Origin of the sequence: Enterococcus sp. DIV0546 (genome assembly GCF_051712785.1) — a bacterium.
Taxonomy (GTDB): domain Bacteria; phylum Bacillota; class Bacilli; order Lactobacillales; family Enterococcaceae; genus Enterococcus; species Enterococcus faecalis.
The window spans coordinates 508,358-623,700 of record NZ_JBIOPO010000001.1 but is presented as its reverse complement, the minus strand read 5'-3'; the positions used below and the strand labels follow the sequence as shown (position 1 = coordinate 623,700).

The window sequence follows — 115,343 nt, the reverse complement described above, 5'->3', positions numbered from 1 at the left end:
CCCTAATTTTACTTCCGCTTCATTTTTTTGCTGTAAACTATTTTGAAGCTCATTCTTTAACTCCTCCATGCGTTGTTGCACAATCACTTCTTGTTGGGCAGCCTCTTGTAAGGTTTGTTTTTCGGCTTCTACTTTTTGTAATTGTACAGTTAGTTTTTCAATTTGTTCCTGCAATGCTTGTTGAGTCGTTGTGCTTTCTTCTAATTCTGTCGTTAACGTTTCTACTTGCTTTTCCATTCCTGTAATATCCCCTTTTTTCTCCAACTTTCCTTTTTCTTCTGCTAACTGGTTGTGTAATGTCTGGATATGTTGTTGCTGTTCAGCCGATTCTTTTTCTAATTCTGCCACTTGCTGCGTTAATTCACTTTCTAAACGTTCCATTTGATTATGTACAGTGGTTAATTGTTTTTCTGCATTTTGCAGATTTGTTTGAAGAGTGGTAGCCTCTGTCGTGGTTTCACTGTTTGTTTCCAGTTGCTCTTCCAATTCAAAAATTTCATGTTCTTTTTGATTTAGTGTTTCAAGTAATGCCTGATTTTTTTCTTCTAATGCTTGTTTTTCCGTTTCTTGTTGGTTCTTTAATTGCTCATTTTCTTCTTGAAGTTTTTTAAAGGCTGTTTCTTTTTTCTGATAGTAGGCGAGCCTTTCTCTTAAGGTCGCCATTTCTTTTTCCTGTTGTTCTGGTTTGATTCCGCTAATTATTTTTTCTGGTTCGAATCCTGGCTGAAAAAAGACTTCTTTTTCAAGCGTATCATCCGAAATATCTTTAATTTTTTTGATTAAACGTCTTTTTGTCATTTATATGTCCTTTCTCTCGTCCTTTTAACTAATCACGACAGGCTCCAAATTTGTTTCAAGCGTCTCACGAGCATACGTATCAATGGATTTGACAAGGGTTTGCTCTTGATCTCGATAAGTAAAATTAAAATCAATCATGGTAATTTCTTTAACTGAATTCAACGCTGCAATAAGTGCTACAATATTGTCTTGGCCTGTTTGAAATTCATGGTAACTTAAGCCAACTGAAAAAACAGACAGTGTCAAGGTTTGTGTTTTTTCACTTCTAATCATTGTGATACTCGTCTCTCCGAGGTAAGGACGCCATTCACGCGCTAATTGTAATTCATAATTAGTCAAGACAGCGGCCGATTCTGCCGAAACAGCTTGCTTCCAGGGAAACTGATTTAAGGCTGTTTTTTTAATCGCTTGTTTTTTTATTTTGTCACCTTGAGTAGCTTGGCCTTGTGCCAAACGCTCGATCCGTTGTTCCATGCGGATATTTCGTTGATTTAATTGATAATATGTATAAACAATTCCTAACAATAATACGCTAAGTAGACAAACACTAAACAATAAATAAATCATTAAACGACTATTTTTCTGATACTTATAGAAATTTATTTTCCTCTTTAATGTCCGGTCCTCTGAATCCAGTTTTTCGACAAGTAATCGCAAATACAATTGATAGCTTACAAATAAAAATAAGCAACTACTCATTAAAAGTACAACAATCATCATACAAATATAATCTCCTTTATGTCATCGCTCGACAATCAAAACTTGTAAAATCACCTGTTACGCTCTTTAAAAACTCTATATAGTATTGATTGTAACATTCCGTTTGAGCCTTGCCAACAACTTTATTTAAAATACAATGATAAAATTTCATATTTTATATTTATATTTTAATTTTTAAAATATAAAACAAAAAAAGAGAGAGGCCACTTGGCCATCTCTCTCGCTTTTACTCAAACTATGTTTAGCGAACCGAACTAGATCAGTCGCTTTTAAAAAAATCCAATTCGTCTTTGTTGATTTCATAGTAGCTATCGTTCTTTATGTAGCTGAATTTGCTTTTGCTGGGGCTGAATCGCTACTAAGTCCAACACTGATGCCTAAGGCACGATCAACTTCTTCCATAATATCAAGTCTCAAATGACAAACTTTTTCTTTCAAGCGACCCTTATCGATTGTTCGAATCTGCTCTAAAAGAATCACTGAATCTTTTTCAATGCCTGTTTCATCAGAATTAATCCCGATATGTGTTGGCAATTTTGGCTTTGCCATTTTGGCTGTAATCGCCGCAACGATAATCGTTGGGCTAAAATGATTACCTAAGTTATTTTGGACAACAAGGACAGGTCTGACGCCACCTTGTTCCGAGCCCACTACTGGGGAAAGGTCTGCAAAATAAATATCTCCGCGTTTGACCATAGTGGAACCTCCTATCTAGTTATATTCTCTGGGGATTCTTTGTGAGAAAGTACATGCAACTTCATAATGAATGGTTTCTAATTTTTCGGCTACCATTTGTAACGTATTTTCTTCATTGCCATCTTTTCCAACTAATGTAACGACTGAGCCGACAGGAACTTCTTCCGCTAAACGAATCATACATTGATCCATACACACTCGTCCGACGATTTCGCAACGCTTGCCATTCACGAGCACTGTAAATCCTTGGAGATGACGCAACCAGCCATCTGCATAGCCGATTGGCACTGTCCCAATCCATTCTTCAGATTCAGTTACGTAGGTTTCGCCATAGCCAATTCCTTCGCCAGCCGCTAAGCGTTTTACATGGATGAGTTCACTGGTCAACCGTAAGGCCGGCTTTAACGCATAGCTTGGGGCCAGCTTATTACCTGAAGGGTTCAATCCATACATGGCTACCCCATAGCGAATCATGTTTCCTGGCACATCAGGATGCCATAACGCTGTCGCACTATTGCTAACATGGACATACCGAGGTAACTCTTCTAAAACTGCTAGAACAGCCTTAAAACGCCCTGCTTGTTTTTCAAAATAGCTTGTATCGATTTCATCAGCTGTCGAAAAATGAGTAAAAATCCCTTCCCATAAAAATTCTTTGTGGGATTGAACAAACCGCACTGCTTGCTTAGTCTCTTCCGGGGTTAAAAAGCCAATCCGTCCCATGCCAGTATCGACTTTTAAGTGAACACGTAATGGCGTGTTACTCTCAGGCGTTAGTTGTTGAAGAGCAGCTTCTAACCATTCTTGTGTAGCTACCGTTACAGACAAATCATATTGAATCAATAAAGGCACATAAGCTAAGTCTACCACACTCAAAATTAAAACGGGGTCCTGAACACCTGCTTCTCTCAATTCAATTGCTTCATCCAATAAGGCGACACAAAAACCTGTCGCGCCACCTTTTTTCGCCGCTTTGGCGGATTCTACGGCGCCATGCCCATAGCCGTTCGCTTTTACAACCGCAAATAAAGCGGTTCCTTCTGGCAAACGTTGACATTCCTTTTGGACATTTTCAGTAATTGCTTGCGTATCGATATGTAACCGTGTAGGACGATGCCATCCAACGACCATTGTACATCCTTCTTTCTTCGTTGCTTCTATTATTCGCTTTCTAAAACAATTTGTGCAATCGCCATAGTATCTGTGTGCGTAATCGAGACAAACACTTTACCATTATGGGGCGAGTTTGCTACGTATGGTGCACCTGTTTTTTCAGTCAGCACCTCAATATCTTGTAAACCAACTTTACCAATCCCTGTGCCCCATGCTTTAGAGAACGCTTCTTTACAAGCAAAACGACCAGCTAAAAATTCTATTTGACGTTTTGTAGATAACTTTTCAAAAAGGGTCAATTCGTTAGGTGTTAAAACCCGTTGAATAAATGATCCTTGTTTTTCAACAATCGGTTTTATCCGACTTAATTCTACTGCGTCAATACCAATTCCCTTTATCATTTTCCGCCTTACTTCCTATTTAATATAGTTACTCCGAATTACCTTTCATTTTAACAAAATTTCAAAATTTTTCCACTGATTCGCTAAAAAAATAAAGAATGTTTTACAAGATCCTCACACAAATTGAAGTACCATACGTTTTCTTCCTATTTACATTTTTATAAAATTTTTCTGAATTTTTATAAAAGTAAGAAAACAACTAAGAAGTATCGGAAAAAAAGCAGGAAACTAAGTGGATGTTCTGATATTTTATAGAAAATTTTGGCTACTTATGGGAGAATAAAAAGAAAAAGGAGAAAAACGTATGACTTTAACTTCTCGGCAAAAAAAGTTACTTCGTTGCGCCCTGTTTATTTTTACTTTGTTGCTCTACATATTTCCAATCTTCTTTAAAAATCCCAGCCTATTTTTTCTCTTGCAACTGGTTTGGATCGTAACCATTCATTTGCTACAACAAAAAATGAAACTCTTCAATCTAACTTCCCCGTTGAAAACTTGGATAATTTTGGCGTTTTTCTTTTTTTATATCATTTTGATGCCTTTTTTACTTTTTTTGAGTTTTTCTATTTAACGATTATCTACCAAAAAAGAGCGAGTGTTCCGTTCATAGACGGAACACTCGCTCTTTTGATTATTTGGCGTTTTCGCGAATGACGAAACCACGTTTTTTATCGTTATGACGTTTACCGCCACGTTGATCTTTATTTTTGCGGTCGCTATTTTTGTAATTACGGTCGCCATCTTTATGGTTTTTGTTGCCACGATAGCTGCCACCTTTACCATTGCCACCACGGTTGCGATTACGGTTGTTCCCACCGCCACCACCACGGCCATTTTTGTTAAAGCCTTTTTTATTTGAAGGCAATGGTCGTTCTGGGGTAATTTTTACAGGAACCGCATCTGCTGGATCTTTCGCTACTGTTTTTAATAATAACGCAGCTAAGTCTGTCGCTGAATATTTTTCTAATAACGCTTCAGCAGATTCTAGATATTTGTCTAAACCATTTTCTTCTAGATCACTTTCGATGGTTTCAACAGCTGCACTTAATTGTCCTTTAAATGCTTCCTTTTCGGTTGGTGGACGTAATGGTGTCATCCGTTTTTTCGTTAGGTTTTCGATGACATGTAAGTAACCCATTTCGTTAGGTGTTACAAACGTCACAGACATACCGCCTTTACCAGCACGACCTGTCCGACCAATACGGTGAACATAACTTTCTGGATCTTGTGGAATATCGTAGTTATAGACATGGGTGACACCTGAAATATCTAACCCACGTGCTGCTACATCTGTTGCCACTAAGATATCTAAGTTACCATTTTTGAATGAACGTAAAACGCTCATCCGTTTTTGTTGTGATAGGTCGCCATGGATGCCTTCTGCTTTGTAACCACGCGCTTCTAACCCGCGGGCAAGTTCATCAACACGGCGTTTTGTCCGACCAAAGACAATGGTCAATTCTGGGGTTTGCACGTCTAGTAAACGTGTCATAATGTCAAATTTTTCAAAGTCTTTTGAACGTACATAATATTGATCAATTAAATCAGCCGTCATTTCTTTGGCTTTAATCTTCACATGTTCTGGTTGTTTCATGAATTTCACGCCAATATTCTTGATTGCTGGCGGCATAGTTGCTGAAAATAGAAGTGTTTGACGTTGTTCTGGCACTTGTGAGATGATTTTTTCAATGTCTTCCAAGAAGCCCATGTTTAACATTTCATCTGCTTCGTCTAAAACTAATGTTTCAACAGTTTCTAATTTCAAGGTACGACGATTAATATGGTCTAGTAAACGTCCTGGTGTACCTACAACGATATGTGGACGATCTTTTAGTCCACGGATTTGGCGACCGATATCAGCCCCACCGTAAACGGCTTGGACGCGAATCTTTTTATCGCGGCCTAAACGGAATAACTCTTCTTGTGTTTGGATAGCCAACTCACGGGTTGGTGCAATGACTAATCCTTGAATAACGCGGTTGTCTGCGTCAATTTTGTTAAGCATTGGTAAGCCAAAAGCAGCGGTTTTCCCTGTTCCTGTTTGTGCTTGTCCGATTACGTCTTTTCCTGCTAACGCTAACGGAATTGTTTCTGATTGAATAGGGGTTGCTTCCTCGAAGCCTGCGCGTTCTACCGCTGATAATAATTCTGGCGCTAAACCAAGTTCTTTAAATTTCAAATGATATCCTCCTAGATTTTGTTTCGGAAAGAACGATTTCTTCCTAGTTTCAGGTGTCTTCACTTTCAGTTGTTAAAAAGAAATCCATTATAGTGTGCCAACTATTTCTTCTTTCCTGATTTCACCGAAAAATTCACCTTATGGCATTAGAAAAGCCAAACGTGGTCGTTCAGCTTCACATTTATTATTAAACATAGAAATAGATCTATTTTATTTACTACGATTCAATTTTTCTCGTCATCTTCCGGCAATAGGTCATTCTATCATAGAATCCTATTTTCAGCAAGTTTTATGAAACTTATTTACTTTTCCAAAAGTGCATCGATGACTTCACGAAGTCCCATCCCGTTACTTCCCTTTAAAACCACCATGTCTTCTGGCTGTAAGACTTTTTTGACAGCTTCAATCAACTCATTTTTTTCTTCTTTTTTAAAAGAATGAATGTTAGCTGGTGCATAGGTTTCTTGCAATTTATCAGCTAAATAAGCCATTTCAGAACCATATAAAAAGACTTCTTCAATCGCATCTGGGGCTAAATGCTGCGCCATTGCTTGATGCATGGCAGCAGAATCAGGACCTAATTCTAGCATGTCTCCTAAAACAGCAATTCGTTTTCCTACTTTGGACATTTTGCTAAAACTGTCCAGAACAAGACCCATAGCTGTCGGATTGGCATTGTACACATCACTTAAAATTTCGGCACCATTCGCTGCTTTCAACCATTCTGTCCGATTCTTTGTTAGCTCCGCTGTTGCCAACCCTTTTTGAATCTCACTATCCGTTAATTGGAAATACCGACCAATCCCGATTGCGATTAATGCATTGGTGACATTATAGGTTCCTGGCACTGGAATCGTAAACGTCATTTGTGTATCACTGATTTTGAATGAGGTTTGCTCTTTGGCTTCATTTGTGACGATTCCTTGAAGTTGACTTTCCTGGCTAAAACCAAAAGTAATCACTTGTTGCGTAACTTTTTCCACCAATGGTTCTAGCAAAGGTTCATCGCTTGGCACAAATAAACTACCGTCATTGGCTAAACCATCTACGATTTCCATTTTTGCTTGTGCAATGCCTGCTCGTGAGCCTAAATTTTCCACATGGGCTTCGCCAATCATTGTGATGGCGGCAACTTCTGGCTGAGCCAGATTGGAAAGGAAAGAAATTTCCTGAGCATGGTCCATGCCCATTTCTAAAATCAGTTTTTCTGTTTCATCAGGCATGTGTAAAATAGTATAGGGTAAGCCAATTTGATTATTGTAATTGCCTTGCGTTTTGTAAGTCACAAACTTTTCAGATAACACAGCAGCAATTAAATCTTTAGTGGTGGTTTTTCCATTACTGCCAGTCACAGCGATGACATTCGGTTGCATTTTATTTAAATAATAGGTAGCTAATTTTTGCATAGCAACCAGTGGATCAGTAACATGCAAAACAGGCAATTGTTGCGGTGCATCGACTAAATCCTGTCCCCAAAAAGCGGCCTGACAGCCATTAGCCATGGCACTCTCAATAAAACGATGACCATCATTTTCACCTTGTAAAGGAACAAAAAGGTTCCCTTTCACAATTTTACGACTATCAAATTCAATGCCTGTTAAAGGAAAATCAGGCCATTGTTGCCAATCATTACTGGCTTCAACCGCTTGCGCTACTTCCCAGAAGGTTAATTTCATTATGTTTTGCTCCTCTGACACAGGGACTGGGACATGCCAAAGTCTTGTCATGTCCCAGTCTTGTGTGATTTTTTCTTCTTAGTTATTATAAAATTCTTGGCGTTGTTTAAAACGATTCAAAGCTAACTGAATCAGTTCCTCAATTAAATCACTGTATTTCAAGCCCATATTTTCCCATAGTAAAGGATACATACTAAAGTCAGTAAAACCAGGCATGGTGTTCAATTCATTAAGGAATAATTCGTTTTTGCTTGTTAAGAAGAAATCACAGCGACTTAAGCCACTTCCATCTAACATAATATACGCTTTTTTAGCGTATTCTTGCGCTTGATGAGCTACTTCTTCTGGAACATGCGCTGGGATTTGCATTTCAATCGTGTTATTGATGTATTTTGCATCATAATCATAGAAAGCGACATCTTTCACCACTTCACCAGGTAAAGTCGTACGGACATCTTCATTTCCTAAAATGGCTACTTCAATTTCACGTGCTTCAATCCCTTGTTCAACAATTGCTCGAGCATCATAACGGAAAGCTTCTTCCAATGCTTCTTGCAATTCTTCACGATTTTCCGCTTTGCTAATTCCGACACTAGAACCCATATTGGCAGGTTTAACAAAGACCGGATAGATTAAAGAACCTTCACATTTTTCAAAGACTTCTTTTGGATTTCCTTTCCAGTCACTTCTTAAAACTGGCACGAATGGTACTTGTGGAATGCCAACAGTTTGTAAAAGATATTTCGTCATGATTTTGTCCATTGCGTTAGCACTAGCTAAGACACCTGCGCCCACATAAGGCATATTAATGGTTTCCATGAATCCTTGAATTGTTCCATCTTCACCATTTGGTCCATGTAAAACAGGGAAAACAATCGCTTCTTCTTCATAAATTTCCGAAGGACTGATTCGTTTTCCTGAAAATTCGCCTGTTTCTTCAGGTGTTTGTGCCCAAGTTAAATGTAAAACTTCTTTATTTTGTGGTCGTTCAGATAAGAGAGGGCCTTTTACCCATTGACCGTCTTTACTAATAAAGACTAACTGTACTTGATAATATTTATAATAGATTGCATTTAAAACGGAATATGCAGACAAAACAGACACATCGTGCTCTTCACTTCTGCCGCCATACAACAAAATAATCTTCAAATGCTTGTCCTCCTAGTTTCTTTCCTGTCTTTTAGAAAAAATTATTTTTCAAATTATCCTTACTTATTTTAGCATAAAACCCAGTTTCATAATAGAAGCAAATTTAGTGAAGGAAAAATTCTTTGCTTGCCTTTTCCTTACTAAAGACTCCGTTCCACCAGCTCAATAAGGGCTTGTTTAAACGTTGTTCTATCTTTGTCTGTAAAAGGTTTAGGTCCTTTCGTTCGGCCACCTTTTCGCCGAATTTGGCCACTAAAATAGCGTTGTTCTAACAAGCCATCAATATTTTCTTTCGTATATTGATAACCCAGTTGATGTAAAACCGACACTCCCTTTGGCAAAACCAAAGAAGCTAAGCCATAATCTTGTGTAATTAAAAAATCCCCTTTTTTTATTAACTGCACAATTTTAAAATCAGCAGCATCCGCTCCTTTATCAACATACACAAAAGAGACATTTTCTGGATAATCTTTTAAGGAATAATGATCTACACTAGTAACAATCACCACATCCAAAGCTTTCTCTACAGCGACTTCAATAACCGTCTCTTTCACAGGTGAACCATCGCCATCGACAAAAATTTTCATTCATTTCCCTCGCTTCTTCCTTGCTCTAACCATTTGGGATGACGTTGAAAGTAGTGTTGTAATTCGTCAAAAACGACTTCTTTAACCACTTCATATAACTCTGTATTTCTTAAAATGGTTTTCGTTGCATCAGTGTAGCGGGGCTTTGGTATCGTAATGGCTAAAACAAAATCAAATTCTGCTAAAAAACTATCTGCTGTCACAGATAATGAATAATGTTGCTCCTCTAAAAATTGATTGAAGGCGGCCACTACGCCATCAAGAAAGCCCTCATAGTGGGTTCCACCAAGACTGGGATAATGCCCATTAACAAATGTTTTTTGCACTTGCGGCGCATGATTTTTACTCAAAATAAATTGAACAAGGGCCAATTCTGTTTGCTTGGCTTGAATAATCGGTGCGGCTTTTCTAGTTAATGGGTTATCTTTTTCAAATAAATAATTACTTAAACCTTTAGGGTAATAACAAAGATTTTTTTGTTCCTCTTCTTGTGTTAAGAGAATCTTTAAGCCTGGATTCAACATGGCAATCTGTTGACATTGTTGTAAAACACGCATATAAGAAAGTGATTCTGTACCAAAAATTTGCGTATCTGGCCAAAACAAGACTTCAATTCGTTCCTGGGTTTCTTCAATAGGTAATAATAATCGTTTTTTCAATTGCCCTTGATGGTAAATAAAAATAGTCCGCTGTTTTTCTTGATCGATACTGATTCCTACTTGTTTTGAGAAGGCTTGTAAAACAGATAAATACAGAAAAGGTGGTTCTAAATCGACTTGCTTTTGTTCAAAAACAAGCGGTCGTGTGGAAGATACCTGAAAAGAGATTTGTTGACGTGATAACTGTATAGCAATTTTCCCTTGATTCTTTTCAATGAAAAACTCTAATAAACCGTTAATTGTCTGAACAAGTAAATTCTCTAAGCCGACTAAGCCAGTCGTTCCTATGAACGCTTCTGGTCGTTTTTGAATCCGTTCAATAAATTCATCATTTTCTAAAACTGTTAAAAGATGTGCAACACTCATCCTGCTGCCTCCTTTGCAATCTGTTTCTTTTAATTATAATGAAAAAAAGACCAGAAGAAAAGCCACACACGACTTTTCTTCTGGTTTTCTTCTTTAACGAATTAAATCAAGATTCGGATGCTCAAGAACGTGATTCACTTGTTTGACCGTTGTCAAAGGAATATCTCCTTGAATCGTATGTGCAAGGACCCCATTGACTGTGGCAAAGGTAACTGCCTTTTCTAACGACCAATTTTGGCTATAGCCATATAAAATCCCCGCCGCATAAGCATCACCAGCACCAATTCGATCAAGATTAAGAAGCGGTCTTTTTTCACTCGGTTGGTACTCATTTTGGGTATATAAATACCCACTTAAGTAGTTTTTATTTTGGGAATGACTTCTCGTTGTCCCAGCAAACCATTCCAAATTGTATTGAGACATGAAACGCTGAATCAGTTCAGTTTCTTGTGCCTCACCTTCTAAATCTTCTCGCGGAATGAAACCTAATAGCTCGACCAAATCACGTCGACTGCCAAAAACAATATCACAATAAGGTAAAATGCGTTCGTACTGTTGACGCATAAAGAGTGCGCTATTTGCTGTATTCAAACTAGGTCGATAATTAAAGTCAAAACAAACTTTCTTTTGACAGGCATGCGCCTTTTGAGCAAGTATCAAAGCAGCATCACGAGTTTTTTCAGTTAAACTTAACGAAATACCACAAATATGCACCATATCTACTTCCGCTAAAAAGGCCTCAAAATCGTAGTCCTTCGCCTCGCTGCTGCCAAAAGCACTCTGATGGCGATTTTGATAAGTTACTTGTGTGGGTCGGATTCCATAACCCATTTCTGCAAAAAAACTACCAATATGATCGCCCTTTTCTCCTACCCATTGATCTGAAATTCCTAACTTCCTTAGCGCTGCTTTGCCAGCTTCACCAAGACGATTGGCAGGTAATTTCGTAATCAATGCTGTTTCTAGTTGAAAATGAGCCAAATTTGCTAAGAGATTTACGCCAGTCCCTACAAAGTTCATTCTTAACTGCTCTGTTTGTTCTAACATTAGATACTCTGGCGGAGTGAAACGAAGCATGACTTCACCAAACGCAGCAATTTTCATCTTTGCCACCTACTTATTCAATGTGTTTTTCATCATGGTTAGTAACGTTTTCACGTCTTCTGTTCTAGTGTCCCCTGTTTCTTGATCGATAATTGAGCTGTAGACATGAGGAATGATTTTTTTAACGCCGGCATCCACCGCAATTTGAACAATTTCTTCAAAGTTTTCTAAATCAATGCCCCCTGTTGGTTCTAAATAAAAGTCATACTTGGCACAAGCTGTTGCTACTGCTTGGTATTCTTCTTTGTGAGCCAAGCCTTTCATCGGGAAATATTTAATGGAACTGCCCCCCATGTCTTTCAACAATTTGATGGCGGTTTCGATAGGCACTTCCGCCGCTGGCGCACCAGAGCTTAACGGACCTGTCGCAATGTTAACATAGCCAACTTTGCCTGTGGGTGAAACCAAGCCATTAATCACTGTTTCGTCTTGACGAAGTAAGGCCCGCGAAGCGCCGACACCTGTGAAGACTTGGTTCACGTGTTGCGGTTGTAGAACTTCTGATAAGCGAGCCACCATTTGACTTTGATTAGGATCGCCAGCTCCTAAGCCGACAGATAAAGCGTTGTTGGTTGCTGCTTGGTATTTTTTCATGTCGTCAATGGCTGCTTCATCGGTTTCATAGTTTTTTGAAAGGACGCCTAACACAACATGTCCTTCTGCTGCTTCATAACAGGCTTGGGCATTTTCTACTGAATTGGCTAAGACGTTTAAACAAATGCGTTCTTCTAAATAATTAGGTTTTAATGACATGGCTTATTTCTCCTTTGTGTCCATAATTTCTTGTAATCGTTGCACGATTTTGTTCATTTCTTCTTGATTGACAGAACGAATGTCAAATTCAATGATGCCATTGTTGGCTTGATATTCTCGCGTATAAATGGCTGGACTTTCTGCTTTTAACGCTTGGATGACTTCCTTGGCGGTTTTTCTGCCGTCCACTTTGACACTGGCGCGATAAATGTCTCGTCCAGCGCCGTCTTGGACGATTTTAGCGGTTAAATCTGACAAGTTGTTAATAGCTTCAACAAACGGTTTTAAGCGCTCTTGCATCGAAGCCCCTGATTCACTGCCATGTGCCAAGTATTCTTCCACTGCTTGCGTAAAGCCCAAGATATTGTCTTTGCCAATTTTCATTGCTCGACCAATGCCTTTACCTTGTAGGCGCACCCAGTCAATGTATTCTTTTTTCCCGACCACTAAACCGGCACTTGGCCCTTCGATGGCTTTGGCGCCGCTGTAAATCACCAAATCAGCGCCTGCTTCAGTGTATTTGAAAAGATCTTCTTCTGCTGCCGCGTCAACAATCAGCGGCACCTTGTGGCGTTGCGCCACTTTGGCCGCTTCGGCCACCGTCAGCATACTTTTTTGCACAGTATGGTGGCTTTTGATGTATAGAATGGCCGCTGTTTTTTCAGAAATCATCATTTCCACGTGTTCTGGACTGCACATGTTGGCGTAGCCAGCTTCCACCACTTGGCCGCCGCCTTGCGCTACCATAACTTCTACAGGCGTGCCATAGTCCACGTTGTGCCCTTTAGGTAAAACAATCTCTCGCTGTTCGATTTTTTCTGTATAGGGATGATACGCGTGGTACAAGCTGCCTTTTCCAATCAAGGCAGCCACCGATTGGGCAATCCCCGCCGAAGCCGAGGAAACGATTTGGGCATCTTCTACCTTCAACAAGTCGGCTAAAAAGGCCCCTGTTTGCACACTAAGTTCACTCATTTCAAAGAAATGTTCGCCGCCGAATCGTTGAGCTGCTAGGACTGCCTCCGAAACTTTGGAGACACCTAGAATGGTCATTTTGCCAGAAGCATTAATGACTTCTTTTAAGTGGAATTTTTCGTAACTAATTGTCATAGATTTGTCCTCCAATAATTGTTTTGATTGGGCGAATTTGCTCTTTGGCTACTCGTGTCAATCCATTAGAATCAGTCAATGTTTTTTCTTCTGCTTGAATCGTGAAAATCGTTAAATCAGCATCTTTACCTATTTCCAACGTGCCTTTTTGAGCTAAATGGAAATTCTCAGCAGGAGCCTTGGTTACCTTTTCAATAATTTCTGGCCAATCATAGCCGACCACACGGAGTTTTTCCATCGTTGTGGCTAAATCATAAACAGGACCATTTTCTCGGTTACGGATGTAGATATCTGTGCTAATTGATGCAGCTTTCATTCCCTCGCGCAACGCTGTTTCAGCTACGTGAAAATTGAAACTATCCGTACCATGCCCGATATCAAATACGACCCCTTTGTTGTACGCTTGCCAAGCGAAGTCTTTTATTTTATCCGTTGCTTGGTCTAAGATACCATTTTCTTTCCCATTAAAACAATGGGTTAGGACATCCCCTTTTTCCATCAAGGCTAAAATTTCATCTAAATGAGGCGGTGCTGATCCAATGTGAACCATTAAGGGAATTTCTTGGTTCTCTTGCTGAATCTGTTTGGCCAATTCTAAAGGCGTAATGCCGTTATCGCCAATAACGGTCCTACTCATACGGGCTTTAATCCCTACAACAAAATCTGGTAATTCTTGAATCGCTTTTTTGACTAAACTCGCTTGTACTTTACTTAAATCTGCGAGTTCGTCCTGAGCAACGATGCCCCATTTAGAAATATTGACTAATCCAAAAACATTTGTTTTTGCTTGTTGCGCTAAGTCATAAAATTCATGAATGTTTTCAGCACCTGTTGTCCCAGCATCAATCACTGTCGTAACACCCTTTTTGACCCCAATTTCATCTGGATAATCATAATAAAGAGCCATTTTTTCAAAACAATGAACGTGATCATCTATCCAGCCTGCGGATACATAAGTACCTGGTTCTAAGTGGATAGTTTCTTTTGCAGAACCTGAAATAGTTGCTGCAACAGCAGCTATTTTTTCCTCTTTAATTGCAATTTCAACAGGCATACCATCTACTGTCTGTCCATTTTTTATAAGTAAATCGTAGTCCATATTCTTCCCTACTTTTCTATAAATCTAAATTTTGTCCAAGGCTTAATGAATTCTAATAATACAAGTTCTTCTTCTATAATACGCCCTACTCGGTTTTTGCGTGAGTCTTGATGTGGTTCTAAAACGACTTGTAATTCATTTTTGTATTTTCCAAATGCATCATTTCCCACAACAACATCTCCAGGTTGTAGCATTGCTTGATTATCATGTGGGGGATTAGCTTCATTTTTATATTTTTTACGCACTTCTGTGGAACGAATCATCTGCTGAGTGATATCTCCACGGCGAAAATGTTGATTTTTTGTTACGATTTCTTTTTCAATTTCAGAAGTCGCTTCTTCAAAAACAATGGTCAATTCTGTTTGATAACGATTCAACTGACCCAATGCTTCTAATTCTTCGTTGGAAGCATAAGCATTTCCAATAACAACATCATCAATTAAATTTGTTGCAAATAAATGTTTAGCTTGAACAGTGACTGGCAACTGTCTATGCATTTCTAAAGTAGGTAGCCCATCATTCACATCCCAAGGACCAATTTCACCTACTTGTGATGAAATAAAAGCAGCTGTCCGAATACCTTCCTTTTTAAAACGGATGCTACATTTTTCAAAGAAATCATACGGCAATGCAGTTCCCGCTTGTGGATAAAAGTTATGACAACCATATAAGAAAGGTCGATTCGCTTCATACGTCAAAATGTTATCAAGATAAGCGACATCATTACTCATATTCAACTCAATAGCCACGCCGAATGGATTAAACGTCAACATGGCTTCTTTATTTCCATCAAACCCTGTATCCAACCGAATCCCATCAGCTCCTAATTCGCTGAAAAAAGTCAAATCATCATATGAAATTTCCAATTCATCAAAGATACTTGGAACGACATCTAAAATTGTTTCAAATCCTAAATTTTTCGCATAACTAATTAATTCTTTAAATTTTTTCTGAACCGCTTCTTTGCCATCGGTCACTTCTAACATACTCATAAAAATTCGAGTAAACCCACATTCGCTGGCTTTTTTTAAATACGCTTTATCTTGATTGATATCACTATGATCTGGATAAACTGATACACCTAATGCTCTTTTCATCTTCGTTCTCACACTCCGCTATTTTCAAATTTATTTCGAAATTTCCAAGCAATCACCGAGCTACACAGGATTGTTGTAGAGCCAACGAGCAATACTGGTTGATTTAGAAATCCGCCAATTATCATGGAAAGAGTAATACAAACTGCCGTAAAAACCAACGTCTTTACCAAACCAAATTGATAAACAACAGTAGGCAACTGCCCTTTTTCTATAATAATTTGACTAACGATAAAAAAGAAAATGAACCAAATAATCATCTTATACGCTCCTGACTTTCTTCTCTGACTTAGAAGGGGCAGGATATTCATATCAGAACACCCGCCCTAACATTTTTTAATTTTTTGCTGCTTGTTCAGCTGCTAATTCTTCTGCTTCTTTATCCAATTGTTGTTTTTCATAAACTTTGAAAAATGGATAGTAGATAGCCATTGTAATTAAGAAGTTAACAATCACTAATACTGCGGCCGAGAAACTCCAATTGGTACTCATCCAAGCAGCAATTGGTGCTGGAATTGCAAACGCTAAACGTGCAGCCATCATCGGAATTATATTAGCGACTGTTAAGAAATAAGATAACGTTGTGGTAATTAACGGTGCCACGATAAACGGAATACCTAAAATAGGATTCATTACGATCGGCGTTCCGAAAATAACTGGTTCATTAATATTAAACAAGCCTGGTAAGAACGATAAACGGCCAAGACTTTTCAGATACGTTGATTTAGAAAACATCATTAAAACAACTAAAGAAAGCGTAGTTCCAGCGCCACCAATCCAGATAAACCATTGTAAAAACTGTTCTGTAAAAATATTAGGTAACTGATGAACGTTTGCGCCATTGGTAAAAGCTTCAAGGTTTTCTGCAATCGACATATCCCAGAAAGGACGAATAACTGGGCCCATAATCGCTGGACCATGAATCCCTAAAACCCAGAAGAAACAGATTAAGAAGACTGTTAGTAAGCCGCCAAATAAACTGTTACCAGCAAGGATACCTTTAAGTGGCATTAATAACGTACTCAAGAAACCATTCAAATCAAAACCAATTACGTGGCGAATAACCCAGAATAATAAAAGAATAACTGCTCCTGGAATTAACGCAATAAATGAATTTGACACTTCAGGCGGTACGCCATCTGGCATCTTAATCATAATATCTTTTTCAATAAAGAAGCGATAAATTTCAACAGATAACAGCGCTGTTACAATCGCACCAAATAAAGAAGCTGAACCTAAATTTGCTAAATTAATATAGCGCCCTGCTGTAATGACGTTGTCAACATCTTCAAAGACACGTGTTGGTGGTGCAGCTGTTACTAAAAAGGCCATTAATGCTAAAATTCCGCACGTCAAAGAGTCAAGCTTATAACTTTTGGCCAATGATGAAGCAATCCCAAATGTTGCATAAAGTGCAAGTAACCCCATCGTATAGCGGGAAGGAATATCTAAAATTGCTTGATAAGGTTCAATCAATTTTGTGTATGCCTCAATTGGAATATTTTGAAAAATTGTAAAGAATGAGCCCACAATTGTTAAAGGCATCGTTGCAATTAATCCTTTTCTAATCGCTGTCATATGGCGTTGCGAACCAAATTTATTCGCAATCGGCATTAACTTAACTTCCATCCACTGTACAAAACCATTCATTTGTTAATTCCTCCGTTCAACTAATAAAAATAATAATTATTTCGCATTTATAATAACATAGTAACATTATAATGTAAACGCTTATTCTTATTCATGACAGAGAAAGTGCAAAACAAAAGGCTTTTTCTGATTATAAAGAAACCGGGAATATTGCACCAAAAATCATTGCGCCTAAAATTGCGCCCCCAGCGATTGGTTTTTTCCAAATGTAAAAACCTAAAGCGCCTAATGTGGCACCAATCCCAATAGGAATCGAAGCACCCGCCGCACTCAAAATAATTAACGGGCCTAAGAAACGTCCTGAGGCATTACCAGCCCCCATCATCACATCCGCACCAAAAGTGGAATTTCCTTGATTGATAGTAAATTTCCGAATCAACACAATTACGCCACCAACTGCTAACCCTAGTAGCGCACCTGTTAAAAGTGCTAAGCCAAAGTTTTCTACAGGTGCTTTAATACCCATGCTGAGGAAAATTGCAGGTACGCCAATCCCGATCCCCGTTAAAATTGAGCCACCTAAATCTAAAATCCCGACTAAAGAACCTTCTAAAATTCGTGCAAACAGGAAACTTGCACCAAATGCTGCGGCAGCGCCATAAGAACCACCATCTAAACCAGCTTTTAGCATCGCAACAATTGAAACTTCATTAAAGGCGCCCACACCATAAACTACATACATATGTGTTCCTGCAAAAATTGCCGCTGACATAATCCCGACTAAAATGGGAAAGCCCCAATCAGCATACCAAAAACTTTTGCCTTTTAAACCTTCTTGAATTTCTTGTTCTTGTTGTGCCCATTCATTTTTTTCTTGCTGTTCCATCTATGAGACCTCCTTTTTTCTATTTAACGGTGAAGACATTGTGTAAATTATTTAACCATTGAGGAATAGACAAGCGGAAACTTTCGATCATTTCTAAGTCGAACCCTCGGAAGAAGCCACTTAAAATAAATAATAAGATAATGGCACCAAGCATGCCGCGTGTCATTCGGGTCCACCCTAAATCATCGACACCTTTACCGATTAAGATCCCTAATACAACTCCTGGGACAGCATTACCCATGACTAATTGAGATAATCCGCCAAATAACGTTCCCCAGAAACCCGTCCGTTTTCCTGCATCTAAAGCCGCTAGCCAGAATAAAACGGGCATCACAGTATTGATTAAAATCGTTGCTGCAGGTACCAACACCGCAACTGCTGTTACTTGTAGCGATTCTGGAATTGCTGCAGCTGTACTATTTAAGAAAGCCACAGTCGCCATTCCTACAAAGGCCCCGACAATCCCCATTTTTTTGGGATTATGCATCGTTTTAGTGACATCTTTATCCTTTACCAATAAAATTGCTGCAGCCCAGTTAGGCACAATCCGGTGGGTCACATCTTGTGTAAAGGCCCCTGCTCCCACGGCCGAAGCCCAAGCATTAAAGAAAAAACCTAAACCAAAAGAAAAGTGTGATGCTGGATCTCCTTGTGCCGCGTTCATTTCTCCTAATGTTCTAAATGCCCCTAACCCTTGCGTTTGTGGTGCATGAAACATCCGAGCAGCGCCTGCGCCAGCTGCAAAACCTAGTAAACCACCAATAAGCAATGACTTCAGCAAAATGATTACAAATTCCATTCCTTCTTCCTCCCTTTATACGCCTCTTTTTGAAAGAAACGGAACTACTACTGCGTTCGGTTCTTTAATTGTTTCCGTTAAAAAATCAACTTCTTCGACTGCAATGGCTTGGATTTCCACTTCTACAGCTAGTTCGACATGATAAATCACTCTCTTTCTAGGAAAGAAGAAGAACAGAAATTTTTCTGTATAAACTTGTTCTTTTGCCTGACGAATAGTTACTTCTTTCGGTTCAATCCGGATGAGGACCTCTGTTGTTTCTTTTAATACTTTTTTTGAAACATCATTCAATGCACTTGCAAAAGCTTCATTCTTCTTATTACCTTTTCCAGAAACAATCACGGTTTGTGTTGACCGTTTTGTGGCATCCATAATTACCGCTCCTTTCTAAGTTACTACTTTCTATGCTCCGTGTTTCTTAATAAATGCTTCAGTTACTCGTTTACCAAGTTCTTCCTGATCCATAAAACCAAATCCAAGAACAGTTTTCCCATCGTTAATTGCTGTTACCCCTTCTTCGATTGATCGCATGCCATGTCTTTCGGGATACCCGTATTTAGTAGCAGCCGTTAACGCTCCTGCACCACCACTTCCACAGAAAGAAATGCCTAAATCAGCCTTTTCTTGTTGCATCACATCTCCTAAACGCATATCAGCGCCCATTCCTGGAACAACAACCGCGCGACCACCGGCTTGCTCCACTCCTTTTGCAACATTTTGTCCTTTTCCTAAACGATCTGCGATAACTACTGTAATCATAACTTTTCCTCCTATTAATTGTTTTGTTTAGCAACTTCAAAATGAACAGCTAAAACATACCATTCATCTTCTGATAACTGACCAATTGCTTCTGTTGTTTCTTCTGCAATTTTCAACGTTTCTGGTGTTAGTTCCGTAAATAACGTCCGATCAACACCAGCTAATGTCGTTCCTTCTCTTGAACGATTCAGCATCTCATTGAGATGGTTAATCAAAATCGTCCACTGTAATTCCGTTGGTTCAATTTGTGCTTCTGCTAATCGCGCACTGGTTTGTTTGATAATCGATTGTAGCTTTTCTGGTTCAGCACTTTGTCGAATGATCTCCTGTGCTTCCATTGCTAGTTCCATCCTCTTCCTCCTTTGGTTGTTCTAAATAATTAAGTAATGCTGAAATTTCAGCATGATTGACAGGTAACTCATTTTTAGCAAATAAACATTCAATTTGCCGAATTTCTTCTTGCCGTTCATGAGATACTTCTCTATTACAAGGAATCTCTTCGTATTGTTTATTAAACGTAATCCGATGTGTCATTAATAAAACGTGCAGTAAAAAGGCTTCTTGATATTCGCTCAGTAACTTTGTTTGAAACATTCGTTTTAACTCTTCATAAATAATATACGCTTTTACTAACAAATCTTGGCTTTGTATCCGTTCATTTTTTTCAATTACATCAGATTTCGTGGAGCGAGCGGTACCCTTCCCTTGACGTTTCCCTAATAAAATTTTATCGACCTCTTCCCGAATTAAACTTAAGTCTGTGTCCGTCAACAATGGACTAACTTTAATAAATGGGTATGTCATTTCTTCAATTGGGAAAATACTCAATACCAAATCGGGCTTTTCTGCTTGAATCACTTCAGTTGCATTTAAAACAGAAGCAAATCCTGCGAGTTCAACGTTTGGTACTTCCTCTAAAATTTTTTGTTCAATTAAACTGGTCACACCTAAGCCCGTCGAGCAAACATACACAATCCTAACAACTTTAGCTTCCTGCTGTTGTCGTTCCTGAGCTGCCAAAAAATGCAACGCAATATATGCGCAGAAAGAATCGTTGACTAACAAAACAGAACGTTGAATTAATTGTTTACAGGCACTTTGAATAGCTAAAAATAACGCTGGGTGTTTTCCTTTGATTTCTTCAGAAAACGGATTGTATTCATTAATAAATAAATGTTTTTTTGTAAAACGTAAGGACAGGTGTGCAAACAAGTTCGTAAATAATTGGCGATCATTTACAAAAGGATAATTCAGCTCTTTTGAAACGCTTTCAATCACTTGCTTTGTTAATTGAACCATATCTTGCCGTTGATGGGTTCCGAATAAATCACTATAAATATAAAAATATTCATCCGCTAATAAAGGCAAGTCATACCGTTCAAACACCTCTTGTAAAAGTAAAAGTGGTACTTCGTTCCGTTGTTCAAAGCGTGTTTTTTGCGATAACACTCGGTAAGTCCCAATTGTATGTGCCATCTGCATACGTGCTGCGGCAATTGCCACTCTCAACGTAATAGATAATATTTCGGCATAATCAAATTGATTTTGATCGAGTGGATTAATTAAATTTCGCATTTTTTTCAATGCACTACGATAACAACCTTGAAACAATGTCCCTGACCCAAATTTAATTTTAGGGATCTTTTCAGCCCCTTTTGTCTTTGTCACATAGTTCATAATTTGGTAAATATCGTATTCTGTAAGTTCTTTTTGAGTGATAAATTCCATCAGTAATCGTACATTGCTTTCTTCACCACTAATTGTAAACCCTTGCCGTGCTTGGCGAATTAAGGTTAAATCATATGCTTGCAGCAACCGTTCGACCTGTTCCAAATCACTGACAATTGTGTTTCGACTCACTAATAATTCATCTGCTAGCTGCTGTGCCGTTAAGTAACCTTTGACTGACAATAGCTGAAAAATCAATACATTGACTCGTCTTTTTTGATCAGGATAGGTTTCAAATCGATCGACATCGATAATTTCATTTTTTAACAGTAAGCGTTTAGAGTCAGGTAAATCTAGCCAGATTCCCTTATTTCGTTTTGAATAAAGTGTCTCATCGTGCTGTTCAAACCAAGCACGAATATCTTCTAAATCATACTTAATTGTTCGAACGCTGACAGTAAAGCTCTCAGCTAATTCTTGCGTGGTAATACTCCCTTCCAAATCCAAAAGCATCAATAAAATATTTATCGCTCTTTTGGACAACAACACGGTCATGCCTTGTCACCTCTTTTCTTTTCCCTTTACACTTAAAACTATAGCGTTATTTTATCTGTTCCACAACACAAAAAAGTTGCACTTATAAAAGTGCAACACTTCTCTTTTCATACAAAAAAATCCCTTAACAGTTACTACTGTTAAGGGATACCACACTATTTATTTGCATAAATAGACAGAAACCTTCTCCACAAAAGTATTCTGTCCGACACGTTACAAATCCGGTAACTGATAGCCGTACTATCGGGTGTCGTTGTGTTTGACAATCACTAGCCGTCAAAACGGAATAGCCGAAGCTATCTGATTGAGTCAACTCGTCGCATAAAACACACTTTAACACAGAATAGTTTGGATAGCAAGTGATGGTAATTATTCGTTATCGAACCATTCTTGATAAAAACCTTCAACAATTTTAACGGTTGCTATCGTTAATTCCTTCGTCATTACGGGGCTAGTTAACTTTTTGTCTTGTAAACATTGATTCACATGATTGATTTCATACGTAAATTCACTAGTGAATTGTTCAGACCATTTGACAGTGTTGCCTTGAGCATCTGTATAATAAGCACAATCTGTTTTCCAGAAATTAGGAATAACGATTTGCCCTTTTGTCCCACAGATGGTCATTTCACTAGGTATCTTTAAACCAACATTAATAAAAATATTGCCCAGCGTCCCTTCAGCAAATTTCAAAGCTAAATTACATTGACTATCCGTCGCTCCTTGCTGATACGTTGCGGTTCCCGTAACTTCTTGAATCTCTTTCCCTAATACGTATTGTAAGTATTGTAATGGATAACTTCCTGAGCCATGAAGCGCTCCACCACCCGCTTCTCTCGAGTAAAACCAGGGAATATGATCCACATTGGGATAGGCAGTAACTGACTGAACCCATAAAATCTCTCCCAATCTTCCTTCTTGAATCGTCGCCTTTACTTTTTGGGTAATTGGTAAAAAGACAGACTTCTGAGCTTCCATTAGAAAAACCCCTTGCTCCTGTGCGATTGCGAAGAGTTCTTCTGCTTCAGCAGTATTTAATGTAAATGGTTTTTCCAGTAGGACGGGTTTTCCTTGTGATAACGCAAGCTTAGCTGCTGAGTAATGTCCTTGATTGTAGGTGGGAATATAAATAATATCAATTGTTTCATCCTTACATAACTCTTCATAACTGCCATAAGCCACCGGAATCGCTAATTCTTTAGCCATTTTTTGAGCATTCTCTAAACGCCTTGATGCAATCCCGCGCACTTCAGCTTGCGCGCTTTCTCGAAGCCCTGATACAAATCTTGGGACAATTTGGGCAGTACTCATAATTCCATAACGAATTTTATCCATGTGATCGCCTCCTCTTTCACTATACGAGAAAAACGAATATTTGGAAACCATTTCAACAAAAAAAGAAACCGTTTCCCCAAAACGATTTCTTTATATGTAAATTAACGGATACCAACGCTAACTTTTAAAGCTTGATTGACCTGTTCCATCTCTTCACGAGAAAGTTGACAAACCTTGTGTAGCATTCGTTCTTTATCCAATGTTCGAATTTGTTCTAACAAAATAAGTGATGGCGTCCTGCACTCGTTATGGGGAATTTCGATGAGGACTTGCGTTGGTTGCAGCCGCTTGCTTACGTTACGGGTAATCGGTGCAACAATCAACGTTGGACTAAATAAGTTACCTTTGTTATTTTGAATAATCAGGACAGGTCGAATCCCACCTTGTTCAGAACCAACAACTGGTGAGAGATTCGCATAAAAAACCTCACCTCTTTTTATCATTCAGATTCCCTTCCCTCCTTTTCCTTTAAAAAATTATAGCATATTGTTTCTTGCAATATTTTCAACTTTTTAGCTATCCCTTAAAATATTTGATAAAACCACCCTTTAAAAGTCAAAAAAAGCTTAAACAGTCGACTCTGATATAGAGACGGCTATTTAAGCTGACTATTACATTTTTGTTAAAATACTATCCACTTTTGTATTAATTAAATCAATAGCAACGTGGTTTTCGCCACCTTCTGGCACAATGATATCTGCATAACGTTTCGTAGGTTCAATAAATTGGTGATACATGGGCTTGACGACTGTCAAATATTGTTCAATCACAGAATCCAAAGTACGGCCACGCTCTTCCATATCACGCTTGATTCGACGAATAATACGGATGTCATCATCTGTATCCACATACACTTTAATATCCATTAAATCCCTTAAGCGGCGATCTTCTAAAATTAAAATCCCTTCAAGGATAATTACTTCTTTCGGTTCTTGGATCACCGTTTCTGTACTTCTTGTATGCGCAACGTAGTCATAAACTGGCTTTTCAATGGCTTGATAATTTAACAGTTGTTCAACATGTTGAATCAATAAATCTGTATCAAACGCAAAAGGATGATCATAATTGGTATTTAAACGTTCTTCAAAACTCAAATGGCTCTGATCTTTATAATAAGAATCCTGTTCTAACATCATAATTGAATGATCGGGAAAATTATTAAAAATCGCACGGCTAACACTGGTTTTTCCGCTTCCTGATCCGCCAGTAACACCAATGATAATTGGCTGACTATCTTTCATGTATAAACCTCTTTCTTTTCAAAAACTTCATTGTCTTTTACTATTATAATGAAAACTCTGAAGAATGCCAGACCTTTTCCAAGACTTTTCATGTGATTTTTATCTTCTTATGAAAAATCTGCCCACACTTCTTTCAATTACAGTATACTTATCAATAAAAGGAGAATCCTACCTATGATTAAAAAAGTCAAAAAAGAAGCACTTACAACGGCGCATTACGCTCTTCTTTATGAGGCAGATCCCTCAAAAAAAATGGTGGCAGATTACATTACCCGCGGCATTTGCTTTGTCTATCAGGCTGAAGAACTTCAAGGAATTTTAGTCCTGTTGCCGACTCACCCACGGACATTGGAAATCGTAAACATCGCTGTCTCAGAAGAAAGCCGAGGGCGGGGCATCGGACAAGAGTTATTACATTTTGCCATTGATTTTGCCAAAAAAGAAAAGTATGATTACTTGGAGATTGGGACTGGGAGCACAGGCTTTCAACAGCTATATCTCTACCAAAAAGTCGGTTTTCGAATGACACATATTGAACCAGATTTTTTTATCCATCATTATGATGAGCCCATGATGGAAAACGGCTTGCCTTTAAAAGATATGGTTCGCTTACGGTTACATTTAAGTTAAAAAAACAACATTTCCTGTACAGGAAATGTTGTTTTTTAATGCCCAAGAATTGGTAACAACTCATCTAGCTGTTGAATCGTATAATTGGGTTGAATGGTTGGTGTTGCTGGAGCGGAGGTCGGATTGAGCCAAACAGTTTGAATTTTCGCTTGTTGGCCTCCTTGAATATCTGAATACAAAGAATCGCCAATAATCATTGTTTTTTCTCGACTAAAATTAGGGATCCGTTCAAAAACAAAATCAAAATACTCTTTCATCGGTTTTTGATAACCCACTTCTTCTGAAACAAAAATATCTTTAAAATAAGGCATTAATTTCGAATCTTCCAATCGACGATACTGTGTTTTTGCCACTCCGTTTGTCACAATATATAAATCATAATGGGGTGCTAATTTTTCCAAAATACGTTGACTATTGCCAAGCAAGTCATGTCCTTGGCTTAAATATTCTCGGTAGTTTTCTCCCATTTTAACGCTATCAACTTCTCGATTAAACGCGTCAAACAATAAACCAAACCGTGTATCAAGGAGAACATCTTTTGTTATTTTCCCTTCTTCAAATGAACGCCATAATCCTTGATTAATTCGGTGGTATGTTGACTCGACTTCAGATGTAAATGGTACATTTTCTTCTTCAAACAAGGCATGAAGCGCCTTCTTTTCAGCCAATTTAAAATCTAACAATGTATCATCAACATCAAAAAGCAATGTTTTCATTTCCGTTCCTCTTCTCTTTTCAAATTACTCGGTAACGCTTTGCTTGTTTGTTGTTTTTCAATAAAAAAATAAGGCAATAGCAATTGTAACTCTTCTCTTGTTAATGAACGATAAGCACCTAAAGGTAATTGCGGATCTAGCCGCAACGGCCCCATAGTTTGGCGTTTTAAAGCAGTCACTTTTTTCCCCACAGATAAAAACATTTTTTTCACTTGGTGAAATTTTCCTTCTTGAATAGTCAGGAAAACATGACTCTCCGTTTCAGTTGCTGCAAGAACAGTTATTTTTGCTGGCTTACATTGAATACCCCCTTGCAAAACAATTCCATCTTTAAATTTAGCACAATCTTCTGCAGAGACCAAACCATTGACTTTCACTTCATAACATTTCGCTACTTCTTTATTTGGCCGAATTAATTGATACCCTAATTGTCCATTATCTGTTAATAGAAGTAACCCTTCCGTATCGCCATCGAGTCTGCCCACTGGATAAAGACCAGGGCGTCTGTCTTGTGGTGCAATCAAATCAATGACTGTTTTTTTAGATGCATCTGAGACAGCACTAACCACACCTTTTGGCTTATTCAACATGTAGTACACATGTGTCTTATGCGAAATTAATTGTCCTTTTACTTTAATCATTTGTAATTGCGCATCGACATTTTGGCTTTCATTTAATGTCACGATGCCATCCACAGTGACCTGCTTGCCTTTGATTAATCGTTTCACCGTTTTGCGTGATCCAAACTGAAGTTCTTCTAGTAATTTATCTAATCGCATTGTTCCGCTCCATTCTGGTATTAGTATAGTGGAATCCGTTAAAGATGAAAAGTAGAAAAAGGTAATTCCTTGACGTATAAAAATATAAGTGTTACGGTTAATATGTAAAGTAAATAAAGGTTTCTCAAAAACAGCGTAATGACCTGGGAGAGAACAACGATAACAATGAACCATTCCCATGAGTGTTGCCTGGCAATATTTGTGGGGATTTTTTGATTATTGTTAGCATTTTTCTAGACAAGAACAACTGAAAAAAGAGTTTCTTTTTTCCATTATGTTTTGTTTCTGAGTTTAACCAAATCACTCATTATTTCAAGGAGGAATTAGGTTATGTCAGTACAATTAGAAGTTAAAGAAAGAGCTATCCGTCCACGTTCACTAAGAAATCAGCTACGTCACGAAGGGAAAGTACCTGCCATTGTTTACGGTTACCAAATTGAAAGTACACCAATCTATTTTGAAGAAAAAGACTTATCAAAAATTTTACGCGAACATGGTGCTAACACCGTTATTAAAATGACAGTTGATGGGAAAAACATCAACACATTAATGTCAAAAGCACAATTAGATACCTTTACTGGTCAAATGCTTCATGTTGAATTCTTATCTGTAAATATGAAAGAAACAACAGAAGTCGAAGCAGAAGTTCAATTAATTGGTGAATCTGCAGGTGTGAAAGCTGGGGGTACCTTAGCTCAAAACTTGTACACTGTTTTAGTGGCAGCCACACCAGATAAATTGCCAGAATCAATTGAAGTAGATATTACAAACTTAGAAATTGGTGATGCTCTTACAATCGCTGATTTACCTGAACACAAAGACTATGAAATTTTAACTGATCCAGAAGAACAACTAGTTGCTATTGTTGAAGCACAAACTGCTCCTGAAGAAGAAGAAGGAACAGCTGCTGAAACGACTGAACCAGAATTAGCCGAATAAAGAGTACACTTTTGTTCAGCTGATTCTCTTAAGTTTTAGAAATGGGACGTACGTTGAAACAACGTACGTCCCATTTTCTTTTTACTGCATGTCTTGATTTCTTCACATAAATGATGACACCTGCAAAGCTAGGAAGCTACAGAGGAATATTAAATTTTTGCTAATCTACGCAATATTTTCAAACGAAACAATTTCTTTTTTTTAAATTTGCAGTATACTAAAAGTAAGTAAACAAAAAGGAGGTCATCCATATGTTTGAACGTTTTGATAGTGACCGTAGCCGCTATGCTTCATTAGGTGTTGTTTCCAGCTTACCTAGTGGCTTAATTGATAGTATTTGGTTGATTATTGACTTAAATCTAAAAGGGGTTATCCCTTTAAACGACTTACTTCACTTTGATTTGTTGAACAATAATGGCAAAGTGACTGTCCATTTTTCTCAGGAAAATAGTTCAGTAGAAATGGCAATCGACTTACCATTTAGTTATTCTACGGCATATCCGTCGCGAATTTTTGCTTTTGATGATGGCCATCGTGAAACGATTTTATTACCTGCAGAAATGTTAGAATCTTAAATAATTTCAACAAAGTAGCCTCAAATTCCGATTAAACTGGAATTTGAGGCTACTTTAATTTCTTTTAGTTATTCTACAATAATTTGTTTACTACTTCCTGCGGCATTTTCAAAATTAATAGTAAAGGTTTCTGTTGCATCATCATAAGTGATTCCGTCACTTTGACTAATTACTGTGCTGTAATCTTTTGGTATTTTTAAAGTCAGTGTCTTAGTTGTTTGTGTGGGATCAGAGAAAGTATACGTTTTTCGGTGTTGTTGTGTCTTTCTCATTAAAGAAATAGCTTTATTTGAGGTAATCCCTGCTATTGTACCGCCAGTTTCTGACCAAATGTTAACCCCAAGATAGCCTTCTTCTTCTTGCTTAACTGCTTGAATTTCTTCTGTATTTGAGAGAACTTCTACTGTTTTTTTGGCAGCATATGTTTTTAAATCAGTTTCATCGATTCCTGGTAAAACTACATAAGCATAATGCTCGTTCGTTGGGTGTTGACCATGTTGAATCGTAAATGTTCGATAATCACCTACATATTCTTTATCACTTGGAAATGCTTCATTAATTGCTTTATAGGTTCCTTTTCTAGTTTCACTTTTAACATTTACCGTTGTTTCTTCTGGAAAATAATAACCCATATTAGCATTGGAATGATCCGACTTTAGTAATAACCATTGTTTTTTACTCGTTTCATTTTTCTCATGAATCTCCCCAATATTTGATAGCACTTGATACTGATAGGCATCATTTAACAAACGATTATCAACAACTGTCTCAATCGAAGCTTCTGTATCCCCTTTAATTCCTGCGCCTAATGCGATAATTTGCCCATTTAATACAAACCAAGATTTTTTAGCTTGTAGGTTCATAGGTAAAAGTTTCCCATTATTTTTGGTCCCGTCTTTATTAAGAGCCATCCCAACTACTGCCTGATTGTCTGACGTTACTCCACCAACCCATTGCTCTTTCGATGTGATTGTTGTAAATGCTGAAACTTCATCTGCCAAAGAAATGGTATCTACCGTTGTTCCTGGTAGTCGATAGGGATCTACAGTTGGCCAATAGCTGGAATTAAATTGAACCTCGTCATCATTATATACGTACATCATTCCGTCACCAGTGTGCCAGCCACGTTTATTTTCTTTATTCCCTGCTTCAAAAGATGCAGTGCGCTTTGAATACAAGCCTAGCCCAAACATATAACTAGGTGTTCGTTGGACAAATCGATCCATCGAAGCATAAAGTTTCGTGCCTGTAAAAGGAAGTTGCCCTCCCGTAATTTCTGGATTAGTTAAAAGTTGCATAGTCATCTGTAAATCATTAAAATCACGAGCATTTGTCAAATAATAATCTGGGTTCTCCTTCATCCAATATTTAACGGCTTCTTGAAATTTCTTTTGATAATTATTAGGAGCAAATTTAGCCACAATTAATAAATTATACATGGTAGTTGAGCCATAGCCTGTTTTTCCAACTGCTGGGGCTCTTGAGATGGAACGGCCATTCACAGTTGGTAGCATTTCTCCTTTATAAATCAAAGGAAGAAAGGCCCGATCAACATTTTCAACAAATTCTGTCACAAGAGTTGCATCCATTTGAAAAGATGAATCTGCTGTAATGGCCAAAATTTGTCCAACCCCTTTCACCAAAACATTTCCATACGAACCTGTATAAGGAATGTTATTGTGCTGGATAAAAGAACCATCTTGGTAAAAACCATCACCTTTTGTGACTAATTTAAATACATCGACGATACTACTGGATGCTTGGTTAATTTTCCCGCTATCCTTTTGTAAAATTCCTAACCCCAAAACAGTTAAAGCTAAGTCCGTTCGGTTCGCTCCTGATGTCACAAAATTTGGGATAAAAGCTAAATCCACAAACGTTCCTTGTGGTTTTGTATACAACTGTTTAAATGGATCTGGGACATAACTGCTCAGCGCATTTGTATAGATTTGTTGCTTTTCCGGAGAAACTTTATCCTCTAAAATCATTAGAATATTAAGAAACTTCTGTGGCACACCAATTTGCCAGTCCCACCAATTTCCATGGTACTTTTTCCCATCATATCCTTTTTGCGTTACCATAAAATCTAAGCCATCAATAATGGTTGCTGCCAATTTGTCATCTTGGTAAAGCGTACTCCCCTTCGTTCCATAGGCTAACGCTAATTTTTGCAATTTGGTAAATTGAGTCGTTAAATCAGCAGATGGCGTATTGCCAGGCTCTAGTGGCCATAAATAGCTGCGGTTCGGCTCTTTATTTATCGTTTGATCGAGTTCTGTTGCTTCATTGGAGATTTTTTGGACGTAGTCTACAAGCGCTTGGTTAGTTGAATCATATTCTTTGGAAACAAGCTGATTTCGCCATTTTTCTTTTAATCCTCGGTATTCTGCAGATGAATCGATAACAGGAATGCTACCAACGGAGCCACTTTTCATAGAAATGATATTCAGCTTTGATAGATTACCAAATAGTCTAATTCCTACAGCGCCCGTCCAGTCATCATTAATGGACGTACCATCAGGATAATGAACCTCTTCATTTTCATAAAATAATTGATCATTCAGGAATGTCTGAATTTTTTTTCCGTCATAGCGAACCAGCAGTTTATATTGTTGGCCACTTAGTAATGTTGGTCCCGGAATATTAGTTAGCCATTTACCGCCTGGTTGTCCTAATTGCCAGCGACCGTCACGATTATAAGCAAAAGATTGCCATTGACTCGTCTTTTGTTTATCTCCGCGAAAAACCAATCCAAAGTTACTTTGTCCTTCATATAAAAAGGTTAGTTCAAGATCTCCTGAAGATTGTTCGCGTGCATCAAGATTGATAGAGACAGATTCGAGGTTTGTCCCTTGCTTCGTGTTTGCGATCCATAAACCAGCAGAATCATTCTTTTTTTCTGCTGTTCCCACCAAATCTTGCCAATGCCCAACTTGATTGGGGAAATCTGAAATGTAAGAGGGTTGCTCAATCGTTTGGCTCGCTTCGTTTTCTTCTGCAAAAGTAAGGGTGGTTCCCATAAATCCACTCGTCAAAGCAGTAAACAGTCCGACCAGCATTACCCATATTTTCCTGTTTTTCATTCTTTCTCCTCCTAAAAAATTATCGTAAAACGCTTACATCCGAATTAGAGAAAAAGAGTGAAGAAAAATACTTTCTACACTCTCCGACTCTCTGAAAATCACTTAATATACTTTTTACGCCAAAATACCAAAGGCACTCAAAACAATCGATAAAATTAAAATAATCCAAATCACTCGTGTGGAATTTAATTTCTTTTGACCTAACATCCAATAAGTTAAAAGAACAAGTAAGATTGGAACTAAGGAAGGTAAAATTGCATCTAACGTATCTTGAATAACTAATTCGACCCCGTTCTTTTTATAAACAAAAGGAACTGTCGCCTTGATAACTGAAGGAATTAAGGCACCAATCACAGTCACACCAAGAACAGTTGCTGCATTCGTAAAGGCAGATAACTTGTCTTTTAAGGTCGTCACTAGTTTGACCCCTTGCTTATAACCAAGTGGTAAGAGCGCGGCCCGACCAAACAATAGTGCAATATTTGCAATAATCCAAATAACACAGCCAACCACCGAACCATTTTGAGCCAGTGTCCCTGCAACAGAGCCGAAAATCGTCCCCCAAATAACGTGGAATAAAGAGTCTCCAACGCCTGCCAAAGAACCCATCAGAGCTGTTTTTAGCGCAATAATTGTTTCTTTCGCTTTATAGCCATCTTGCTCTTCAATCGCAACATCAATCCCCATAATTAAATTCCCAAAAATAGCATTGGTGTTAAAAAATTGATTGTGTGTGCGCATCATATCTTGAAATTGTGCTTCATCATGACCATAGAATTTTTTTAAAACAGGTAAGATGCCGTATAAATATCCTGAACTCATCATACGTTCATAGTTCCAGTTTAATTGGCTTCCTAAAATATAACGCCAGCTAATTGCATTTAATTCTTTTTTTGTCAGTTTATGCTTACTCATCGCCGTCATATCCTCCTTCAAAATCACCATTTCCTGTTGTTGCTTGTGTCGTGCTTTTTGCCCCATCACGTTTAAATACAAGCATCGCTGCTACCATCCCAACTATCGAAACACCTAACATTGGAACTTTTAAATAAGCCGCTAAGAAAAAGCCTAATAGTAAATAGGGGATATATTGCTTCGTTGGCAAGTAACGTAATAAAATCCCTACACCGACAACAGGTAATACTCCTCCAGCTGTTTTTAAGCCCGTCATTAGCCATTCTGGCATGTTATCGGTAATCGTTGTTACTACAGCATCCCCCGCTAATAACATTAATAAAATCGGAATGGCACGAGACAGTCCCCATAGAACAGAACCAGATAAAACTAAGCGTGGAATCCGTTTTACTTGCATCTTATCAATCGCTTTATCGACACTATGAAGTAAAAAGACATTACAAAAACGGGCCACTACATCTAGTTGCAACATCAACAGAGAAACAGGAACAGCTAAGCCAATACCATACTCCGCTCCTTTTCCAGAGATTACAGCGAAAGCGGTTCCTAAAACAGCCCCTGTGAAATAATCAGGTACCGATGCTCCACCAAAAGCAGCAATTCCTAAACGCATTAATTGAAGAGTGCCGCCAACCATTAAACCAGTTTTTAAATCTCCCATAATCATTCCAGAAATCATTCCAGCAATAGCTGGTTGCGTCAACGTATTTGAAATAAGTGAGTCATTAATAGCAATAAACGCATAAATAGTAATTAAAATAATTTGATACGCTGCTAAATGCATTGAAATTTCCTCCTAAATTTAAAAATATTCTTTCTTAGTCTGACAGTTTTAGCCGCGTAATTTTTTCATAAAATCAACGACTGGATCGTTTGGAACTAATTGGGCTGTCACAGTGACGCCTTTTGAAGCAATTGTTTCAAAAATTTGTTCTTCTTCTGGTAAAACTTGAATACTTTTTGTTACTTCGCGTGCTCCTTCTTTGTAACTCATATTCCCAACATTTACAGTTTTGATAGGCCCTTGCGCTTCGATAAAGCGGAGCACATCTTTCGGATTTTTAAATAATAAAAATAAACGCTGTTTACCATATTTTCCTGATTGAATATTTTTAGCGGCAGCCTCTACTCCAAGAACAGATAAACGCATCGAAGAAGGCGCTGCCATTCTCAAAGATGATTTTTGTAAAGGATCTGTAGCCGCCTCATCATTGGCTACAATTATTCGCTGTGTACTAAGACTTGTCGACCAAATTCCCGCTACTTGTCCATGAATTAACCGTTCATCAATCCGTGTGTTTACAATATTTTCTTTTCCAACATATTGACTATAGTTACTTAACTCTTTTTCTTTACTGGCTTCTGAAATCTCTTGTTCTGCTTGATTCATTCCAGCCTTTACATCAACAATATTTTCTTGTGCTAAACAAACTAATTCTTTAATCGAAGCCTGTTGATTAACCACTGCTTCAATCACAACAGAGAGTGTCATCCCTGCAATAATTTCCACTCCGTCAACGTTCAAATAATTCTTAGTTGCCACGTTACATGGCGTTCCTCCTAGTAAATCAGCAATAATCAGTGTCGTACCGTTAAGGGCTTTCATTTTTTCATTTAGCTCTTTCTCAAATTGAAGATTGTCGCTATCTGGTCGTAATGAGACTGTATGCACGTGTTCTTGCCGACCAACGATCATTTCTAAGCTAACTTTGACGCCTTCAGCCATGCTACCATGACTAATTAGTACAATGTTTTCCACGAGTTTCCCTCCCTAGATGTAGGTGACCCTACTTAACATGTTATGTTCTCTACGAACTTACTATAACACATACTAAGTTATCCGTAAACCTAATATCTTAATATATTGAATTTATTTTTTTGAATTCTTTAAATAAAAATTGTCTTTCCTCTTTTTCAAAGTGTTTGCTAAAGGCTAGTTAACATGTTATGCTTAATTCATTCGATTACTAGAATGGAGGCAATCGCATGTTACCTAAATATGAACAAATTAAACAAGACCTTTTACGTGAAATAAAAAATCATACCTTTATTCCTGGTGATAAATTTTATTCTGAAGCCGATATTAAACGAAAATATGCTGTTAGTTCTATCACAGCTGTCAAAGCACTGAATGAGCTAACCAGTGCAGGTTACTTGTATCGTATCCAAGGAAAAGGGACCTTTGTTTCGAAATCAAAAGTTTCTCAAAATGTAAAATTTTCTGATATCGAGTTGCATTCTTTAGACTCTGAAAAAGTTAAAGTCCTTTCAATTGAAGAAGAAAATCAAGCCGAAATTTTAAAGGAATTAGGCTTACCAGCTAACGCTTCTTATTATAGAATCAAGCGTGTACGCTATTCTGAAGATACACCCTTTCTCGTACATATCACACATCTTCCCAAAAAGCTTGTTAAAGAGCCGCTCTCAAAGGACCTCACAGCTTATGCAAGTGTGTATGAACGAGTCCGTAAAGATTTTTCAGTAGACCTCTTCTCGTTAGCTTCTGTAGAAACAAATGAAATTGTCTTTCCCGAAGATGCTGAGTTATTGAACTTACTTCAATTAAGTTTTCGTGAACCCGCTGTTAAACAAGTTAAACATTCCTATCTCGCAGATGGTAGTGTTGCTGAATATATTATTAGTTATAAACATTGGAAATATTTCAAAACCAAAATAGAAGTAGAAGCCGAATAAATTTCAGCTTCTACTTCTATTTTTTTAGTCTATGATTACTTGATTCGTAAATTTCAAGTAATCAATGTCAATTCCCTCTGTTTCAAAAATTACTACTTCATTTTGTCCTTGCTGTAAAAATTCTTTGGGACAATACAGCGAATGAATGGGTCCTATTTCCCAATAACGACCTAGATGATGACCATTGACCACAACGAATCCTTTGCCGTAGCCTCGACAGTCAATATACGTGTCTGCTAGCTGTTCTAATTCAAATGTTACTTGATAAAATGAAGGCTGCAATGGATTTTTTCCAGCTGTGTAATCAATCTTGGCTAATTGCTCTTGTGAAAAAGTTAAGGGATAGTGTTGATAGCCTTGGTGAAAATGAATGTCTTGCATCACTCCACCTCGAATTCCTTTACTTTGTGTCGGATTATTTAATTTAAAGCCATAATTAACGCGACCTAAATTTTCCACTAAGATATCTAACGCAAGTGTGTCTTTTTCAGTTTGCCCTGAAATCAGTAGCTCTTCTCCCACTGTCTCTTGATATTGGGTAGCAGCTAAATCTCCATCTACATAAATGTGTAAACGATCACTGGCCTCAACCACTTTTAGTTTATTTTCATGATGATAATTTTTTAAATCAAACGAATAAAGCAAGTAGCCATAGCCTGAGCCAGCTTCTTCCATACTTAATGGATACGCGGTGGTCTTCGGTGTCATCATTTGATCTTTTACTGCGAATAAGGATACGCTAGCAGTTACTGGAAAGCTTCCAAAATTTCCCAGTTTTTTCGTGCGTGGTTGTGCTTGCCAAACTTCTGGACATACTTCTTTAATTGCTTTTTGAACGGCATAATATTTTTCTGTTGGTTCTCCTGCTTCTGTTAATAAAGCATCATAATCATAGCTAGTGACTTGAGGTAAATCTTTTGCACCTCGCGCCGAACACCCGTTATAAAAGCCGAAATTTGTTCCTCCATGAAACATATAGAGATTTAAAGAACCCACTGCCAGCATATCTTTTACTTCTTTCGCCAAGTCGGTACCTTCTCGCTGAATCACTGGTTCACCCCAACGATTGAACCACCCATCCCAGTATTCCATGCACATCAATGGCCATTTTTTACCATGACGAGTCATAAATTTTCTCAAAACGGCAGCATTTTCTTTCGAATGACTACCAAAATTTCCTGTCACAAAAACATCCTCTTCAATTAACGTCCCCGCATCCAAAACCTCTTCCCAAGCGCCATCAGATGTAAAAAGAGGAACCTCAATCCCCAGTTCTTCCATTATCTGCTTGGTTTGTCGCAAGTACGCTTTCTCCATGCCATAGGACCCATATTCATTTTCAACCTGCATCATGATCACTGGTCCACCTTGTGTTATCTGCAGCGGTGCTAGTTTAGGCAATAATACTTGAAAATAGTTACGAACTTTAGTCATAAAAATAGGATCTGTCGAACGTAATCGCACACCTTTTTCTTTCAAAAGCCATGCTGGTAAGCCACCAAACTCCCATTCTGCACAAATATAAGCCGAAGGACGCAGAATAACTAGTAAATTCAGTTTTTCTGCCAAGCGGACAAATGCTTCAATGTTTTTCATTCCTTCAAAATCGTATACGCCTTCTTCTGGTTCATGAATATTCCAAGGAATGTAGGTTTCTACTGTATTAGCTCCTAAAGCTTTCAGATTATAGAGGCTATCTTCCCATTGGCTAGGTGTCATTCGAAAGTAATGAATCGCCCCGCTAATAATTTTTATTGGTTGTCCATTTAATAAAAAGTCTTCTTTAATCTCAAACGTTTGCATCATTTTTCCCCTTTACCAGTATCTTTGCCATGATGGTTTTGCTAAACGCATTAAGGCTTCCATGTAAAAATAATCGCCCCATAAATTGGGTTCATCAATCCCTTTTCCTTCTGCATGTGCGTAAACACCATGGAGTAGCAGTCCTTCATTTTCGGAATCATTTTGCGTACGATAATATTCTCCTAATTGATAAATCATTCCTTTGGCAAGCTCTTTCGCTTGAGGAAAAGCCTGTAGTTTGTCTGCTTCCAATAAACCACATGCCGCAATTGCCAGTGCCGAGCTATCTTTGTCAGATGGCATTTGGTCATTAAAATCAAAATCCCAATAGGGAATTAAATCTGCTGACAAATGAGCTAGAAAAACCTCCACTATTTGTGGATAAATTTCTGGAAATGGTTGGGAATGGAGAAATGTTTCGTTTAGGGGAATCCCTAAAATTGCCCAACTTTGGCCTCGTGCCCAAATGGAAGTATCACTATGTCCTTGATGCGTAGCTCCATGTTTTGGTTTGCCTGTTTCTGGATCAAAATAATAGGTATGATAAGTTGTCGCATCGTATTTAATCACCGTTTTCATTAACGTATGATAGTGACGTGAGGCAATTTCCTCATAAATCCTATTTCCAGATAATTTAGTTGCTTCAAATAAAAGCGGTAAATTCATTAATGAGTCGATAATTAATCGATATTCTTTGGGATCACCATAATGGCCCCACGCTTGAATGAAGGAGCCATTTTCTTGGAATCGTGCTGACAATACTTCAGCGGCAGCTAGCACTTCTTGTTTACAGCGCTCATCACCGGTAATTTTATACCCAGCACCCGCCGATAGACTATATAAAAAACCAATGTCATGGTGGTCCAAAACAAAATGCTCCTCTAATCGTTGTTGAAAGCTGTCAATATTTTCCATTGCCAGTAAACGAAATTTTTCTTGGTGAGACCACTCATATGCCAGCCAAAGCATGCCTGTCCAAAAGCCATTGGTCCAATCATCGTTAGCTTTGAGACGATATCGACCATTCGTAGCACAAGCTGAAGGAAACTGTGTTCCGAAACGCTGCATATTTTTAGCAATTTTTGAAACGCATTCATTTAATTGCGTTTGAATCCATTCATCTGTGACATTTTCTCCTAGAGAGATCAGTCTTTGTTTATTTTCTTGACTACACATCTCCAACACTCCTTAACTTGTTAACATATTAACTTATTGTATTATAACGTAAAAGAAAATAAAAAGCGACCTTTCTTGATTATTTCTCTTAAAAACAAGAGCGTGGGACAAAAATCACTTTGGATTTTTGCTCCACGCTCAAAAACTGATAAACGGCGGGAACAGAACCAACTCCTTCGGAAATAAGCCGAAATTCTCCAAAAATCAAAGATCAATTTTCGGAAATTTCTTCTTATTTCTCGAAGCTAAACGGTTCTGTCCCGACCTCTTGTTATTTATTCCGACCGAATACTTCAATTTGGGTCAACGCTGGAAATGGAGAAGAGTCCAGCGCTTTTCGTAAGCATTTTAATGTCAAAGTTTGTGTTGTTTTCATTGGGAACTTTATTTCTTGAAAACAGGCGGTATTCGTTGTGGCAACTACTCGTTCCTCTCCATCTGAAAAAGCTAAAGTGACTTCCTCCCAATAGCTATCATGTGGGTAATCCGCCCGAAATAGCAAGCGGATCCAGTCCGTTTCTACAGGCCTGCCAAAGTCAATCGTTAACTGTGCCTCCTTTTGTTGGTTAATTCCCCAAGAAGCAAATGGATACGAGCCATGAGAAAGGTTACCAAACTTAGAATCAATAGCATTTTTCGCAAAGAAAACAGCATCGTCTCTCGTTTCAACGTTTGCATATGCATGGGGATAGGCTCCTGAATATTCTTTTTGGTCATGTGTATTCATAGAAAGATTTTGATAATTGTCTTTTTCAAACGTGTGCGCTTGTCGAACCATTATTTGGTGCCTTGCTGAATGAAAGGCCGTATCAACAAAAGCTTTTCGAGCAGATTCTTCTAATGGAATTTGATATTCCCAAACTTTTTCTTTCAGATAAATCAATGAAGGAGCCAAAGTTTCATCTAATTGAACCATCAAATAAGGGGTAGCCCCTGTATAAGTCACTACAATTTTATCGCCAACTTGATAAAGGTACTGTTTAATTGCTAGTACCGCTAACGTGTCTCCCTCCGCCATGAATGGCGCTTCTGGCTTCTCGTGATCGATTCGGCCAGTAATAATCTGATTGTCTTTATTTTTCAATTCGATTTTTATCATTTTTTATTCCTCCCTTGTCACACCGCCTACCAAACAAATCAGGCGATGCGTTCCTATTGGTAGCTCTTTTTGTAAATAAGGTAAACTTGTTCTTGGGAAAAACAACGATGTATTGGGTTCAGGTTGAAGAATACCTGCGTGGTCATATCCTTCAATTGTAACTATTTGCGAACACAATTCTCCTGAATCGACTCTAGCCCACTCTTTACCAAGTTCTTTTTCTGAAAATTTTCCAAGTAACGGTAGACTGAATCCTCCTTCGCGCACTTTTAATGGAACCGATGTCACTATTTCATGTACTCTAACATGCCATTCTCCAAAAGGATAAATGGTTGTTTCAATTTCTACTTCTTGAAAAGGTAGCCATTTATAATAAACTTGCTCCTCTGTTAAATAAAAATCATGAACTTTCCCTTTAACACGAAAATATTCACCATCACGAGAAACAGCCAATACGTTATCAAAAGCCCCCTCCTCATAACGCGCACCAGCTTTGGGAACGCTAAAACCAAAGCGGCTAGAATAGACAAATTTACTATATTTAGCCGCAGCATGCGCTTGATTTTCAAGCCATAGTCCTGCAGGATAGCCGAGGACATGCGTTTTCATTTTAGGATGGATTAATAACATGTTTCCCTTTTCTATCAAACGCTTTTCTTCTCGTTTTATCGCCAGCGGTTCAGCACGCCAAAACGGATGGTCTTGATCCACAGCGAGCAACAAAAATGTTTTAAAGGCCCAATACGGAGAGCCTGGTGCGTTATAACCTTCTGCCATTACTAAATTTTCGTAATGATAGCCAATGGACAACCGACCATCATAAGTGAAAATAGTCTGTTGCATCCAACAGTGTAAATGTTTTGCTAACAGCGTTTTTATTTGTCCCAAAGGTAACGCCTCTACTTCTGCAAATATCAAAGCTGCGAAAAATGCTCCTTGAGCAAACCGATACGTTTGACTACGTCCGTAAGGTAACGCTTCGCCCTCCTCATCAAAATAGTACAGATAGTCCTGCGCGAACATAACGGCTCGTTCTGTAAAACGTTTCGCACGAATAGGATCTCTTTCTCGCATAAATTTGACATAAATCAAACTATAATAATGAAAAGCAAACGAAATATAATAATCTCTTTGCGTAGTTTTACCATCCATATACCAACCATCACCTAAATACATGCGTTCAATCAACGCCAATTCTTCCTCTAGTTCCGCTTGGTTAATCACTTGTCCACATCCCTCGAGTGCTAAACGAATGAGCACTTTGAAAAACGTCCAATTATTTTTAGGAATTTTACAACCAAGTGCCTTATTTAACCAAACCATGATATTTTCTTGCTGTTTCTCAGAAAAACAGGACCAAAAATATGTCTTATGAAGCAATAAAGTTAAAGATAATGCTGCTGCTTCCACAATATATTGATCATAATCAACAATATCGCCCCAATAGTCTTGGGATGACGGATCAGTTCCTGCGATTAATTTTTCCACATAAGCATCTCTTAAAACATCATCTTTACAAGTAACCCAATACGGTCCAATTCCCCATAATGGTCGAATGAGCGCTTCCATTTCAGCATGTTGCTGATCATAGACAGCACCACTGGACCCAAAATTTACGCCAGGTTTTTCTGATGTTAAAATAGCCGTTTTTAAAGGTGTCATGATTGTTTCAAAAGCTTCCAAATATGCTTCTCTGGTCAAAAAAAGATTACTTTTTAACGATTCCATGCTTTTCGCCCCCATTAGTTTAATTCAAAGAATAACAAGGGCACTTATTTTTTTCAACTATCGTTTAATGAATAAAACGGCGTATTATGAGAGCAGAATTTCAACTTCCCCAAACTTAACATATTAATTTTTTCTTTATTTTTGTTGAGCCTTGAGCTATTCACTTTATCCAACAAAACTTCCTTTATCAAAAATGAATAATAAATGAAAAATAAGCAGTCTAACGCAGGAAATTCTCATAATAAATATTTTTAAAAAAAAGAGTCTATGACAAAAATCCAAAGAGATTTTTGTCATAGACTTAAAATATGAGAGAAAAGACATCAAAAGTAATGGTCTGATTAACCTTCACAAGTTTTATGATGCTTTTCAAGATATCATTTTGATACAATTTTACGCCTTGCGGTTTACAATAAAAGAGTAAATTGCGATACAGATAATCGCTCCTAGCAACGCTGAGATAATTGGAAACCCGCCGATGACTGGTCCTAAAGAAGGCAACAAGAGTGATGCTACCCAACTTCCTAAAAAGCCCACGATAATATTTCCAATAATGCCACCTGGCACGTCTTTTCCTAAAATTGCGCCAGCAATTGCGCCAATAATTCCTCCGACAATTAATGCCCATAGAAAGCTAAACATTTGAAAAACCTACCTTTCATAGTTGATTTTTTTAGTTAATTTTCCTTCTTTAAGGATAAAACAGAAAGCAGACTTTTTCAAAAGATAGGACTTTTCAGAAGTCAATTTATTCTTCTACATAAGCTAAACGATAGGATACTGTGCGACCAAAAGAAAATACTTGCAAACCTTGTAAGCGATCTGATTTCAAGTAACCAATGGCTCCTTGGAATAGTGGTAAAACACCGGCATCTTTTTCAATTAATGTTTTTTCTAAACTTAGTAATTCATTCCAGCGTTTTTCAGGTTCATTGGCGTAATCTTTTCTAACTTTTTGGAGACCCGCATCATACGCTGAATCGTTATAACCAGAAGTATTTAAGCCACTTTTTGAGTCATAAAATTCTAAAAAGTTAATGGGATCAGCATAATCAGGTGTCCATGTTCCAAAGGCTAAATCGTAATTACCTGCTGTTTGTAAATCCAAACGATTTTGCAAAGGCAATGATTTTAATTTGATTGTTAAACCTGGTAAATTTTGTTGCAATTGCCCTTGAACAAATTCAATGGTTTTCTTGGCAATCGCTGAGTCCGCTGAGATTAGTTCCAATTCAATTTTATCTTTGCCCAATTCTTCTTTCGCTTTGGTCCAGTTAGCTTGGGCTTCTTTAATATTATATGGCAATAAATCACCATTTTCTTTGCGGAAATCTTCACCTGTATCTGGATTTTTTGCAAAATTAGCTGGTACAAAACCATTTAAAGCTGTCGAGCCATCTCCTAAAATTTCTTTTGCAAAAGTTTCTTTGTCAATCGCTTGTAAAAAAGCTTTTCGAACATGTTCGTTGCCAGTAATTTCACGGCGATGATTGGGACTTAAATAACCTACCATGGCTTTAGGTACAAAATGTGCTTGTTTTGACTCTTTATACTGAAGTGCATAAGTATCTGCTAAAACAGTGTAATCTAAGTCGCCATTATCAAAAAGATTGGCTCCTGTGCCAATTTCTTTCACTACTTGAACATCAATTTCATTCAATTTTACGTGTTCTTTATCCCAATAATGATTATTCTTCTTCAATTTCCAAGTTTCGGAATTGCCATCCCAACCTGAAATTACAAACGGCCCATTGCCAACAAAATTATCTGCAGAAGTCCCATAGGCAGTACCTTTTTCTTTGGCAAAGGCTTCATTTTTAGGCATAAAAGGTGTTCCAACTAAGACTTGGGCTAAATAAGGAATTGGATTTTCCAATGTTAGTTCTAGTGTCTGGTCATCGATTGCTTTGACACCAAATTCTTCCATCGTGGCTTGTCCTTCCCGCACCGCACGCCCATTTTTAAAAATATCCATTTGATTACTGCTACTTGAACCATACGCTGGATCGACCACGTTTCTAAACGCAACTACAAAATCCCCTGCTTTAACTGGATCCCCGTTTGTCCATTTTGCTTCTCGTAACTTGAATGTATAGACTAACCCGTCTTCACTAACTTGTGGCTCTGCTTTCGCCATAGCTAGCTCAGGATCTCCGTTTTTATCTTGTCGATACAAGCCTTCAACTACTTGACCAATCATATCGGAACTATAGACATCTGTATAATGAGCGCTGTCTAATGTCGAGAGTTCACCGCCAGATGCGACGTTAATTTTCTGTGTAGATGCTTCATTCGAGGTCGTTTTCGAACCGCCACTTCCACATGCTGCTAAAACCAAGCCCAGTGCAACAAGTCCGATTAACCACTTTTTCTGTTTCATACCAAAACTCCTCCTTCTGTTCAAACAACTTATCTATATTTTACATGATTTTCCATACATTTGTCCTTTTTCAGCACTTACTTTTTGAAAGAAAAATATTTTTTTAAGAATAAGAGTTGACAGATATTTTTTCTGGTGGTAAAGTATTGAAAAACAGAGAACAGAAGAGTAACTGTTTCCTTTAGTGAAGAGAGTCTTTGGTTGGTGGAAAAAGACGTAAAGAAACAGCGAACCACATCTGGGAGTTGACTTTTTGAACCCTTAGTAGGAAAGTCCGGGACCACTCGTTAACAGGCGAAGTTATGAACTTCATAAGGTTCGTGTTGCGAAACACGAATAAACTAAGGTGGAACCACGATAATTGATTATTCGTCCTTTGGCTAGTCAGCCAAAGGACTTTTTTGTTTTTTTAGATGCGCTTTTCAAACTGAGAGAATGCCTCAACCGCTCCTGTCTGTTGTCCCCTTTTCTATATGCTCAATGGGATACTCTAGAAAAGCAACAGGTTTTCTGTTCCGTTCGAACAATTTCATACTTACAATCAAGGCTTAGGACATAGTAATTTAGCTCTTCCTTTACAGAGACTTTTTCATTGGCTGAAAGAAAAAGATGGATTCTTCTTTGCTCACACCTAAAAGATGTTTTTCTGAATCCTTTAGTAAGAAAAACCGGTGACTCTATCGTTAACAGAGAGTAGTTGTCAACGCAACTACATAAGGCTTATCTTGTGAAAGATAAGTAAATTGAGGTGGCACCACGAATGCGATTCGTCCTCTTGGCTCACAGCCAAGAGGCTTTTTTGTTTTTTAATAAAAATTGTTGGAGGAAAAAATGATGGATTATATTTTAGAAATTTTACCTGCTTTAGTTAGCGGAGCTGGCATGACACTGAAAGTCTTTTTCTTTACGCTCCTTGGCTCGATTCCACTGGGGATCATCATTGCCTTTATTTTACAAAGTTCGTTTAAACCTTTACGTTACTTAATTAACCTCTACATTTGGTTAATGCGCGGCACTCCGCTATTGTTACAATTAATTTTTGTTTTTTACGGCTTACCATTAATTGGTATTGTTTTTGAACGTTATGATGCGGCCTTATTCGCATTTATTTTAAATTATGCTGCGTACTTTGCTGAAATTTTTCGCGGGGGGATTCAAGCAATTCCCCAAGGTCAATATGAAGCTGCTAAGGTTTTACGTTTAACACGTTTTCAAACAGTCACGCGGATTATTTTGCCACAAGTTGTTAAAATCGTGCTGCCTTCCGTAGGAAATGAAATTATCAATTTGGTCAAGGATACTTCTCTTATTTATGTTCTTGGCTTAGGCGATCTTTTGCGTGCTGGTAAAATTGCCATGAGCCGCGATGTTACATTAGTGCCATTAGCTTTAGTGGGAGTGATTTATTTACTCTTTACGGCAATTTTGACTGTTGCTTCTAAGAAAATTGAAAAATTCTATCAATATTATAAATAGGAGGACTCTACCATGTTAACTATTAAAAATTTAACCAAACATTTTGACAACCGGACCATTATTGATCACTTAAATTTAGAAATTCCAGAGGGTAAAATTTTAACGATTGTTGGTCCTTCAGGCGGCGGAAAAACCACTTTACTTCGTTGTTTGGCTGGTTTAGAAACCATTGATTCTGGTGAGCTTTTGTTGGATGGTGTTCCTTTCAATCCTGCTGAAATGGACAATGCCGATCAAGTGGTTGGGGTCGTTTTCCAGGATTTCCAACTTTTCCCTCACTTATCAGTTTTAGAAAACATTACCTTAGCACCTACATTAGTACTAAAAGAAGAAAAAGCAAAAAGTCAGCAAGAAGCTTTAGAATTACTGGAAAAATTGGGCTTGGCTGGTAAAGAAAAACTCTATCCGTACCAACTTTCTGGTGGACAAAAACAACGAGTTGCACTTGCTCGTGCCTTAGCAATGAAGCCAAAAGTTCTTGGGTACGATGAACCAACGAGCGCGCTAGATCCAGCTTTACGTCAACAAGTGGAAGAAGTTATTTTAGATTTACGGAAACAAGGCATGACACAGATTGTCGTGACCCACGATATGGCTTTCGCTGAAAAAATTGCAGACAATCTTTTGACGGTTGCCCCCGTCCAATAGAAAGGAGTTTATGATGAAAAAGAAATATTCTTTAGCCTTGCTGGTTATCTGTTGTAGTTTACTCCTATTTGCAGGTTGTGGTAAAAGAAAAAGCAACGAAGATCAATGGACACGGATTAACAAAGAAAAACGGATTATTATTGGCTTAGATGACTCCTTTGTGCCCATGGGTTTTCAAGATAAAGCAGGCAAAATTGTCGGCTTTGATGTCGACTTAGCCAAAGCGGTTTTTAAACTTTATGGCATTTCCGTTGACTTCCAACCGATTGATTGGTCTATGAAAGAAACAGAATTACAAAATCAAACCATTGATCTTATTTGGAACGGCTACACTAAAACGAGCGAGCGGGCCGAAAAAGTTCAATTCACACAACCTTACATGACGAACGACCAAGTACTTGTTTCTTTAAAAGAAAAAAACATTGCAACAGCGAGCGACATGCAAGGCAAAATTTTAGGGGTTCAAAACGGCTCTTCTGGCTATGATGGCTTCGAAAGTCAGCCTGACGTTTTGAAAAAATTTGTTAAAGACCAAACACCTATTTTATATGACGGCTTTAATGAAGCTTTCTTAGATTTAAAATCTGGCCGAATTGATGGGCTCCTAATCGATCGCGTCTACGCCAACTACTATCTTTCCCACGAAGATAATTTAAAAAACTATACTATTTCTCATGTCGGCTATGACAATGAAGATTTTGCTGTGGGCGTCCGCAAATCAGACAATCAATTAGTCCAAAAAATCAATGCTGCCTTTGAAACGTTACGAAAAGACGGCACCCTTAGTAAAATTTCTCAAAAATGGTTTGGAGAGGACGTTACAAATCATTAAAAGTTGACCACTAAAAAATCCTGAAGCTCTCAAAATCGAGAGTTTCAGGATTTTTTTATCCAATTGTTTCTTCAAATTGTTGAGTGATTCGATACGTTTTCGGTTTCTTTCCTTGAACTTGAATATACGCTTGTTTTTCTAATGTTTCCGTTATTCGCTTAACTTTTCCGTAGGACCAGTTTTGATTTTCTTGAATCTCTTTAATCGATACACTTTCGGTGCCGTTTCTAAACATATGTGCTTGAATTAATAAAAACAGAACACTGCATTCATCTTCAGGTAACTCTGAATGTTTTAACCATTGCGTGGCTCTTTTCAACTGATTAGTCCATGTTCTCAGCTCTTCTAAAATTTCCGTTTGTCCTAATAAGATAAATTCATACATCGTCTGAACAAAAAGAGTTACTTCTCCTCTATTTCTTGGATTTGTGACTTCGGAAAAAGCTTTTTCATATTTTCTCTTATTATGGATTACGGCATTGGAAACAGTCAATCCTGTCAGTGGATCCAATTTTCTAGAGAGATAGTTAGACATCAAAAAACGGCCCATTCGTCCATTCCCATCATAGAAGGGATGAATATACTCAAAATAGTAATGACTGATACAACATTTAAGTAAGCTTGGTAGTGCTGATTGATTCATAAAAAGGATAAGTTTTTCTAGATCAGCTATAATACTTTCTTCGTTGGAACTCCCCTGATGAACAACTTTGTCTTTATCACTGATATATACAACAGATTTCCTAAATAATAAACCATCTGGATAGTCTTCTTCTTGGATATCAGCTTTAAAGAGTTCATCATAGATTTCTCTAAATTGACCTAATGTTTCTATTTTTAGCATTTTATCAGTCACGATACCTTTATACATGTTTACAATGCCCTGAAATCTTTCAGTTGAATTAGCATTTAATTTGTGTAAAACTTTGCTAATATCTTTTCTTGAACTTTTAACCCCTTCAATTTCATTCGTACTTTGTATCTCTTCAATCAATTGATAAAAAAAGATATTTTTTTGTACAATTTTTGGTAATTTATGTATATATCTCATTATTTCTTGAGAATTTTTCATAATTTTTTCTTGTAATACGCTGTGTTGAAGTAAAGGAACGTAGAATAACTCATAGGTTTCTTTTGTTTTCCGTTCTTCTTTGTCAAAAGGGTGGATAAATAACTTAGTTTGTAAAGTAGAATCAAAATTTAAACGTTCTTGATATTTCTTTTCAAAAGAATCTCTATTTTTATAAAAATCTACTTTTAGTAATTTATATGTCATTATACCCCTCTTTTCTTATTCTAAATTACAAAAAAACGTTTTTTTGTAATTTAGAATATCTTTCACTTAAATTTAACATTCAAAATTACAAAATTCAACTATTTTATAATTTTAAATTTACATAGAAAATTTAGCAAATTCTAACTTATGAAGAACTTTTATTTTTGCTACACTAGTAAAAGTCGAGAGAATTTGTCCTTTTCTGCCTAGAACAATCATTACTCTCAATAAATGAAAGGAGAAAAAAATGCCTACTAATAAAAAAGAAGGAATGCTTTTTACTACGTTAATGTGCTTTCTGATGGTTTTCGGAATGAGCACCTATAATTTATTATTGCATGGAGAATTTTCATTGTACGCCTTATCAAAAGGTTTGCTTCCTGGATTTATCGTTGCTTTTATTTTAGACGTTTTCATCGTTGGTGTCTTAGCTAAGAAAATCGCTTTTTCTTTACCCTTTAATAAAGAAAAACGGCTATTACTTATTCTGACCATTTCAAGTCTCATGATTATCGGCATGGTGACTTGTATGTCTTTATTTGGCTTATTAATGGAAGGCCAGACGTTGTCACTAAGTGTGTATTTCCAAGCTTGGGGCCTGAACTTTATTGTTGCCCTTCCTTATCAATTGCTGATTGTCGGTCCCTTTTCACGTATGATCTTAACCAATTACCAACAACGACAAACTTAGAAAATAGATTTCTTATCTAAGTTTTAACAGTTGCCTAAAAAAAAGTTAACCTTTTTGATTTATCTTAGTGATAGTTCATTAAAGGAGGAACTGAAGTTGAAAAAATATCGTATTAGCTTATTTCTTGGCTTGATTAGTCTTTTATTATTTATGATCTCTATTTTAGTTGGATCAACATTATCTAGCGATGGACTTTTAAAAGAACCCGCCTTTTTCTGTACGCCGCTTGGTTATTTTTTTCTCTTCATCGCCTTGCTTTCAGTTATAACAATCACATGTAAAGAACATATGAATCAAAAAGGTAAAACAAAACAACCTTAAAAAGAGCCTGACGTTTTGATACGTCTGGCTCTTTTTTTAATAAAAACATATAACTTAATTTGCAACAATATTTACTAATTTATCTGGAACAGCAATCACTTTGCGCACTGTTTTTCCTTCAATAAATTCTTTAACAGCTTCATGGTTCATTGCAATTTGTTCTAATTCTTCTTTGCTTAACCCACGAGCGACATTTTGTTTGCCACGTAATTTTCCGTTCACTTGGAAAACTACTTCCACTTCATCTTCTACTAAGGCTGCTTCATCATAGGTTGGCCAAGGGACATAAGTTAAACTTTCCTCGTTACCTAAAATTTGCCATAGTTCTTCACCAATATGTGGCGCGATTGGCGCAAGTAATTGGACAAATCCTTCCACATATTCATAAGGTAAGGCATCCACTTTATTGGCTTCATTCACAAAAACCATTAATTGAGAAATCGCTGTATTAAAGTGCAAGTTTGCCATATCTTCTGTCACTTTTTTAACCGTTTGATGATAAACTTTCGTTAAACGGCCATCATTAATTGTGGTAATTCGGTCACGCATTTTGCCTTCTTCATCAACAATCAGACGCCAAACGCGATCTAAGAATTTACGACTTCCTTCTAAGCCATTTTCATTCCAAGCAATGGAAGCATCTAATGGGCCCATGAACATTTCATAAAGACGTAATGTATCCGCACCATATTTAGCCACCACATCATCGGGATTTACAACATTGCCACGTGATTTAGACATTTTTTCGTTGTTTTCTCCTAAAATCATACCTTGGTTGTATAATTTTTGGAAAGGTTCTTTGGTAGGAACCACACCAATATCATATAAGAATTTATGCCAAAAACGAGCATAAAGTAAATGCAACACCGCATGTTCGGCACCACCAATATAGATATCAACTGGTAACCAACGTTTTAATTTTTCAAAATCAGCAATTTCATTTTTATTATGAGGATCAATGAATCGTAAGTAATACCAAGAGCTTCCAGCCCATTGTGGCATAGTATTCGTTTCACGTTTTCCCTTCATGCCAGTTTCAGGGTCGACGACATTGACCCATTCATCAATGTTTGCTAATGGCGATTCCCCAGTTCCACTTGGGCGAATATCCGATGTTACTGGTAAACGTAGAGGTAACTCAGATTCAGGAACCGTTGTGGTTGTTCCATCTTCCCAATGGATCACAGGAATTGGTTCACCCCAGTAGCGTTGACGAGAGAATAACCAGTCACGTAAACGATAAGATACTTCTTTTTTCCCTACGTGATTTTCTTCTAGCCACTCATTCATTTTAGCGATGGCTTCTGCTTTGTTTAATCCATTTAAGAAATCAGAATTGATATGCGGTCCATCACCTGTATAGGCTTCTGTTGTAATGTCGCCACCTGCGATTACTGGTAGGATATCAATGCCAAATATTTTCGCAAATTCGTAATCCCGTTCATCATGCGCTGGGACCGCCATGATTGCGCCTGTGCCATAGCTTGCTAAAACATAATCGCCAATCCAAATTGGAATTTCTTGGCCATTGACTGGATTTATAGCATACGCACCTGTGAAAACACCTGTTTTTTCTTTTGCTAAATCCGTTCTATTTAGATCAGATTTTTTTGAGGTTTCTTCAATATATGCTTCTACAGCTGCTGTTTGTTCAGGTGTCGTAATTTTTTTCACTAGTTCTAGTTCAGGAGCTAGAACAGTATAGGTTGCACCGAACAAGGTATCAGGACGGGTTGTAAACACCGTGAAACTTTCTTCTGTGCCAGCGACTTTAAAGGTCACATTGGCTCCTTCAGAACGTCCAATCCAATTTCGTTGCATATCTTTAATACTTTCTGGCCAATCAACAAGCTCTAAATCTTCTAATAAGCGATCTGCATAAGCAGTAATTTTCAACATCCATTGACGCATTGGTCGGCGAACCACATCATAACCGCCACGTTCACTTTTTCCATCAATGACTTCTTCATTTGAAATAACAGTTCCTAGTTCAGGTACCCAGTTAACCGCAACTTCTGCTTCATAAGCTAACCCTTTTTCATATAATTTTGTAAATATCCATTGTGTCCATTTGTAATATTCAGGATCAGTGGTATTAATTTCACGATTCCAATCATAGCTGAATCCTAGTGAATTAATTTGGCGACGGAATGTTTCGATATTTTTCTTAGTAAATTCAGCTGGGTCATTTCCTGTATCTAACGCATATTGCTCTGCTGGCAAACCAAACGCATCCCAGCCCATTGGATGCAACACATTATAGCCTTGCGCACGTTTCATACGTGAAAGAATATCGGTTGCTGTATAGCCTTCCGGGTGACCTACGTGTAAGCCTTGTCCAGATGGATAGGGAAACATATCTAGTGCATAAAATTTTTCTTTATTTGGGTCGTCCAATGTATTGAAACAATTGTTCTTAGCCCAATATTTTTGCCATTTTTTCTCAATCTCTTTGTGATTGTAGCTCATGTTATTCCTCCTAGTAATATAAAATTTTTCATTCTTAAAATTTGCCACCTGCAGCCATTGTCACTATTCTGACTTAAACTAGCCACTTAGTGATAAAAAAAAGTCCTATAGGAAAAATTCCTATAGGACGTGAACATACAAATGCAACGTGGTACCACCTAAATTCGTCAAAGAAACGGTCAGTCACCGTCACCTTAACCTCAAACGTCTTAACGATCGTCACCGACTTTTCCTACTTGGTTTGTTCAAAAAAGTAACTTAAAGGCGAGTTCAAAAGCTTCTGTACGTATTTCCACCAGCCATACGCTCTCTATCACATGGTTCTTTCTACTATTCCTTCTCATTGTTTTTTTCTATTATAAGACTCATGTTACCAAAGATAGCTATTTTTTTCAATCTTAAATTAACCAACTTTTAAAGTTTGACCAATATAAATTGTATCCCCGCTTAAGCCATTTAATTGTTTGATTTTTTGGATGCTGATTCCGTATTGCATTGATAAGCCCCAAAGTGAATCACCGCTTTTAACTGTATGGCGTTTGCCTGATGCACTATTTGTTGAAGAAGCATTGCCACCTGCAGAAGCGCCTTTTTTCACGATGATTGTTTGACCAGCAAAAATTAAATCGCCTTTGATCCCGTTCCATGAACGTAGATTAGCAACACTCACGCCAAACTGTGCAGAAATTTTATTCAGCGTATCACCTGATTTAATCGTGTAGGATGTTGTCGCACCGCCACCATTATTCGTAGGCTTGTTCGTATTCGTTGAACCTGAGTTGGCACCTTTTTTCACGATAATCTTTTGACCAGCAAAAATCAAACTACCGCTGATGTTATTCCAGGCTTGTAAGTTAGCCACACTAACACCGAATTGTGCAGAAATTTTGTTCAAGGTATCCCCTGATTTAATTGTGTAGTACGTATTCGTTCCTGATTGATTATTGTTAGAGCCACCGTTGCCTGAGCCACCGGTGTTACCTGAAGTACCTTTTTTCACAATAATTTTTTGACCAGCGAAGATTAAATCGCCAGAAATGCCATTCCATGAGCGTAAATTAGCAACACTCACGCCATATTGCGCGGCAATTTTGTTCAAGGTATCGCCTGATTTAATTGTGTAGTACGTATTCGTTCCTGATTGATTATTGTTAGAGCCACCGTTGCCTGAGCCACCAGTGTTACCTGAAGCACCTTTTTTCACGATGAGCTTTTGACCAACGAAAATTAAATCGCCAGAGATACCGTTCCATGAGCGTAAATTAGCAACGCTCACGCCATATTGAGCGGCAATTTTATTCAAGGTATCCCCTGATTTTACAGTATAGTACGTGTTCGTTCCTGATTGATTATTGTTAGAACCACCGTTGCCTGAGCCACCAGTGTTACCTGAAGCACCTTTTTTCACGATGAGCTTTTGACCAACGAAAATTAAATCGCCAGAGATGCCGTTCCATGAGCGTAAATTAGCAACGCTCACACCATATTGCGCGGCAATTTTATTCAAGGTATCTCCTGATTTTACAGTATAGTACGTGTTCGTTCCTGATTGATTGTTCGAGCCGCCTGTTCCTGGATTAACTGTTCCGCCCCCAGTATTTCCACCAGAAGATGGTGTATCATATTGAGTTAAGTTATATGCGGTAATGACATTATTTAATTTAGCATTGTAGCTAGGATCTGTCGCATAACGACCTGTTAACCAAGCAGTTGCATCGCGGTACGAGCTTGTATTGCTTTTCCAAGCCCCAGCATAATAGTAAACGCCCGCTTGGAAAGAAGTTGTTTTTAGCACGTGCGCATTATCTTGGAATGATTCCATATAAGAAGGATATTTACGGAAAGGTTCTTTTTTCACTAACCATTTGCCGTTTAAATATTCCCATGTATCCATATAGACAGATTGTCCATTGTAGCTGCCTTTAATCCCAAATAAGTTATAGTTTGGTGCCTTAGATAACGTACTTGCCCCCCAACCACTTTCAACGATTGCTTGAGCCATCATCACTGATGCATATAAATCATTGGCTTGCGCAATAGGTTGTGCACAACGAGCTAACTCGGCAATAAATTCTGAAGGACTTTGCGTCGGTGATAACGCTGAAAAAGTTTGCGCAGAAGCTACTCTAGCTTCTGGTACTTTTACTTCATCATCGGGTGTAACCGCAGGCGCTGCTTCAGACTCGGTTGCTGAAGGAGCTACTGGCGTGATTTCTGCTACTGAAGAATCAGTCGTTCCTGATTCCACAGGTGTAGTTGAATCAACTGTTGGTTGCTCGGTACTTGGTGTTGTTGGTGTTTCTGTTGATGATTCAGTTGTCGATTCAGTCGTTGTTGACGAATCCGTTGTCGGTTGTTCCGTAGTTCCTGGCGTAGTTTCTGTTGTTGGTGTCTCTACTAAGCCAGTTTCCGTAGTAGGTGCTTGGGCAACTTCCGCATTTGTTGGCTGCTCTTCTGTTGCCTCAGCAGTCACTGGTAGTAACGCAACGGGCGTTCCTACAGATGAAACAATTAACGCCGAGCTGAATAAAGTAGTGCTCTTCTTCCATTGTACTGGCGTTTTCTTTCTTTGTTGTGCTTTCCTTCTTTCGATACGTGACATTGATTCTTTCTTCATTGATACGTCCCCAACTTTCCTTTTTTAACTTATATGTAAATGTAATTTTTTAGTTTTGTTATTATAACAAGTATACCTTTTTTTCTGGCGAATTAAAAACACTTCAACAAAATTTCATATTACTGTAACTAGATTGTAAAGAAGTAATGTTTTTTAACATGGATTTACTCTCTTGTTACTACTCGGAAAAAAACTGCGACTTTAGTTGTAGATGCTTCTTTACCTTAGTCTGATTTTTTTAATTCCTCTTGTTATTCGCCCAAAAAGAAATTATAGTTTAAGATGAGAAATGAATCGTGTAGAAAGAGGGAGCGGAATGAATAAAGAACATTTTATTATTGAGCTGAAAATTTATTTAAAAGCGTTAAATCCAAAAGATCAAGCTATTATTCTTGCGAAATACAAGGCGTTATTTGATGCTCGTGTTGCGGAAGGCGAAACAGAAGAACAAGTGGCAAAATCATTGGGGAAACCACGAGTTATCGCAGAAGAAATTTTAAAAGAACAAGGCATTGAATTGACGGAACGAAAAATTGAAAATAATGGCTGGCAAGAAATTCCAGCGGCTACACCTGCTTATGATCATCCCTATGAAGAAGAATCTGAATTTTACTATGATAATGATTCTCCTTACTATCAACGACCACAGCATCGGCCGCTAACCCGATTTTTCCAAGTGCTTGGTATTTTCTGTTTAAATTTTTTCTTCATGTTTTGGGTTATTTTAGGGATTGCCTTAATGTACGTCGGTTGTGGCATTGCCGGAGTTGCAACTTTATTTTCACCAATTTATGGTATTTATAGTGTTATTACTCAAGCAAATGCCGCTTCCTTTTTCCAATTATCTATGAGTCTCTTTTTATTTGGTGCATCAATCATTGGTTGGTTACTGTTTCTACCAATTTTAAAATTTTCAGCACATGTCTTTAAGCGTTATTTCCAATGGAACATTGCTGTTTTACGAGGTGATATCTAATGAAAAAAACAACAGGGATTCTCTTATCCATTGCTGTCTTAGCGATGCTAATTGGTGGATCTGGCGCCGTCTATTATTACAAGCAAGCGGAAAAATCAGTCACACCGCTAAAAGAAAGTTATACACTAAAAAATAAACAAGCAGGCGAAGAACTTCACTTATCCTTAAAAGGCAAAGGCCCTTATACCATTTATAAAACTGATAGTAACAAAATGGGATTACGATCACCGAATAATGCCTTTTATTCAAAAGCTAAAGGTACCTTAGATGTCAAAGAAGAAAAAAATAAAATAACAGCAACCATCAATACCACTCGTACACAAAACCAACCCGAGTTGTCATTTTTTAATATTGGCATTTTTAATGACCTCACACCGAACGTGAGTGTCCAGATTCCTAATAATGTGAAAAAGTTAGTGATTGATGGCTCAACCCATTCACAAGTTTCATTGAATGCTTTTAACGTAGACGAATTAACAACTAATCTACCAAATTCTTATGTTAGTCTATCGGGTGTTAAAGCCAAAAAAATGACGCTTAACTCTTCAGATGGTATCTACCTTTCAGCGGATACTTCCGCTAAAACAGCAACAGTTGAAACCACTGACGGCGATATAACGTTGGATTCAGCCTATTTCGATGAAATCAAAAATACTACTACTTCTGGTGATATTCGAGTGCAAAATGCTCGTGGAAACATCCAAGCAACAACGACAGATGGTGATATTAGCGTCTATGATTTCAAAGGAGAAGCTAACTTTTCAAGTGAAAATGGTGATTTTTCTTTAGACATGCCTGCTGTGCCTAAAAAATTAACTGTCGCTCTTGTCCATGGAGATATTTATGTAAATTCTGGAGAAATTTTGCGTAACATTTCAATCAAAGGTGAATCAAAATTAGGTGATGTTCAACTTTTAAACAAAGAGCGAACATCTTATAAGAATGGTCGTGCGGATACAGAGTTTAACCTTTCTAGCGAATTCGGCGATATTACCGTTGATACCCCTGATGATGATAATCAATAAACATGCGCCATTTAAAAAAGTTCTAGCACCACAATGAGAGATTGTGCTGCCAGAACTTTTTTAATATCTGTATCCCCTCTAATCAGGCAATGAAATTATCTTTTAATTTTTTACCCTTTTGATGGTATAATACGGATTGTTGCGATTAAATTTTGAAAGGATTTTTTATGAAAAACAAACTTTATTATCAATTTGCAGGTAGTTGTTTTCTTTTAGTATTTATGTTTTTAGGCTATGTTGTTCGTTTTTATCCAACCTGGCTCAAAGGCTTTGATCAAACGATTACTTCTTTTGTTCGTCGTCCTTTTCCACAGCTAAATAACTTTTTTATTTGGTACACCAAATTTGCCAATTCATTGACGATTATCATCTTAGCAATCGTTGTCATTGCTCTGTTTATTGTTTGGAAATATTATGCTGAAGCATTATGGCTCTTTATTAATACTGCCTTAATTGCTGGCGTAGGTAATTCTTTATTAAAATTATTCTTTATGCGCCAACGTCCTACTTTGGAGCATTTAGTAACTGAACATACGTATAGTTTTCCTAGCGGACATGCTGTAGGAAGCACCTTGTTCTACGGCACTATTTTATTGATTCTGCCAATTTTCATTAAAAATAAAACGGTCCGCCTTTGTGTGCAAATTTTACTAGGTATTGGGATTTTCATGATTGGGGTTAGTCGAATCTATTTAGGTGTCCATTTCCCTAGCGATATCTTAGGTGGTTTTTGTCTTGGTTTAGCTTGGTTGTTATTAAGTTACCCTATTTATTTAGAAAAACGCTTTGTTTGGCGATTTCAAAGCAAACAACGCTAGAAAGAAGTCTTGATTATGCAAATTTTTCCTTATTCAGATGATCCAAATAAACGCTATCACACTTGGAACTATGCACTTCGTCAACAGTTTGGTGAAAAGATTTTTAAAGTGCCAATTGATGGTGGCTTTGATTGCCCCAATCGTGATGGGACGGTTGCCAAAGGTGGTTGTACGTTCTGTAGTGTTTCTGGCTCAGGCGACATGATTGTTGCACCTAGCGATCCCCTGCCGCTTCAATTTCAAAAAGAAATCCAATTGATGCATCAAAAATGGCCAACTGTCGATCAATACATTGTTTACTTCCAAAATTTCACCAATACACATGCGCCCGTTGACGTTATTCGTCATCGGTTTGAACAAGTAGTCAATGAAAAAGGTGTCGTTGGTTTATCCATTGGTACCCGTCCTGATTGTTTGCCTGATGAGGTGGTGAACTATTTAGCTGAATTAAACGAACGCTTTTATTTATGGGTAGAGTTGGGTTTGCAAACCACGTTTGAGGAAACTAGCGCTGCCATTAATCGCGCTCATGATTATCAAACATATCTAGATGGTGTGGCTAAATTACGGAAACACGGGATTCGGGTCTGTACACATTTAATTAACGGGCTACCTGGTGAAACCCCCGCCATGATGCGCGAAAATGTGCGGCGAACTATTCAGGATTCAGATATCCAAGGGATTAAACTGCACTTACTTCATTTAATGACAAATACCAAAATGATGCGGGATTATAATGAAGGACGCTTACAATTGATGAGTAAAGAAGCCTATGTTTCAGTGATTTGTGATCAGTTAGAAATGATTCCACCCGAAATTGTTATTCATCGCTTGACAGGCGATGCTCCCTTTGAAACAATTATCGGACCGATGTGGAGCTTGAAAAAATGGGAAGTTCTCAATGCGATTGATGCGGAAATGAAACGCCGCAACAGTTATCAAGGAAAATATACTGTCATTTCAGGAAAGGAAGTTTTCAATTAATGCTACAAACAGCCCTACATTTTAGTCACCAACTTTTAAAAGAAGTGGTGGAACCTGGCGACTTCGTCATTGATGCAACAATGGGAAATGGTCATGATACAGCATTCTTAGCAGAGCTGGTTGGCCCTTCTGGTGAAGTTTTCGCCTTTGATATCCAAAAAGAAGCGTTGATCAATACAGAACAAAAGTTAACAGAACTTAATTTACTCCCACAAACTACGTTATTTCCATTAGGACATGAACATCTTCATGCTGTCCTAGATGAAGAAACAGAAATCACTGCCGCCATTTTTAACTTAGGCTATTTACCTAAAAGTAATAAGGAAATTATTACAAAACCCGCTACGACTAAACAGGCGTTAGATGGGTTACTGCCTCATTTGGTAAAAGGAAGTCGCATTATTTTAGTCGTTTATTATGGCCACGAAGGTGGTTCAGAGGAACTTGATTTGGTCACGAATTACACGCAAGCCTTACCGCAAGATGTTTACAGTGTCTTACGTTATGAGTTTATCAATCAAAAAAATCAGCCACCTGTTCTTTTCTGTATTGAAAAGAAATAAGAGAACATGGTCGGATTGTCTCCAGCAATCCGATCATGTTCTCTTTTATTTGTTTTGTTACTCTGTCAATTCACCATCACGAATACGAACCACTCGATCACAGTATTTCAACAAACGCTCATCATGTGTCACCATGATAATCCCTTTATCTTTCTCTTTGGCCTCTTTCGCTAGTAATTGGACAACATCAAATGCCTTTTCTGTATCTAAACTAGCCGTTGGTTCATCTGCCAAAATTACGTCTGGCTCATGATACAATGCACACGCAATGGCTACCCGTTGTCTTTCCCCACCAGAGAGATCACGAGGATAACTATTTCGTAATTCTTTTAAACCCAACGTCTCTAACAATTGCTCTTTTAATTCACTATTTTTACGTGACTTATCAACTTTTTCAATTAAGTGAAATTGATCTTCCACTGTTAAAAATGGCACCAAATTAGAGCTTTGTAAAATAAAGCCGATTTTTTGAAAACGTTGCGCCAAACGTTGCTTTTTCGTTAACTTATTTAGTGATTGCCCGCCAACAATGACTTCGCCACTTGTCGGTGCCTGTAAACCAGCTGCAATCGTTAAAAAGGTACTTTTACCAGAACCAGAAGGACCAATTACTGCGACAAATTCACCTGGCTGAACCGCAAAAGATAATTCTTTTAACGCAATCACTTCTGTATGTTTTTCACCATATTTTTTATAAATATTTTTCATTTCTAAAACATTTGCCATGTCTCTAACCTCCAATCGCGATTAACGGATCAATTTTAGCAATCGTTCGAATTGAAAATGCCCCGCCAATTAATGCAGATAAAATCAATAGTACACTAAACAAAATCATGCGTGGTCCATTAGTTGCATAAGGCATCGCTTCTGGTAAAAAGAGCACGGTAATTCCTGTTAAAGCAAGACCAATCGCCACTCCTAGAACAGCCAATAAAGCGGTTTGTAGCATGACTGCCTTTGCTAAGAAACTAGTCGGCACCCCTTGAACTTTTAAGACACCGAACATTGCTGTTTTCTGTAAAGTCATCACAAAGATAAAAATACCGATAATGAACGCTGCAATCACAATCAAGAAATAAATCATGCCATCCAAGGTCAAGTTTTGAGCGCTGTATCCTGGCAGTTTTTCAATAAAATCTGAAATTGAAAGAACTTGGCTGTCCTTATTAGTCGTTTTAACTTCCGCGTTGTCCTTGCTGCGAACAATAAAACCATTAACCATTTTGGCCATTGCTGGATTGTTACCATATTTAATTGACCGCCAAGTATCCAGAGAAGTGTAAATAACCGGCACAATGTTATAGCTACTTTTAGAAATAAAGCCGACAATTTCTAATTGCTCATCATATTTCCCTGCAGTTAATTTGTCGCCAATTTTAAATCCTTGATTTTTCAATGTTTCTGAAGCAATCACTTGATTTTTATCAGTAAATGCGTTTCCTTCAATCACTTTTGGCATTAAAAAACTTTCTTTTTCAATCCCAAATAAGCTAACATTCGTTAATTCAGCCTTTTTGTCATCTGCTGGGCGGATGGCTAAAGATTGTTGACCAATCGGTGCAATTTTGCCCCCTGAAATCGTTTCTTTCACGTTTTCATCTAACACTGATACATTTAAATTACTATTGGCCTCTTTTGATAAAACCACTTGATTCGCTTGCCATTGATCTACGGCTAAACGATTTCCTTGAGCTAAACCGTTCGCTAAACCTGACAAAATAAAAATTAACCAAGCAATCAAGACCATTACTAAAACTACAAGGACGTACCGTCCTTTTGAATACTTCATTTCATTAAATCCTAAAAACATGAATGGTTCACCTCTTTCTTCTTTTCGAAATAAACTATATCACTTATCAATCGATAAATCAATAATTATTTATCAATCGATAAGTGAATTTTACAAAAAATAGAGAAGTCTGTTTTTCAACAGGGCTTCTCTATTTTTTATTTGTGACTTTTCAGAACGCCATGTAGCATAAATTGAATGAATTTTTTGACATCGTCATCCACTGTTTTTCGCTGGTACGTTTTTTCAATACTTAATAATGCACTAACGTTATATAAAATAAACCGAGTTGCATCATCTACACTGATGCCCTCTTGTAAGCAATTGGTTTCAGGTTCACTTTCAAAAATAGCCGCAATATTATTGATATAGGTTTTTTTGAAAATTTGATACAGCGTACGATTGTAATCAGGGCCCATTTCTTGAAACATGTCGTTCAACATTAAGAAAAGATTGGTCGGGTGTTCATCTAACAAAACTTTGATTAATTGATAAAGTTTTTCTTCTACTGATGCATTTCCAGAAACAATTGGGACTAATTCTTCCTGAACACGGGACGTTAATTCTTCAATCACAGCTAAATACAGTTCTTTTTTATTTTTAAAATGGTGATAGAGATTCGGTTGGGTAATGTTCGCTTTTAAAGCAATTTCACGAGTGGAGGTATTTTTGAACCCCTTTGTCATGAATAATTCAGAAGCGACAGACAAAATAATTTGCCGTGTACGTTCTAAATCAGCTTTGCGTTTATTTGGCTTTTCCATGGTTTTCTCGCCCCCTGCTGCTTTTTATTTTAGCATATTCTCCGGCAAGAAACGAGAGACCTTTATACAAAAAACGAAAAATATACAATCAATGTGCCTACTATTTGGAGAAGAATCGCGCAATAATACCACCGCTGCAAATGTATCAGCCAGCCTTTTTCGCCCCCAAGATAAATCAACCACTGCAGTCCATATAAAAAACTATTAGCCAACAACCAAAAAAGTAGTGCCGATTTTGTCCATCGATTCTCTCTGAATACACTCAGTACAAATAAAGTATTTAGCACCAAAAACGTGCGCCGTAATTGCCGTACATTCCTCATTTTTTCCATTGACATTTCTCCTTTTTCTATTTAGCATAGCAAAAAAAGAAGCAAATGAGAATGACTCATTTTGCTTCTTTTTCAACTTATTCAAAAACAAATTGATTTTTATAAAGTTCCGCATAGAATCCATCTTGTTCAACTAGTTCATGGTGGTTGCCTTCTTCAATGACTTCACCGTCTCGTAAAACAATAATCCGATCCGCATTTAGAATCGTTTTCAAACGATGGGCAATCACAAAACTGGTGCGCCCTTTAATTGCTTCGTCCATCGCTTTTTGGATTTTAGCTTCTGTTACTGTATCAACATTACTTGTTGCTTCATCCAAAATTAATAATTCTGGATTGGTAATAATCGTTCGTGCAATACTTACTAATTGCTTTTGCCCCGTACTGAAAAGGTTATTCTCTTCCGTAATCTCAGTATCGTAGCCTTGCTCAAGATTTACAATAAATTCATGGATATTCGCTTGTTTCGCTGCTTGAACAATTTCTTCATCCGTGGCCTCTGGCTTACCAAAAGCAATATTCTCACGAATTGTTCCTGAAAATAGAACGGACTCTTGCAAAACAATGCCTACATGTGAACGCAAGCTATCTAAATCCATTTCACGAATGTCCACACCATCAAACGTCACGGCGCCTTCATTCACATCATAAAAGCGATTCATTAAATTCATAATCGTTGTTTTTCCTGAGCCTGTCGGTCCGACTAAAGCGACCATTTCACCTTTATCCACATGAATAGAAACATCTTTCAACACAGGCGTTTCTGGATTATAGCCAAAAACAACATGATTTAAAGCCACAGCTTTGTTAATCTCTTCTAATTTTTCGCCATTTTCGGGACGAATTTCATCTGGTTCATCAAACATCTCATTTAAACGACGAGCGCCTGTAACAGCTAATTGAATCATGCTATAACCTGAAGAAATTTGCATCAATGGTTGATAATATTGTTGGGAATATTGGACAAACATAACGACTAAACCTAGCGCAGCGGCACGATCAACAGAGCCATTGATTGCTAACCAACCACCAAAGAAAATAACAATCGCCGTATTGACTAATGACATTCCTTGCATCATTGGGAAAAGTAATCCTGAATACACTTGACCTTTATACGTAGCTGCACGAACTTTTTCATTTTGCTCTAAAAAGCCGTCAATGGTTTCTTCTTGTAAGCCATTAGTGATAATCACACGTTGCCCACTAATTTTTTCATCCATATAGCCATTTAATTTACCCACTTCATCTTGCTGTAAATCGACATATTTGCGCGCCTTGCTAATCACAAAGACCGCAATTAAAATCGCAATCGGCGTAGAAGCAATTGCGGCCCATGCTAGTTCCACATTTTGACGGAACATCATGATTAAGACACCAACCAATAAGGCTATATTGGTTAATACTTGTAGCAACGCTTGGTTTAAACTGTTTTGGATGTTGTCTAAATCACTAGTAAAACGACTTAAAATTTCACCATCTTGATGAGAATCAAAGAAACGAATCGTCAATTTTTCTAATTTATTAAACAAACCAATCCGCATGCGGTTTGTCGATTTCCCCACGACTTGTGTAAAGAGAATACTATAAATGAAACTAGCGGCACTAGTTAAGACATAAAAAATGAGTAGTTTCCAAATGACAGAAACGAACGCACTTTTATCATCTTTTCCTTGCATCACATTAACCGCATATTTCGCTAATTCCTGAATAGCTTCCCCAACGAATTGCGGCGCTTTGACTTGTAAATAAGTCGCTGCGAAAATTGCTAAGAAAATAAAGAGGAAAGAAACTTTGTAACGCTTTAAATAATGATAGAAAAATTTACTAGCTTTTATTAAATCAGTCATTAAGCTTCCTCCTTTCCTTTTTGAGTTTCGTAAATTTCTTGATACACGGGGTTCGTAGCTGCTAATTCTTCATGCGTGCCTTCCCCGACTAAACGTCCATTATCCAATACTAAAATACGATCTGCATGGACAACAGAAGAAATTTTTTGGGCAATAACAATCGTGGTAGTCTCTTTTAACTCTTTATCCAACGCTTCTCGGACTAACCGCTCCGAACGAGCATCCAACGCGCTGGTGCTATCATCTAAAATCAAAATTTTAGGTTCACCAATCACACCTCTTGTAATTGATAACCGTTGTTTTTGTCCACCAGAAAAGTTATTACTCCGTTCTTCGACGGGTGCATCATAACCTTCTGCTAATTTTTCAATAAATTCCTTGGCTTGGGCGATGCCTGAAGCCCGTTCCATGTCCGCTTCAGAAGCGTCACGTTTACCATGGCGTAGATTTTGCGCAATCGTTCCAGAGAACAGGATTGCTTTTTGCAATACAAAGGAAACTGTTTTTCGTAAACTGTGTTCGTTCACTTCTCGTAAATCGACACCACCAACTTCAATCTTTCCTTCTGTCGGATCAAACAAACGTGGAATTAATTGTGCCAATGTAGATTTACCAGCGCCAGTTGCGCCCACAATCCCAATCATTTCACCTGGCTGAATAGAGAAAGAGATGTCTTTCAAGGTATCTTCTTCATCCCCAGGATAACGGAAAGATACGTGGTCAAACTCAACACTACCAATTAACTCTTGTTCTGGGACTTTTTTGTAGGTAACATCTGGTTCTGTTTCCATCACTTCTTTAATCCGCTTAATGGAAACAGCGGCACGAGAAGTCATCATCATCATCATTCCACCGATAATAATCGCCATCATGATTTGCATTAAATAGTTCATAAAGGAAGCGACACCACCGATTAAAGTTGGATCATCCTTGACTAAGTTACTCACAAAGAAAATCGAGCCTACAACGGCTAAGTTCGCCACCAACATAAACGCTGGAATCATCACAGCAAATAAGCTACCTACGATTAAGTTATGGGTGGTTAATTCTTCACTCACTTTTGTAAAACGTGACAATTGATTTTTTTCTTGAACAAATGATTTGACGACACGAATGCCTAACAAATTTTCTTTTGCGATACCATTAATCTTATCAATCAAGTTTTGAATAATCATGAAATGCTTGCCCATTTGCGAAAAGGACAGCATAGAAATCAAAATAACTGCGATGACAAGTGCAACAATCACCCACCATAGTTGTGGCAAGGTTAGCATCGCTAAAATAAAACTCCCGATAAATAAAAAAGGAATTCTAAAAAGTGTCTGCAACGCAATCATAATGACATTTTGAATTTGAGTAACGTCATTTGTTAAACGAACAACTAAGTTACCTGCTGAAAATTTTTCGATATTGCCAAATGAAAAGGTTTGGATTTTGCGGAAAGTTGCTTCACGAATGTCAGCACTGACACCTTGGGCAACTTTGGCAGAAAAAATTGTATTAATAACCCCTGCAACGAGTCCTAATCCTGCAATGGCAATTAATTGAATCCCTAAGTTTTTCATTTTGTCGCTATCGTCATTCATAATTGCTTCCAACACTTGTTGTAACAATTTTGGTTGCCAAAGTGCTGAGACAACCATTACGATCACCGCCAACAAGGCAATAACTACCGAGCCTTTGTATTTTTTGGCGTGTTGAATAATAAGGTCCATCTTATCCCTACTTTCTTAAAATAGTTCCCTGCTTCTTCAGTGTTGGTCTGCGAATTCTTCCCCATTACAAAAAAATCAATTTGCTCATTGACTTCACCAATTTAACACTGTAAAATAAGGCCGATTCATAATTTACCATTTTTAGTGGTAAAATACAAGCGAACAAGTTAATTTTTCACAAGTTTTTCCTATCATAAAGTGTACCTTCTTTTTGATAAACTTACGAAGATAACGTTTAATAGGAGCTAAAATCATGGAACCGAAATTATCAAAAGACACGATTATTGCAGCCGCATTTTCTTTGTTAGAAAAAAGTCCCACTTTAGAACAACTTTCTATGCGTAAAGTCGCCAAACAGCTTGGTGTACAGGCGCCCGCAATTTATTGGTATTTTAAAAATAAGCAAGCCTTACTTCAAAGTATGGCTGAAGCGATTGAAGAGCACTTTCAAGAACCTGCATTATGTGGTGAATGGTATTCTGACTTACTGGCCTTCATGGAAAACTATTATGATCTCTATCAACAATTTCCCTGTGCCGTAGCCATCGAAATCCAAACCGTCCCTGCCTATCCCCAACGATTACGTCATTTGAATCAAATGATGGGCATTTTAAGAGAAGCAGGTTTTTCACCAGAAATTACTCATTTAGCAGTAACGTCTTTACAACATCTTTTATTTGGGATGATTATGGACGCAACGGAGGAAAAACAGCTCGTTTCGCAAGTGTTGAACGGAGATGACTATTTAAAAGAACAAGTGCTGCACATGAAACAATATGTCTCCGACAATGAGTTAACGTACATGGAGGAAAGCATTCAATTTCGACACTCCATCCACCAAAAATCCGCCTTTATTCAAGCCGTTAAAACCTACTTAGATGGGTTGCAAGCAGACAACACATCTTCATCTAAATAAAAAAGCCCTTGGTCCGTCAGTCGAAATGACTGACGGACCAAGGGCTATCTTTTATAAGTAAATAGCGAAAACCACTTTCTCTATTTTGGTATTGGTAGCCAAGCCAAGGCTTTTTGAATCCATTCATCCCAGAACACCCAGTCATGTTCTCCTGGTCCAGTTTCAAAAGTGTAACTTGCCTGTGCCTGTTCCAACGCTTGAGCCATCTGTTGATTAGCAGAAAGTAACATATCTTGCTCCCCACAACAAAGGTAAAATTGGGGCATTTCTGTTTGGCTTTCTACTAATTGTTGTAGTAAATACAGCGGATCGTGAATAGAACCTTCAATTTGATCTAACGGGCCAAAAATACCTTCCCAATAGCTTCGCTTACGGACTTTTAATAATTCCCCAAAACTAGTGGATGATAAACTGACTGCCCCAGACAAAGAAGCAACGGCTGCAAAAGATTCTGGTTTCGCTAATCCTAATTTCAAGGCGCCATAACCACCCATTGACAAACCAGCGGCAAAGTTTTTTTCTCGTTTTGTACTTAACTGTGGAAAGAGTTGATGACAAATTTTCGGTAATTCTTCTGAGATAAACGTCCAATAGTTCATATCGTATTGCGTGTCCGTATACCAAGCTAAATCCGTGGACGGCATAATGACAGCAATCCCCAAATCAGCGACATACCGCTCAATAGAGGTTCTGCGAGCCCAGACGCTGTGATTTCCTCCCATCCCATGTAATAAATACAACACGGGAATATCTGTCAATGCTGCTTGGGTACTTGTGCCCACTTTTTTTACCGTTTCTTGTGGTAAAATTACGTTCACATTCACTTCCATTTCCAATACATTTGAATAAATATTTGCTTGTAAAAAGGCCATCTACTTTTCCCTCCAATACTCTTTCTATTAGTGTACCACTAAACCTTCGCTCGTTGCGCTTTTGCGAAAATATTTAACAAAAGAGCGACAACAACTAAGCCCGCACCGACTAAGTAAACATTATGCAGACCTGCATAGAGGATACCGCGTAATGGTTTTAACAACGTAGCTGGAATTAAATTTGCAGTATGTGGATTCACTAATTGATTCATGACATCTGCATCGACGTTTAACGCGCTCGCTTCCAATTTCGCAAACATTCCTGCATTTAAAATCACACCAAAAATTGACACCATCACAGTCTGCCCAATTGTACGCACCAACGTATTAAACGATGTTGCAACCCCCATTTTTTCAGGCTCCACTGTACTTTGTGCGGTCACCGTAGTCGTTGTGATAGTAATCCCAAAACCAACTCCTAAGACAGAAGACACTACAAAGAAAAGCCAAAACGGAACGGCCATTGGCATTACCACTAAAAAGATGGCCCCGACTAATAGAATCGATAACCCAATCGTTAAAACTTTTTTCATAGCATATTTTTCCATAAAGCTACTTGCTATAAATGATCCAGCCATCCACAGTAACGACATAGGCGCTAAAACTAAGCCACCAATTCCTGCACTTTTTCCTAAGACACCTTGCATCCACATCGGAATGTAGACATCAATCCCCATTAAGAAACCGCTAATAAGCGCCGCAATAAGATTTACTAAAACAAACGTTGGTTGATTAAATAAATGCAAATCAATCACTGGGTCTTGCGCGCGTTTTTCTATCATCACAAACGCTACAAAAAAGAGCACACTCAAACTCAAACAACCAAATGTTACTAATGTAAAACCATTATCGCTAATCATTTGAAAACCTAGCAATAACGTTAGCAACACTGCCATCAAAGTAACGCTGCCCAAAATATCCATTGGCATCTTGGTCCGTTCCCGCTTTGGTTCAACTAAGAAAATACTAATCAAGCCCAATAAAACAAGTCCAATAGGAACGTTAATGAAGAAAATCCAATGCCAACCGACTGTATCTACAATAAAACCACCTGCTAACGGACCAAAAATACTGGCAATTCCCCAGGCGGCGCTGTTTAAGCCTAAAATTTTCGCTCGCTTGTCCAATGTATACATATCGGCAATAATCGTTAACGCAACTGGTAAAATTGCGCCTGCCCCCACACCTTGAATTGCGCGGGCAATAATTAAAGTCAACATATCTTGAGCAAAGCCACACAACGAGGAGCCCAAAATAAAAATGATAATGCCAATCATGAAGACAGGTTTACGACCAATTTTATCCGCAAGTTTCCCATAAATCGGTGTTAACATCGCATTCGTTAATAAATAAATTGAAAATACCCAGTTCATAATTTCCATGCCATGTAACGAGCCGACAATCGTTGGCATCGCAGTAGACACAATGGTCCCTTCAATGGCTGTCATAAATGTTGCCACAAAAACACTCACCGTGACTAACTTCACATTTGTTTCTTTTGCCATTTGTTCACATCCTTTTCTATTCAATTGTCAATTTTCTAAATTGCTCCATAGCTATTCTATACAAAAAAGAACAAAATGTCTTAAAAAAATGCTTTTTCATAAAAAAATTATTGCAAAAAAAACAAGAAGTCAGCCAAGTATTGGCTGACTTCTTGTTTTTTTTTATTTAATTATTCAGCTAAACTAGCTTTTAACGCTTCAACTTTATCTGTTTGTTCCCAAGGTAAATCAATATCTGTTCGACCAAAATGACCATAAGCCGCAGTTTGTTTATAAATTGGGCGACGTAAATCTAGCATTTCAATAATACCTGCTGGACGTAAATCAAAGTTTTTACGAACTGCTTCGATTAATTTACTTTCTGGAAGATCACTCGTACCAAACGTATTAATAGAAATAGACACTGGTTGCGCCACACCAATTGCATAAGCTAATTGGACTTCTACTTTTTTCGCCAAACCAGCAGCAACAATGTTTTTCGCGATATAACGCGCAGCATAACTAGCAGAGCGGTCAACTTTGGTTGCATCTTTTCCAGAAAAAGCGCCGCCGCCATGACGAGCATAACCGCCATAAGTATCAACGATAATTTTACGACCAGTTAAGCCGGCATCTCCTTGAGGGCCACCGATTACAAAGCGACCAGTTGGGTTGATAAAGTATTTTGTTTCATCATCTAAAAGTTCATGAGGAATCACCTCATTGATTACTTGTTCTTTAATGTCTTTTTCGATTTGTTCTAAGGTTGTTTCATCATCATGTTGTGTACTGATGACAATCGTATCCACACGTTGTGGTTGACCTTGATCATCATATTCCACTGTTACTTGAGATTTTGCATCAGGACGTAAGTAAGGTAAGACTTTTTCCTTCCGCAATTCTGCTAAACGGCGAACCAAACGATGACTTAACGCGATCGGTAATGGCATTAATTCCGGTGTTTCGTCAACGGCAAAACCAAACATTAAGCCTTGGTCACCAGCGCCAATATCGTCTTTTTCATCTTGATCACGCACTTCTAAGGCTGCGTCAACCCCTTGAGCGATATCAGGTGATTGCTCATCGATTGCTACAAGAACTGCGACAGTCTCTCCATCAAATCCATATTTTGCTCGTGTATAACCAATATCTTTCACAGTTTGACGAACAATTTTTTGGATATCTACATAAGCTGTTGTAGAAATTTCTCCAAATACTAGGACTAAACCAGTTGTTACGGATGTTTCACATGCCACGCGGGCCATCGGATCTTTCTCCAAAATCGCATCTAAAATTGCATCACTGACTTGGTCAGCTACCTTATCTGGATGTCCTTCTGAAACGGATTCTGATGTAAATAAATGTCTTTCTGTCATAATGTTATTCCCCCTAAATAGTTTCGGTTACAAGGCATCTTTAGTAAGTAACGACAATTACTTGCTAAATCCTTTCGGGAACTTGTAACAAAAACAGTATACCAGATATCTAAAAAAAAAGCTTAGGTTTTCAAGAAAATCATTAAATTACCTATATTTGCTTTTCCTATAACAAGAAACTTCCAGCCCCTTTCATCTGAGCTGGAAGTTTCTTGCTACTGTAAAATTTTCTCCGCGATAAAGTGTGTATATTGCTCGCCGCCTGCCACATTTGGATGAACTCGGTCATCATAAAACCAATCATCATGGGCGTTACTATAATTAAACCAGTCAATGACCGTTAAGTTATCGTATTTTTTGTCCATTTGACTAAGTAAACTATTCACTTGATTTTGCCATCTTCTAGTTGGGACGCGAACATTAATCCAATAAACTTTTCGATTACCTAACGCTTTCATAAATTCATCAAATTGTGCCTCTGTAAAAGGACCATTCGTACCTAAACTCACTAAAACAGTATCTTTGAGCATTTTCTTTTTGTCTAGTTCACCAATTAGTGAAATGCTACTATACAATTGACGGCCCACTTCCCCATCGATAATCATTTTAGGGAAAATATCTTGTAACCCGCTAGCACCATCTAGAATAACAGAATCACCAATAGTTGTGATTTCTAAATTCTGCGCTTTTTTTACTTGCTCTGGTGTGAGTTGTGTGGGTAGAACGTCTTGGCTTTCACTCGGTTTTGTACTACTTTCTGTGGACGTGCTACTATTTTTCGTGCCACTTTCTTGGACTTCTTTTTTACGTTCTTCAATTTTTTGCTGATTTTTCGCAATATTTTTTTCTAGTTGCTCTTGTTGCGCACTTTTAGCGTTTGCTGGAGCCACAATTAAACCGAATACTGCAATCACGCTAATCACTGTCATAAAGGCCATTGTCCCTTTTTCACGAAGGTCCCACGGTTTCCGTAAGAATTCAGTGAATTGAGTCCAGACATCCTTATAAGACAATCGTGTCAGTGGATGTTCGATAAAACGATATGACAATTCGCTCACTACTAAAATTAATGCTATTTCAACCAATGAATGTAGAAAAACATGGTCCGATAAGGTCTTAATTTTGGCCTCATAAAAAATCATGATTGGGAATTGATACAAGTAAATGCCATAACTCCGTTTACCTATCCACGTAAAGACTGGATTCGTTAACCAACGATTCATATCTGCCCCTGGATGTGCAGTGACGGCCACTAAGACAGTGGCTGCCAAACTAATTAAAAACATGCCGCCATAATAAACAAAATTTGTATGATCTGATAATGTTAAAAAGGCTAATACTAAAAGAATTAAGGCACTTAAACCAGCCCCATTTAAGATTTTTTTAGAGGCTTCTGGAATTTCTTCTTTCAAACGTGTGCTTGGCCAAACATACGCCAATGCACTACCTAGTAAAATAGAAAAAACACGTGTGTCTGTTCCATAATAGACACGTGTAGGATCTGCGCCAGGAACATATAAAACGGCCATCAGCGTCACCGAAATTAAGGCGCCGATTAAAACTAAACTGAAAATTCGACCGCGCTTACGAACAAAGCGTTCCAGAAGAATAAAAAGTAATGGCCAAATTAAATAATTTTGCGCTTCAACTGCCAATGACCAAATATGTACAAATGGCGATTGTGTCGCAAATCCATCAAAATAAGAAAACCCTTTAAAAATTTGCCACCAGTTGTTGTAATAAAAAACACTACTAGCGACAACGCTGCGAATATTGTTTAATAAATCCTGCTGAAAGAGTGTAATATAACTAACTGCACTTAAAAGCATCACAATTAATGCTGGATACAGCCGTTTCATCCTTCGCACATAAAATCCTTTTAAATCAATGGTCTGATTTTCTGCCCATTCTTGCCGCAACAAGTCGTTAATAAGATAACCTGAAACAACAAAGAAAATCGGAACACCTAAGTAGCCACCTCGCATGACTTGGGGAAAAAGGTGATACAAAATCACGCCAATTACAGCGATCGTCCGAATGCCATCAAAACCTGTAATATAGCGTTTTTTCTTGCTATTTGCTGTCTGATTCATTTGTGCTTTCCAACTTTTCTATAAAATTATTCTTTTCCTTTATTTAAAGAAGCAAGTAACTTTAATATACGTTTTTTCCTAGGAAATGGCAAGCAAACTTTGTCTCCTTTAGGCTTTTTTTACAATTCAAAAAACCAACATTTTTTAAATTGTAAAAAAACAACCAAAGCTTATGAAAATCACTCATAAGCTTTGGTTGTTTACTCATATCGTTTTCGTTTAGATGAAGATGGAATCCCTAAGGCTTCACGATACTTTGCCACCGTTCGCCGGGATATTTCCATGCCTGAATCTTTTAATCGCTCGACTAATTTTTGATCAGATAACGGTTTACTTTTTACTTCTTCATCAATTAATTTTTGTAGTTGCTTTTTAACCATCGTTGTTGAGACATCCTCGCCATCTTCTTCTGATGAAAGAATACTTGTGGAGAAGAATGAGCGCAATTCAAAGACGCCAAACGTGGTTTCTAGATATTTTCCATTGACCGCACGACTAACTGTCGATTCATGAATAGACAAAGCATCCGCAATTTCTTTTAAAGTCATTGGTTTTAATGGCCGATCTGCTTCTAAAAAGAAGGCTTCTTGACGGCGCACAATTTCTTGCCCTACACGTAAAATTGTATCCCCCCGCTGATTCACTGCGCGCTCTAACCATTCAAATTCGTTTTTCTTATCCTTAATATATTCTTGGACTTCTTTGTCGTCAGTCTCTTGCATTCGTTTGAAATAATTTTCTTGAAAATTTAATGTCGGTCGACCAGCTTTGTTGGAAATCACCACTATTCGATCTTCCTTGATTCGGACAGTTAAATCTGGTCGAATATACAATTCCTCGGTCGCATCAAAAATATTCCCTGGCGCTGGCGATAACGTTTGTATATAATCAAAGATCAATTGAATTTCTGCTAATTCAATCCCGAATTTTTTAGCTAACGGGCCCCATTTACGACTCACTAAGGCATCAAACTCTTCCTCCAATAAAATATACGCTAAATTAGGCGCGGTATCGTCTCGTTCTGTTTGTAGCATCAAACATTCTTGTAAATTGCGTGCCCCCACACCTGCTGGATCTAGCTGTTGTAACAAAGTTAATGCATCTAGCATTTGAATGGCGCTTGCTTCGGTTTTTTCTGCCGCTTCTTCTAACGAAATCGTTAAATAACCATTCACGTCTATATATTCTACTAAAAACAAAACCAATGTTCGCAAGTATGTATCGCGGTAATTCAAATGAATTTGATCAATTAAAGACTCAAATAATGATAAATGATAGTCTGGAATTTGATTCATATAATTATTTTCTTCGTCTTGGTTGGTGTAAGAACGACTAGTTATCGGAAAATCTGTGGTGTACTGCGTATCTACTTGTAAATCAATCAATGGATTCTCTAGTGCTTTCGCTTCAACAAAGGCAGCGAGTTCTTCCGTATTAAATTGTAAAATTTGAATGGATTGTTGAAGCTGTTGAGTCATGGCCAACTTCTGGACTTGTTTTTGTTGTTGGGACATTCGTTGCTCAAATTTCATTATTTTCGTCCTCCCTCTTGTAATTTTTGTCAATATCAGCTAAACTAGTATTCGTGCCGCGCCCTTAGTGTAGTGGATATCACGTAAGATTCCGGTTCTTGAGACGGGGGTTCGATTCCCTCAGGGCGCGTTATTTAAATATGTTGATTTATCAACGTTTCTGGACACTCTTTATTCATCTAAAGAGTGTTTTTTTCTTGTTTAGGAATGATTTTTCTATCCGTAGTTTTTTCAAATGTTGCTTGTGGCAAGCTCAATTGCACTTAACGCGACAACATTTGTTCTGCTTCAGCTACAAATCCAATAAGGTTAAATTCCTCCGTTCCTATTGTAACGCATAACGTTTCCTTTTTCTATCTGCTAAACAAAGTATTACGACAAGTAAACACCTGCTTCTCTCTTAAAAATCCCTTTCTGATTATATAGTAAATTGCTTTTAATTTGTTAATTATTTTACCTAAAACTTAATACCCTAATTAAATAAAGAACCTGGGGCAAAAATCACTTTGGATTTTTGTCCCAGGCTTAAAACCTGATAATTGGCGGGAACAGAACCGTTCAGCTCCGACCTCTAAAATACTTAATTAGAAATATGCTACCCGCAATCACACCAATTATGATTACTAGCCAAAATAATCCACTTACAAGTAACAGCTCAGTTAAGGTCGTCTTCAGATTCTCCTCCTTTAAATGGCATCTGCTTTGTTTTGCTATGTAATTAATGACGAGATCAGACAACAGCTATCAAAAAAACGGACCAACACGTGGTCCGTTTTCATTCATTATTAAGCTTTTACGATGTTCGTTGCTTGTAAGCCGCGTGGACCTTCTTCAGTATCAAAAGTTACTGCTTGGCCTTCGTCTAAAGTTTTAAATCCATCTGATTGAATAGCTGAAAAATGTGCAAATACATCATTGCCATCTTCACCTGTAATAAATCCAAAACCTTTGTCTGCGTTAAACCATTTTACTGTACCGTTGTTCATATATATTTCCTCCTAGTGCATAAAAATATGCAAATTATTGCAAAAAATGTTGAGTGGCAAAAGGAGAAGTATAGTTTTTAAATATATAACTCAAATTACTTATCAAAATTGATTACTTAGTTACTATAACATATTTATTAGGAATAAACAATGCCCACGACTTTTCCTTGGACTTTCTAAAATAATCAAAGATGCGCTTGACAAAGCCCTAGCAAAAAACATTTCTATTCTTTCTATTTCCAGTTAGTTTTATTTAACTTTAAATAATCACTACGCGCCAAATAATCAAATAGCGGAGCTAATCCTGGTGAAAAATTTACTTCCTCAAACCGCTTAATAAATTGTACGCCTTTAATTTTATTTGGTTCGTTCAGCGTAACTTTTCCTTGGGCTTGTTTGGCAAAATAAAAATGTCCTTGCCAAACGATTGAATCAAAAACAAGTGGTCCAGTAAAAATTTCTTCAAGTTCAGTAATTTCCACTGCTAATTCTTCTTTCATTTCACGAATCGCACATTCCAGCGCTGATTCACCAAGTTCTTGTTTTCCGCCAGGGAAATTCCATGTGTCTGGCCGATCTTTTAAGATAAGAATTTCATCTGATTGATTTTTAAGAAGTACTCGCGAAAATTCTTTTTTCACTTCATTTAACCCTCTTCTTCATTTTTTATTGAGAAGCCACACTTGGCAACATAAAAATATAATGCAAAATACGATCCGCATACGACGGATTTTTTTCAAAGTCATTGACTTCTTCATTGACTAACTCCAAATCATCGGTAATCACTCCAGCAACGTCCATAAAGAGCATTTTACTTAATACCTCTGAGTCATTAACTGTCCAAGCATAAACTGCTTTTTCCTGTTGGTCAGCTTTTAAAATGAAGGTATCGTTCAACGTGGTAGCTTCCATTGTATACAAATCAGCTTGTGTTTCTGGAAAAGTGAAATTATAGGGCAAAATAAAACTAACTTTTACTTTTGATTTGGCTTTTTTAAACGCTTTGATCACATTGTAGTCGAGAGATTGAACCTGATGGTTATTCTTTATCAAAGGACGTTCATATTTTTCAATAAAGTTAGAAAGCGCACCTTGACTATCTTGTTTAGACGTTTTAATTTCTACTAGTAATTTTTGTTTGGCTTGGTTTGCTTTCGCTAAATAATCATCAAAACTGGCAATTGGTGCTTCTTGGCCATTTTCTTTAACGGTCATTTTTGTTAATTCAGCCAACGTAAATTCTTGCGGCGTGCCATCAACGCCGGCGAGTTCTTGAAGGTTTGCATCATGCATCACAACAAATTGATGGTCTTTGGTTTCTTGAACATCAATTTCAATATAATCTGGTTTAAATTTAATGGTTCTTTCCATAGCAGGAATAGTATTTTGTACGCCATTACTATTGGTGACCCCTCGATGCGAAATAATCAAAGGTTTTGATTCTAATAGCCCTGTTAAGTAAACAGCGTTGAAAATTATATAGCCGCCAAAAATGGTGAATAGTCCTAGGCCCATTCCGATAGTCACTAATTTATTACGTTTCGTTTCTTTGTCAAAGGCAACTTTTGTCGTCGTTTCTGCTTGAACATTTAATTGTGTATATAAGAAATTAATCAGTAATACTGAAAGCCAAGCATTAGAGACAAACTGTAAAAATTGGACGACCGTTAAATTTAAAATACCACCTAGCAAACTAATGGTATCGCTCAAGGTATCTAACTTCAACTGTAGAAGATAAAGTAACACATAAATAACATACGTTGAAACAAATACCGCGATCGTCACAAATGCAATATTACGAATAATGAACCATAATCGTTTGTTTGTCATTGACCAACTAGCCTTGACTGCCTCGCCCGCTTTTTTTCTCTCCAGAATCATTAATGGAAGCGTGTAAATGAAACGAATAGCTAAATACCAGACTAATAACCCAAAGGCCAGTAACCCAACCAAGTAAGGAATTCGTTGGGACAAAAATTCAACAATAAAATCTGGAATCACAAATTTCGTCAATAGATTACTTTGGAAAATCAGGTTACCAAAAGGGACAATGACAACAAAATAACCGAAAAAGAATAACCACGAACGGGCACCTTGCTTTTTAAGAACCTTAAAAGATGCCTTGGTAACTCCTTTAAAATGAAAGCGATGGTCTTGCCGTATTTGAAAAATCCCTAATAATAAAAAGGTAAACTGATAAAAAACTGCACCTAAAAAAAGTAACAACAAGAGAATTAATAACACCAGAGCAAGCGGCTTTTCTAACAATAAATTCAGGTTATTAAACGAAAGATAAGGAATACCTTGAGTTTTTAGTGCGTTGGAAGTAGCCCAACTAAAAGCCCCACCCACCAATAATAATAAGACATTTAAAGTAAAAAATAACCATAAGTACTGCAAGATGTCTTTAAAAAATTGCCTTGTTCCATTTTTAAATGTTTGCCAAGCAGACATACAAACTCCTCCATTCTAAAAGTATCTGATTAAAGTTCTTCCATACGAATCCTAAATAAAACAACGGCAATCCAAATTGAAATAAATGATGGCAAAATAACAATAATGATTGCGACTGGCTCATCAATAGTTCCTTGTAACGTATTTTTTACTTCTGAAGAAATAATAAACTGATCAAAAATCACTTGATAAATAGTAACATAAATCAATACCCATTGAATATAATATTCAATTATTTTCATTAAAACGATGGGTAAAACAATTTTTTTCGTCGTTAAATTCAATAAAAAATATAACAAAAGACTCGTACCGATGATAACGACTATCCCTAAAAGAAATAACGACTCTAACCGCTGGCCTATTACGTTTGAAACGCCTATTGTTAATAATAAATACATAGCTACCGAAATTAAGATGCTCACACTTAGCATAACAGAAAACAAAAGTAATGCCTTAAGAAAAAGCTACTTATCAACTCTTTTATTTCCAATCAATAAACCTAAAAGAATCACCGACAAAAGTAAAATCAATTCAATCATTCGTTCCTCCTCTCAAAACAAATGAAAACAAATTCATATGTTCATATTTATTTTATCAAACCAAAATGAATTTGCAAAACATTTCACATGTTATTTAATAAACGACTATTACTATAAAAAAGACAAGCCAAGTTTCCTTTATTTAGGAAACTTGGCTTGTCTTTTTATTCTTTTTACTTCATTATTTTTTGATAGTTTGCGAATAATTGATTCGCATCTCCTTCTCCATCAATTTTCTTGAGATGGCCGTTATCTATTTTAAACATAGATGGCACATGTAAAACTTTATTTTCTCGGATAAATGTTGACCATTCCTTCATGGTCTCTTTGTTGGTTAATTCTACATAGTAAACCTGTTTAGGTGCTTGTAATAGTTTCTCGAAATCCTGACAATCTGAACAGTTTTTCTTTTTTAAAACAACATAAAATGTTTCGCCAGAGTGTTTTTTTTCTTGATACTCATTAAAACTTAATTCCTTTTTATGCGGAATAAATGTAAAACCTACCAACAAACTAAGTAACAAAATTAACAGACTGAACGAAATTTTTTTATTCATGTTTTTTCTTCCTTTTTAGTTTGTTTAATTTTTTCTTTTTTTATTTTTTGTTATGCCAAAGCTAATAGCCACTATAAGGACAATTAAACCTGCAATCATGTAAAGTGGATTTACTGTTGTATTAGTCATTGGTAAATGAATTCCTTTACTTGCTGATTTTCCAAAATTGACTGGGTTCGTTGGTGCTTGATGATTTGTAGGCGTCAACGGTTTCTTCGGTTTTAACGGTTGTTTAGGTTTAGGTTTTTTTGGATCTTCTGGTGTTGGTGCAGGCGGTGTCACTGTTGGTTTGTTGGAATGTAACACGTCACCTTCATTGCCAAAGTTTAAGTCGGCTTGGTTGGGAATCCCGCCTTGTTCAATATAAGGCGCTAATTCTTTGGCCGTTGCGCTAGCTTTAATTTTAGTGGTGATAGTCATTGTGTATGTGTGACCAGCTAAGTAGGTATAACTGTCGTCTTTTTTATTCATTTCAAAAGTTACTTTGTTATTTTCTTGTGTTACTGTGCCGTTAGCTTTAACATCTTTACCATTTTCATCAGTAACTTTCACGTCTGTGATGTCTAACACTTTATTAATGTCATCCACCATGCTAGCTTGGGTCCACGTGCTTGTTTCGTTGCCAAAGGCTGTTTTGACATGCCAATCGAAACTATCTTCACGATTGGTTAAATCTAAGTGCTCTTGATTTTCGATATCTTTTGTAATCGTTGGATCTTCTGGTGTTGGTGCAGGTGGTGTTACCGTTGGTTTATTGGAATGCAACACGTCACCTTCGTTGCCAAAGTTCAAGTCCGCTTGGTTGGGAATTCCGCCTTGTTCAATGTAAGGTGCTAATTCTTCGTCCGTTGCGTCAGTTTTAATTTTAGTTGTAATAGTCATTGTGTATGTATGACCAGCTAAGTAAGAGTAGCTGTCATCTTTTTTGTTCATAGTAAAGGTTACTTTGTTATTTTCTTGTGTTACTGTGCCGTTAGCTGTAACATCTTTACCATTTTCGTCGGTGACTTTCACATCAGTGATATCTAGCACTTTATTAATGTCATCCACCATGCTGGCTTGGGTCCAAGTACTGGTTTCGTTGCCAAAGGCTGTTTTGACATGCCAATCGAAACTATCTTCACGGTTGGTTAAATCTAAGTGATCTTGGTCTTCGATATCTTTTGTAATCGTTGGATCTTCTGGCGTTGGTGCAGGCGGTGTTACGGTTGGCTTGTTGGAATGTAACACGTCACCTTCGTTGCCAAAGTTCAAGTCGGCTTGATTAGGAATCCCACCTTGTTCAATATAAGGCGCTAATTCTTCATCCGTTGCGTCAGCTTTAATTTTAGTGGTAATAGTCATTGTGTATGTGTGACCACTCAAATAGGCATAACTATCGTCTTTTTTGTTCATTTCAAAAGTTACTTTGTTATTTTCTTGTGTTACTGTGCCATTGGCTGTAACATCTTTACCATTTTCGTCGGTGACTTTCACATCAGTGATATCTAGCACTTTATTAATGTCATCCACCATGCTGGCTTGGGTCCACGTGCTTGTTTCGTTGCCGAAAGCTGCTTTGACGTTCCATTTAAATTCTTGGTCGCGGTTGGTTAGATCTAAATGTTCTTGGCCTTCGATATCTTTTGTTATCGTTGGATCTTCTGGTGTTGGTGCAGGTGGTGTTACAGTTGGTTTGTTGGAATGTAACACGTCACCTTCGTTGCCAAAGTTCAAGTCGGCTTGATTAGGAATCCCACCTTGTTCAATATAAGGCGCTAATTCTTCGTCCGTTGCGTCAGCTTTAATTTTAGTGGTGATAGTCATTGTATATGTGTGACCACTCAAATAGGCATAACTATCGTCTTTTTTATTCATTTCAAAAGTTACTTTGTTATTTTCTTGTGTTACTGTGCCGTTAGCTTTAACATCTTTACCATTTTCATCAGTAACTTTCACGTCTGTGATGTCTAACACTTTATTAATGTCATCCACCATGCTAGCTTGGGTCCACGTGCTTGTTTCGTTGCCAAAGGCTGTTTTGATATTCCATTTAAATTCTTGGTCACGATTAGTTAAGTCTAAATGTTCTTGGCCTTCGATATCTTTTGTAATCGTTGGATCTTCTGGCGTTGGTGCAGGTGGTGTTACAGTTGGTTTGTTGGAATGTAACACGTCCCCTTCGTTGCCAAAGTTTAAGTCCGCTTGGTTGGGAATCCCACCTTGTTCAATATAAGGCGCTAATTCTTCGTCCGTTGCGCTAGCTTTGATTTTAGTAGTAATGGTCATTGTGTACGTATGACCACTTAAATAGTCATAGCTGTCTGCTTGTTTGTTCATTTCAAAAGTTACTTTGTTATTTTCTTGTGTTACTGTGCCATTGGCTGTAACATCTTTACCATTTTCATCTGTGACTTTTACATCAGTGATGTCTAACACTTTATTAATGTCATCTACCATGCTGGCTTGGGTCCAAGTACTGGTTTCGTTGCCAAAGGCTGTTTTGACATGCCAATCGAAACTATCTTCACGATTGGTTAAATCTAAGTGTTCTTGATTTTCGATATCTTTTGTAATCGTTGGATCTTCTGGCGTCACGTCACACGCATGCGCATTGTCATTTTTAGGAATCGTCGCTTCTGGAAATTCCTTAGCAATTGTTCCTTGATTCATTGTCCCACTACTTACAAGGGTTGCTGCATCAATCGCTGTATTTTCTTTGACTTCGTAGTGAATCGTGATGTTTCCTACGTAACCTTCTGTACTAGTTGCTGAAATGGTTTGTCCGTTAATTTGAACAGGCACATCATTTCCAGCATCGTCCGTAGCGGTCGCCGATTGAATATCAAATTGATTGGCAATCGTTAATGAAGCTGTTGCTGGTGTCGATTGCGCCAGACGATCTTTGACAATTTGTTTTAATTGGGTTGTAAAATCATCAATAGATTGGCTTGTAATAAAATCTTCTGGTGTGCTAGATCCTTGTTGCAACTCTTGTTTTACAAAAGGACCCACTTCTGTTTTATACTTATCAAAATATGAATTTACTGAACTTAAAGATTCAACACTTTCCCAATACGCATTAATCATTTCATAGCCTTGGTTAGTAATTTCTTGGTTTAACGCTAAAACTTCTGCTGCTGCACCTTGATAGTCATTACTATACTCAACCGAAACTTGAAAAGGATGTCTTGGATCTGGATATTCATTGATTGAATCATTGGTGTTGGTTTTATGCAAGTAACCATCTAAACGTGTATTAGCGACCCCATCTGTCACTAATAGGAAATATGTTTTTCGATTCGTTAAATCTCCGTGTGTTTGATTGTACGTATCTAAAGCAAGTTTCAATCCTGAGGCAGTTGGTGTACCACCATACATACGTCCGAACATCTCCAAATCCAGAGACAAATTGGCTTTTATCATGGGTTAATTGAGTATCAACACGCACATTCATATCATAATCAGCTGAATTAATTTTTACTTTTCCATCAGGAAATATAAATTGTTTTCCGCCACGATACGAAGCCAGCATCACGCGGTCTTGATCAGATAAACCTTGAACCACTTCATCAATCGCTTGTCTTACATGTGGAAAATTATCTGAAAAACTACCACTGGCATCTTCAACAACCACTAAATCAACCGGTTCCGTTTCACCCGCTTGAACTGGGAAAGCAGCTTGTCCTTCCAATATCCGTTTACAGTCAGCCAAACTGTCGTCTTTCACTTTCACCGTATTGGTCATTCCTTCTGTATCTCCTGCTTTAACCACTCCTTCGGCTAAAGCCAACGTGGGACTGAAATTTCCCACAACTGTTCCAGCGACAATCACCATTGTCGATAATAATTTCGTTGCTTTCTTAAACATTTTAATCCTCCCTATTTTCTTTCGCTAGTGTTTGGGACACTTGCTTCTCTTTACTTCAACTACAGCTCCTTAAATCTTTCATCAAGTCGATGTGTCTCCTTGCTTTTGTGACACATCTCTTACTCAATTTCTGATTCTATCACCTTTAAAGGCTAAAACTTGGCAGTATTCGGCTCTTGAAAACGTAAAATTTGTCTTTTAAAAATTAATGAAAAGACTATCCACTGACAAAGTTGGTTTTCACTTACTTTTTGCTACTTGATTCCTTTTAAGACTCTTTTTTTACACAAAAAAAGTAAAAGAACCTTTACAGTTCTTTTACTTAATTGTTAGATGCTATTCATAATTTTCTTAGTTTTGTTCTATAAGCTGAATAGTTTAGCCCGTTTATTTCAACAATATTTGACGTTAGTCAGCCGTTTCGTTATAGTTAAAGAAAAGGCTTTTTGGTAGGAGTGAATACGATGAATGAGTGGCCCCATCAGTTAATGACGCTTTTAACCCCACTTTTTGAGCTATGTATTTTAGGACTGAATGTTTTTTCGATTATTGTTTTAGTTTGGGGTGTTTGTTTAGCAGGAAAAGATTTCATTAAAAGTGAACGACAAAATCAAAGCCGCTTTACCTTAACCAAAATGAATACGTTCATCAAAAACTTCCTTGGCAGCTACATTCTGTTAAGTTTAGAAATTTTAATTGCTGCTGATATTATTGAATCCATTGTCAAACCAACTTTTCAAGATATTTTGAAATTGGCAACCTTGGTAATCATCCGTACAGTTATTTCTTATTTCTTACATAAAGAAATTGAAGACACTATGACCGATATGGAACAACAAGAAAAAGAACCAGATACCCCAAAAAATTAGCGGGTACGCTGGTTCTTTTTTTATTTAATCGCTTTAAAATAATGAAGTGGTTCGTTAGACAAACGCTGCATTTTACGTTTTTTATCTTCAATAATTGCTAAAATCTCGTCTGAAAAATTTTCCAAAATAACACGGCCGCCTTTATAGGTGTGACCACCCATTTCAGCAACTTCGCTGGCCGTCAAAATGACTTTACGATGCGCAATTTTTTTGAAAAATTCTTCAATTAAGTACGTCGGTAAGTAAAAATTATTTTGAGCAGAAAATGATTCCAAATAAATAAAATCATCGATGCTGATGAAACAATCATCCATCGATAAGTATTCAATTGATCTGTCTATATATAATTCACGCTTTTGTAAAATTTCTTTGACTTTTTTATTTAATAAATTCAATGATTCAATTTCTTTAACCAAATGTTCTAGTTCACGATAACGTACTTCTTTTCGCTCTTTGTAAGATGAATGTAAGGCGGCACTTGCTGTGACTATTAGCGCACCGACGATTACACCGACCATTCCGGCGATAAAAACAAACATATTTTTCCCCTCGCTCTTTTCTAATTTTCCATTTTAGTATAACATAATCCAAAAGTTTCGGATAAAAAATGACACAAAATTTTTCAAGCGACTTCGTTGACCTTTATTGACCAAAGAGGTATACTTTTCATAGGCATTCAAAGTGCTTTGTGATAGAATGACTTTAAAAGTTTCTTTATATAGGAGGATTTACTTATGAATTTAATTCCAACAGTTATTGAACAATCATCTCGCGGTGAACGTGCTTATGACATTTACTCTCGTTTATTAAAAGACCGTATCATTATGCTAAGCGGCCCTATCGATGATAACGTGGCAAACTCAGTGATTGCACAGTTATTATTCTTAGATGCCCAAGATTCAGAAAAAGACATTTACTTGTACATTAACTCTCCTGGTGGTAGCGTTTCTGCAGGTTTAGCGATTTTCGATACCATGAATTTCGTTAAAGCGGATGTCCAAACTATCGTATTAGGAATGGCAGCTTCTATGGGTAGCTTCTTATTAACAGCTGGTCAAAAAGGCAAACGTTTCGCTTTACCAAATGCGGAAATCATGATTCACCAACCACTTGGTGGCGCTCAAGGGCAAGCAACAGAAATTGAAATTGCTGCTCGTCACATTTTAGACACTCGTCAACGTTTAAATTCAATTTTAGCTGAACGAACTGGCCAACCAATTGAAGTGATTGAACGTGATACCGATCGTGATAACTATATGACTGCCGAACAAGCAAAAGAATATGGGTTAATCGATGAAGTAATGGAAAATAGTAGCGCCTTAAATTAAAAATAAAAAAATGGAAACAGCGACAGTCGCTGTTTCCATTTTTTTTATTTTTCAATGTATCCACGTAATTCTTCTTCAGTGACACTTTCGTCAAAGATATGCTCACCAATGATGATCGTTGGTACAAATTGAATGTGCGCCGCATTGGCTTCAGCAATCACTGCGGAAACAAGCGTTGCATCTTTTTGTTCTTTTAAGCCCAGATTTTTTTCAGCATACGTCGCTACTTCTTCTAAGGTTAAGTTTCCCCATTCATCTTGCGTAGCAAACATTTTATGCAATGCTGACAGTGCTTGTTCAGGCGCTGAATAGTCAATGTAGTGATGCATCACATTGCCGCGTTGTAAACTTTCTTTTTCTTTATCAAACAACTTAATGATACGTTCAACTTTACCACTTTTGACAGATTGTGCTAACAGTTCCTCAGACTCTTCAAACCATTTTCTGCAATAAGGACAGCGAACATTGATAAATTCTATCATTTTGACAGGGGCATTGCTCTCACCAATGTGAAGCCCTGTTTCTGTGTTAACTTTTGTTGCATCAATTACTGAAATATCCATAAAAAAACCTCATCCTTTCAAACCTTTATTTCTCTTTTAGTATACCGTTTTTCAATAAAAAAATCATAAGACACGAATTCAAATTTTCTGAATTCGTGCCTCTGTTCACTTTTTTAACGATTAATCGAACGAGCCATTCTAGCAACAGTATGTCTTTTCCCACGTATCGCATCAGAAAGCTCTTTAATATTTTCAATACCAACTAAGCCCATATTGGCATCGCCAATATGTTGAATATCTACGCCTAAAATTTTATTTCTAATGCCGATTGCTTGGATAACTTCAGGTTGAGCACTTTCTTGTGAAGTTCCAATGGCACTCATAACTAATTTTCCTTTTGAATGTGCAAAATCCACAACTTCTTTGACTTGTTGATCATCGATGCCCCAAACCGTGCCGACTGCTGGGACTAAGACAATATCAGCGCCCGCTTCAATAAATTGTTCAGCTGATTTTAAACTGACCACTGGTTCATCTACGCCTGAACTGTGCATTTTTCCGGCAATAATGATACCGTCAAAATGTTTTTTGGCTAAGGCCACGTTCTTAGCAATCAAGTCGTTGGTCACGCCAGTTCCTGGATTACCTGTCAATAAGATAAAATCCAAACCCAGTTCATTGGCTTTTTTGAAAGTAGCTGCCGATGCTTTTCTACCTGGTTCAATCGAAACTCTCGTTGAAGCTAAGTCTAAATTTTCATCAACAGGTTCGACATTCATGCCAATCGGTAAACCGACTAGTTCTTTCAAACGATGAACAACCTCATCATTAGGGACACATGTTTCCGCAGTATATTGCCCTTCATAAGCGGCTACTACAATCGGTTGATTAACATCGAAAACATTCAATAAAATCATGTCTGCGCCATATGCTTTTGACATTTCCGCACAAGTGATATCACCTGCTACGGATGGATGAACTACCACATTTTCCGATAAAATTACGCGCCCTTCGCTCGCTTTAATACTCTGAAACAGCTCTTCTTTTGACATCCGTTTGATTTCTGATGCATTTGCACTAATTAATCGTTGAACCATTTTGACCCCTCCAATAGTTTTTAATGTTTTAGTTAAAAACAGCAATAAGTAATCGCTTGCATTTTATTACATGCAACATTCGTGCCAACGTCCTTTCTTTAAACCACAGGTCAACACTACATTTCAGTGCTACACACTTTTTGCACACTTTAATTTTTTTTACACGCTTAAAGAAAAAGTGAAGGATAGCACTTCAAACGGAAATGTTATTCTTCACTTCTGGAGCAGAAAAGTTACGCACTTTTTTCTCGTAATTTTTCTGCAAATTCATTAATTTTTCGAATACGATGATTAATACCTGACTTAGAAATAGCTCCTGAAGGAATCATTTCCCCTAGTTCTTTGAGACTAACTTCCGGATACTCTAACCGTAATTCTGCGATTTCCTGAAGTTTCTCCGGTAATGACGTCAGCCCTACTGTACTTTCAATAAATTGAATATTTTCAATTTGTTTTGAAGCCGCATCAATGGTTTTATTTAAATTCGCTGTTTCGCAATTCACTAAACGATTTACTGAATTCCGCATATCACGGACAATCCGGACATCTTCAAATTTCAACATAGAGTTCGTGGCACCAATTAATGTTAAAAAGTCGGCAATTTTTTCAGCACCTTTTAAATAACAAATATACCCATTTCGGCGTCCCAATGTTCGAGCGTTTAAGTCATAGTAATTCAACATCTTACAAATATCATTATTGTGTTCTTCATAAATTGAAAAAATTTCTAAATGATAGCGACTTGTTTCCGGATTATTAACTGAGCCAGAAGCCATAAAGGCCCCGCGTAAATAGGAACGCATTTTTTGCGCGTTACCCATGATTTCATTTGACACATTGCCATTAAAAACGACCCCATCCATAATATCCAAATCAGCTAGAATTTTTTGTGTATCTTGTTTTAGACGCACAATGTAAACATTATTTTTCTTTAGTTTCATTTTTTTACGAACTAATAATTCTGCTTGTGCATGGTAATGATCTTTCAGCAATGAATACATTCGACGAGCAATTGCAGCATTTTCCGTTTGTACATTCAAGACAAACTGTTGATTAACTAAGCTAAGTGAACCGTTCATCCGAATTAATGCTGCTAATTCTGCTTTCGCGTGTTCTCGATGGACTTCTAAACCAGTTAACTCTTTTTTGACATCCGAGGCAAAAGACATCTAAGCTCCTCCTCTCTTGATTCTTTTGATTAATTAATATTTCGTTCCAAATACGATACGGAAAAGTTCTTCAACAACTTTTTCCCCATCATGAAAAACTCCGCCATCTCTTAATTCTAAAAAGTCTGTCGAAATGACTCGGCAACCTTCTTCACGTAATCCTTGAAAATCATGCTTTACTTGAACTAAATATTCATCATAAATTTCAGGATCCATATAATTTTCTGGTACTTTTTCTGTGTTAACCAGCACCGTATCAACAAACTGCGCTTGTAGATGCTCGTTTAAGACACGAACATGATCGGCATCCGTAAAATGTTCCGTTTCCCCTTTTTGGGTCATGATGTTACAAATATAGACTACTTCGGCTGCCGTTTGTTTGATGGCTTCACCAATTTCTGTAATAACTAAATTAGGTAAAATACTTGTAAAAAGACTCCCTGGCCCTAACACGACCATGTCTGCTTCTTCAATTGCTTTGACGACTTTACGCGCAGCTCTTGGCTGTTCTTCTCCGTGTGTATTTGTTACAAACACATGGTCAATCGTCTTGCGATCCAGTGCAATTTTTGATTCTCCCACCGCCACTGAGCCATCTTTAAATACGGCATGTAACGTTAATGGCCGTTCTGATGATGGATAAATCCGTCCATCAACATGCATCATTTTTGAAAGCAATTGAATCGCTTCATACGTACTTCCTCTCATTTCTGAGACAGCAGCAATGATTAAATTACCGATTGCATGATTGGCAAAATGACTATCTGATTTATCAAAACGATATTGAAAAATATCTTCATATAATTGTGGCATATCTGACAATGCCACTAAAACATTTCTTAAATCTCCCGGAGGTGTCATGTTATTAATAGAGGAACGAAGCTCGCCACTACTACCGCCGTCATCAGCGACCGTTACGACGGCAGTAATATCAACACTTTGATTTCTTAAACTTTTTAAAATTACTGGTAAGCCTGTTCCACCACCAACAACCACGATCTTCGGTTTACGAATTCGATAGGTTTTCATTAAGAGCGATTAACCGTTTCTTTTCTTTTTAAGCGGTCGCGGTGGGTAATATTTACATGATAATCTTCCTCTTTTAATTCAGCGCCAACACGTTCTGTCAATGCAACAGAGCGATGTTGTCCGCCAGTACAGCCAATTGCAATGGTGACGCTACTTTTACCTTCTTTTTTATATCCAGGTAAGACTGTTCGCAGTAAATCGATAAATTTGGTATAAAATTCATCTGTTTCTGGGAAGCCCATCACATAATCATAAACAGGTTGATCCATTCCAGTTAACGGCCGTAGTTCATCAATATAATGGGGATTAGGTAAAAAGCGAACATCCATGACGATATCTGCATCAATCGGCAAACCATATTTAAAGCCGAAGGACACCATTTCCACTCGAAATTCGTGTGTCTCTCTCGTTGCTAGTTCTTTATTCAAACGTTCCCGCAATTGACGAGGGGACAAGTCCGTAGTGTCAATAACCAATTGAGCATCCGCCTTAATTTCTTCCAGCATTGCACGTTCTTTACGAATACCTTCTGTCACTAAACCATCCATCGCCATTGGATGCGCACGCCGTGTCTCTTTATAACGAGAAACTAACTCTTCATCGGTGGCATCTAAAAATAAAATCGTTGTATCAATAAAATTAGTATTTTCAAGTTCGACTAACATATCCTGAATTTCTCTAAAGAAGGTCCGTGAACGTAAATCGATCACTAACGCAATCTTGGTAACTTTTCCAGATTCTTTAATTAATTCCCAAAATTTTGGGATTAAGCTTGGTGGTAAATTGTCGATACAGAAATAGCCCATGTCTTCAAAGCTTTGAACAGCGACTGTTTTTCCAGCGCCACTCATTCCTGTAATAATAACCAGTTGTAAATTTTCTGGCATATTCAACACTCCCTTCACTTGCATCGCTATATTATAACACCCCGGGCGTATCAAAGGAAGCTTTTCAATCATTCTTATAAAGATTTCTATTCTTTCATAGAAAAACAGCATTGACATTTTTGTCAACGCTGTTTTAATTGCTGAATTATGCTATATAACTGTGTGTTATTTTAATACAAACTCAATTTCTGTTTTATCAGTAAAATTAGCTTCAAACTCAAATTGTTTTACTTGTTCATTCACGGATAACTTTTTCGTAATGTGTTCTTTAATTTGTTCATTTGTAGCTGTTTTGATTGACAATCCATCTAAAAGAGTCATGATTTTGTCTTGTGCTGCCTTACCTTCTAATTCTAAATCAGCAGATTCATCTTCATACGTTGCTTCAATTGTTCCGTTCGATTTTATTTCATAGGTGAACTCAATTTCATTTTCGTCGTATTCAATTTCTACGTCAATCTCTTGAAGACTGGCAACAGTCGGTGTCGGTGTGGTTAGTTCATTGTCTGCTGTTTCATGGTCCCCACCAACTTCAGGAGTTACAGTTTCCCACTTAAAGGTACCAATTTTAGCTGTTGCTAGATAGGGATTATTAATGGTAATGACTTTCAATTGAAGGTCTGAATGGTTGGCGATATCTGTTAAAATCCCCAGAGCCTGATATGTATTTTGTGTAAAACGTGTCGCAATATTTTGCGCATCAATTGTGGAATAGCCTAATGTTTCCCAGGTGATTTGTTGCTTTAATTCCTGATGAACGGCTTGTACTGTCGCCGGCTCCAATTGAATGCCCGTTGCTTCTTTTAAGTCTTTCTTGGTAAAGCTCATTACTTTTTCATGGTCTGATTGTGAAATTAAGGTCGCTGCTTCCATTGTGTTACTATGTACAAAAGGTGTGATTCCGATAGCTAAGACCATTCCTGCTGTTAATAAACCTGTTGTTATTTTTTTGTTTTTCATTTAAGACTTCCCTTCGTGTTCATTGTTATTTTGTTAACAAACATAGTATATCTTTTAATTACACATTAAGTCAACATTTATTTTTAATTTTTGTTAAAAAATATTTGTTATTTTATAATAAAAGAACCTTGTTTCCCATAAAAACAAGGTTCTTTATCTAATCATTAATGTTTATTTCAGAACACGTTTTAAATAATATCCTGTGTAACTGTCTTTGACTTTAGCAACTTCTTCTGGTGTTCCTGTCGCCACGATTGTCCCACCACCGTCGCCACCTTCTGGCCCTAGATCAATCACATGATCCGCAGATTTGATGACATCTAAGTTATGTTCAATCACTAAAACGGTATTGCCCGCTTCCACTAAACGCTCTAATACTAGAAGCAATCGCGCAATATCATCGGTATGCAAGCCTGTTGTTGGTTCATCCAGAATATAAAAGTTTTTCCCATTAGAATTTTTATGAAGTTCACTCGCTAGCTTCATCCGCTGTGCTTCTCCACCAGATAAAGTAGTTGCTGGCTGCCCCAATGTCACATAGCCTAAGCCTACATCCACAATTGTTTGCAATTTACGATGAATTTTAGGGATATGTTTGAAAAATTCTACGGCATCTTCCACCGTCATATCTAAAATATCAGAAATGTTTTTGCCTTTATAATGAACTTCTAACGTCTCAGAATTATAACGTTTGCCATGACAAACTTCGCAAGGCACATAGACATCAGGTAAAAAGTGCATTTCAATTTTGATGATACCATCCCCGCGACAAGCTTCACAACGGCCACCTTTGACGTTAAAACTAAAGCGACCTTTTTTATAGCCACGAACCTTGGCTTCATTTGTTTGGGCAAACAAATCGCGAATGTCATCAAAAACACTAGTATAAGTCGCTGGATTACTTCTTGGTGTTCGACCAATTGGACTTTGATCAATGTCAACAATCTTTTCAATGGCTTCATAACCAGTGATACTTTTGTGTTTCCCAGGTTTATTGGAATTACGATTTAATTTTTGGGCCAGCGCTTTTTTCAAAATTTGATTGACTAAAGTACTTTTCCCTGAACCTGAAACGCCTGTGACAGCAACAAATTCACCTAGCGGAAATTCAACACTGACATTTTTTAAATTATTTTCACTGGCACCAGTGACTTTGATCGCTTTGCCATTACCTTTGCGACGTTCTTTTGGTACAGGAATCACTTTTTTCCCAGAAAGATATTGTCCAGTCAATGAATGCGGATTTTTAGCAACCTCTTCCGGCGTACCAGCGGCTACAATTTCACCGCCCAGATGTCCAGCGCCAGGTCCCACATCAATCAAGTAATCCGAAGCCATCATTGTATCTTCATCATGTTCCACCACAATTAATGTATTGCCTAAGTCCCGCATTTTTTTCAATGAGTCAATCAAGCGGTCGTTATCTCGTTGATGCAAACCAATTGATGGTTCATCTAAAATGTAAAGGACGCCTGATAAGTTTGATCCAATTTGTGTTGCTAAGCGAATTCTTTGTGCTTCTCCGCCAGAAAGTGTACCAGCAGCTCGACTTAAGGTTAAGTAATCTAACCCGACATTTTTTAAGAAGGTTAACCGATCTTCGACTTCTTTTAAAATTGGCCGAGCAATCGTTGTTTCTTGTTCAGATAAAGACACACCTTCAAAAAATTGGACCGCATTTTTTATTGCTAATTCACTGACTTCACCAATGTGCGTGCCATTGATTTTTACAGCTAAAGCTTGCGGATTCAAACGATACCCTTGACAGCTTCGACAAGTCAATTCTGTCATGTATAACCGCATTTGATCTCGTGTAAAATCGCTATTTGTTTCATGATAACGTCGTTTAATATTTTTTAAAATCCCTTCAAATGGCACTTCCACATCACGAACACCACCAAAGTCATTTTCATAATGAAAATGAAAGTTTTTCTCGCCAGAACCATTTAAAATAATTTCTTGTTGGTCTGCAGGTAATTCTTCAAACGGCGTATCCATATCAATCCCAAAACTGGTGGCTGCTTGTTCCAACATTTGTGGATAATATTGGGAACTAATAGGGTTCCACGGAACAATGGCTCCTTCTCTCAAGGTTTTAGTGGGATCTGGAATCACTAAGTCTTTGTCCACTTCTAATTTAACACCTAAACCATCACAATCGGGACAAGCGCCAAATGGTGCATTAAATGAAAACAAGCGCGGTTCCAATTCACCGACTGTGAACCCACAATAAGGACAAGCATAATGTTCACTAAACAACATCTCTTCTTGACCAATCACATCAACAATTGCGTAACCTTCAGCTAAACGCAAAGCCGCTTCAAACGAATCAAACAAGCGAGAGCGAATACCTTCTTTCACAACGATACGGTCAATCACAATCGCAATATCATGTTTTTTATTTTTTTCAAGTTCTGGTGCCTCACTAACATCATAGGTTTCACCATCCACCCGCATTCTGACATACCCTTCACGTTGGATCATTTCAAACACTTTTTTATGTTGGCCTTTTTTCTTGACCACAACAGGCGCCAAAATTTGAATTTTTGTTCGCTCTGGTAGCTCTAAGACTTTATCAACCATCTGTTCAACAGACTGACTGGTAATTTCAATATGATCGTTAGGACAAATTGGATGACCTACCCGAGCAAATAACAATCGTAAATAATCATTGATTTCTGTGACCGTCCCCACCGTTGAGCGTGGGTTTTTACTTGTCGTCTTTTGATCAATTGAAATAGCTGGACTTAAACCATCGATGCTGTCAACATCTGGTTTATCCATCTGTCCCAAAAATTGTCGCGCATAAGCAGAGAGACTCTCTACATAACGTCGTTGCCCTTCTGCGTAAAGCGTATCAAACGCTAATGAACTTTTGCCAGAACCAGATAGTCCAGTTACAACAACCATTTTGTCACGAGGAATCGTGACATCAATATTTTTTAAGTTATGGGCGCGTGCACCATGAATCACAATTTTATCATTTGCCATATATGTTCTCCTTTTACTAAATCTCTTACGTCAAATCATTTCAAGTCATTCTATAGAGAAAAGATTAGTAAAAGATACGATGGTTCATCGTATCTTTTACTTAATCCGTTGGTTGACTTATTTGGCAGCTTTCAATTCAAGAATGGTATCTCGTAATGTGGCTGCAGTTTCGAAGTCTAATGCTTTGGCCGCATCTTTCATTTCTCTTTCAAGTTTCATTAATAAATCAGCTTTTTCTTGTCTTGATAAATCTTCATATGATTTATCCAATTGAACCACTGTTTCATCTTTATCAGCTGTTTTGGAAATAGAAATCAAATCACGAATTTCTTTAATAATTGTTTTTGGTTCAATGCCATGTTCTTCATTATATGCTTCTTGGATTGCCCGACGTCGTGCCGTTTCATCCATAGCTCGTTGCATCGAATCGGTGATTTTATCTGCATACATAATGACTTTTCCTTCGGCGTTCCGGGCAGCCCGTCCCATCGTTTGCACTAACGAGCGTTCACTACGTAAGAAGCCTTCTTTATCCGCATCTAGAATCGCAATTAAGGAAACTTCTGGCACATCGATTCCTTCACGTAATAAGTTAATACCAATTAGAATATCAAATTCGCCTAATCGTAAATCGCGAATAATCTCCGTTCTTTCCAGTGTTTTTATATCACTATGCAAATATTTAACTTTTAAGCCTAATTCTTTGAAATAGTCGGTTAAATCTTCGGCCATTTTCTTCGTTAAGGTTGTGACAAACACTCGCTGATCTTTTTCGATCCGTTCATGAATTTCGCCCACCAAGTCATCAATTTGACCCATAATTGGGCGGATTTCTACTTCTGGATCTAGTAAACCTGTTGGTCGAATGATTTGTTGAACAACAGTCTCTGTTTGTTCCATTTCATAAGGGCCTGGTGTTGCCGATACATAAACAATTTGGTTTACATGTTGTTCAAATTCTTCTAAACGAAGCGGTCGGTTATCAAGTGCACTTGGTAAACGGAAACCATAGTCCACTAACATTTGTTTCCGTGCTCGGTCGCCATTATACATTCCTCTAATTTGCGGCATTGTTACATGAGACTCATCGATTACAAGTAAGAAGTCATCTGGGAAAAAGTCCAACAGCGTATACGGTGGCTCTCCTTCTTGGCGACCGTCCATATGTCGAGAGTAATTCTCAATCCCTGACGTATAGCCCATCTCTCTCATCATCTCAATATCATAGTTAGTTCGCTGTTCCAAACGTTGGGCTTCCAATAATTTGTTTTCACTGCGAAGCACTTTCAAACGTGCCTCTAATTCTTCTTGGATCTGCGAAATGGCGTGTTCCATATGTTCTTCGTTCGTCACGAAGTGTGTTGCCGGAAAAATAGCGACATGCTCTGTTTCGCCGACAATTTCACCAGTTAACGCATCTACTTCACGAATTCGATCAATTTCGTCTCCGAAAAATTCAACACGTAGCGCATGCTCATCCCGTGAAGCTGGGAATATCTCAACCACATCACCGCGGACACGAAAACGCCCCCGTTGAAAATCAATATCATTTCGTTCAAATTGAATATCGACTAAGCTTTTTAGTAACTCATTACGATCCATTTCCATTCCCACACGTAATGAAACAACTTGTTGACTGTATTCCCGCGGATCCCCTAAACCAAAAATACAAGAAACTGATGCTACCACGATGACATCGTTTCGTTCCAATAAAGAACTTGTCGCTGAATGGCGTAGTTTATCAATTTCATCATTAATACTGGAATCTTTTTCAATATATGTATCACTTGAGGGTACATATGCTTCTGGTTGATAATAATCATAGTAACTGACAAAATACTCGACCGCATTATCTGGGAAAAATTCTTTAAATTCCCCGTATAATTGTCCAGCTAGTGTTTTATTATGTGCAATCACTAATGTTGGTTTGTTCACTTCTTGAATCACATTAGAGATTGTAAATGTTTTACCTGTTCCGGTCGCTCCAAGTAAAATTTGAGCTTTTTCTCCACCTTTGACACCGTCAACTAGTTCAGCAATAGCGGCTGGCTGATCTCCGGCAGGCTCATATTTAGAAGCCAAATGAAAGGTATTGGAAGTTTCTCTTTCGATCATTTATAACTCCCCCTCAAAGTGTCTAATTTCTCTTAAATTATCGGCCCATTCTGGCAGAATGTCCACTTATTAGTTTAACATACCGAACATATTTTCGCCACTTTTGCTGTTTCGGACTTCAACTGATCTTAATCTTTTGTTCTTAATTTCTATGTCACATTTTATAACATGTAATGTAAGGAAATTAGAGTTTTTTTCTCTTTTTAGCGTTCAAATACTTGTCAGCTTCCTATTTCTTACTATATAATTGTTCAATATGCAAAACTAGGAGGTATTTTATGAAAAGGAAACACTTTTTACTTTCTTTCTTTGTGATGATGGTAACTCTGCTAACATTCATTAGTGGCACTTCAGCACATGCAGAAGGAAAGAAATATACAATTGGAACGGATTTAACATTCGCCCCTTTTGAATTCCAAGACTCAAAAGGAAAATACATTGGTATTGACGTTGATTTATTAGATGCGATTGCCAAAGATCAAGGTTTTGAAGTGGATTTAAAACCATTAGGATTCGATAGTGCAGTCCAAGCGATTCAATCTAAACAAATTGATGGCATGATTGCTGGAATGAGTATTACGGATGAGCGAAAAAAATCCTTCGATTTTTCAGATCCATACTTCGATAGCGGTTTACAATTAGCGGTAAAAAAAGGAAACGACAAAATTAAATCATATGATGATTTAAAAGGCAAAACGGTTGCGGCTAAAGTTGGAACTGAAAGTGCCAATTTCCTTGAAAAAAATAAAGAGAAATATGACTACACCATCAAAAATTTTGACGATGCAACGGGTCTTTATAAAGCCTTAGAAAACGGCGAAGCGGATGCAATCGTTGATGATTATCCTGTATTGGGCTACGCAGTGAAAAATGGCCAAAAATTACAATTAGTTGGCGATAAAGAAACAGGCAGTTCTTATGGTTTCGCAGTGAAAAAAGGTCAAAACCCTGAATTAATCAAAAAGTTCAACGCTGGTTTGAAAAATCTTAAAGACAATGGTACTTATGATAAAATTTTAAACAACTACTTAGCGACAGGTGATGAAACAAACACACAAGACGCTGGCGAACAAATGAAAAAAATCACTCCTAAAAAAGAGAAATATGTGATTGCTAGTGATTCTACATTTGCTCCGTTTGAGTTTCAAAATGCCCAAGGCGATTATGTCGGAATTGATGTAGATTTAGTCAAACGTGCAGCTGAATTGCAAGGTTTTACTGTTGAATTTAAATTTATTGGCTTTAGTTCTGCTGTCCAAGCTGTTGAATCTGGTCAAGCAGATGGGATGGTTGCAGGCATGACGATTACGGATGATCGTAAAAAAGCCTTCGACTTCTCTGTTCCTTACTTTGATAGCGGTATTCAAATTGCGGTCAAAAAAGGCAATGACAAAATTAAATCGTATGATGATTTAAAAGGCAAAAAAGTCGGCGTAAAAATTGGTACTGAAAGTGCTGATTTCTTAGAAAAAAATAAAAAGAAATATGATTACTCAATTAAGTATTTAGACACAACTGATGCATTATACAGTGCATTAGAAATTGGCGAAGTTGATGCCATGATGGATGATTATCCTGTCATTGGCTATGGGGTTGCGCAAAATCAACCACTAGCGACACCAATTCCTCGTGAAAAAGGTGGTTCTTACGGTTTTGCTGTCAAAAAAGGGCAAAATCCTGAACTACTTGAAATGTTTAACGAAGGCTTAAAAGAAATGAAACGTACCGGTGAATACGATAAAATTATCGGCACTTACGTAAAAGATGGCAACGAAGCCAAAGAAGAAACAGCTGACGAATCTACGTTTGTTGGCTTCATGCAAAACAACTGGAAACAATTGTTACACGGTTTATGGATGACGATTCTATTAACGTTGATTTCCTTCGTACTTGCTTTAATTGTCGGCGTTATTTTCGGATTATTCAGCGTTTCACCAATCAAAGCATTACGTGTACTTTCAACCATTTATGTTGATTTAATTCGCGGAATTCCTTTAATGGTCTTAGCGTTCTTCATCTATTTCGGATTACCTGGTGTGCTTGGCTTTAATATCCCGGTCTTCATTGCTGGGATTATCACATTAACTTTAAATGCCAGTGCCTATATTTCTGAAATTGTGCGCGGCGGAATCAAAGCTGTTCCAGTTGGCCAAATGGAAGCTTCAAGAAGTTTAGGTCTTTCCTATAATCGGACAATGCAAAAAATTATTTTACCACAAGCGATTCGCATTATGATTCCTTCATTCATTAACCAATTTGTTATTTCATTGAAAGATACAACTATCCTTTCAGCAATTGGCTTAATCGAACTACTACAAACAGGAAAAATTATTGTTGCTCGCACATTACAAAGTACAATGGTTTACTTCGTTATTGCGTTAATCTACTTAATTTTAATTACTAGTTTAACTAAATTAGCGAAAAACCTTGAAAAGAAGGTGAACTAATATGACTGAAAAAATCTTAGTTGAACATTTAGTAAAAAAATATGGTGACAACACGGTCTTAAACGACATTAATGTTTCTATTAACGAAGGCGACGTAGTCTGCGTCATCGGTCCTTCTGGTTCTGGTAAAAGTACTTTTTTACGTTGCTTGAATCAATTAGAAGAAGCTTCTAGCGGAGACATTATTATTGATGGTGCGAACTTGACAGATAAAAATACGGACATCAACCAAGTCCGTCAACATATCGGCATGGTTTTCCAACATTTCAATTTGTTTCCACATTTATCTATTTTAGAAAATATTGTTTTAGCACCAACCGATTTAGGTCGCTTGTCAAAAGACGAAGCGGAGAAAAAAGCGTTAGAACTTTTAGAACGTGTTGGATTGGCAGATAAAAAAGATGCCTATCCAGATTCTTTATCTGGTGGTCAAAAACAACGTGTCGCAATTGCACGTGCGTTAGCGATGAATCCTGATATTATGCTTTTCGATGAGCCAACATCAGCTCTTGATCCAGAAATGGTTGGCGATGTTCTTGGTGTAATGAAAGATTTAGCAAAACAAGGAATGACAATGGTCATAGTTACTCACGAAATGGGCTTTGCAAAAGAAGTAGCTAATCGAGTAATGTTCATTGATGGCGGTAACTTCCTAGAAGATGGTTCGCCAGAGCAAGTCTTTGAAAATCCTCAAAACCCTCGAACAAAAGATTTCTTAGATAAAGTATTAAATATTTAAACAAAAGCACTTGGCGCGCGCTAGCGCCCAAGTGCTTTATTTTATGGTTAAATTGTTTCCGTGACAGAGACAGATTGAACGTGCCCTTTTTCTTTTAAGAGATGGTGCAAGTTGGAATGCCAGAAATCTTCTTTGCCTACATAAGAGATCTTTGCTGTCACTGCCTCTTGTTCGGATTCCAAAGTCAATTCTACTAAGCGCTCCCCTTTTTCTAAAGAAGCTTGAAGTTGTTCATGCAGTCGGCTTTCTTTAATCATAGGTTCCTTCATTTTTACGATAAGCTGCAATCGTTTTAAAGGAGTCTTTCGTTTAAAATGGGCCAGAGCTAATACTAGCAAAGTTGCCACGAGATTGATAAACGCAATGGTTAAAAAGCCCATCCCAATGACTAAACCAATAATAGTAACATTCCACATCATTACTGCTGTCGTTAACCCAGAGACTTTCCTTTCTCTAAAAACGATAATCCCCGCACCGAGAAAGCCTACGCCACTAATCACTTGGGCGCCATATCGTGTAATATCCATAGAAATAATGGATGCCAAGGCGCTATTTTGTTTCACCACATCGACTAAAATATCCACCGATTGAATCTGTAAAATGGAAATCGTACAGGAGGCCAAACATAAAATGGCATTACTACTGATACCGAAGCCTTTTCTTTTAATACTTCTTTCTAACCCAATCAAAGCTCCAAAAACCAAGGCTAGAGCCATCCGAATGACAACGTCGGTGAGAGAAAGTTCAATCATTTTTAAAGAATTCATCGCTTTCTCTCCTTTCTTGCAAGTGACTATTTGACTTATTTTGTATTAACTAATAAACGCAAGCCATTAAAAATGACCACTAAGGTACTTCCTTCATGAATAAGTACGCTAAATGCGATATTCGCAATACCTAAAAAGTTCAAGATAATCAACGTTGCTACCACTAACATTGAAAAAATAATATTTTGCTGCACAATTTTATTCAAGCGTTTTGAGACACGGTGAGCATAGCCTAATTTAGAAAGATCATTTTTCATCACTACCACGTCTGCAACATCGATAGCAATGTCTGTACCATCCCCCATCGCCACTCCAATATCAGCATTCACTAAAGCGGGCGCATCGTTAATGCCATCACCAACCATCCCTGTCATTCCTACTTCGCGTTTTAATTGATCAACAATCGCTGATTTTTCCTCAGGTAAAACATTAGCAAAAACTTGGTCCACGCCTACTAAGCGACCAACTGCTTCACCCGTAAGTTTTGCATCTCCTGTAATCATTGTTGTTTCAATATTTTGTGACTTGAAATAGTGAATGGCGTTCATTGCTTCTTCATTAGGAACATCCATCAATGCCACTAAACCAATCACTTGTTCATTTTCGGCAAAGTACACTACCGTTTTGCCTTCACTCGCTAATTTCGTTGTTTGTTTCTCAATGATTGTTGGCACTTGTTCGAAACTAGATGGTTTACCAATTCTAAAAGTTGTGTCTGCAATGGTCGTTACTAAACCCACCCCGACAATATTTTCTACTTCTAAATTTAAAGCCGTTGTTTCTGCTTCAAAGCGATTAACAATCGCCGTCGCCAATGGATGATTGGATTTTTTCTCCATATTTGTTAAAACAGCTACTAATTCGTCTTGGCGATCTTCTAAGCCATCAACAAAAAGATAATCTGTGACCTCAGGTTTGCCTTTTGTTAGCGTGCCTGTTTTATCAAAAGCGAGTGCTTTCACTTCAGCTAAATTTGATAAGAATGAGCCACCTTTAAACAAAACGCCTTGTTTCGCTAAATTGGAAATTCCTGATAAAGTTGCCGGAACGGCACTCGCTGCTAAAGCACAAGGTGAGGCAGCAATTAAGAAGACCAAGCCTCTGTAAAAACTTTCAGCCCAAGTCAATTGGAAAAGCAATGCGCCACCTAAAACAATTAGTGGAAAAACTGCTAAAACTAGTGTGACATATTTCGGTTCAAATCGTTTAATTTTGCTTGCAATTTCTGATTGATTTTCTTGTGATTGGTTCACGAGCTGTACGATTTTTGCAAAAACTGTTTCTGAACTATCTTTCGTTACTTCAACAACAATTGTGCCTGAACCGTTCATGGTACTACCAAAAACTGGGTCACCACTATTTTTTTCTTTGGGAATACTTTCCCCATTAATAGATGATTCATCCACAGCGGTACTTCCTTCAATCACGACGCCATCTGTCGGAATTTGCGCACCATTGAGGACTTGCACGCGGTCACCAATCTTCAATTGTTCAACTGACACAGTTTGAATTGAGCCATCGTCTGTTATCAAGCGAGCTTCTGTTGGATTTAAATTTAATAGTTTTGTAATTTCACGTTGGCTTTTGCCTTGAGCGTAATCTTCAAGGAAATGCGCCGCCGCAAAAATCAAAATCAACAATGCTGATTCTTCAAAACTTCCCATTAATGCTGAACCAACTGCAGCTAAGGTCATTAACAAATGAATATTAGGCGAAAACTTTCGATTGTTTTTCGTATCCCGATACGTATCTCCAAAGCCTTCACCAATAATATGATAACCAGCTAAAATAGCAGCTAACGAGAAAAGAATATTTTTCACTAAGAGCATGTTCCCTAAAAATAAACCGATAAAGAAAAGAGCCAATCCTGTAAAAAAGAGAATAACTGGAACGTTTTTACCTTTTTCTTCATGTGTGTGTGCACCTGTTTGTTTTGACATTGTTATGCGCCTCCTCATTAATGTTTTTCTATTCATATGAACGTATATTCATATTATAAAACACTTGGGTGGTTTTGTAAAGACTTAAACACAAAGACAAGCGATGATTCTATTCGATAGGATCACCGCTTGTCTTTGTCGATTCTTTTTGTTGTTGATATTTTTCTTCTTGAATAGTCAATAATGATTGCGTTAAATTGACCCAATCAATCGAACGAGGTGGATCCAGCCAAACCATAACTTTACTCTGTTCTTCTTGATACAAGTTATTTAAATTGGTAATCACCACATCTGGTAAGGTATCTGATAACGGGTCAATAATTTCTACATTTAAATTCACATAGACGGATAAATTTTTTTTGATGAATTGGTTATACTCTTTTCCATAAGAAAAATCAATTAGGACCTTGGCTGGCTCTGCAATTAAATGAACCGGAACATGATTAATTAGCAACAATAGATAGTTAAAAAACAAACAGTGATTGGCTTTCGCAATTTTTTTATGTTTTGCTGTTAACCAACGAATATATTCAATTAAATAAAAATAAAATTCCGGATATGTTTGCTTAAAAAACTGTAAATCCATTTCAAAATCGTCAAACATATTAATCGGAAAGTAAATAACATTGAAATGAATAATTGCTAACCCTTCTTCTAGAGTATTCCTTGTTGACTCCTCTAAACAATTAAATGCTTTTTCAAAACTTCCAATGAAAACACGAGTTAGGCTTTCAATCGTAGGATCTTCGTGAATGACATATTTTTTCTCTAGTTTGCCATGCAAATACAAGAAAAAAACAATCGTATACGTTAATGATTTTGAGGCCAATGCCCATGCCACTTGCGATTTTTTTATTAGTTCCTCTGAAAATGTATTCAGTGCACGCGTATCGATCCCTTCCACCGCACGTCCTTCGTTGTTAATCATAATAGCTAAATAATGGAAAAAATTGCGTCGCTCATAGGTGGTGAAAGTATAGTTTAACTCAACAGACTGTAATACACGTTTCGCTTCATTATAAACTTTTACCGAATATAGTTCGGAAATTGGTTGATTGGAAAGCGTGAACAATTTATACAAAAAAAATGAAATTGCTTTTTGATTGCCGACAATTTCCCGCTTACTAAAATAGATCTGATACTCCTTTAAGGCTTTTTTTAGCCGCTGTAAGGTACTATACGCCACAGAGGTGCTGACATGATTACATTCAGCAAACTTTGTCAAACTATAATTTCCTCTAAAGTAAGACAACACTAATTTAAAAGAGAGCGATTCTGTTAAGTATTTCGTGAGCAAAAGTTTACTTGAATAGTTTCCATCAATTTCAAGTGTAACATCTACATCAGAAACGACTAAAGTTAAGCTGTCGCTTAACTTTAGATTGTCAATATCTGCTTTTAATTTTTCTAATGTTTTTTTGACTAAAAAATTCGACATTGATAATTCTTCGCGAAGTGCAATAAAAGTACCTGATAGCGTGGGACTTTCTTCTAAATGCCTTAGCAAGGAATAACTTCGTTGATCTTCTTTATTTAAAAAAATTTCATAATTCATCATTTATCAGTTCTTTCTCCCATAAATAGCCGTTCCTACTAATTCCCGTATGAAATTCAAGTAAAAAGTGTTTTGCCCCTCCGTTCCAGCACCGCCTGTGCTATTTGGTACAATGGTGATATGGCTAGCATCAAATAATTCATCCGTGAAAAATACTTGATGCTGACTTTTCTTGGAAGAAGGCCTTTCTTCATTTGTTTTTGGATTATTGGTTGTCACTTCTTTTTTACTAACGTCTTCGCTACTTTCTTCCGCTTGCGTTTCGCTAGTCATAGTACTTTCATTTGTTTCTTCCATTTTTTCTGGTGTGCCAGTATTCTCAATCGGATAAATTTCTTCTGTTGGATTGGTCGGATTATAAATTGGATTCCGTTCTTCTGCTGCTTGCACATTGGTTACTTGAAAAAACGAGAGTAACAATGTACTCCATAATAGTAAATGTTTGTATTTATCCATTTTTCTCACATATATTGCCAAATACTTTAGCTACATAACAAAATAAAAAATATAACTAGTAAAGTGGTATCAGACGATATTTAACAATACTCCTTCTTATTATTTCTTTTTTTGAGTTAGGTTTGTTGAATAAACTGCATGTTTGATAAGTAAAAACAAACAAAAACGTTGCCGATAATCAAATCAAAAATTAACTACTCTTTATATTTCTCTTTCGTTTTTTTCCTGTTTCTTTTTTCGCCAAATCAACCAGGCAATGATTAAAATCACTATCAATAAAAGTAGTAAGCCAATCATCAAATATAAATTTGAATGATTTTCTTTTAAGGTCACATCTTTTTCATTTAATTCTTTGGCAACTTCGCCATTAATTGTAAAGTCTTTTTCAAATTGCCATTGATTTCTAAAAGATATCGATTCATTGTTTATTGATTTTTTAAATGAGCCTGCAGCATCTTTATTCCCAACAACGGTCATAGACAAATGATAATCTCCTGGCTTAAGCGGTTGCCCTTTTAGCGCAATGGGAACAGAAAAATTGGTATTTGGTGCAATTTGCATGTTTGCTTTTTCCTCTTTATATAAAACTTCTTCATGCCCCTTTTTGGTAATCTCTGCCGAAAAGGCAACTTGGTTAATATATGTTTTTTGATCATTTTGTAGATTGACTAAAATCACATTTCTAGCATTAATCTGTCCTGGTGAGACTTTTTTCAAAAGTAAATTCGGCTCAACCATTTTTTTGTTTTGTTGCATCAATAATGCAACGACATACGAATATTCATTTTTAATGGATAACCCCTGACTCTTATCGTCTTGACGTTTGCCTTCATCTGACGTTTCTTCTTTAAAAGTGATACCACTAGCTAACACTCCATCAAAGGGGGTATTAGGCATTTTGACGTTAATAGAAACCGTTTGTTCACTTTTCGGTTTTAAACGAACTGAGCTAGGGGATTGAACGTAGTCTTTTATATCAAACGCTAAACTTTGATCTTTTTTCCCCTTATTTTCACCATACTCAACGATTACATTTGAATTGGTAATGGCACTATTGATGGAAATACCTACCTTTACTTCTTTATCTGTATCATTGCGCAAGTTCACTTTCAACTCAGTTTCTTCATTTGGTGCTAGTAATAAATCAAAGTAAGTTTTTTCTTTATCTACTTGTTTTTCTGATGGAATAGGCGTAACCGCGAAATTAAATTCACTGGCAAAACCATTGCTAGGTACTAACGCTAAAAGAATTAGTAGTATCGGAAAAAAAAGAAATCGTTGTTTTTTTCTGTTCAAATTATTTACTCCTTTTCTATATGTAGTGAATAGCAGGTAACCATGTTCCCCGCTATTCTTCTTTTTAAAATTCGTCTAATTTCCTGGAGCGTCTGTCAACGTCCATGTTAATTTTGTGGCGTATTTTTCAGCGTATTTGGTTGTAGAACCTGGAACAGTTAACTCAATACTTTTAGCAGCTGTAGTTGCATCTGTTCCCCAATCAAATAAATAAGTTCCTGCACCGTTTCCTTTCGCTGCACTCATTACATCTGATTGACTACCATCTGAATTTAGCGTGATTGTGGCTGGGCCTGTTGGTTTGCCTGAATCTGAAGCAGTCACTACATTTCCGTTTTTAAACGTGATAGCTGCCCCAGTCAATTCTTTACCAGAAGTTGATTTAAATTGTCCTTCTTGTTTCACTTTTAATGACCAGCCAGCTTCGGTTCCACGGTTATCTGTTACTTGGACATAGTTAGGCCCTTCTTTGACTTCATCGGTTGCGCCTACCGTCTTGTATTTTTGGGTAGCAGCAAAATAAGTCTGATCCTTCGACGTGATTTTTTGAACACCGAAGTCTAGACTTGACGCATAATCAATTGACAACGGACCGTTTGTTCCTGGATTAGGACCTTCAGGATCTGTTGGGTCAATAGGATCAACTGGATTAGTTGGATCCGTTGGGTCAACCGGATTAGTTGGCTCTTCACTTGGTGTAAATTCTACGATACCATTAGATGTATAACTACCGCCATCTTCTGCAAAGGCTTGAGAAGTCATGCCTAAGCTCCCTAAAATAAATGTGGATAAACATACTGTTGTTACTTTTTTCATTTTCTTTTCTCCATTCTTTTCTTTAATTTCCTGGCACATCTTCTAACGCCCAAGATAAACGAGCTTTAAATGTTCCAACTCTTTGATAAGCTACAGGAACATTGATTTGAATTCCTTGTTGTTTTGATTCATCAAGTAATGCTGTTAAATCTGTTTCACCTTTCTGATTACTTTCTAAAAGCGTAATTGCCTCATTTGTAATCTGAGAGCTTCCAGCAGTTGAAACGAAAGAAAAAACATCTGGCATTACAATTGAATCATTTGTTAACGGTTGCGTTTGCTTTAGTTGCAGGCGCCAATTATTTGCGTTACGTTCATCCACGACTTTGAGTCCTTCGGTGGGATGCCCAAGTTTAATTAGTGGTTGATTACGTATCTTTTCCGTACCAAAAGTAATCTGTTTTGGTGCCTCTTTAAAATATAGTTCCCCTAAACGATAGTAAAAATAAATATCTTTTGTTTCCTCTGTCATTGTTCCTTCCGCATTGCCCGAGTCTTTTGTAAAAACATAGCCAGAAATATCTAGGGGTTTTTCTTGATAGGGTGCACCAATTTTCCCTGTTACACTTTTAGGTGGAGCAATATCTTTACCTTCTGCGTCTTTATAAAAAATGGTTACTGTTTTTTCTGTTGGTTTAGGAATAGTAATCGTTACATTATTTGACTTTTGCAGTAAGGTTCCTTCTTCATAATAGTCAAAGTTCATAGTTAAAACTTTTTCGGGCGTATTATCTTGAAGGGTTGTTTTTAATTCAATCATCATGTCCTTCTTTAAAACTAGGTAGTCATTTAAAGCAATTGTTAAGTGATTCCCTGTTTGTGTCAGATCTTTGGCTGCTACCTTTTTACCATCAATCGTTAATGAATTTTCTTCATATGCTAATTCATCAGGTAAGTCAATGCTTACTTGCGGTTGACGATCTTCGATAAAGTCATTGTCAATATTCAATGTATTCCGTAGTATCACCTGATCATTTTTCACTGCTTCAACAGCTGAGCTAAACTCCTGACCATTCACGCTAAGGGCTGCTTGTGACGTAACGTTGGTAGGAATTTGTGTCATTGCTAAAGCATTCTCTTGGTATTTGCCACCTGTGGATGATGTAAAGCCCCAATAAACCGTTGTTGCGCCAAATTGTGCATTTAAATCTGAAACTACATACGTATTCGTGCCCACACCTTCTAAATCATATGTTAATGCTTTGGTTGCGGCATTCCAATGAACAGTCAACATGCGCCAGGTTCCATTAGATAGATAGGTTGGCGCAACGGTGACGCCTGAATGCTCCCCTGTATAGCTGTTGTTATTAGCTTTCGGAGTGACAAAAGCTAAATGTCCATTTCCCTTATCTTGTGAAATTTCTCGGTCCATTCGGTTGGAACTACCAGTATTTTTATAGGTATCAAACTCAATCGATAAGGCATTTCTAACATAAGGTTGACCAGCTTTCGTGGAGTATGCACCGATTCCCATCCCAGGTGAACCAATGACTTCTTGAGGCGTTGTGGACATTCTAGGATCATTCGTTAAGGTAAAGGTCATACCATCACCAGCATTTGCATACTCGTTTCCTAAATACAAATAACTTTTAAAGGTAAAATCCGACAATAAACTGATTGGTTTTTTTGACCAAATAGCTCCTTTTTGTGATTTAACAGCTGGGTTTAGTTGTAATAACTTCCCACCTTCTAAAATACTTGTTGCATTTCCAATTGGCTCTTGAAACACCTTGTCGATTGGAATGATATTAGGATCATCAGGCAATGAAGTAGCGTATGGCGCAGCCAACATGCGCGGCTGTGGTTCAACTATCGCCGATTCCGTTGCACTGTTATCGTCATCCTTTTGTTGTTCGCTAGGTTCTAAAGTAGCCGTTGATTGGTCTGTTTCTGCTGGATGATTATCGGTTGTTGTTGTCGTTTCTAGGGAAGATTCTTGCTCTAATGTTTCCGAGTGAGAAGGAGCGCTAGTTGCCTGATCATTGGCCGATTCCTCCACTATTTCCCGATTGACTTCGTTGATATTTGTCGAAGGATTACTAATCGCTTCGCTAGTAATAGGCGCAAGGATTAGTAAGAATAAACTACTTGCCAAAAAGACTAGGCTTTGTTTGTTTCGCATCTCTCTTCACCTCTACTTTTTAAATTCCTGGTACATCCGTCAACGTCCACAATAATTTTGTTTGATATTTCACGGCATCTTTAGGGGTTGACCCTGGTACTGATAGCGCAACATCTTTTGTAACATTAACATTGTGTACCGTATTGGTTTCATCGCGTTCTGCAACCACTTCTACTTTGCCCCAATAAGTAGCCCAGGTTCCTGCACCGGTTCCTTGCTTCGCAGCTGCCACTAGAGATGCGGTTCCTGGAACAAGGGCAATCTTATTTGTTGCCTCTGGTTTCACAACATTTTGCGCATTACTATTAACAGTCGGGTTAGCTAAAGAAATTTGCGCACCTGTCAACTGACTATTTAAAGTCGCCTTTGTTGCTTTAAATTGCTCCTTTTGCGTAACCGTTAAAGACCAACCGCTATTGGTTCCTCTATTATCAGAAATTTGCACAAAATTTGGTGTTTCTTTTTGATTTTCTTGATATTGCTGTGCTCTTGCAAAATATACTTGGTCTTTATTCGAAATACGATTTTTCCCAAAGTCAAAACTTGAAGCATAATCAATAGACAGCGGTCCTTGGGTACCAGGATTGGGACCTTCTGGGTCTGTCGGATCAATTGGTTTGACTGGCTTTTCTGGATCGGGATTTTCTGGATCAACCGGCTCTGTCGGATCTACGTTCGGAATAAATTCTACTAAACCATTCGAACGATACTCTTTTGGCTCCTCTGCCTTCGCTTGTAAGGACCAACCAGCAACTGCAAATGTACTGCATAGAACGATTCCTGTGAATTGTTTTTTCATTGCTTTTCTCCTTTATTTAATTATTAGCGGGAGTATCTTCTAATGCCCAAACTAACTTCGTTGAATATTGTTGTGCAAGCTTTACAGATTTTCCGGGAACGAATAGTTGGACAGCTTCTTTGTTTGTTGCTTCATTTGAACCAAATCGATAAACCCAAGTCCCAACACCTGTTTCTTTTTTAGCGTTCATCGCTAGATTATTATTTACACCAGGTGTTAGGGAAATAGTACTACTGACTTCAGTAGGTTTATATTTTTCATCCACCATTGAAGCAGCTTCTGCCTTTGTAAACGTTAATTGAGCGCCGACTAGTTCCTCTCCAGTAGCTGTTTTAAATTGTTCAGGTTGGGAAAGCGTTAGTTTCCATCCTGCTAACGTTCCTCTTTTATCAGTTACTTGTACATAGGTTGGTTTTTTTGAACCATCTTTCATTTCATCTGGCGCAGCATAATACGTTTGATCTGCCGTAGAAATCTTTTGTGTACCAAATTTAAATTTTGACCCATAATCAATTGATAAGGCACCACCCGTTCCTGGCCCTGGAGGATCAATTGGGTCTACTGGATCAGTAGGATCGGGATTTTCTGGATCAACAGGCGGTGTGATTTCATTATCACCTGCTTCAAAAGTAATTGTGCCTTCCGTATTGTATTCTTTCGGAAAAGTTTCTGCTGCTGATGCGTTTATTGCTTGAAACCCTACGCCTAAAAGTATGGTTGCCGATGTAAGTAAAATAGTTTTTTTCATTAAATAAGCTCCTTCTCTCGTTTCATTTTATTAATTAAATAAATGACTACCCCCAACAAACTAACTCCTATCAAGGAATACAGTGGATTTTCAGACGCGCCTGTTTTAGGTAAAACTGCTTGTCCAGAAGCAGCTAAATTGTTTCTTCCCTGTTCTTCTGATTGTTGGGTATCCGCTACGTCATTTGACTCTTTTTCATTCTCATAAACGTAGGTGATATAGAAGCTCGCTTGACCATTTGATTCATAATTATTTTCTTCAGCCATAACGCTTTTTGTTTGCAACCCAATGATCAATAGCCCTAAACATACCAAACTAAACCTTTTTATGATTTTCATCTGAATTCCTCCTTCCCCATTTTCAACATTGACTGGCCCAGCCAATAAACATTATATAAAAGAAATATTTATTAGATTTTTTTATTTTTTTCAGACGCTTTTAAAAAATAAAATGGTTTAAGCTAAGAAAGCTTTAAAATCAACACTTTTAAAGACAAAAAAATAAACAAAAAAACTTCAAAAAATAATTTTCGAAGTTTTTTTGTTTATTTTTTTATTATTTTTATACTTCTACCGCTTCTAACAAAGCCAAACGTTCAGCAACTTCTGCTTCTGTTAAATTATGTTTTTTTACATAACGATTGGCAGGATGCTGGCTACATTCTAATGAGCAGCCACCTAAATGTTTATGTTCATTTTCTTCTGAAGTTAAGATTTGACGATTACATTCTGGGTTTGCACAGTTAATGTAGCGTTCGCAAGGTGTTCCATCGAACCAGTCTTTCCCAATAACTTTTTTATCAACATGATTAATTTCGACACTGATTCGGTCATCAAAGACATACATTTTGCCGTCCCAAAGTTCGCCACGTGTTTCTGGATTTTTCCCATAATTGGCGATACCACCATGCAATTGAGCAACATCTTCAAATCCTTCTTTTAATAACCAGCCAGAAAATTTTTCACAGCGAATCCCGCCAGTACAATAGGTAACAATTTTTTTATCCATAAATTGTTCTTTGTTCTCGCAAATCCATTGTGGTAACTCACGGAAGCTACGGATATCTGGGCGCACGGCACCACGGAAATGTCCTAAATCATATTCATAATCGTTACGAGCATCGATTACAACAGTGTCTTCGTCTAATAAGGCTTCTTTAAATTCTGCAGGTTCCAAATATTTCCCCGTCGTTTCCAATGGATCAACGTCTTCTTCTAAGTTCAACGCCACTAATTCAGAACGTGGGCGAACAAACATTTTGCGGAACGCCATTTCTTCTGCTGGATCAATTTTAAAGAATGTATCCTTAAAGCGCTCATCTGCTTGCATTGCTTCCATGTACTTTTCTGTTTCTTCGACAGTCCCAGATAACGTTCCGTTAATCCCTTCTGTCGCTACTAAAATACGGCCTTTTAAATTTAATGATTTGCAAAAAGCTAGATGCTCTTTCGCAAAAACTTCTGGATCTTCAATTGTTGTATATTTGTAATATAGTAATACTTGGTATTTCATCTTGTTTTCCCCTTTTGTATAAAGTCATTCTATCCCATTATACGGTGAATAAAAAAGGGAAAGCGATTATTTTGCTTGTGTATTTACACACAATATAGAAGTAGCTCGTTGTTCTTGCAACTCACCTAAAAGTTCGATTTGAATATTTTGGATTTTTACCAAATTTTCTAGTTGATTATTGATAATATAATCCATTTTCTCATGTAATAAATTAATTTCTACTTCTGCTTTTAAGTTAATTTTATAATCATTATTCGCTTGTTCTCTATCACGGGCTTCTTGTCTGTTTTGACTCATCATAATAATCGGTGCTTGGATAGCTGCTAAACAAGATAAGGCAAGATTCAACAAAATATAAGGATATTTGTCAAATGGTTGTCCCAATAAAGTGGTAGAGTTAATCACGATCCAAGCAATCAACACGAAGCAAAAGAAGCCAATAAACACCCAGCTACCGCCAAATTTAGCAATGGTATCCGCTGCTCGTTGTCCAAAGGTTAATTTCTTTTCCATCTTTTCATTCATATTATTGGAAATCAGCTTATCTTCTTTGATGTGTTGAACCACTAATTCATTCAGTTGTTGGATTTTTTCAGAATCATTTGCGACCAATTGTTTCATGTAATCCAAACGATAATTAAGTAACTCCGCCAATGTAATCATCGATTCAGCTGTCAATTGTGGATTGTTTTGGAGAATAAAAGCTTGCGTTTCCTGTTCTATATCTTGAAGATAAATGTTTTTTTTCGTTGGTTCACCAATAACAACTTGTTTATTTTTTGATTGTTTCATCTTCGTCACTCCCTTTGATCGTTCTTCCCTTTATTTTAATATAAAGTCTCTCAGAAGAAACCTAAAAAGGCTTTGGGAGTAATCGTTGTTACTTCTGCTTTAAAATTTAACAGTTAAATTGGTTACATCATGGAACAACGAACCAATTAATTCTTTGTATTTCGCTGGATTCACACAATTAGTTAGCAATATGATCCCAGTTTTCATATCTTTTGAAAATAAAGCTAGGGCTTGTTGACCCGCTTCAACGCCGTGTAAACGTAAATAATTATCATGAACATAGATGCCGCCATGATAAGAGCTTTGCTGAGAAGACGTCCATAATTTTTGCAAAAGTGCGGTGGAAACTAAATGTCCACTCGTTAATTGATGTAAGTACCAATACAAATCACCTGTCGTCATATCCACATTACCAGTCCCAAATTCATGGGCAAAACTAGCTGCAGGAATTGAGAGCACTTGGTTATATGAATTATCTTCTGTCCATTTATAACTTGTTGAATTATTGGGCTGTTCCAATAAGGTTTCATAGAAGCCAAAATTCTTTAAACCAGCCGTTTTGTGATAAAAATTATTAAATAATTCTTGATAGGTACGTTGATACATTTTCTCTAACATTCCTGCTAAAAGGACAAAATTTACTGGGGAATAATTGTATTTTCCTTTATTGACTTGAATGGTATTTTGTTTAACAAATTGAATAATTTCTTCATCGGTAACGATATCATTAGGCATTGCTGATAACTTCAAACCGCTTGTCATATTCAACATATCGCTAATCGTAATGTCCTCAGCACCTTGTACTTGCGGATAAAACGTAGCGAGTTTTGTATCTAATGTAAGTTTACCTTCTTCAATCGCTTTTAAGATCAAGGTTGTGGTAAAAGATTTTTGAATTGAACCAATCTGAAACCTTGTGTTTGGCGTGTTGGCTTGTTGCTTTTCAAAATTGGCAAAGCCATATCCTTTATTTACTAAAACCTGATCATCTTTAATGATCAAAGCCGAACCAATATAATTTGTTTCTTGAATTTTTTGATCAAGTTCGCCACTATCTGGTGCAACTATTTCTTTCGTTAAATTCGCATAATTATCACTTCGGCGATCTTCTTCCAAGACCACTTTCGATTCTTGACTAACTTGTGAATCTCTAGTGAAAAAGAACGTTTTTATTAAATAACCACTACCACCAATCACCACCAACAAACATACTATAAAAAGCCAATTCACTCCTCCATGTCTTTTCTTTGCATGTCGTTTACGCATACCGCTTACCTCCGCCTATTCTATTAACAGCATTATCATACGCTATATTTTCATGAAAATTACAGATTTTAGTAAAATTTATAAAACTTTCAACTTTTATAAAAAACAGCTTGGCACCAGAATCTAGATTGATTCTGGTGCCAAGCTGTTTTTTATTTACTTTCTTGCCCCATCACAGCAAAGTAATTATCATCGTTATCTGCAAAATTAAAAACTAAGCCTGTTGGCAATTGAACCATTTCACCGACAGTAACGCCAGCCTCTTGCATTTTTTTATAGAGACCAATGATATCATCGCTAGCAAACATTAGAGAAGGGGTATTCCCCGCCACTTCTGGTGAATGTTTTTGAATAAAGGCCAAATCATATAAAACAATAATCGTCTCTGCTGATTCACTTGGCGCAATTTCTACCACCAATGTGCCGTCAACTTCCTCTCTTTCCTTTTCAACAAAGCCAAACGTTTGCCAAAATTGACTAGATTCCTCAACATTATTCACATATAACATAATCTTTACTTGGTTTGAAAACATTCCTTCACGTCCTTTTGAATTTAGTTAACAACTTATTATATACGTTCTTTTAAATAATTACTGCACTTTCGCTTAAAATCCAAAAAAAGTGTTTGAGCAAGACATTGCTCAAACACTTTTCGTTTTATTGATTTAGATATTTGCATCTAAGACAACGTCGCGATCATTTAAGACATCACGATCTAATTCATGAATACGAGCACTTGTTAACACGCCTGCAACCATACTATCGTTAACGTTAACAGCTGTCCGCGCCATGTCAATAAGTGGTTCAACCGAAATTACTAAACCAACAATTGCAACTGGCAAGTTCATTGCGCCTAAAACGATTAGAGAAGCAAAAGTTGCTCCGCCGCCGACACCGGCTACGCCAAATGAACTGATTGTGACAACTGCTACTAACATTAAAATAAATTGTAAACTAAAGACATCAATTCCAACAGTTGGTGCAACGATGGTTGCTAACATAGCTGGATAAACGCCGGCACAACCATTTTGTCCAATAGATAAACCGAAACTACCAGCAAAGTTTGCTGTGGCATCATCGACACCTAATGCTTTGGTTTGTGTTTCAATATTTAATGGTAAAGCTCCTGCACTTGAACGAGAAGTAAAAGCAAAGCTCAAGACTGGAAAAACTTTTTTTAGATACGTAACTGGATTGACTTTTAAAGTAATTAAAATCAGCATGTGAATGGCAAAAACAATGATTAAGGCCACATACGATGCCAACACAAATTTACCTAAGTTAATAATCGCAACAAAATCACTTGTTGCTACAACATTAATCATTAACGCTAACACGCCATAAGGGGTCAAGCGTAAAACTAAGGTAACAATTCGCATGGTAATTTTATATAAACTATCAATTAAATTTGCAAAAAATTCAGCTTCTTTTGGCGCTTTACGACGAACGCCTAAATAAGCGACACCAACAAACGCAGCAAAGATTACCACCCCAATGGTACTCATTGGTCGTGTTCCCGCAAAGTCAGCAAAGACATTTTTAGGAATGAATGAAACGATTTGTTGGGGAATCGTCAAATCTTGAATCGCATCTTGACGCGTCGCTAACTCGGCAATTCTTGACGTTTCTGCAGCACCTTGCGTGAATTTTGCCCCTTGAAGACCAAATGCTAAGGTTGTTCCAATCCCCACCAAGGCAGCTACTGCTGTTGTTCCTAGTAAGGTGGCTAACACATTAAAGCTAATTTTTCCTAATTTATTGGATTCTTTCATTTTTGTAAATGCACCTACAATAGATACAAATACTAACGGAATTACGAGCATTTGTAGAAACGCTACATAACCATTACCTACAATCCCGATCCATTCCATTGATTGCGTAGTAATTTTACTGTCTGTACCAAAAGCAAATTGAATAATTGCACCTAAAACAATCCCCACGCCCAATGCTGAAAAGACACGTGTTGAGAATTTTAAATGTTTCTTTTGCATTTGATAGAAACCGAATAACACAGCAATAAATGCAAGGATCACTAATACAGTGATGAATGTTGTCATTTTAGTTCCTCCCTATGTTTTTAATGACAAGTACATCAAAGGAAGTAAAGGTTCCCGGTACTCACTCTCCAGTAAATACCCTGAAAACAGCAGGCTGTTTCCAGTGATAGTTCTATTGTACCTTATTTTATAGCAAATAGTGGGATAATTTGCTTACTTTTTGATAGAAAATAACCGTTGTGATAGTTTAAAACTATCACCAAGCGTTGTTTTACTAGTCACTGTAAAAATAATTTGTTTTTTGTCCTCTTTCTTTTAAGCTGACGTGGTATACTTAGTTCTAGGAGGTGTAAGCGTATGCAAAAAATTTGTTGGATCCTTTCTGTCAACCGTGATGGAGCAACGTTATTTGTGGGAAGCCCTGCAAATGCGGGTCCTTGGCTCTTTTCAAATAAAGAGCAGCAAAACATCAAAGCCTTTTTTCAACCAACCTATGAAATTGACTTTATCAGTTATGATGTTCTTTCAGAGGAAGTACCAGAAGCTGCGTTCATTTTGTACAATGAAATGCTCGCTCCCTATCTTCCCGAAAAAATCACCAAAGTTGGACAGCCGATTGCTTATATGGATATCGCTACAAAAAATTATGAACAGTTTAAAAAGGCTTTGGTTGCTAAACCTTCACAAGAATAAAAACAGCGTTTGTAACGGAATCCGTTACAAACGCTGTTTTTAAAGTTTAAGCTTCTTCTGATTGTTGAAAATTCAATTGGACACCTGGACGATCCAGAGCAATTTCAGTTACTTCATAAGATAAACGTTCGACGATGCTAAATAAAGGACGTACAAGTTCATCGACTTCTTCTTGCGAAATATCTTCTTGTTTTTCAATTTTACGATCAATAATGTGATTAATTTGGCTAATCGCCCCTGATAAAACAAATTCGTCAAAGACAATTCGAAATTCTAAGCGAGCAACAAGTGCTGAGCTGTTTTCTGGATAATTTTCTTCTTCTACTTCAATTGGTGAAAAACTAACACGTAAATCTGTCTCTACTTCTGAATCAGGTACTCGCATATCATAATGATACGCTTCAACAATTTCTTGTTGGCGTTTAATTTCCATTGTTTTTCTCTCCTTTTTTAACAAGATATTCCCCTTTTAGAATATCCAATGGTTTCTTTTCTCAAGTATACCACAAGTCCGAAAGTTGCCTAGACCAAAAAACACAGAAGGTCAGACTTTTTTGATAAATTGATTTTGGCAGTTTGAACAAGTGACTTTGATTGTTCCTCGTCCTTTCGGCGCACGTAATGACTGCTGACATTTTGGACATTTAAAATAACGATATCCTTTCTGAGTCATATGTCGCTTGCGAAAAGCATGAACTTTTTGCATTAGGTGTTGTTTTCGAAGAATAAACCGTTGATTTTCATTCAATCGCGGGTGAATATGTTTTGAAAAAAAGCGATAATACACATAGGCAACTGTGATTAAAATCAATAATCGAACCCAAAGATAGCCAGTAAAAATATTGATGAGCGCCAGCACGACACTTGTTAGCAACAGCGTTCGATTCAATTCATCGAACCGGGCATAACGTCCGTGTAAAAATCGTTGCGCTTTTTTGCGCCAACGTAGAATGCGTTCAAACCAAATTTGGCTCATTTATCTTCCTTCTTTCGAGCATTATTTTTTGAATAAATGATTGATTTACAGAAACTTTCAATCAAAATTTACACTTACTAAGTCCAAATTTTGAACAACTGTTGGTTATTTTCGATGGTATACTTCTAGAGAAGTCAGGTCAACCGATGAATGACTTCGTTGATAATAGCTACCGCTATTTTATACAAACTTAAACTGTCGATGGATAGATTATCCGATTTTAACTTAGGGGAAGGTTAAAATCCGATTCTATAATTTAGCACTACACTCCTTTATTTAGTAGCAACTTTAGCCTATCTATCCACATTTTAAGTCAAAAAGAAGCAAGTCCGGACTTGCTTCTTTTTATTTATCTTTCTAATTCTTCAATTTTCTTCTCAATTAACGCCAAGACATATTGACACGCTTCAGGATCTTCGACAAAATCATATTTATCGCCATCAATTTGAATTTTAGGACTTTCATCATAGTCTTCATACCATTGATCATAACGCTCGTTCAACATTTGATAGTAATCATACAACGTTGGATCTGTCTCAATTTGTTCATAAGGACGGCCACGTTTTTTGATGCGTTCCAACATTTTGGGAAATGAAATACGAATGTGAACTAACAAATCAGGTCTTTTTTTATGCGCAGCATAAGGCAATTCTTGGAGCATGTTTTGTAATAAGTCATCGTACACTTTGACCTCTGTTTCGTTGGCACGACCTAAATCTGCATTTAAATGAAAAAGTAATGAATCTTCATAAATCGAGCGATCCAATACATTATTTTCATGCGTTAATGCTTGTTTAATACTATCAAAACGTTTATTT

103 protein-coding genes, 1 tRNA gene, 2 pseudogenes, 1 riboswitch and 3 other annotated features (2 of these 110 running past the window's edge) are annotated in these 115,343 nt (G+C 37.4%); of the genes and pseudogenes, 22 read left to right on the top strand and 84 right to left on the bottom strand.

Annotation, left to right across the window (positions count from 1 at the left end; genetic code table 11):
- The 5 genes from lepB to acpS form a co-directional block, all read right to left on the bottom strand.
- Positions 1-798 carry the 5' portion of a signal peptidase I gene (lepB, locus tag IGJ24_RS03020; protein WP_438775353.1) on the bottom strand. 675 nt of this gene lie to the left of the window's left edge, so the window shows 798 of its 1,473 coding nt (coding positions 1-798); its start codon is at positions 796-798; its stop codon lies off the left edge, out of view.
- A 24-nt stretch (positions 799-822) separates the two neighbouring features.
- Entirely contained in the window at positions 823-1,518 is a 696-nt protein-coding gene (locus IGJ24_RS03015) for a hypothetical protein (RefSeq protein ID WP_002378072.1), read from the bottom strand.
- A gap of 318 nt (positions 1,519-1,836) precedes the next feature.
- A complete protein-coding gene (locus tag IGJ24_RS03010; RefSeq protein ID WP_002355729.1) occupies positions 1,837-2,214 on the bottom strand; it encodes a type II toxin-antitoxin system PemK/MazF family toxin in 378 nt (125 codons plus the stop codon).
- 15 nt (positions 2,215-2,229) lie between these two features.
- Entirely contained in the window at positions 2,230-3,345 is a 1,116-nt protein-coding gene (gene alr, locus IGJ24_RS03005) for an alanine racemase (protein ID WP_289865451.1), read from the bottom strand.
- Positions 3,346-3,374: 29 nt separating this feature from the next.
- Positions 3,375-3,728, bottom strand: a complete 354-nt coding sequence (acpS, locus tag IGJ24_RS03000; protein ID WP_002355727.1) for a holo-ACP synthase — start codon at positions 3,726-3,728, stop codon at positions 3,375-3,377.
- Between the two features lie 304 nt (positions 3,729-4,032).
- On the opposite strand from acpS, the gene IGJ24_RS02995 reads away from it, so the two are divergent.
- Positions 4,033-4,299, top strand: coding sequence for a hypothetical protein (locus tag IGJ24_RS02995; RefSeq protein ID WP_002358791.1), 267 nt, complete (start codon positions 4,033-4,035; stop codon positions 4,297-4,299).
- Between the two features lie 60 nt (positions 4,300-4,359).
- On the opposite strand, the gene cshA is transcribed toward IGJ24_RS02995, so the two are convergent.
- The 21 genes from cshA to udk form a co-directional block, all read right to left on the bottom strand.
- On the bottom strand, positions 4,360-5,907 hold the full coding sequence (cshA, locus tag IGJ24_RS02990) for a degradosome RNA helicase CshA (protein ID WP_002355724.1): 1,548 nt from the start codon (positions 5,905-5,907) through the stop codon (positions 4,360-4,362).
- Between the two features lie 302 nt (positions 5,908-6,209).
- Positions 6,210-7,583, bottom strand: coding sequence for a UDP-N-acetylmuramoyl-tripeptide--D-alanyl-D-alanine ligase (locus tag IGJ24_RS02985; protein ID WP_289865450.1), 1,374 nt, complete (start codon positions 7,581-7,583; stop codon positions 6,210-6,212).
- Between the two features lie 78 nt (positions 7,584-7,661).
- Positions 7,662-8,732 carry a D-alanine--D-alanine ligase gene (locus IGJ24_RS02980; protein ID WP_002355721.1) on the bottom strand — a complete coding sequence of 357 codons (1,071 nt, stop codon included), beginning with the start codon at positions 8,730-8,732 and terminating at the stop codon, positions 7,662-7,664.
- A 140-nt stretch (positions 8,733-8,872) separates the two neighbouring features.
- Positions 8,873-9,319 carry a YaiI/YqxD family protein gene (locus IGJ24_RS02975; RefSeq protein WP_002385002.1) on the bottom strand — a complete coding sequence of 149 codons (447 nt, stop codon included), beginning with the start codon at positions 9,317-9,319 and terminating at the stop codon, positions 8,873-8,875.
- On the bottom strand, positions 9,316-10,344 hold the full coding sequence (locus IGJ24_RS02970) for a hypothetical protein (RefSeq protein ID WP_002355719.1): 1,029 nt from the start codon (positions 10,342-10,344) through the stop codon (positions 9,316-9,318). The genes IGJ24_RS02975 and IGJ24_RS02970 overlap by 4 nt, the downstream gene beginning before the upstream one ends.
- 93 nt (positions 10,345-10,437) lie before the next feature.
- Positions 10,438-11,448, bottom strand: a complete 1,011-nt coding sequence (locus IGJ24_RS02965) for a sugar kinase (protein ID WP_194178174.1) — start codon at positions 11,446-11,448, stop codon at positions 10,438-10,440.
- Between the two features lie 9 nt (positions 11,449-11,457).
- Entirely contained in the window at positions 11,458-12,201 is a 744-nt protein-coding gene (dagF, locus tag IGJ24_RS02960) for a 2-dehydro-3-deoxy-phosphogluconate aldolase (protein ID WP_048950914.1), read from the bottom strand.
- A 3-nt stretch (positions 12,202-12,204) separates the two neighbouring features.
- A complete protein-coding gene (locus IGJ24_RS02955; protein ID WP_002363236.1) occupies positions 12,205-13,311 on the bottom strand; it encodes a DgaE family pyridoxal phosphate-dependent ammonia lyase in 1,107 nt (368 codons plus the stop codon).
- The gene (locus IGJ24_RS02950) at positions 13,301-14,410 is read right to left on the bottom strand and encodes an amidohydrolase/deacetylase family metallohydrolase (protein ID WP_002363235.1); all 1,110 of its coding nucleotides are present in this window, start codon (positions 14,408-14,410) and stop codon (positions 13,301-13,303) included. The genes IGJ24_RS02955 and IGJ24_RS02950 overlap by 11 nt, the downstream gene beginning before the upstream one ends.
- An 8-nt stretch (positions 14,411-14,418) precedes the next feature.
- Entirely contained in the window at positions 14,419-15,507 is a 1,089-nt protein-coding gene (locus IGJ24_RS02945) for a DUF871 domain-containing protein (protein WP_002355714.1), read from the bottom strand.
- Between the two features lie 8 nt (positions 15,508-15,515).
- A complete protein-coding gene (locus IGJ24_RS02940) occupies positions 15,516-15,815 on the bottom strand; it encodes a hypothetical protein (protein ID WP_002363233.1) in 300 nt (99 codons plus the stop codon).
- Between the two features lie 25 nt (positions 15,816-15,840).
- On the bottom strand, positions 15,841-17,154 hold the full coding sequence (locus tag IGJ24_RS02935) for a PTS sugar transporter subunit IIC (RefSeq protein WP_002358780.1): 1,314 nt from the start codon (positions 17,152-17,154) through the stop codon (positions 15,841-15,843).
- A gap of 130 nt (positions 17,155-17,284) precedes the next feature.
- Positions 17,285-17,980: a DUF4310 family protein gene (locus IGJ24_RS02930; protein ID WP_002361314.1), complete on the bottom strand. Its 696-nt coding sequence runs from the start codon at positions 17,978-17,980 to the stop codon at positions 17,285-17,287.
- 19 nt (positions 17,981-17,999) lie between these two features.
- On the bottom strand, positions 18,000-18,779 hold the full coding sequence (locus IGJ24_RS02925) for a DUF4311 domain-containing protein (protein ID WP_002355709.1): 780 nt from the start codon (positions 18,777-18,779) through the stop codon (positions 18,000-18,002).
- 15 nt (positions 18,780-18,794) lie between these two features.
- Positions 18,795-19,151 carry a DUF4312 family protein gene (locus IGJ24_RS02920; protein ID WP_002355708.1) on the bottom strand — a complete coding sequence of 119 codons (357 nt, stop codon included), beginning with the start codon at positions 19,149-19,151 and terminating at the stop codon, positions 18,795-18,797.
- Between the two features lie 30 nt (positions 19,152-19,181).
- Complete coding sequence (locus IGJ24_RS02915) at positions 19,182-19,538, bottom strand: glycine-rich SFCGS family protein (protein ID WP_002355707.1); 357 nt, start codon at positions 19,536-19,538, stop codon at positions 19,182-19,184.
- A gap of 14 nt (positions 19,539-19,552) precedes the next feature.
- Positions 19,553-19,876 carry a PRD domain-containing protein gene (locus IGJ24_RS02910; RefSeq protein WP_002386991.1) on the bottom strand — a complete coding sequence of 108 codons (324 nt, stop codon included), beginning with the start codon at positions 19,874-19,876 and terminating at the stop codon, positions 19,553-19,555.
- Complete coding sequence (locus IGJ24_RS02905) at positions 19,842-21,761, bottom strand: BglG family transcription antiterminator (protein ID WP_010706696.1); 1,920 nt, start codon at positions 21,759-21,761, stop codon at positions 19,842-19,844. The genes IGJ24_RS02910 and IGJ24_RS02905 overlap by 35 nt, the downstream gene beginning before the upstream one ends.
- A gap of 369 nt (positions 21,762-22,130) precedes the next feature.
- Positions 22,131-23,096, bottom strand: a complete 966-nt coding sequence (locus IGJ24_RS02900) for a Gfo/Idh/MocA family protein (protein WP_435367074.1) — start codon at positions 23,094-23,096, stop codon at positions 22,131-22,133.
- Positions 23,097-23,197: 101 nt separating this feature from the next.
- Positions 23,198-23,539, bottom strand: coding sequence for a type II toxin-antitoxin system PemK/MazF family toxin (locus IGJ24_RS02895; protein ID WP_002355703.1), 342 nt, complete (start codon positions 23,537-23,539; stop codon positions 23,198-23,200).
- Positions 23,540-23,707: 168 nt separating this feature from the next.
- Complete coding sequence (gene udk / locus IGJ24_RS02890; RefSeq protein ID WP_002355702.1) at positions 23,708-24,337, bottom strand: uridine kinase; 630 nt, start codon at positions 24,335-24,337, stop codon at positions 23,708-23,710.
- Positions 24,338-24,511: 174 nt separating this feature from the next.
- Between udk and IGJ24_RS02885 the strand changes: the two genes are divergently transcribed.
- Positions 24,512-24,967, top strand: a complete 456-nt coding sequence (locus tag IGJ24_RS02885; protein WP_289865447.1) for a GNAT family N-acetyltransferase — start codon at positions 24,512-24,514, stop codon at positions 24,965-24,967.
- A 35-nt stretch (positions 24,968-25,002) separates the two neighbouring features.
- On the opposite strand, the gene IGJ24_RS02880 is transcribed toward IGJ24_RS02885, so the two are convergent.
- Both IGJ24_RS02880 and IGJ24_RS02875 read right to left on the bottom strand, forming a co-directional pair.
- The gene (locus IGJ24_RS02880) at positions 25,003-25,683 is read right to left on the bottom strand and encodes a YjjG family noncanonical pyrimidine nucleotidase (protein ID WP_016616385.1); all 681 of its coding nucleotides are present in this window, start codon (positions 25,681-25,683) and stop codon (positions 25,003-25,005) included.
- A complete protein-coding gene (locus tag IGJ24_RS02875; RefSeq protein WP_002361308.1) occupies positions 25,680-26,462 on the bottom strand; it encodes a pseudouridine synthase in 783 nt (260 codons plus the stop codon). The genes IGJ24_RS02880 and IGJ24_RS02875 overlap by 4 nt, the downstream gene beginning before the upstream one ends.
- Before the next feature lie 330 nt (positions 26,463-26,792).
- Between IGJ24_RS02875 and IGJ24_RS02870 the strand changes: the two genes are divergently transcribed.
- Positions 26,793-27,401: a 50S ribosomal protein L25/general stress protein Ctc gene (locus tag IGJ24_RS02870; protein ID WP_002358773.1), complete on the top strand. Its 609-nt coding sequence runs from the start codon at positions 26,793-26,795 to the stop codon at positions 27,399-27,401.
- Between the two features lie 251 nt (positions 27,402-27,652).
- Entirely contained in the window at positions 27,653-27,976 is a 324-nt protein-coding gene (locus IGJ24_RS02865; protein WP_002355697.1) for a DUF960 domain-containing protein, read from the top strand.
- 68 nt (positions 27,977-28,044) lie between these two features.
- Here the strand turns inward: IGJ24_RS02865 and IGJ24_RS02860 are convergent, their stop codons facing one another.
- The 4 genes from IGJ24_RS02860 to IGJ24_RS02845 all read right to left on the bottom strand — a co-directional run bounded on the left by IGJ24_RS02860 (position 28,045) and on the right by IGJ24_RS02845 (position 33,700).
- Entirely contained in the window at positions 28,045-31,059 is a 3,015-nt protein-coding gene (locus IGJ24_RS02860; RefSeq protein ID WP_438775352.1) for a polysaccharide lyase 8 family protein, read from the bottom strand.
- A 114-nt stretch (positions 31,060-31,173) separates the two neighbouring features.
- Complete coding sequence (locus IGJ24_RS02855) at positions 31,174-31,974, bottom strand: PTS system mannose/fructose/sorbose family transporter subunit IID (protein ID WP_002383066.1); 801 nt, start codon at positions 31,972-31,974, stop codon at positions 31,174-31,176.
- Positions 31,967-32,758, bottom strand: coding sequence for a PTS mannose/fructose/sorbose/N-acetylgalactosamine transporter subunit IIC (locus tag IGJ24_RS02850; RefSeq protein ID WP_002358771.1), 792 nt, complete (start codon positions 32,756-32,758; stop codon positions 31,967-31,969). The genes IGJ24_RS02855 and IGJ24_RS02850 overlap by 8 nt, the downstream gene beginning before the upstream one ends.
- Positions 32,759-32,806: 48 nt before the next feature.
- A complete protein-coding gene (locus IGJ24_RS02845) occupies positions 32,807-33,700 on the bottom strand; it encodes a PTS mannose/fructose/sorbose transporter subunit IIAB (protein ID WP_002407978.1) in 894 nt (297 codons plus the stop codon).
- Between the two features lie 260 nt (positions 33,701-33,960).
- Here IGJ24_RS02845 and IGJ24_RS02840 point away from each other — a divergent pair, with 260 nt between their 5' ends.
- On the top strand, positions 33,961-34,668 hold the full coding sequence (locus IGJ24_RS02840; RefSeq protein ID WP_002366233.1) for a GntR family transcriptional regulator: 708 nt from the start codon (positions 33,961-33,963) through the stop codon (positions 34,666-34,668).
- A gap of 24 nt (positions 34,669-34,692) precedes the next feature.
- Here IGJ24_RS02840 and IGJ24_RS02835 read toward each other — a convergent pair whose 3' ends face one another.
- The 6 genes from IGJ24_RS02835 to IGJ24_RS02810 all read right to left on the bottom strand — a co-directional run bounded on the left by IGJ24_RS02835 (position 34,693) and on the right by IGJ24_RS02810 (position 42,854).
- A complete protein-coding gene (locus IGJ24_RS02835; protein WP_289865445.1) occupies positions 34,693-36,471 on the bottom strand; it encodes a glycoside hydrolase family 35 protein in 1,779 nt (592 codons plus the stop codon).
- Between the two features lie 12 nt (positions 36,472-36,483).
- A complete protein-coding gene (locus IGJ24_RS02830) occupies positions 36,484-37,647 on the bottom strand; it encodes a glycoside hydrolase family 88 protein (protein ID WP_289865444.1) in 1,164 nt (387 codons plus the stop codon).
- A gap of 271 nt (positions 37,648-37,918) precedes the next feature.
- The gene (locus IGJ24_RS02825; protein ID WP_002391333.1) at positions 37,919-38,746 is read right to left on the bottom strand and encodes a hypothetical protein; all 828 of its coding nucleotides are present in this window, start codon (positions 38,744-38,746) and stop codon (positions 37,919-37,921) included.
- A gap of 3 nt (positions 38,747-38,749) precedes the next feature.
- A complete protein-coding gene (locus IGJ24_RS02820) occupies positions 38,750-40,489 on the bottom strand; it encodes a DUF2264 domain-containing protein (RefSeq protein WP_289865443.1) in 1,740 nt (579 codons plus the stop codon).
- 378 nt (positions 40,490-40,867) lie between these two features.
- Positions 40,868-41,116: a GlsB/YeaQ/YmgE family stress response membrane protein gene (locus tag IGJ24_RS02815; RefSeq protein WP_002355684.1), complete on the bottom strand. Its 249-nt coding sequence runs from the start codon at positions 41,114-41,116 to the stop codon at positions 40,868-40,870.
- A gap of 106 nt (positions 41,117-41,222) precedes the next feature.
- A complete protein-coding gene (locus IGJ24_RS02810) occupies positions 41,223-42,854 on the bottom strand; it encodes a peptide ABC transporter substrate-binding protein (protein ID WP_289865442.1) in 1,632 nt (543 codons plus the stop codon).
- A gap of 147 nt (positions 42,855-43,001) precedes the next feature.
- Positions 43,002-43,234, top strand: a binding site (T-box leader).
- A 155-nt stretch (positions 43,235-43,389) separates the two neighbouring features.
- Positions 43,390-43,632 (top strand) — a binding site (T-box leader).
- Positions 43,633-43,685: 53 nt separating this feature from the next.
- Between IGJ24_RS02810 and IGJ24_RS02805 the strand changes: the two genes are divergently transcribed.
- From IGJ24_RS02805 to IGJ24_RS02795, 3 genes are read left to right on the top strand one after another with little or no spacing between them, the layout of a single operon-like run.
- The gene (locus tag IGJ24_RS02805) at positions 43,686-44,330 is read left to right on the top strand and encodes an amino acid ABC transporter permease (RefSeq protein ID WP_002383057.1); all 645 of its coding nucleotides are present in this window, start codon (positions 43,686-43,688) and stop codon (positions 44,328-44,330) included.
- A 12-nt stretch (positions 44,331-44,342) separates the two neighbouring features.
- Positions 44,343-44,978, top strand: coding sequence for an amino acid ABC transporter ATP-binding protein (locus IGJ24_RS02800; RefSeq protein ID WP_002355681.1), 636 nt, complete (start codon positions 44,343-44,345; stop codon positions 44,976-44,978).
- A gap of 10 nt (positions 44,979-44,988) precedes the next feature.
- The gene (locus IGJ24_RS02795; protein WP_289865441.1) at positions 44,989-45,810 is read left to right on the top strand and encodes an amino acid ABC transporter substrate-binding protein; all 822 of its coding nucleotides are present in this window, start codon (positions 44,989-44,991) and stop codon (positions 45,808-45,810) included.
- Between the two features lie 55 nt (positions 45,811-45,865).
- Here the strand turns inward: IGJ24_RS02795 and IGJ24_RS02790 are convergent, their stop codons facing one another.
- The gene (locus tag IGJ24_RS02790; RefSeq protein ID WP_002376018.1) at positions 45,866-47,086 is read right to left on the bottom strand and encodes a Fic family protein; all 1,221 of its coding nucleotides are present in this window, start codon (positions 47,084-47,086) and stop codon (positions 45,866-45,868) included.
- A 247-nt stretch (positions 47,087-47,333) separates the two neighbouring features.
- On the opposite strand from IGJ24_RS02790, the gene IGJ24_RS02785 reads away from it, so the two are divergent.
- Together IGJ24_RS02785 and IGJ24_RS02780 are read left to right on the top strand one after the other, a co-directional pair.
- Positions 47,334-47,777 (top strand): DUF2798 domain-containing protein, encoded by a 444-nt coding sequence (locus IGJ24_RS02785; RefSeq protein ID WP_289865440.1) that lies wholly within the window; start codon positions 47,334-47,336, stop codon positions 47,775-47,777.
- A 96-nt stretch (positions 47,778-47,873) separates the two neighbouring features.
- Positions 47,874-48,098 (top strand): DUF3955 domain-containing protein, encoded by a 225-nt coding sequence (locus IGJ24_RS02780; RefSeq protein ID WP_002383054.1) that lies wholly within the window; start codon positions 47,874-47,876, stop codon positions 48,096-48,098.
- 54 nt (positions 48,099-48,152) lie between these two features.
- Here the strand turns inward: IGJ24_RS02780 and leuS are convergent, their stop codons facing one another.
- Positions 48,153-50,567: a leucine--tRNA ligase gene (leuS, locus tag IGJ24_RS02775; protein WP_289865439.1), complete on the bottom strand. Its 2,415-nt coding sequence runs from the start codon at positions 50,565-50,567 to the stop codon at positions 48,153-48,155.
- Positions 50,568-50,687: 120 nt separating this feature from the next.
- Positions 50,688-50,920: a binding site (T-box leader), on the bottom strand.
- Positions 50,921-50,970: 50 nt separating this feature from the next.
- Positions 50,971-53,184 (bottom strand): autolysin, encoded by a 2,214-nt coding sequence (locus IGJ24_RS02770; protein WP_438775351.1) that lies wholly within the window; start codon positions 53,182-53,184, stop codon positions 50,971-50,973.
- A 316-nt stretch (positions 53,185-53,500) separates the two neighbouring features.
- Here IGJ24_RS02770 and IGJ24_RS02765 point away from each other — a divergent pair, with 316 nt between their 5' ends.
- The 5 genes from IGJ24_RS02765 to IGJ24_RS02745 all read left to right on the top strand — a co-directional run bounded on the left by IGJ24_RS02765 (position 53,501) and on the right by IGJ24_RS02745 (position 57,550).
- On the top strand, positions 53,501-54,160 hold the full coding sequence (locus IGJ24_RS02765) for a DUF1700 domain-containing protein (RefSeq protein ID WP_289865806.1): 660 nt from the start codon (positions 53,501-53,503) through the stop codon (positions 54,158-54,160).
- The gene (locus IGJ24_RS02760; RefSeq protein ID WP_289865805.1) at positions 54,160-55,185 is read left to right on the top strand and encodes a DUF4097 family beta strand repeat-containing protein; all 1,026 of its coding nucleotides are present in this window, start codon (positions 54,160-54,162) and stop codon (positions 55,183-55,185) included. The genes IGJ24_RS02765 and IGJ24_RS02760 overlap by 1 nt, the downstream gene beginning before the upstream one ends.
- Before the next feature lie 167 nt (positions 55,186-55,352).
- Positions 55,353-56,003 (top strand): phosphatase PAP2 family protein, encoded by a 651-nt coding sequence (locus IGJ24_RS02755; protein ID WP_002355669.1) that lies wholly within the window; start codon positions 55,353-55,355, stop codon positions 56,001-56,003.
- Between the two features lie 15 nt (positions 56,004-56,018).
- The gene (locus IGJ24_RS02750) at positions 56,019-56,987 is read left to right on the top strand and encodes a TIGR01212 family radical SAM protein (protein WP_002355668.1); all 969 of its coding nucleotides are present in this window, start codon (positions 56,019-56,021) and stop codon (positions 56,985-56,987) included.
- Positions 56,987-57,550 carry a class I SAM-dependent methyltransferase gene (locus tag IGJ24_RS02745; protein WP_002355667.1) on the top strand — a complete coding sequence of 188 codons (564 nt, stop codon included), beginning with the start codon at positions 56,987-56,989 and terminating at the stop codon, positions 57,548-57,550. Before IGJ24_RS02750 ends, IGJ24_RS02745 begins: the two co-directional genes overlap by 1 nt.
- 57 nt (positions 57,551-57,607) lie before the next feature.
- Here the strand turns inward: IGJ24_RS02745 and IGJ24_RS02740 are convergent, their stop codons facing one another.
- The 5 genes from IGJ24_RS02740 to erfC form a co-directional block, all read right to left on the bottom strand.
- Entirely contained in the window at positions 57,608-58,276 is a 669-nt protein-coding gene (locus IGJ24_RS02740) for an ABC transporter ATP-binding protein (protein WP_002363221.1), read from the bottom strand.
- A 4-nt stretch (positions 58,277-58,280) separates the two neighbouring features.
- The gene (locus tag IGJ24_RS02735) at positions 58,281-59,360 is read right to left on the bottom strand and encodes an ABC transporter permease (RefSeq protein ID WP_002368065.1); all 1,080 of its coding nucleotides are present in this window, start codon (positions 59,358-59,360) and stop codon (positions 58,281-58,283) included.
- A gap of 137 nt (positions 59,361-59,497) precedes the next feature.
- Complete coding sequence (locus IGJ24_RS02730; RefSeq protein ID WP_002355664.1) at positions 59,498-60,103, bottom strand: TetR/AcrR family transcriptional regulator; 606 nt, start codon at positions 60,101-60,103, stop codon at positions 59,498-59,500.
- Positions 60,104-60,512: 409 nt separating this feature from the next.
- Positions 60,513-62,282 carry a multidrug ABC transporter ATP-binding protein/permease ErfD gene (gene erfD / locus IGJ24_RS02725; RefSeq protein WP_289865804.1) on the bottom strand — a complete coding sequence of 590 codons (1,770 nt, stop codon included), beginning with the start codon at positions 62,280-62,282 and terminating at the stop codon, positions 60,513-60,515.
- Complete coding sequence (erfC, locus tag IGJ24_RS02720; RefSeq protein WP_002355662.1) at positions 62,282-63,997, bottom strand: multidrug ABC transporter ATP-binding protein/permease ErfC; 1,716 nt, start codon at positions 63,995-63,997, stop codon at positions 62,282-62,284. The genes erfD and erfC overlap by 1 nt, the downstream gene beginning before the upstream one ends.
- 253 nt (positions 63,998-64,250) lie before the next feature.
- Here erfC and IGJ24_RS02715 point away from each other — a divergent pair, with 253 nt between their 5' ends.
- Positions 64,251-64,913 (top strand): TetR/AcrR family transcriptional regulator, encoded by a 663-nt coding sequence (locus tag IGJ24_RS02715; RefSeq protein ID WP_289865803.1) that lies wholly within the window; start codon positions 64,251-64,253, stop codon positions 64,911-64,913.
- 80 nt (positions 64,914-64,993) lie between these two features.
- Here IGJ24_RS02715 and IGJ24_RS02710 read toward each other — a convergent pair whose 3' ends face one another.
- The 5 genes from IGJ24_RS02710 to rpoN form a co-directional block, all read right to left on the bottom strand.
- The gene (locus IGJ24_RS02710) at positions 64,994-65,785 is read right to left on the bottom strand and encodes an alpha/beta hydrolase (protein ID WP_127341835.1); all 792 of its coding nucleotides are present in this window, start codon (positions 65,783-65,785) and stop codon (positions 64,994-64,996) included.
- A gap of 38 nt (positions 65,786-65,823) precedes the next feature.
- A complete protein-coding gene (locus IGJ24_RS02705) occupies positions 65,824-67,290 on the bottom strand; it encodes an MDR family MFS transporter (RefSeq protein WP_048949526.1) in 1,467 nt (488 codons plus the stop codon).
- A gap of 170 nt (positions 67,291-67,460) precedes the next feature.
- Positions 67,461-68,645, bottom strand: coding sequence for a methionine adenosyltransferase (metK, locus tag IGJ24_RS02700; protein ID WP_002355656.1), 1,185 nt, complete (start codon positions 68,643-68,645; stop codon positions 67,461-67,463).
- A riboswitch (SMK box riboswitch) is annotated at positions 68,643-68,738 on the bottom strand. (Overlaps the previous gene by 3 nt.)
- A 122-nt stretch (positions 68,739-68,860) precedes the next feature.
- Positions 68,861-70,738: an acyltransferase family protein gene (locus IGJ24_RS02695; RefSeq protein ID WP_010822575.1), complete on the bottom strand. Its 1,878-nt coding sequence runs from the start codon at positions 70,736-70,738 to the stop codon at positions 68,861-68,863.
- A gap of 200 nt (positions 70,739-70,938) precedes the next feature.
- On the bottom strand, positions 70,939-72,270 hold the full coding sequence (rpoN, locus tag IGJ24_RS02690; protein ID WP_002366210.1) for an RNA polymerase factor sigma-54: 1,332 nt from the start codon (positions 72,268-72,270) through the stop codon (positions 70,939-70,941).
- 58 nt (positions 72,271-72,328) lie between these two features.
- Between rpoN and IGJ24_RS02685 the strand changes: the two genes are divergently transcribed.
- Positions 72,329-72,400 (top strand) — tRNA-Arg (locus IGJ24_RS02685).
- Positions 72,401-73,055: 655 nt separating this feature from the next.
- On the opposite strand, the gene IGJ24_RS02680 is transcribed toward IGJ24_RS02685, so the two are convergent.
- The 6 genes and pseudogenes from IGJ24_RS02680 to IGJ24_RS02655 all read right to left on the bottom strand — a co-directional run bounded on the left by IGJ24_RS02680 (position 73,056) and on the right by IGJ24_RS02655 (position 80,656).
- Complete coding sequence (locus tag IGJ24_RS02680; protein ID WP_002355647.1) at positions 73,056-73,256, bottom strand: cold-shock protein; 201 nt, start codon at positions 73,254-73,256, stop codon at positions 73,056-73,058.
- A gap of 233 nt (positions 73,257-73,489) precedes the next feature.
- Positions 73,490-73,897 carry an NUDIX hydrolase gene (locus IGJ24_RS02675; protein ID WP_002361287.1) on the bottom strand — a complete coding sequence of 136 codons (408 nt, stop codon included), beginning with the start codon at positions 73,895-73,897 and terminating at the stop codon, positions 73,490-73,492.
- 25 nt (positions 73,898-73,922) lie between these two features.
- The gene (locus tag IGJ24_RS02670; protein WP_289865802.1) at positions 73,923-75,710 is read right to left on the bottom strand and encodes a glycerophosphodiester phosphodiesterase; all 1,788 of its coding nucleotides are present in this window, start codon (positions 75,708-75,710) and stop codon (positions 73,923-73,925) included.
- Between the two features lie 29 nt (positions 75,711-75,739).
- Positions 75,740-76,249: pseudogene (locus IGJ24_RS02665) on the bottom strand (SA1002 family membrane protein).
- A 173-nt stretch (positions 76,250-76,422) separates the two neighbouring features.
- The gene (locus tag IGJ24_RS02660) at positions 76,423-76,806 is read right to left on the bottom strand and encodes a bacteriocin transport accessory protein (protein ID WP_016616410.1); all 384 of its coding nucleotides are present in this window, start codon (positions 76,804-76,806) and stop codon (positions 76,423-76,425) included.
- Positions 76,807-76,830: 24 nt separating this feature from the next.
- A pseudogene (locus tag IGJ24_RS02655) lies at positions 76,831-80,656 on the bottom strand (isopeptide-forming domain-containing fimbrial protein).
- A gap of 464 nt (positions 80,657-81,120) precedes the next feature.
- Between IGJ24_RS02655 and IGJ24_RS02650 the strand changes: the two are divergent.
- Positions 81,121-81,525, top strand: coding sequence for a DUF1622 domain-containing protein (locus tag IGJ24_RS02650; protein WP_002383026.1), 405 nt, complete (start codon positions 81,121-81,123; stop codon positions 81,523-81,525).
- A gap of 20 nt (positions 81,526-81,545) precedes the next feature.
- Here the strand turns inward: IGJ24_RS02650 and IGJ24_RS02645 are convergent, their stop codons facing one another.
- Positions 81,546-82,064: a hypothetical protein gene (locus IGJ24_RS02645; RefSeq protein ID WP_002355635.1), complete on the bottom strand. Its 519-nt coding sequence runs from the start codon at positions 82,062-82,064 to the stop codon at positions 81,546-81,548.
- 195 nt (positions 82,065-82,259) lie between these two features.
- Between IGJ24_RS02645 and clpP the strand changes: the two genes are divergently transcribed.
- The gene (gene clpP, locus IGJ24_RS02640; RefSeq protein WP_002355633.1) at positions 82,260-82,853 is read left to right on the top strand and encodes an ATP-dependent Clp endopeptidase proteolytic subunit ClpP; all 594 of its coding nucleotides are present in this window, start codon (positions 82,260-82,262) and stop codon (positions 82,851-82,853) included.
- 44 nt (positions 82,854-82,897) lie between these two features.
- Here the strand turns inward: clpP and IGJ24_RS02635 are convergent, their stop codons facing one another.
- From IGJ24_RS02635 to uvrB, 8 genes are all read right to left on the bottom strand, one after another.
- A complete protein-coding gene (locus tag IGJ24_RS02635; protein ID WP_002361283.1) occupies positions 82,898-83,416 on the bottom strand; it encodes a DsbA family protein in 519 nt (172 codons plus the stop codon).
- 113 nt (positions 83,417-83,529) lie between these two features.
- Positions 83,530-84,453 (bottom strand): DUF7916 family protein, encoded by a 924-nt coding sequence (locus tag IGJ24_RS02630; protein ID WP_002358737.1) that lies wholly within the window; start codon positions 84,451-84,453, stop codon positions 83,530-83,532.
- 233 nt (positions 84,454-84,686) lie between these two features.
- Positions 84,687-85,622 (bottom strand): DNA-binding protein WhiA, encoded by a 936-nt coding sequence (whiA, locus tag IGJ24_RS02625; protein WP_002358736.1) that lies wholly within the window; start codon positions 85,620-85,622, stop codon positions 84,687-84,689.
- Positions 85,623-85,655: 33 nt separating this feature from the next.
- Positions 85,656-86,651 carry a gluconeogenesis factor YvcK family protein gene (locus IGJ24_RS02620; protein ID WP_002355627.1) on the bottom strand — a complete coding sequence of 332 codons (996 nt, stop codon included), beginning with the start codon at positions 86,649-86,651 and terminating at the stop codon, positions 85,656-85,658.
- On the bottom strand, positions 86,651-87,538 hold the full coding sequence (rapZ, locus tag IGJ24_RS02615) for an RNase adapter RapZ (RefSeq protein ID WP_002355625.1): 888 nt from the start codon (positions 87,536-87,538) through the stop codon (positions 86,651-86,653). Before rapZ ends, IGJ24_RS02620 begins: the two co-directional genes overlap by 1 nt.
- Positions 87,539-87,703: 165 nt before the next feature.
- Entirely contained in the window at positions 87,704-88,498 is a 795-nt protein-coding gene (locus IGJ24_RS02610; RefSeq protein WP_174091031.1) for a YusW family protein, read from the bottom strand.
- Positions 88,499-88,669: 171 nt separating this feature from the next.
- Positions 88,670-91,489, bottom strand: coding sequence for an excinuclease ABC subunit UvrA (uvrA, locus tag IGJ24_RS02605; RefSeq protein WP_002361280.1), 2,820 nt, complete (start codon positions 91,487-91,489; stop codon positions 88,670-88,672).
- A gap of 117 nt (positions 91,490-91,606) precedes the next feature.
- On the bottom strand, positions 91,607-93,604 hold the full coding sequence (uvrB, locus tag IGJ24_RS02600) for an excinuclease ABC subunit UvrB (RefSeq protein WP_002355618.1): 1,998 nt from the start codon (positions 93,602-93,604) through the stop codon (positions 91,607-91,609).
- Positions 93,605-93,882: 278 nt separating this feature from the next.
- Between uvrB and IGJ24_RS02595 the strand changes: the two genes are divergently transcribed.
- Positions 93,883-96,051, top strand: coding sequence for an amino acid ABC transporter substrate-binding protein/permease (locus IGJ24_RS02595; RefSeq protein WP_002355617.1), 2,169 nt, complete (start codon positions 93,883-93,885; stop codon positions 96,049-96,051).
- A 1-nt stretch (position 96,052) separates the two neighbouring features.
- Positions 96,053-96,790 carry an amino acid ABC transporter ATP-binding protein gene (locus IGJ24_RS02590; protein WP_002355616.1) on the top strand — a complete coding sequence of 246 codons (738 nt, stop codon included), beginning with the start codon at positions 96,053-96,055 and terminating at the stop codon, positions 96,788-96,790.
- Positions 96,791-96,837: 47 nt separating this feature from the next.
- On the opposite strand, the gene IGJ24_RS02585 is transcribed toward IGJ24_RS02590, so the two are convergent.
- From IGJ24_RS02585 to IGJ24_RS02515, 15 genes are all read right to left on the bottom strand, one after another.
- Positions 96,838-97,557 (bottom strand): MgtC/SapB family protein, encoded by a 720-nt coding sequence (locus IGJ24_RS02585; RefSeq protein WP_129194163.1) that lies wholly within the window; start codon positions 97,555-97,557, stop codon positions 96,838-96,840.
- 35 nt (positions 97,558-97,592) lie between these two features.
- Positions 97,593-99,497 carry a heavy metal translocating P-type ATPase gene (locus IGJ24_RS02580; protein WP_002386153.1) on the bottom strand — a complete coding sequence of 635 codons (1,905 nt, stop codon included), beginning with the start codon at positions 99,495-99,497 and terminating at the stop codon, positions 97,593-97,595.
- A gap of 109 nt (positions 99,498-99,606) precedes the next feature.
- A complete protein-coding gene (locus tag IGJ24_RS02575) occupies positions 99,607-101,055 on the bottom strand; it encodes a helix-turn-helix domain-containing protein (RefSeq protein WP_002358731.1) in 1,449 nt (482 codons plus the stop codon).
- A 3-nt stretch (positions 101,056-101,058) separates the two neighbouring features.
- A complete protein-coding gene (locus IGJ24_RS02570) occupies positions 101,059-101,508 on the bottom strand; it encodes a hypothetical protein (protein ID WP_002363200.1) in 450 nt (149 codons plus the stop codon).
- 201 nt (positions 101,509-101,709) lie between these two features.
- Positions 101,710-102,804, bottom strand: coding sequence for a DUF916 and DUF3324 domain-containing protein (locus IGJ24_RS02565; protein ID WP_129194162.1), 1,095 nt, complete (start codon positions 102,802-102,804; stop codon positions 101,710-101,712).
- Between the two features lie 75 nt (positions 102,805-102,879).
- Complete coding sequence (locus tag IGJ24_RS02560; RefSeq protein WP_002355609.1) at positions 102,880-103,620, bottom strand: WxL domain-containing protein; 741 nt, start codon at positions 103,618-103,620, stop codon at positions 102,880-102,882.
- 22 nt (positions 103,621-103,642) lie between these two features.
- On the bottom strand, positions 103,643-105,742 hold the full coding sequence (locus tag IGJ24_RS02555; protein WP_129194161.1) for a lectin-like domain-containing protein: 2,100 nt from the start codon (positions 105,740-105,742) through the stop codon (positions 103,643-103,645).
- 19 nt (positions 105,743-105,761) lie between these two features.
- Positions 105,762-106,541 carry a WxL domain-containing protein gene (locus IGJ24_RS02550; protein WP_002355607.1) on the bottom strand — a complete coding sequence of 260 codons (780 nt, stop codon included), beginning with the start codon at positions 106,539-106,541 and terminating at the stop codon, positions 105,762-105,764.
- Positions 106,542-106,557: 16 nt separating this feature from the next.
- Positions 106,558-107,289, bottom strand: coding sequence for a WxL domain-containing protein (locus IGJ24_RS02545; protein WP_002383012.1), 732 nt, complete (start codon positions 107,287-107,289; stop codon positions 106,558-106,560).
- A complete protein-coding gene (locus IGJ24_RS02540) occupies positions 107,289-107,672 on the bottom strand; it encodes an LPXTG cell wall anchor domain-containing protein (protein ID WP_289865800.1) in 384 nt (127 codons plus the stop codon). The genes IGJ24_RS02545 and IGJ24_RS02540 overlap by 1 nt, the downstream gene beginning before the upstream one ends.
- 178 nt (positions 107,673-107,850) lie before the next feature.
- Positions 107,851-108,801 (bottom strand): oxygen-dependent tRNA uridine(34) hydroxylase TrhO, encoded by a 951-nt coding sequence (gene trhO / locus IGJ24_RS02535; protein ID WP_174125628.1) that lies wholly within the window; start codon positions 108,799-108,801, stop codon positions 107,851-107,853.
- 66 nt (positions 108,802-108,867) lie between these two features.
- Complete coding sequence (locus IGJ24_RS02530; RefSeq protein WP_129194159.1) at positions 108,868-109,593, bottom strand: DUF1003 domain-containing protein; 726 nt, start codon at positions 109,591-109,593, stop codon at positions 108,868-108,870.
- Between the two features lie 99 nt (positions 109,594-109,692).
- Entirely contained in the window at positions 109,693-110,859 is a 1,167-nt protein-coding gene (locus IGJ24_RS02525) for a serine hydrolase domain-containing protein (protein WP_010774519.1), read from the bottom strand.
- A gap of 152 nt (positions 110,860-111,011) precedes the next feature.
- Positions 111,012-111,392, bottom strand: coding sequence for a VOC family protein (locus IGJ24_RS02520; protein WP_002363195.1), 381 nt, complete (start codon positions 111,390-111,392; stop codon positions 111,012-111,014).
- A 132-nt stretch (positions 111,393-111,524) separates the two neighbouring features.
- Positions 111,525-112,916 (bottom strand): L-cystine transporter, encoded by a 1,392-nt coding sequence (locus IGJ24_RS02515; RefSeq protein WP_002355598.1) that lies wholly within the window; start codon positions 112,914-112,916, stop codon positions 111,525-111,527.
- A 297-nt stretch (positions 112,917-113,213) separates the two neighbouring features.
- On the opposite strand from IGJ24_RS02515, the gene IGJ24_RS02510 reads away from it, so the two are divergent.
- The gene (locus tag IGJ24_RS02510) at positions 113,214-113,549 is read left to right on the top strand and encodes a hypothetical protein (RefSeq protein ID WP_010827167.1); all 336 of its coding nucleotides are present in this window, start codon (positions 113,214-113,216) and stop codon (positions 113,547-113,549) included.
- A gap of 46 nt (positions 113,550-113,595) precedes the next feature.
- Here IGJ24_RS02510 and IGJ24_RS02505 read toward each other — a convergent pair whose 3' ends face one another.
- The 3 genes from IGJ24_RS02505 to IGJ24_RS02495 form a co-directional block, all read right to left on the bottom strand.
- Positions 113,596-113,982, bottom strand: a complete 387-nt coding sequence (locus IGJ24_RS02505) for a DUF1149 family protein (RefSeq protein WP_002358717.1) — start codon at positions 113,980-113,982, stop codon at positions 113,596-113,598.
- 111 nt (positions 113,983-114,093) lie between these two features.
- Complete coding sequence (locus IGJ24_RS02500) at positions 114,094-114,525, bottom strand: hypothetical protein (protein WP_289865799.1); 432 nt, start codon at positions 114,523-114,525, stop codon at positions 114,094-114,096.
- A 349-nt stretch (positions 114,526-114,874) separates the two neighbouring features.
- A protein-coding gene (locus IGJ24_RS02495; RefSeq protein WP_002355594.1) for a deoxynucleoside kinase crosses the window boundary here: on the bottom strand, positions 114,875-115,343 show its 3' portion. It continues 176 nt past the right edge of the window; the window shows 469 of its 645 coding nt (coding positions 177-645); the start codon falls outside the window, past its right edge; the stop codon is at positions 114,875-114,877.

What these genes read in the sequence shown, in the direction of transcription:
- IGJ24_RS03015 (WP_002378072.1), bottom strand. Translation starts at nt 1,518, where the DNA reads ATGATGATTGTTGTACTTTTAATGAGTAGTTGCTTATTTTTATTTGTA.
- IGJ24_RS03010 (WP_002355729.1), bottom strand. Translation starts at nt 2,214, where the DNA reads ATGGTCAAACGCGGAGATATTTATTTTGCAGACCTTTCCCCAGTAGTG.
- alr (WP_289865451.1), bottom strand. Translation starts at nt 3,345, where the DNA reads ATGGTCGTTGGATGGCATCGTCCTACACGGTTACATATCGATACGCAA.
- acpS (WP_002355727.1), bottom strand. Translation starts at nt 3,728, where the DNA reads ATGATAAAGGGAATTGGTATTGACGCAGTAGAATTAAGTCGGATAAAA.
- IGJ24_RS02995 (WP_002358791.1), top strand. Translation starts at nt 4,033, where the DNA reads ATGACTTTAACTTCTCGGCAAAAAAAGTTACTTCGTTGCGCCCTGTTT.
- IGJ24_RS02985 (WP_289865450.1), bottom strand. Translation starts at nt 7,583, where the DNA reads ATGAAATTAACCTTCTGGGAAGTAGCGCAAGCGGTTGAAGCCAGTAAT.
- IGJ24_RS02975 (WP_002385002.1), bottom strand. Translation starts at nt 9,319, where the DNA reads ATGAAAATTTTTGTCGATGGCGATGGTTCACCTGTGAAAGAGACGGTT.
- IGJ24_RS02970 (WP_002355719.1), bottom strand. Translation starts at nt 10,344, where the DNA reads ATGAGTGTTGCACATCTTTTAACAGTTTTAGAAAATGATGAATTTATT.
- IGJ24_RS02965 (WP_194178174.1), bottom strand. Translation starts at nt 11,448, where the DNA reads ATGAAAATTGCTGCGTTTGGTGAAGTCATGCTTCGTTTCACTCCGCCA.
- dagF (WP_048950914.1), bottom strand. Translation starts at nt 12,201, where the DNA reads ATGTCATTAAAACCTAATTATTTAGAAGAACGCATTTGTTTAAACGTC.
- IGJ24_RS02955 (WP_002363236.1), bottom strand. Translation starts at nt 13,311, where the DNA reads ATGACAATTAGTTACGAAAAATTCCACTTAAAAGAAGTCATTAATGCT.
- IGJ24_RS02950 (WP_002363235.1), bottom strand. Translation starts at nt 14,410, where the DNA reads ATGGACTACGATTTACTTATAAAAAATGGACAGACAGTAGATGGTATG.
- IGJ24_RS02945 (WP_002355714.1), bottom strand. Translation starts at nt 15,507, where the DNA reads ATGAAAAGAGCATTAGGTGTATCAGTTTATCCAGATCATAGTGATATC.
- IGJ24_RS02940 (WP_002363233.1), bottom strand. Translation starts at nt 15,815, where the DNA reads ATGAATATCCTGCCCCTTCTAAGTCAGAGAAGAAAGTCAGGAGCGTAT.
- IGJ24_RS02935 (WP_002358780.1), bottom strand. Translation starts at nt 17,154, where the DNA reads ATGAATGGTTTTGTACAGTGGATGGAAGTTAAGTTAATGCCGATTGCG.
- IGJ24_RS02930 (WP_002361314.1), bottom strand. Translation starts at nt 17,980, where the DNA reads ATGGAACAGCAAGAAAAAAATGAATGGGCACAACAAGAACAAGAAATT.
- IGJ24_RS02925 (WP_002355709.1), bottom strand. Translation starts at nt 18,779, where the DNA reads ATGGAATTTGTAATCATTTTGCTGAAGTCATTGCTTATTGGTGGTTTA.
- IGJ24_RS02920 (WP_002355708.1), bottom strand. Translation starts at nt 19,151, where the DNA reads ATGGATGCCACAAAACGGTCAACACAAACCGTGATTGTTTCTGGAAAA.
- IGJ24_RS02915 (WP_002355707.1), bottom strand. Translation starts at nt 19,538, where the DNA reads ATGATTACAGTAGTTATCGCAGATCGTTTAGGAAAAGGACAAAATGTT.
- IGJ24_RS02910 (WP_002386991.1), bottom strand. Translation starts at nt 19,876, where the DNA reads ATGGAAGCACAGGAGATCATTCGACAAAGTGCTGAACCAGAAAAGCTA.
- IGJ24_RS02905 (WP_010706696.1), bottom strand. Translation starts at nt 21,761, where the DNA reads ATGACCGTGTTGTTGTCCAAAAGAGCGATAAATATTTTATTGATGCTT.
- IGJ24_RS02900 (WP_435367074.1), bottom strand. Translation starts at nt 23,096, where the DNA reads ATGGATAAAATTCGTTATGGAATTATGAGTACTGCCCAAATTGTCCCA.
- IGJ24_RS02895 (WP_002355703.1), bottom strand. Translation starts at nt 23,539, where the DNA reads ATGATAAAAAGAGGTGAGGTTTTTTATGCGAATCTCTCACCAGTTGTT.
- udk (WP_002355702.1), bottom strand. Translation starts at nt 24,337, where the DNA reads ATGAAAGATAGTCAGCCAATTATCATTGGTGTTACTGGCGGATCAGGA.
- IGJ24_RS02885 (WP_289865447.1), top strand. Translation starts at nt 24,512, where the DNA reads ATGATTAAAAAAGTCAAAAAAGAAGCACTTACAACGGCGCATTACGCT.
- IGJ24_RS02880 (WP_016616385.1), bottom strand. Translation starts at nt 25,683, where the DNA reads ATGAAAACATTGCTTTTTGATGTTGATGATACATTGTTAGATTTTAAA.
- IGJ24_RS02875 (WP_002361308.1), bottom strand. Translation starts at nt 26,462, where the DNA reads ATGCGATTAGATAAATTACTAGAAGAACTTCAGTTTGGATCACGCAAA.
- IGJ24_RS02870 (WP_002358773.1), top strand. Translation starts at nt 26,793, where the DNA reads ATGTCAGTACAATTAGAAGTTAAAGAAAGAGCTATCCGTCCACGTTCA.
- IGJ24_RS02865 (WP_002355697.1), top strand. Translation starts at nt 27,653, where the DNA reads ATGTTTGAACGTTTTGATAGTGACCGTAGCCGCTATGCTTCATTAGGT.
- IGJ24_RS02860 (WP_438775352.1), bottom strand. Translation starts at nt 31,059, where the DNA reads ATGAAAAACAGGAAAATATGGGTAATGCTGGTCGGACTGTTTACTGCT.
- IGJ24_RS02855 (WP_002383066.1), bottom strand. Translation starts at nt 31,974, where the DNA reads ATGAGTAAGCATAAACTGACAAAAAAAGAATTAAATGCAATTAGCTGG.
- IGJ24_RS02850 (WP_002358771.1), bottom strand. Translation starts at nt 32,758, where the DNA reads ATGCATTTAGCAGCGTATCAAATTATTTTAATTACTATTTATGCGTTT.
- IGJ24_RS02845 (WP_002407978.1), bottom strand. Translation starts at nt 33,700, where the DNA reads ATGGCTGAAGGCGTCAAAGTTAGCTTAGAAATGATCGTTGGTCGGCAA.
- IGJ24_RS02840 (WP_002366233.1), top strand. Translation starts at nt 33,961, where the DNA reads ATGTTACCTAAATATGAACAAATTAAACAAGACCTTTTACGTGAAATA.
- IGJ24_RS02835 (WP_289865445.1), bottom strand. Translation starts at nt 36,471, where the DNA reads ATGCAAACGTTTGAGATTAAAGAAGACTTTTTATTAAATGGACAACCA.
- IGJ24_RS02830 (WP_289865444.1), bottom strand. Translation starts at nt 37,647, where the DNA reads ATGTGTAGTCAAGAAAATAAACAAAGACTGATCTCTCTAGGAGAAAAT.
- IGJ24_RS02825 (WP_002391333.1), bottom strand. Translation starts at nt 38,746, where the DNA reads ATGATAAAAATCGAATTGAAAAATAAAGACAATCAGATTATTACTGGC.
- IGJ24_RS02820 (WP_289865443.1), bottom strand. Translation starts at nt 40,489, where the DNA reads ATGGGGGCGAAAAGCATGGAATCGTTAAAAAGTAATCTTTTTTTGACC.
- IGJ24_RS02815 (WP_002355684.1), bottom strand. Translation starts at nt 41,116, where the DNA reads ATGTTTAGCTTTCTATGGGCATTAATTGTCGGAGGAATTATTGGCGCA.
- IGJ24_RS02810 (WP_289865442.1), bottom strand. Translation starts at nt 42,854, where the DNA reads ATGAAACAGAAAAAGTGGTTAATCGGACTTGTTGCACTGGGCTTGGTT.
- IGJ24_RS02805 (WP_002383057.1), top strand. Translation starts at nt 43,686, where the DNA reads ATGATGGATTATATTTTAGAAATTTTACCTGCTTTAGTTAGCGGAGCT.
- IGJ24_RS02800 (WP_002355681.1), top strand. Translation starts at nt 44,343, where the DNA reads ATGTTAACTATTAAAAATTTAACCAAACATTTTGACAACCGGACCATT.
- IGJ24_RS02795 (WP_289865441.1), top strand. Translation starts at nt 44,989, where the DNA reads ATGATGAAAAAGAAATATTCTTTAGCCTTGCTGGTTATCTGTTGTAGT.
- IGJ24_RS02790 (WP_002376018.1), bottom strand. Translation starts at nt 47,086, where the DNA reads ATGACATATAAATTACTAAAAGTAGATTTTTATAAAAATAGAGATTCT.
- IGJ24_RS02785 (WP_289865440.1), top strand. Translation starts at nt 47,334, where the DNA reads ATGCCTACTAATAAAAAAGAAGGAATGCTTTTTACTACGTTAATGTGC.
- leuS (WP_289865439.1), bottom strand. Translation starts at nt 50,567, where the DNA reads ATGAGCTACAATCACAAAGAGATTGAGAAAAAATGGCAAAAATATTGG.
- IGJ24_RS02770 (WP_438775351.1), bottom strand. Translation starts at nt 53,184, where the DNA reads ATGAAGAAAGAATCAATGTCACGTATCGAAAGAAGGAAAGCACAACAA.
- IGJ24_RS02765 (WP_289865806.1), top strand. Translation starts at nt 53,501, where the DNA reads ATGAATAAAGAACATTTTATTATTGAGCTGAAAATTTATTTAAAAGCG.
- IGJ24_RS02760 (WP_289865805.1), top strand. Translation starts at nt 54,160, where the DNA reads ATGAAAAAAACAACAGGGATTCTCTTATCCATTGCTGTCTTAGCGATG.
- IGJ24_RS02755 (WP_002355669.1), top strand. Translation starts at nt 55,353, where the DNA reads ATGAAAAACAAACTTTATTATCAATTTGCAGGTAGTTGTTTTCTTTTA.
- IGJ24_RS02750 (WP_002355668.1), top strand. Translation starts at nt 56,019, where the DNA reads ATGCAAATTTTTCCTTATTCAGATGATCCAAATAAACGCTATCACACT.
- IGJ24_RS02745 (WP_002355667.1), top strand. Translation starts at nt 56,987, where the DNA reads ATGCTACAAACAGCCCTACATTTTAGTCACCAACTTTTAAAAGAAGTG.
- IGJ24_RS02740 (WP_002363221.1), bottom strand. Translation starts at nt 58,276, where the DNA reads ATGGCAAATGTTTTAGAAATGAAAAATATTTATAAAAAATATGGTGAA.
- IGJ24_RS02735 (WP_002368065.1), bottom strand. Translation starts at nt 59,360, where the DNA reads ATGTTTTTAGGATTTAATGAAATGAAGTATTCAAAAGGACGGTACGTC.
- IGJ24_RS02730 (WP_002355664.1), bottom strand. Translation starts at nt 60,103, where the DNA reads ATGGAAAAGCCAAATAAACGCAAAGCTGATTTAGAACGTACACGGCAA.
- erfD (WP_289865804.1), bottom strand. Translation starts at nt 62,282, where the DNA reads ATGACTGATTTAATAAAAGCTAGTAAATTTTTCTATCATTATTTAAAG.
- erfC (WP_002355662.1), bottom strand. Translation starts at nt 63,997, where the DNA reads ATGGACCTTATTATTCAACACGCCAAAAAATACAAAGGCTCGGTAGTT.
- IGJ24_RS02715 (WP_289865803.1), top strand. Translation starts at nt 64,251, where the DNA reads ATGGAACCGAAATTATCAAAAGACACGATTATTGCAGCCGCATTTTCT.
- IGJ24_RS02710 (WP_127341835.1), bottom strand. Translation starts at nt 65,785, where the DNA reads ATGGCCTTTTTACAAGCAAATATTTATTCAAATGTATTGGAAATGGAA.
- IGJ24_RS02705 (WP_048949526.1), bottom strand. Translation starts at nt 67,290, where the DNA reads ATGGCAAAAGAAACAAATGTGAAGTTAGTCACGGTGAGTGTTTTTGTG.
- metK (WP_002355656.1), bottom strand. Translation starts at nt 68,645, where the DNA reads ATGACAGAAAGACATTTATTTACATCAGAATCCGTTTCAGAAGGACAT.
- IGJ24_RS02695 (WP_010822575.1), bottom strand. Translation starts at nt 70,738, where the DNA reads ATGAATCAGACAGCAAATAGCAAGAAAAAACGCTATATTACAGGTTTT.
- rpoN (WP_002366210.1), bottom strand. Translation starts at nt 72,270, where the DNA reads ATGAAATTTGAGCAACGAATGTCCCAACAACAAAAACAAGTCCAGAAG.
- IGJ24_RS02680 (WP_002355647.1), bottom strand. Translation starts at nt 73,256, where the DNA reads ATGAACAACGGTACAGTAAAATGGTTTAACGCAGACAAAGGTTTTGGA.
- IGJ24_RS02670 (WP_289865802.1), bottom strand. Translation starts at nt 75,710, where the DNA reads ATGTCTGCTTGGCAAACATTTAAAAATGGAACAAGGCAATTTTTTAAA.
- IGJ24_RS02660 (WP_016616410.1), bottom strand. Translation starts at nt 76,806, where the DNA reads ATGAATAAAAAAATTTCGTTCAGTCTGTTAATTTTGTTACTTAGTTTG.
- IGJ24_RS02650 (WP_002383026.1), top strand. Translation starts at nt 81,121, where the DNA reads ATGAATGAGTGGCCCCATCAGTTAATGACGCTTTTAACCCCACTTTTT.
- IGJ24_RS02645 (WP_002355635.1), bottom strand. Translation starts at nt 82,064, where the DNA reads ATGTTTGTTTTTATCGCCGGAATGGTCGGTGTAATCGTCGGTGCGCTA.
- clpP (WP_002355633.1), top strand. Translation starts at nt 82,260, where the DNA reads ATGAATTTAATTCCAACAGTTATTGAACAATCATCTCGCGGTGAACGT.
- IGJ24_RS02635 (WP_002361283.1), bottom strand. Translation starts at nt 83,416, where the DNA reads ATGGATATTTCAGTAATTGATGCAACAAAAGTTAACACAGAAACAGGG.
- IGJ24_RS02630 (WP_002358737.1), bottom strand. Translation starts at nt 84,453, where the DNA reads ATGGTTCAACGATTAATTAGTGCAAATGCATCAGAAATCAAACGGATG.
- whiA (WP_002358736.1), bottom strand. Translation starts at nt 85,622, where the DNA reads ATGTCTTTTGCCTCGGATGTCAAAAAAGAGTTAACTGGTTTAGAAGTC.
- IGJ24_RS02620 (WP_002355627.1), bottom strand. Translation starts at nt 86,651, where the DNA reads ATGAAAACCTATCGAATTCGTAAACCGAAGATCGTGGTTGTTGGTGGT.
- rapZ (WP_002355625.1), bottom strand. Translation starts at nt 87,538, where the DNA reads ATGCCAGAAAATTTACAACTGGTTATTATTACAGGAATGAGTGGCGCT.
- IGJ24_RS02610 (WP_174091031.1), bottom strand. Translation starts at nt 88,498, where the DNA reads ATGAAAAACAAAAAAATAACAACAGGTTTATTAACAGCAGGAATGGTC.
- uvrA (WP_002361280.1), bottom strand. Translation starts at nt 91,489, where the DNA reads ATGGCAAATGATAAAATTGTGATTCATGGTGCACGCGCCCATAACTTA.
- uvrB (WP_002355618.1), bottom strand. Translation starts at nt 93,604, where the DNA reads ATGATCGAAAGAGAAACTTCCAATACCTTTCATTTGGCTTCTAAATAT.
- IGJ24_RS02595 (WP_002355617.1), top strand. Translation starts at nt 93,883, where the DNA reads ATGAAAAGGAAACACTTTTTACTTTCTTTCTTTGTGATGATGGTAACT.
- IGJ24_RS02590 (WP_002355616.1), top strand. Translation starts at nt 96,053, where the DNA reads ATGACTGAAAAAATCTTAGTTGAACATTTAGTAAAAAAATATGGTGAC.
- IGJ24_RS02585 (WP_129194163.1), bottom strand. Translation starts at nt 97,557, where the DNA reads ATGAATTCTTTAAAAATGATTGAACTTTCTCTCACCGACGTTGTCATT.
- IGJ24_RS02580 (WP_002386153.1), bottom strand. Translation starts at nt 99,497, where the DNA reads ATGTCAAAACAAACAGGTGCACACACACATGAAGAAAAAGGTAAAAAC.
- IGJ24_RS02575 (WP_002358731.1), bottom strand. Translation starts at nt 101,055, where the DNA reads ATGATGAATTATGAAATTTTTTTAAATAAAGAAGATCAACGAAGTTAT.
- IGJ24_RS02570 (WP_002363200.1), bottom strand. Translation starts at nt 101,508, where the DNA reads ATGGATAAATACAAACATTTACTATTATGGAGTACATTGTTACTCTCG.
- IGJ24_RS02560 (WP_002355609.1), bottom strand. Translation starts at nt 103,620, where the DNA reads ATGAAAAAAGTAACAACAGTATGTTTATCCACATTTATTTTAGGGAGC.
- IGJ24_RS02555 (WP_129194161.1), bottom strand. Translation starts at nt 105,742, where the DNA reads ATGCGAAACAAACAAAGCCTAGTCTTTTTGGCAAGTAGTTTATTCTTA.
- IGJ24_RS02550 (WP_002355607.1), bottom strand. Translation starts at nt 106,541, where the DNA reads ATGAAAAAACAATTCACAGGAATCGTTCTATGCAGTACATTTGCAGTT.
- IGJ24_RS02545 (WP_002383012.1), bottom strand. Translation starts at nt 107,289, where the DNA reads ATGAAAAAAACTATTTTACTTACATCGGCAACCATACTTTTAGGCGTA.
- trhO (WP_174125628.1), bottom strand. Translation starts at nt 108,801, where the DNA reads ATGAAATACCAAGTATTACTATATTACAAATATACAACAATTGAAGAT.
- IGJ24_RS02530 (WP_129194159.1), bottom strand. Translation starts at nt 109,593, where the DNA reads ATGAAACAATCAAAAAATAAACAAGTTGTTATTGGTGAACCAACGAAA.
- IGJ24_RS02525 (WP_010774519.1), bottom strand. Translation starts at nt 110,859, where the DNA reads ATGCGTAAACGACATGCAAAGAAAAGACATGGAGGAGTGAATTGGCTT.
- IGJ24_RS02520 (WP_002363195.1), bottom strand. Translation starts at nt 111,392, where the DNA reads ATGTTTTCAAACCAAGTAAAGATTATGTTATATGTGAATAATGTTGAG.
- IGJ24_RS02515 (WP_002355598.1), bottom strand. Translation starts at nt 112,916, where the DNA reads ATGACAACATTCATCACTGTATTAGTGATCCTTGCATTTATTGCTGTG.
- IGJ24_RS02510 (WP_010827167.1), top strand. Translation starts at nt 113,214, where the DNA reads ATGCAAAAAATTTGTTGGATCCTTTCTGTCAACCGTGATGGAGCAACG.
- IGJ24_RS02505 (WP_002358717.1), bottom strand. Translation starts at nt 113,982, where the DNA reads ATGGAAATTAAACGCCAACAAGAAATTGTTGAAGCGTATCATTATGAT.
- IGJ24_RS02500 (WP_289865799.1), bottom strand. Translation starts at nt 114,525, where the DNA reads ATGAGCCAAATTTGGTTTGAACGCATTCTACGTTGGCGCAAAAAAGCG.